General features: G+C 48.2%; 105 protein-coding genes and 3 tRNA genes (2 of these 108 running past the window's edge). 25 read left to right on the forward strand and 83 right to left on the reverse strand.

Annotated elements, in window-relative coordinates:
• From mltG to yceD, 10 genes are all read right to left on the reverse strand, one after another.
• Positions 1 to 873: the 5' portion of an endolytic transglycosylase MltG gene (gene mltG / locus AC6R10_RS06190; RefSeq protein WP_500671788.1), read on the reverse strand. 144 nt of this gene lie to the left of the window's left edge; only the first 873 of its 1,017 coding nucleotides appear in the window; its start codon is at positions 871 to 873; its stop codon lies beyond the left edge, outside the window.
• Positions 870 to 1,673, reverse strand: a complete 804-nt coding sequence (gene pabC, locus AC6R10_RS06195; RefSeq protein WP_500671789.1) for an aminodeoxychorismate lyase — start codon at positions 1,671 to 1,673, stop codon at positions 870 to 872. The genes mltG and pabC overlap by 4 nt, the downstream gene beginning before the upstream one ends.
• A gap of 84 nt (positions 1,674 to 1,757) precedes the next feature.
• On the reverse strand, positions 1,758 to 3,002 hold the full coding sequence (gene fabF / locus AC6R10_RS06200; protein WP_334552533.1) for a beta-ketoacyl-ACP synthase II: 1,245 nt from the start codon (positions 3,000 to 3,002) through the stop codon (positions 1,758 to 1,760).
• 91 nt (positions 3,003 to 3,093) lie between these two features.
• Complete coding sequence (gene acpP / locus AC6R10_RS06205) at positions 3,094 to 3,327, reverse strand: acyl carrier protein (protein ID WP_004406112.1); 234 nt, start codon at positions 3,325 to 3,327, stop codon at positions 3,094 to 3,096.
• 305 nt (positions 3,328 to 3,632) lie between these two features.
• Positions 3,633 to 4,367: a 3-oxoacyl-ACP reductase FabG gene (gene fabG / locus AC6R10_RS06210; protein ID WP_334552782.1), complete on the reverse strand. Its 735-nt coding sequence runs from the start codon at positions 4,365 to 4,367 to the stop codon at positions 3,633 to 3,635.
• A 26-nt stretch (positions 4,368 to 4,393) separates the two neighbouring features.
• Positions 4,394 to 5,320 carry an ACP S-malonyltransferase gene (gene fabD, locus AC6R10_RS06215; protein ID WP_500671790.1) on the reverse strand — a complete coding sequence of 309 codons (927 nt, stop codon included), beginning with the start codon at positions 5,318 to 5,320 and terminating at the stop codon, positions 4,394 to 4,396.
• A 107-nt stretch (positions 5,321 to 5,427) separates the two neighbouring features.
• Entirely contained in the window at positions 5,428 to 6,408 is a 981-nt protein-coding gene (locus tag AC6R10_RS06220; protein WP_334552535.1) for a beta-ketoacyl-ACP synthase III, read from the reverse strand.
• A 5-nt stretch (positions 6,409 to 6,413) separates the two neighbouring features.
• A complete protein-coding gene (plsX, locus tag AC6R10_RS06225; RefSeq protein WP_500671791.1) occupies positions 6,414 to 7,454 on the reverse strand; it encodes a phosphate acyltransferase PlsX in 1,041 nt (346 codons plus the stop codon).
• 9 nt (positions 7,455 to 7,463) lie between these two features.
• Complete coding sequence (gene rpmF / locus AC6R10_RS06230; protein WP_014232495.1) at positions 7,464 to 7,634, reverse strand: 50S ribosomal protein L32; 171 nt, start codon at positions 7,632 to 7,634, stop codon at positions 7,464 to 7,466.
• A 48-nt stretch (positions 7,635 to 7,682) separates the two neighbouring features.
• On the reverse strand, positions 7,683 to 8,207 hold the full coding sequence (gene yceD / locus AC6R10_RS06235; RefSeq protein WP_334552537.1) for a 23S rRNA accumulation protein YceD: 525 nt from the start codon (positions 8,205 to 8,207) through the stop codon (positions 7,683 to 7,685).
• A 149-nt stretch (positions 8,208 to 8,356) separates the two neighbouring features.
• Here yceD and AC6R10_RS06240 point away from each other — a divergent pair, with 149 nt between their 5' ends.
• A complete protein-coding gene (locus AC6R10_RS06240) occupies positions 8,357 to 8,938 on the forward strand; it encodes a Maf family protein (RefSeq protein ID WP_500671792.1) in 582 nt (193 codons plus the stop codon).
• A gap of 46 nt (positions 8,939 to 8,984) precedes the next feature.
• Here AC6R10_RS06240 and rluC read toward each other — a convergent pair whose 3' ends face one another.
• The gene (rluC, locus tag AC6R10_RS06245) at positions 8,985 to 9,926 is read right to left on the reverse strand and encodes a 23S rRNA pseudouridine(955/2504/2580) synthase RluC (RefSeq protein WP_500630068.1); all 942 of its coding nucleotides are present in this window, start codon (positions 9,924 to 9,926) and stop codon (positions 8,985 to 8,987) included.
• 571 nt (positions 9,927 to 10,497) lie between these two features.
• Between rluC and rne the strand changes: the two genes are divergently transcribed.
• Positions 10,498 to 13,527 (forward strand): ribonuclease E, encoded by a 3,030-nt coding sequence (gene rne / locus AC6R10_RS06250; protein ID WP_500671793.1) that lies wholly within the window; start codon positions 10,498 to 10,500, stop codon positions 13,525 to 13,527.
• 259 nt (positions 13,528 to 13,786) lie between these two features.
• Complete coding sequence (locus tag AC6R10_RS06255; protein WP_500671794.1) at positions 13,787 to 15,346, forward strand: SulP family inorganic anion transporter; 1,560 nt, start codon at positions 13,787 to 13,789, stop codon at positions 15,344 to 15,346.
• A 73-nt stretch (positions 15,347 to 15,419) separates the two neighbouring features.
• On the opposite strand, the gene rnd is transcribed toward AC6R10_RS06255, so the two are convergent.
• From rnd to AC6R10_RS06295, 8 genes are all read right to left on the reverse strand, one after another.
• Entirely contained in the window at positions 15,420 to 16,535 is a 1,116-nt protein-coding gene (gene rnd / locus AC6R10_RS06260) for a ribonuclease D (protein WP_500671795.1), read from the reverse strand.
• A 110-nt stretch (positions 16,536 to 16,645) separates the two neighbouring features.
• Positions 16,646 to 18,337, reverse strand: a complete 1,692-nt coding sequence (gene fadD / locus AC6R10_RS06265; protein ID WP_500671796.1) for a long-chain-fatty-acid--CoA ligase FadD — start codon at positions 18,335 to 18,337, stop codon at positions 16,646 to 16,648.
• 108 nt (positions 18,338 to 18,445) lie between these two features.
• Positions 18,446 to 19,303: an alpha/beta fold hydrolase gene (locus AC6R10_RS06270; protein WP_500671797.1), complete on the reverse strand. Its 858-nt coding sequence runs from the start codon at positions 19,301 to 19,303 to the stop codon at positions 18,446 to 18,448.
• On the reverse strand, positions 19,300 to 19,836 hold the full coding sequence (locus AC6R10_RS06275; RefSeq protein WP_500630312.1) for a Slp family lipoprotein: 537 nt from the start codon (positions 19,834 to 19,836) through the stop codon (positions 19,300 to 19,302). The genes AC6R10_RS06270 and AC6R10_RS06275 overlap by 4 nt, the downstream gene beginning before the upstream one ends.
• Before the next feature lie 32 nt (positions 19,837 to 19,868).
• A complete protein-coding gene (locus AC6R10_RS06280; RefSeq protein ID WP_487901107.1) occupies positions 19,869 to 20,171 on the reverse strand; it encodes a chromosome partitioning protein ParA in 303 nt (100 codons plus the stop codon).
• Positions 20,172 to 20,209: 38 nt separating this feature from the next.
• Positions 20,210 to 20,911 (reverse strand): tRNA (adenosine(37)-N6)-threonylcarbamoyltransferase complex dimerization subunit type 1 TsaB, encoded by a 702-nt coding sequence (gene tsaB, locus AC6R10_RS06285; RefSeq protein WP_500626096.1) that lies wholly within the window; start codon positions 20,909 to 20,911, stop codon positions 20,210 to 20,212.
• 23 nt (positions 20,912 to 20,934) lie between these two features.
• Complete coding sequence (gene yoaA / locus AC6R10_RS06290; RefSeq protein ID WP_500671798.1) at positions 20,935 to 22,851, reverse strand: DNA repair helicase YoaA; 1,917 nt, start codon at positions 22,849 to 22,851, stop codon at positions 20,935 to 20,937.
• 113 nt (positions 22,852 to 22,964) lie between these two features.
• The gene (locus AC6R10_RS06295; protein WP_334552549.1) at positions 22,965 to 23,165 is read right to left on the reverse strand and encodes a hypothetical protein; all 201 of its coding nucleotides are present in this window, start codon (positions 23,163 to 23,165) and stop codon (positions 22,965 to 22,967) included.
• A 266-nt stretch (positions 23,166 to 23,431) separates the two neighbouring features.
• Between AC6R10_RS06295 and purU the strand changes: the two genes are divergently transcribed.
• Complete coding sequence (gene purU / locus AC6R10_RS06300) at positions 23,432 to 24,265, forward strand: formyltetrahydrofolate deformylase (RefSeq protein ID WP_500671799.1); 834 nt, start codon at positions 23,432 to 23,434, stop codon at positions 24,263 to 24,265.
• 68 nt (positions 24,266 to 24,333) lie between these two features.
• On the opposite strand, the gene AC6R10_RS06305 is transcribed toward purU, so the two are convergent.
• Positions 24,334 to 26,337 carry an FAD-dependent oxidoreductase gene (locus tag AC6R10_RS06305; protein WP_487901242.1) on the reverse strand — a complete coding sequence of 668 codons (2,004 nt, stop codon included), beginning with the start codon at positions 26,335 to 26,337 and terminating at the stop codon, positions 24,334 to 24,336.
• Positions 26,338 to 26,536: 199 nt separating this feature from the next.
• Between AC6R10_RS06305 and sppA the strand changes: the two genes are divergently transcribed.
• Together sppA and ansA are read left to right on the forward strand one after the other, a co-directional pair.
• A complete protein-coding gene (gene sppA / locus AC6R10_RS06310) occupies positions 26,537 to 28,387 on the forward strand; it encodes a signal peptide peptidase SppA (protein ID WP_500626094.1) in 1,851 nt (616 codons plus the stop codon).
• Positions 28,388 to 28,502: 115 nt separating this feature from the next.
• On the forward strand, positions 28,503 to 29,519 hold the full coding sequence (ansA, locus tag AC6R10_RS06315; RefSeq protein ID WP_500630058.1) for an asparaginase: 1,017 nt from the start codon (positions 28,503 to 28,505) through the stop codon (positions 29,517 to 29,519).
• An 89-nt stretch (positions 29,520 to 29,608) separates the two neighbouring features.
• Here the strand turns inward: ansA and serS are convergent, their stop codons facing one another.
• The 4 genes from serS to AC6R10_RS06335 all read right to left on the reverse strand — a co-directional run bounded on the left by serS (position 29,609) and on the right by AC6R10_RS06335 (position 33,641).
• Complete coding sequence (gene serS, locus AC6R10_RS06320; protein WP_334552554.1) at positions 29,609 to 30,916, reverse strand: serine--tRNA ligase; 1,308 nt, start codon at positions 30,914 to 30,916, stop codon at positions 29,609 to 29,611.
• A gap of 115 nt (positions 30,917 to 31,031) precedes the next feature.
• Positions 31,032 to 32,378 (reverse strand): replication-associated recombination protein A, encoded by a 1,347-nt coding sequence (locus AC6R10_RS06325; RefSeq protein WP_500672018.1) that lies wholly within the window; start codon positions 32,376 to 32,378, stop codon positions 31,032 to 31,034.
• A 2-nt stretch (positions 32,379 to 32,380) separates the two neighbouring features.
• The gene (gene lolA / locus AC6R10_RS06330; protein WP_334552555.1) at positions 32,381 to 32,977 is read right to left on the reverse strand and encodes an outer membrane lipoprotein periplasmic chaperone LolA; all 597 of its coding nucleotides are present in this window, start codon (positions 32,975 to 32,977) and stop codon (positions 32,381 to 32,383) included.
• 58 nt (positions 32,978 to 33,035) lie between these two features.
• A complete protein-coding gene (locus AC6R10_RS06335) occupies positions 33,036 to 33,641 on the reverse strand; it encodes an SEC-C metal-binding domain-containing protein (RefSeq protein ID WP_500630057.1) in 606 nt (201 codons plus the stop codon).
• A gap of 104 nt (positions 33,642 to 33,745) precedes the next feature.
• Between AC6R10_RS06335 and dusC the strand changes: the two genes are divergently transcribed.
• A complete protein-coding gene (gene dusC / locus AC6R10_RS06340) occupies positions 33,746 to 34,705 on the forward strand; it encodes a tRNA dihydrouridine(16) synthase DusC (RefSeq protein ID WP_500671800.1) in 960 nt (319 codons plus the stop codon).
• Here dusC and AC6R10_RS06345 read toward each other — a convergent pair.
• The 6 genes from AC6R10_RS06345 to cysB form a co-directional block, all read right to left on the reverse strand.
• On the reverse strand, positions 34,702 to 36,174 hold the full coding sequence (locus tag AC6R10_RS06345) for a GGDEF domain-containing protein (protein WP_500671801.1): 1,473 nt from the start codon (positions 36,172 to 36,174) through the stop codon (positions 34,702 to 34,704). The genes dusC and AC6R10_RS06345 overlap by 4 nt on opposite strands.
• A 135-nt stretch (positions 36,175 to 36,309) precedes the next feature.
• Entirely contained in the window at positions 36,310 to 37,104 is a 795-nt protein-coding gene (locus tag AC6R10_RS06350; protein WP_334552559.1) for an ABC transporter ATP-binding protein, read from the reverse strand.
• Positions 37,101 to 38,042 carry an ABC transporter permease gene (locus AC6R10_RS06355; protein ID WP_334552560.1) on the reverse strand — a complete coding sequence of 314 codons (942 nt, stop codon included), beginning with the start codon at positions 38,040 to 38,042 and terminating at the stop codon, positions 37,101 to 37,103. The genes AC6R10_RS06350 and AC6R10_RS06355 overlap by 4 nt, the downstream gene beginning before the upstream one ends.
• 77 nt (positions 38,043 to 38,119) lie before the next feature.
• Complete coding sequence (locus AC6R10_RS06360) at positions 38,120 to 39,085, reverse strand: ABC transporter substrate-binding protein (protein WP_334552561.1); 966 nt, start codon at positions 39,083 to 39,085, stop codon at positions 38,120 to 38,122.
• Between the two features lie 179 nt (positions 39,086 to 39,264).
• Positions 39,265 to 40,491 (reverse strand): methyltransferase, encoded by a 1,227-nt coding sequence (locus tag AC6R10_RS06365; RefSeq protein WP_500672019.1) that lies wholly within the window; start codon positions 40,489 to 40,491, stop codon positions 39,265 to 39,267.
• Positions 40,491 to 41,465, reverse strand: a complete 975-nt coding sequence (gene cysB, locus AC6R10_RS06370; protein ID WP_334552562.1) for an HTH-type transcriptional regulator CysB — start codon at positions 41,463 to 41,465, stop codon at positions 40,491 to 40,493. Before cysB ends, AC6R10_RS06365 begins: the two co-directional genes overlap by 1 nt.
• Positions 41,466 to 41,759: 294 nt before the next feature.
• On the opposite strand from cysB, the gene AC6R10_RS06375 reads away from it, so the two are divergent.
• A complete protein-coding gene (locus AC6R10_RS06375) occupies positions 41,760 to 42,521 on the forward strand; it encodes a DNA repair protein (protein ID WP_500626089.1) in 762 nt (253 codons plus the stop codon).
• A gap of 65 nt (positions 42,522 to 42,586) precedes the next feature.
• Complete coding sequence (gene miaE / locus AC6R10_RS06380) at positions 42,587 to 43,366, forward strand: tRNA isopentenyl-2-thiomethyl-A-37 hydroxylase MiaE (protein ID WP_500630055.1); 780 nt, start codon at positions 42,587 to 42,589, stop codon at positions 43,364 to 43,366.
• A gap of 56 nt (positions 43,367 to 43,422) precedes the next feature.
• Here miaE and pyrF read toward each other — a convergent pair whose 3' ends face one another.
• The 13 genes from pyrF to tig all read right to left on the reverse strand — a co-directional run bounded on the left by pyrF (position 43,423) and on the right by tig (position 57,975).
• Positions 43,423 to 44,118, reverse strand: coding sequence for an orotidine-5'-phosphate decarboxylase (gene pyrF / locus AC6R10_RS06385; RefSeq protein WP_500626087.1), 696 nt, complete (start codon positions 44,116 to 44,118; stop codon positions 43,423 to 43,425).
• Positions 44,119 to 44,187: 69 nt separating this feature from the next.
• Positions 44,188 to 45,357, reverse strand: coding sequence for a lipopolysaccharide assembly protein LapB (lapB, locus tag AC6R10_RS06390; protein ID WP_334552566.1), 1,170 nt, complete (start codon positions 45,355 to 45,357; stop codon positions 44,188 to 44,190).
• A 32-nt stretch (positions 45,358 to 45,389) separates the two neighbouring features.
• Entirely contained in the window at positions 45,390 to 45,668 is a 279-nt protein-coding gene (locus AC6R10_RS06395; RefSeq protein ID WP_334552567.1) for a lipopolysaccharide assembly protein LapA domain-containing protein, read from the reverse strand.
• Between the two features lie 160 nt (positions 45,669 to 45,828).
• Positions 45,829 to 46,110, reverse strand: a complete 282-nt coding sequence (gene ihfB, locus AC6R10_RS06400) for an integration host factor subunit beta (RefSeq protein WP_011080796.1) — start codon at positions 46,108 to 46,110, stop codon at positions 45,829 to 45,831.
• A gap of 204 nt (positions 46,111 to 46,314) precedes the next feature.
• Positions 46,315 to 47,985, reverse strand: a complete 1,671-nt coding sequence (gene rpsA / locus AC6R10_RS06405) for a 30S ribosomal protein S1 (protein WP_334552568.1) — start codon at positions 47,983 to 47,985, stop codon at positions 46,315 to 46,317.
• A 103-nt stretch (positions 47,986 to 48,088) separates the two neighbouring features.
• On the reverse strand, positions 48,089 to 48,769 hold the full coding sequence (gene cmk / locus AC6R10_RS06410) for a (d)CMP kinase (protein WP_334552569.1): 681 nt from the start codon (positions 48,767 to 48,769) through the stop codon (positions 48,089 to 48,091).
• Positions 48,770 to 49,098: 329 nt separating this feature from the next.
• Positions 49,099 to 49,431 carry a ComEA family DNA-binding protein gene (locus AC6R10_RS06415; protein ID WP_500626086.1) on the reverse strand — a complete coding sequence of 111 codons (333 nt, stop codon included), beginning with the start codon at positions 49,429 to 49,431 and terminating at the stop codon, positions 49,099 to 49,101.
• Between the two features lie 160 nt (positions 49,432 to 49,591).
• Positions 49,592 to 51,451 (reverse strand): peptidylprolyl isomerase, encoded by a 1,860-nt coding sequence (ppiD, locus tag AC6R10_RS06420; RefSeq protein WP_500671802.1) that lies wholly within the window; start codon positions 51,449 to 51,451, stop codon positions 49,592 to 49,594.
• A gap of 177 nt (positions 51,452 to 51,628) precedes the next feature.
• Positions 51,629 to 51,907, reverse strand: coding sequence for a non-specific DNA-binding protein Hbs (gene hbs / locus AC6R10_RS06425; protein ID WP_334552786.1), 279 nt, complete (start codon positions 51,905 to 51,907; stop codon positions 51,629 to 51,631).
• Positions 51,908 to 52,101: 194 nt separating this feature from the next.
• Complete coding sequence (gene lon / locus AC6R10_RS06430) at positions 52,102 to 54,447, reverse strand: endopeptidase La (RefSeq protein WP_500671803.1); 2,346 nt, start codon at positions 54,445 to 54,447, stop codon at positions 52,102 to 52,104.
• A 129-nt stretch (positions 54,448 to 54,576) separates the two neighbouring features.
• Complete coding sequence (gene clpX, locus AC6R10_RS06435) at positions 54,577 to 55,860, reverse strand: ATP-dependent protease ATP-binding subunit ClpX (protein ID WP_334552573.1); 1,284 nt, start codon at positions 55,858 to 55,860, stop codon at positions 54,577 to 54,579.
• An 82-nt stretch (positions 55,861 to 55,942) separates the two neighbouring features.
• Positions 55,943 to 56,569, reverse strand: coding sequence for an ATP-dependent Clp endopeptidase proteolytic subunit ClpP (gene clpP, locus AC6R10_RS06440; protein WP_334552574.1), 627 nt, complete (start codon positions 56,567 to 56,569; stop codon positions 55,943 to 55,945).
• A gap of 104 nt (positions 56,570 to 56,673) precedes the next feature.
• The gene (gene tig / locus AC6R10_RS06445; RefSeq protein WP_487901092.1) at positions 56,674 to 57,975 is read right to left on the reverse strand and encodes a trigger factor; all 1,302 of its coding nucleotides are present in this window, start codon (positions 57,973 to 57,975) and stop codon (positions 56,674 to 56,676) included.
• Between the two features lie 535 nt (positions 57,976 to 58,510).
• On the opposite strand from tig, the gene AC6R10_RS06450 reads away from it, so the two are divergent.
• Entirely contained in the window at positions 58,511 to 60,298 is a 1,788-nt protein-coding gene (locus tag AC6R10_RS06450) for a sensor histidine kinase (RefSeq protein WP_500671804.1), read from the forward strand.
• Positions 60,298 to 61,647 (forward strand): sigma-54-dependent transcriptional regulator, encoded by a 1,350-nt coding sequence (locus tag AC6R10_RS06455; protein ID WP_500671805.1) that lies wholly within the window; start codon positions 60,298 to 60,300, stop codon positions 61,645 to 61,647. The genes AC6R10_RS06450 and AC6R10_RS06455 overlap by 1 nt, the downstream gene beginning before the upstream one ends.
• A 48-nt stretch (positions 61,648 to 61,695) precedes the next feature.
• On the opposite strand, the gene AC6R10_RS06460 is transcribed toward AC6R10_RS06455, so the two are convergent.
• From AC6R10_RS06460 to AC6R10_RS06535, 16 genes are all read right to left on the reverse strand, one after another.
• Positions 61,696 to 63,057 (reverse strand): TRAP transporter large permease, encoded by a 1,362-nt coding sequence (locus AC6R10_RS06460; protein WP_500671806.1) that lies wholly within the window; start codon positions 63,055 to 63,057, stop codon positions 61,696 to 61,698.
• Between the two features lie 3 nt (positions 63,058 to 63,060).
• Positions 63,061 to 63,726 carry a TRAP transporter small permease gene (locus AC6R10_RS06465; RefSeq protein ID WP_334552581.1) on the reverse strand — a complete coding sequence of 222 codons (666 nt, stop codon included), beginning with the start codon at positions 63,724 to 63,726 and terminating at the stop codon, positions 63,061 to 63,063.
• Between the two features lie 91 nt (positions 63,727 to 63,817).
• Entirely contained in the window at positions 63,818 to 64,813 is a 996-nt protein-coding gene (locus AC6R10_RS06470) for a TRAP transporter substrate-binding protein (RefSeq protein WP_334552583.1), read from the reverse strand.
• 359 nt (positions 64,814 to 65,172) lie between these two features.
• A complete protein-coding gene (locus AC6R10_RS06475; protein ID WP_334568264.1) occupies positions 65,173 to 66,288 on the reverse strand; it encodes an ABC transporter ATP-binding protein in 1,116 nt (371 codons plus the stop codon).
• A gap of 5 nt (positions 66,289 to 66,293) precedes the next feature.
• The gene (locus AC6R10_RS06480; protein ID WP_334552587.1) at positions 66,294 to 67,151 is read right to left on the reverse strand and encodes a carbohydrate ABC transporter permease; all 858 of its coding nucleotides are present in this window, start codon (positions 67,149 to 67,151) and stop codon (positions 66,294 to 66,296) included.
• Positions 67,148 to 68,071 carry a carbohydrate ABC transporter permease gene (locus AC6R10_RS06485; RefSeq protein WP_334552589.1) on the reverse strand — a complete coding sequence of 308 codons (924 nt, stop codon included), beginning with the start codon at positions 68,069 to 68,071 and terminating at the stop codon, positions 67,148 to 67,150. The genes AC6R10_RS06480 and AC6R10_RS06485 overlap by 4 nt, the downstream gene beginning before the upstream one ends.
• 117 nt (positions 68,072 to 68,188) lie before the next feature.
• Positions 68,189 to 69,439, reverse strand: a complete 1,251-nt coding sequence (locus tag AC6R10_RS06490) for an ABC transporter substrate-binding protein (RefSeq protein ID WP_500671807.1) — start codon at positions 69,437 to 69,439, stop codon at positions 68,189 to 68,191.
• A 144-nt stretch (positions 69,440 to 69,583) separates the two neighbouring features.
• Positions 69,584 to 71,032 carry an ATP-binding protein gene (locus AC6R10_RS06495; RefSeq protein ID WP_500626077.1) on the reverse strand — a complete coding sequence of 483 codons (1,449 nt, stop codon included), beginning with the start codon at positions 71,030 to 71,032 and terminating at the stop codon, positions 69,584 to 69,586.
• 24 nt (positions 71,033 to 71,056) lie between these two features.
• On the reverse strand, positions 71,057 to 71,785 hold the full coding sequence (locus AC6R10_RS06500; RefSeq protein WP_500630330.1) for a response regulator: 729 nt from the start codon (positions 71,783 to 71,785) through the stop codon (positions 71,057 to 71,059).
• Between the two features lie 148 nt (positions 71,786 to 71,933).
• Positions 71,934 to 73,406 carry a protein adenylyltransferase SelO gene (locus AC6R10_RS06505; RefSeq protein ID WP_500671808.1) on the reverse strand — a complete coding sequence of 491 codons (1,473 nt, stop codon included), beginning with the start codon at positions 73,404 to 73,406 and terminating at the stop codon, positions 71,934 to 71,936.
• 526 nt (positions 73,407 to 73,932) lie between these two features.
• Complete coding sequence (locus AC6R10_RS06510) at positions 73,933 to 74,541, reverse strand: DUF2913 family protein (protein ID WP_500671809.1); 609 nt, start codon at positions 74,539 to 74,541, stop codon at positions 73,933 to 73,935.
• Between the two features lie 216 nt (positions 74,542 to 74,757).
• Positions 74,758 to 75,882, reverse strand: a complete 1,125-nt coding sequence (locus AC6R10_RS06515) for a M20 family metallopeptidase (RefSeq protein WP_500671810.1) — start codon at positions 75,880 to 75,882, stop codon at positions 74,758 to 74,760.
• 10 nt (positions 75,883 to 75,892) lie between these two features.
• Positions 75,893 to 76,360, reverse strand: coding sequence for a YjiG family protein (locus AC6R10_RS06520; RefSeq protein ID WP_334552601.1), 468 nt, complete (start codon positions 76,358 to 76,360; stop codon positions 75,893 to 75,895).
• Positions 76,360 to 77,100: a nucleoside recognition domain-containing protein gene (locus tag AC6R10_RS06525; RefSeq protein ID WP_500671811.1), complete on the reverse strand. Its 741-nt coding sequence runs from the start codon at positions 77,098 to 77,100 to the stop codon at positions 76,360 to 76,362. The genes AC6R10_RS06520 and AC6R10_RS06525 overlap by 1 nt, the downstream gene beginning before the upstream one ends.
• 222 nt (positions 77,101 to 77,322) lie before the next feature.
• Entirely contained in the window at positions 77,323 to 78,405 is a 1,083-nt protein-coding gene (locus AC6R10_RS06530) for a calcium/sodium antiporter (protein ID WP_500671812.1), read from the reverse strand.
• Positions 78,406 to 78,583: 178 nt separating this feature from the next.
• Entirely contained in the window at positions 78,584 to 78,937 is a 354-nt protein-coding gene (locus AC6R10_RS06535; RefSeq protein ID WP_500630375.1) for a DUF1428 domain-containing protein, read from the reverse strand.
• Between the two features lie 373 nt (positions 78,938 to 79,310).
• Between AC6R10_RS06535 and AC6R10_RS06540 the strand changes: the two genes are divergently transcribed.
• Positions 79,311 to 80,636: a tyrosine-type recombinase/integrase gene (locus AC6R10_RS06540; protein ID WP_500633700.1), complete on the forward strand. Its 1,326-nt coding sequence runs from the start codon at positions 79,311 to 79,313 to the stop codon at positions 80,634 to 80,636.
• A 173-nt stretch (positions 80,637 to 80,809) separates the two neighbouring features.
• Here AC6R10_RS06540 and AC6R10_RS06545 read toward each other — a convergent pair whose 3' ends face one another.
• The 12 genes from AC6R10_RS06545 to AC6R10_RS06600 all read right to left on the reverse strand — a co-directional run bounded on the left by AC6R10_RS06545 (position 80,810) and on the right by AC6R10_RS06600 (position 89,447).
• Positions 80,810 to 82,081: a VapE domain-containing protein gene (locus tag AC6R10_RS06545; protein ID WP_500671813.1), complete on the reverse strand. Its 1,272-nt coding sequence runs from the start codon at positions 82,079 to 82,081 to the stop codon at positions 80,810 to 80,812.
• Positions 82,082 to 82,090: 9 nt separating this feature from the next.
• Complete coding sequence (locus tag AC6R10_RS06550; RefSeq protein WP_500626067.1) at positions 82,091 to 82,300, reverse strand: helix-turn-helix domain-containing protein; 210 nt, start codon at positions 82,298 to 82,300, stop codon at positions 82,091 to 82,093.
• A 212-nt stretch (positions 82,301 to 82,512) separates the two neighbouring features.
• On the reverse strand, positions 82,513 to 82,962 hold the full coding sequence (locus AC6R10_RS06555; protein WP_500671814.1) for a hypothetical protein: 450 nt from the start codon (positions 82,960 to 82,962) through the stop codon (positions 82,513 to 82,515).
• 221 nt (positions 82,963 to 83,183) lie between these two features.
• Positions 83,184 to 83,498 carry a DUF6693 family protein gene (locus tag AC6R10_RS06560; protein WP_500626065.1) on the reverse strand — a complete coding sequence of 105 codons (315 nt, stop codon included), beginning with the start codon at positions 83,496 to 83,498 and terminating at the stop codon, positions 83,184 to 83,186.
• 140 nt (positions 83,499 to 83,638) lie between these two features.
• Positions 83,639 to 84,460, reverse strand: a complete 822-nt coding sequence (locus tag AC6R10_RS06565; protein ID WP_447247301.1) for a hypothetical protein — start codon at positions 84,458 to 84,460, stop codon at positions 83,639 to 83,641.
• Complete coding sequence (locus tag AC6R10_RS06570; protein WP_500671815.1) at positions 84,450 to 84,938, reverse strand: hypothetical protein; 489 nt, start codon at positions 84,936 to 84,938, stop codon at positions 84,450 to 84,452. Before AC6R10_RS06570 ends, AC6R10_RS06565 begins: the two co-directional genes overlap by 11 nt.
• Positions 84,939 to 85,096: 158 nt before the next feature.
• A complete protein-coding gene (locus tag AC6R10_RS06575; RefSeq protein WP_500671816.1) occupies positions 85,097 to 85,960 on the reverse strand; it encodes a YDG/SRA domain-containing protein in 864 nt (287 codons plus the stop codon).
• 139 nt (positions 85,961 to 86,099) lie between these two features.
• A complete protein-coding gene (locus tag AC6R10_RS06580; protein WP_500671817.1) occupies positions 86,100 to 86,471 on the reverse strand; it encodes a DUF2513 domain-containing protein in 372 nt (123 codons plus the stop codon).
• Positions 86,472 to 86,618: 147 nt separating this feature from the next.
• Positions 86,619 to 87,335: a RusA family crossover junction endodeoxyribonuclease gene (locus AC6R10_RS06585; RefSeq protein ID WP_500671818.1), complete on the reverse strand. Its 717-nt coding sequence runs from the start codon at positions 87,333 to 87,335 to the stop codon at positions 86,619 to 86,621.
• A 323-nt stretch (positions 87,336 to 87,658) separates the two neighbouring features.
• A complete protein-coding gene (locus AC6R10_RS06590; RefSeq protein WP_500671819.1) occupies positions 87,659 to 88,393 on the reverse strand; it encodes a competence protein CoiA family protein in 735 nt (244 codons plus the stop codon).
• A gap of 36 nt (positions 88,394 to 88,429) precedes the next feature.
• On the reverse strand, positions 88,430 to 89,131 hold the full coding sequence (locus tag AC6R10_RS06595; RefSeq protein WP_500671820.1) for a hypothetical protein: 702 nt from the start codon (positions 89,129 to 89,131) through the stop codon (positions 88,430 to 88,432).
• A 239-nt stretch (positions 89,132 to 89,370) separates the two neighbouring features.
• Positions 89,371 to 89,447 (reverse strand) — tRNA-Arg (locus AC6R10_RS06600).
• A 201-nt stretch (positions 89,448 to 89,648) separates the two neighbouring features.
• Between AC6R10_RS06600 and folD the strand changes: the two genes are divergently transcribed.
• Positions 89,649 to 90,506 carry a bifunctional methylenetetrahydrofolate dehydrogenase/methenyltetrahydrofolate cyclohydrolase FolD gene (gene folD / locus AC6R10_RS06605; protein WP_487901080.1) on the forward strand — a complete coding sequence of 286 codons (858 nt, stop codon included), beginning with the start codon at positions 89,649 to 89,651 and terminating at the stop codon, positions 90,504 to 90,506.
• 18 nt (positions 90,507 to 90,524) lie between these two features.
• On the opposite strand, the gene AC6R10_RS06610 is transcribed toward folD, so the two are convergent.
• The 3 genes from AC6R10_RS06610 to AC6R10_RS06620 form a co-directional block, all read right to left on the reverse strand.
• Positions 90,525 to 91,637, reverse strand: coding sequence for a GGDEF domain-containing protein (locus AC6R10_RS06610; protein WP_500671821.1), 1,113 nt, complete (start codon positions 91,635 to 91,637; stop codon positions 90,525 to 90,527).
• Between the two features lie 133 nt (positions 91,638 to 91,770).
• Positions 91,771 to 92,757 carry a lytic murein transglycosylase gene (locus AC6R10_RS06615; protein WP_500671822.1) on the reverse strand — a complete coding sequence of 329 codons (987 nt, stop codon included), beginning with the start codon at positions 92,755 to 92,757 and terminating at the stop codon, positions 91,771 to 91,773.
• A 37-nt stretch (positions 92,758 to 92,794) separates the two neighbouring features.
• Positions 92,795 to 93,085, reverse strand: a complete 291-nt coding sequence (locus AC6R10_RS06620; RefSeq protein ID WP_487901077.1) for a YcgL domain-containing protein — start codon at positions 93,083 to 93,085, stop codon at positions 92,795 to 92,797.
• Between the two features lie 110 nt (positions 93,086 to 93,195).
• On the opposite strand from AC6R10_RS06620, the gene minC reads away from it, so the two are divergent.
• From minC to minE, 3 genes are read left to right on the forward strand one after another with little or no spacing between them, the layout of a single operon-like run.
• The gene (minC, locus tag AC6R10_RS06625) at positions 93,196 to 93,999 is read left to right on the forward strand and encodes a septum site-determining protein MinC (RefSeq protein WP_500671823.1); all 804 of its coding nucleotides are present in this window, start codon (positions 93,196 to 93,198) and stop codon (positions 93,997 to 93,999) included.
• Between the two features lie 20 nt (positions 94,000 to 94,019).
• Positions 94,020 to 94,832 (forward strand): septum site-determining protein MinD, encoded by an 813-nt coding sequence (minD, locus tag AC6R10_RS06630; RefSeq protein WP_334552629.1) that lies wholly within the window; start codon positions 94,020 to 94,022, stop codon positions 94,830 to 94,832.
• A 6-nt stretch (positions 94,833 to 94,838) separates the two neighbouring features.
• Positions 94,839 to 95,102, forward strand: coding sequence for a cell division topological specificity factor MinE (minE, locus tag AC6R10_RS06635; protein ID WP_334552630.1), 264 nt, complete (start codon positions 94,839 to 94,841; stop codon positions 95,100 to 95,102).
• Between the two features lie 199 nt (positions 95,103 to 95,301).
• Here minE and adhE read toward each other — a convergent pair whose 3' ends face one another.
• Positions 95,302 to 98,004 carry a bifunctional acetaldehyde-CoA/alcohol dehydrogenase gene (gene adhE / locus AC6R10_RS06640; RefSeq protein ID WP_334552632.1) on the reverse strand — a complete coding sequence of 901 codons (2,703 nt, stop codon included), beginning with the start codon at positions 98,002 to 98,004 and terminating at the stop codon, positions 95,302 to 95,304.
• Between the two features lie 625 nt (positions 98,005 to 98,629).
• Here adhE and AC6R10_RS06645 point away from each other — a divergent pair.
• Together AC6R10_RS06645 and AC6R10_RS06650 are read left to right on the forward strand one after the other, a co-directional pair.
• Positions 98,630 to 99,268, forward strand: a complete 639-nt coding sequence (locus AC6R10_RS06645; RefSeq protein ID WP_500629045.1) for a YchE family NAAT transporter — start codon at positions 98,630 to 98,632, stop codon at positions 99,266 to 99,268.
• A 106-nt stretch (positions 99,269 to 99,374) separates the two neighbouring features.
• On the forward strand, positions 99,375 to 100,226 hold the full coding sequence (locus tag AC6R10_RS06650; RefSeq protein ID WP_500671824.1) for an ion transporter: 852 nt from the start codon (positions 99,375 to 99,377) through the stop codon (positions 100,224 to 100,226).
• Between the two features lie 107 nt (positions 100,227 to 100,333).
• Here the strand turns inward: AC6R10_RS06650 and asd are convergent, their stop codons facing one another.
• The 3 genes from asd to yejK all read right to left on the reverse strand — a co-directional run bounded on the left by asd (position 100,334) and on the right by yejK (position 104,159).
• Positions 100,334 to 101,446, reverse strand: a complete 1,113-nt coding sequence (asd, locus tag AC6R10_RS06655) for an aspartate-semialdehyde dehydrogenase (RefSeq protein ID WP_334552638.1) — start codon at positions 101,444 to 101,446, stop codon at positions 100,334 to 100,336.
• Positions 101,447 to 101,768: 322 nt separating this feature from the next.
• Positions 101,769 to 102,983, reverse strand: coding sequence for an Hpt domain-containing protein (locus AC6R10_RS06660; protein ID WP_500671825.1), 1,215 nt, complete (start codon positions 102,981 to 102,983; stop codon positions 101,769 to 101,771).
• A 177-nt stretch (positions 102,984 to 103,160) separates the two neighbouring features.
• Entirely contained in the window at positions 103,161 to 104,159 is a 999-nt protein-coding gene (yejK, locus tag AC6R10_RS06665) for a nucleoid-associated protein YejK (RefSeq protein WP_487901073.1), read from the reverse strand.
• 83 nt (positions 104,160 to 104,242) lie between these two features.
• On the opposite strand from yejK, the gene AC6R10_RS06670 reads away from it, so the two are divergent.
• The 4 genes from AC6R10_RS06670 to AC6R10_RS06685 all read left to right on the forward strand — a co-directional run bounded on the left by AC6R10_RS06670 (position 104,243) and on the right by AC6R10_RS06685 (position 107,555).
• Positions 104,243 to 104,467 (forward strand): YejL family protein, encoded by a 225-nt coding sequence (locus AC6R10_RS06670; protein WP_334552646.1) that lies wholly within the window; start codon positions 104,243 to 104,245, stop codon positions 104,465 to 104,467.
• Between the two features lie 28 nt (positions 104,468 to 104,495).
• Positions 104,496 to 106,307, forward strand: a complete 1,812-nt coding sequence (locus AC6R10_RS06675) for a DUF3413 domain-containing protein (protein WP_500671826.1) — start codon at positions 104,496 to 104,498, stop codon at positions 106,305 to 106,307.
• A 51-nt stretch (positions 106,308 to 106,358) separates the two neighbouring features.
• Positions 106,359 to 106,435 (forward strand) — tRNA-Pro (locus AC6R10_RS06680).
• A gap of 118 nt (positions 106,436 to 106,553) precedes the next feature.
• Positions 106,554 to 107,555 carry a pectinesterase family protein gene (locus AC6R10_RS06685; protein ID WP_500671827.1) on the forward strand — a complete coding sequence of 334 codons (1,002 nt, stop codon included), beginning with the start codon at positions 106,554 to 106,556 and terminating at the stop codon, positions 107,553 to 107,555.
• A 22-nt stretch (positions 107,556 to 107,577) separates the two neighbouring features.
• Here AC6R10_RS06685 and AC6R10_RS06690 read toward each other — a convergent pair whose 3' ends face one another.
• The 5 genes from AC6R10_RS06690 to AC6R10_RS06710 form a co-directional block, all read right to left on the reverse strand.
• Positions 107,578 to 109,245, reverse strand: a complete 1,668-nt coding sequence (locus tag AC6R10_RS06690; RefSeq protein WP_500671828.1) for a pectate lyase — start codon at positions 109,243 to 109,245, stop codon at positions 107,578 to 107,580.
• A 95-nt stretch (positions 109,246 to 109,340) separates the two neighbouring features.
• Positions 109,341 to 110,624, reverse strand: coding sequence for an ABC transporter substrate-binding protein (locus AC6R10_RS06695; protein ID WP_500626048.1), 1,284 nt, complete (start codon positions 110,622 to 110,624; stop codon positions 109,341 to 109,343).
• 17 nt (positions 110,625 to 110,641) lie between these two features.
• Positions 110,642 to 111,778 carry an ABC transporter ATP-binding protein gene (locus AC6R10_RS06700; RefSeq protein WP_500671829.1) on the reverse strand — a complete coding sequence of 379 codons (1,137 nt, stop codon included), beginning with the start codon at positions 111,776 to 111,778 and terminating at the stop codon, positions 110,642 to 110,644.
• A gap of 15 nt (positions 111,779 to 111,793) precedes the next feature.
• A complete protein-coding gene (locus AC6R10_RS06705; RefSeq protein WP_334552655.1) occupies positions 111,794 to 112,693 on the reverse strand; it encodes a carbohydrate ABC transporter permease in 900 nt (299 codons plus the stop codon).
• 2 nt (positions 112,694 to 112,695) lie between these two features.
• A complete protein-coding gene (locus AC6R10_RS06710) occupies positions 112,696 to 113,580 on the reverse strand; it encodes a carbohydrate ABC transporter permease (RefSeq protein ID WP_334552657.1) in 885 nt (294 codons plus the stop codon).
• 626 nt (positions 113,581 to 114,206) lie between these two features.
• Between AC6R10_RS06710 and AC6R10_RS06715 the strand changes: the two genes are divergently transcribed.
• From AC6R10_RS06715 to AC6R10_RS06725, 3 genes are all read left to right on the forward strand, one after another.
• Positions 114,207 to 114,917, forward strand: a complete 711-nt coding sequence (locus AC6R10_RS06715) for an oligogalacturonate-specific porin KdgM family protein (protein ID WP_500671830.1) — start codon at positions 114,207 to 114,209, stop codon at positions 114,915 to 114,917.
• 75 nt (positions 114,918 to 114,992) lie between these two features.
• Positions 114,993 to 115,083, forward strand: a tRNA-Ser gene (locus tag AC6R10_RS06720).
• 201 nt (positions 115,084 to 115,284) lie between these two features.
• Positions 115,285 to 115,343: the 5' portion of a diguanylate cyclase gene (locus tag AC6R10_RS06725; protein ID WP_500671831.1), read on the forward strand. It continues 1,852 nt past the right edge of the window; 59 of the gene's 1,911 nt are visible here — the first part of the coding sequence; its start codon is at positions 115,285 to 115,287; its stop codon lies beyond the right edge, outside the window.

The following is a 115,343-nucleotide window of genomic DNA, read 5'->3' on the forward strand; positions in this document are numbered from 1 at the left end:
AGAGGCTTCACCCGGCATCGCGATCGGCGTAGGTGGCAGACCAAAAATGACGTAGGTGTTGTAAGGCGTGGGCGTACGAAGGTCTTTTTTACGTATGTTGCCGTCGTAGCTGTCGCCCATACCATAAATAACCGTCGGATCGGTTTGCAAACGCATACCTTTGTTGAGGCGATTAACAAACACTGACGCGACTCGCTCTCGCTCTTCTTCCACTGAGGTCTCTTTTTCAATGATAGAAGCAAGAATGAGGGCTTCATACGACGATTTCAATGGTAAATCACGCTGACGTTCTGCCCAATGATAATAGAGCACCTGAGTGAGCTTACGCGATGCTCGCTCAAGAATATCCAACTCTGACGCTCCGAAGGTATAGTGGTAGGTTTCGGCTAAGAACATGCCTTCTAACTTCTCCACATCGAGCTCTAGCGCTTGGGCAATCTCCGCTTCCGTCATCTCTGTCGTATCATGCGTCAGATGCGGCGCTTGAGACAGCGCTTCACGCCACTCTTTGAACGTCGACCCTTCAACAAAGGTGATCGAAAACTGGTGCTCTTTACCCGACTTAAAAAGCAGCAACGCTTGACGTAGCGTCACGCCAGGTTCCAACAGATAGGTGCCCGCTTTTACTTGAGTAAGCTCGGGATAAAAGCGTCGAACCAGCGGCGTTAAATCGCTCGGTTCGATAAAGTCGCTCTGAGTAAGGTCACTTAACACTCGCTGAAAGCTGGTACCGGTTTTAAGGGTAAAAATGCGTTCTTGTGTCATCGATAGGGGTTGATTGACGTACTCATTCACTTGGTTAGTGATGTAGCGGTAACCCGCAAAAGCAATCAACAATATAGCAATCAATAAATAGGTGATTTTCTTAATCACGAGGAAAGGTTCTCCTGAAATCGTCGAGTTTGTGGTCCAATGATGAACATTTTGTGCGAAATAGCGCTGACCGGTGCGACACCTAACAAAGCGTTGCAGATGAAGACCTCGTCGGCCTGTTCAATATCGCAGAGCGTGAATTGCCCCACTTCAATGTGCAATCCCATTGTCAATGCGCATTGAAGCACGCGCTCTCTCATTGTCCCCGCGACCCCCGCAAGAGTAAGGTCGGGGGTAAATAGCGTGTCTTCGCGACACCAAAATAGGTTCGCCATCGTGGTTTCTATCACGAAGCCATCAATGTCGAGTGCCAAGCCATCTGCATAGCCTTGCTCGTCTAACTCTTGTTTGAGCAACACTTGCTCAAGTCGGTTGTTGTGTTTGTGACCAGCAAGGAGTGGGTTGTGGCCTAAACGCCGCTCGCACACGCCAAGTGCTACGCCATTCTGTTGCCATTGTTCATAATGGGCGGGAAATGGAAAGTGGCTAATAGTAACATTGGGTGTCGTGACGTGCGCAGGGCTATATCCGCGCCCACCTTCTCCTCGGCTGACATGCAGCTTGAGACCAGCTTTCGCTGCAGGCAGTGACGCCGTCTCTAGCCATTGTCGCACTCGCTGCCAATCTGGAAACTCAATACCCAGCAAACGCAAGCACGCTTCCATTCTTGTCACATGGGCTGACCACCCCTCAATCTGACCATGGCGAGTCAGTATGGTCGTAAAGCAGCCATCACCATATTGAAACGATCGATCACTTAGCGCAATTGAGTCCGCTCTTTGTCCATTGACCCAAAACATCCATCCACCTTAGAAAACAAAACGGCTTAATACCGAAGCATTAAGCCGTTTTAACACAAATCATCCGACTACACGTAGCACGGTTTAGATCTTTTTGAACACCAACGAGCCGTTCGTACCACCAAAGCCGAATGAGTTACAAATCGCGTAATCCATCGATACTTCTTTCGCAGTGTGTGGCACAAGATCGATATCCTCTAACCCTTCTTCCGGGTTATCAAGGTTGATCGTCGGCGGCACAATCTGATCGCGCAAAGAGAGTACGGTAATGATGGCTTCTACTGAGCCCGCAGCACCCAACAAGTGTCCTGTCATCGACTTGGTTGATGACACTTTGACTTGTTTCGCGCCCGCTTCACCCAATGCACGGCGAATGCCTTTCACTTCCGCGACGTCGCCTGCTGGCGTCGATGTACCGTGTGCGTTCACGTAACCAACTTGTGTGCCTTCGATACCCGCGTCACGCATGGCCGCTTCCATTGCCAATGCACCGCCTGAGCCATCTTCACTCGGCGAAGTCATGTGGTAAGCGTCACCTGACATACCAAAGCCAACCACTTCAGCGTAAATTTTCGCGCCACGCGCTTTCGCGTGTTCGTACTCTTCTAGCACCATCATTCCTGCGCCATCACCAAGAACGAAACCGTCACGGTCTTTGTCCCAAGGGCGAGAGGCTTTTTGAGGCGCATCATTACGAGTAGACAGTGCTTTCGCTGCACCAAAACCTGCCATACCAAGTGGGGTGGACGCTTTTTCTGAGCCACCCGCCACCATCGCTTCGCAATCGCCATACGCGATCATACGCGCTGCATGGCCGATGTTGTGCAGACCAGTTGTACACGCCGTCGAGATCGCAATATTTGGACCACGTAGACCACGCATAATCGATAAATTACCCGCCACCATGTTAACAATGGTCGATGGGACGAAGAACGGACTCACTTTACGTGGACCTTTCTCGACCAATGCTGAGTGACCCGCTTCAATCAAGTCAAGGCCACCAATGCCTGAACCGATAGCGACGCCCACTCGTGCGGCGTTTTCTTCGTTAATTTCTAAGCCAGAGTCATCAAGAGCCTGAATACCCGCTGCGATACCGTACTGGATGAACAAGTCCATCTTACGTGCATCTTTCTTTGACATGTATTCTGTGCAATCAAAATCTTTGACTAGGCCTGCAAAACGAGTTGAGAAATTTTCAGTATCAAAGTGCTCGATATTGACGATACCACTTTGACCAGCTAGCAGGGCTTTCCAAGAGGATTCTACAGTGTTGCCTACCGGTGACAACATACCCATGCCAGTGACAACAACACGACGCTTGGACACGATTTTATTCTCCGGGTTTGAAATGATTCTATGGGAGGTATAGAAGAGTTGATAAAACACAGGCGGCCAGTTGGCCGCCTGAGAGAGGGGTTTACTGAGCGCTGTTTACGTAGTCGATTGCAGCTTGAACAGTAGTGATCTTCTCAGCTTCTTCGTCTGGAATCTCAGTGTCGAATTCTTCTTCTAGAGCCATTACTAGTTCAACAGTGTCTAGAGAATCGGCACCTAGGTCATCAACGAAAGAAGCTTCGTTTTTCACTTCTGCTTCGTCTACACCTAGCTGTTCAACAATGATTTTCTTTACGCGTTCTTCGATGTTGCTCATTTTTTCTTTTCCTTTACAGATTTCGCTCAATGCGATGATTCCGTAGTTTATTCGAACTATTGAAAGTTGCAAGTGGGACCTTGCTGGTCAAACCACAATTTTAGCGATTTTAACCGAAATTCAATACATTTTTGACTTAAATCATGCACAAATCTTGTGCACTTCGCTGCCAATAAACACTGACTATAGGCTATTTTTATTACATTAAATAGCCAATTTGGCGACATTGGGTACAAATTGAAGATTCAGCAAAGTTTCGAGTGATATTTGATGTAAAAGTTCACTTTCACTTGCTAAAGCTCAATTTAAACCATGTACATCCCGCCATTTACGTGCAAAGTTTCGCCGGTGATGTATGCCGCTTCTGGGGACGCCAGAAATACCACTGCCGACGCAATCTCACGTGGGTCACCAAGACGGCCCGCTGGGACGTTCGATAGTGTTGCCGCACGCTGATCGTCGTTCAATGCTTTGGTCATGTCTGTCTCAATAAAGCCAGGCGCCACGGTGTTCACTGTGATGCCGCGAGACGCAACTTCACGTGCCATTGATTTAGTAAAACCAATCACGCCCGCTTTCGCTGCCGCGTAATTAGCCTGACCTGCGTTACCCATAGTGCCAACCACAGAACCTACGTTGATGATACGGCCATGACGCTTTTTCATCATGCCGCGCAATACCGCTTTTGACATACGGAAAATCGGCGTGAGGTTGGTATCGATGATGTCGTTCCACTCATCGTCTTTCATACGCATCAGCAAGTTGTCACGTGTGATACCTGCGTTATTCACTAGGATGTCAATCGCACCAAACTCGTCATTAATGGTTTTCAGGGTTGACTCGATGGAGTTCACGTCTGTGACGTTTAACGCGAGTCCTTTACCTTTGTCACCTAGGTATTCGCTGATCGCTGCCGCACCGCCTTCAGAGGTTGCAGTACCGATCACTGTCGCACCACGCTCAACCAATAGTTCAGCGATAGCACGGCCGATACCACGGCTAGCACCGGTAACCAGTGCGATTTTACCTTCAAGATTCATCATGTTTGTTGTTTCCTTTGAGTCGCTTATGACTTAGCTGCTTCGAGTGAAGCGACATCGTTAACGGCTGCGCCGCTAAGCGTTTTTACAATACGTTTCGTCAAGCCAGTCAATACTTTACCTGGACCAAATTCTAGCAGTGATTCGACGCCTTGCTCGCTCATGAGCTGAACACTTTCCGTCCAACGCACCGGGCTGTAAAGCTGACGCACCAGTGCTTCTTTGATTTTCGCAGGATCGGTCTCTGCCACGACATCCACGTTGTTGATGACGGGTAAAGAAGGCGTGTTGAACTCGATCTCTTCTAGTGCAACCGCCAGTTTATCCGCCGCAGGCTTCATCAGAGCGCAGTGAGAAGGCACAGAGACAGGTAAAGGCAACGCACGCTTTGCGCCCGCTTCTTTACACAAGGCGCCCGCACGCTCCACCGCCGCTTTACTGCCAGCGATAACAACTTGACCTGGCGAGTTAAAGTTAACAGGAGAGACAACCTCGCCTTGCGCTGCGTCTTCACACGCTTGAGCAATCGCGGCATCGTCAAGACCGATAATTGCATACATAGCGCCCGTGCCCGCTGGTACCGCTTCTTGCATTAAGCGGCCGCGCAATTCAACCAGCTTGATCGCCTGCTGGAAATCAATCACACCTGCACACACAAGTGCAGAGTACTCACCTAAGCTGTGACCCGCTAGGTTGGCTGGCAGCTCTTGTCCTAGCTCTTGCCACACACGCCATACCGCAACCGAAGAGGCTAGCAGCGCAGGCTGGGTGCGAAATGTCTGGTTAAGATCTTCCACTGGCCCATCTTGCACCAACACCCAAAGATCGTAACCGAGTGCTTCTGAAGCCTCGGCAAACGTCGCTTTCACTACTGGGTATTGCTCGCCAAGTTCAGCCAACATGCCAACGGCTTGCGATCCTTGACCTGGAAATACGATAGCAAACTTGCTCATACTCTTTTCCTTAACTCAATTTCTTTTAAGACTTGATTCGGTTGCTCTTTCTGCTGTCAGAAAGAAAAGATGCCACTGCGGCATCTTCAATTTGAATTCTTGCGTGATTAAAACTTCACTAGGGCTGAACCCCATGTGAAGCCACCGCCAAAGGCTTCAAGCAGCAAGGTTTGCCCACGCTGAATACGCCCATCACGTACGGCTTCATCAAGTGCAGTCGGTACTGTCGCCGCAGAGGTGTTACCGTGCCTATCCAGTGTGACCACGACTTGATCCATCGACATCGCCAACTTCTTCGCGGTCGCAGAAATAATGCGAAGGTTCGCCTGATGTGGCACCAACCAATCCAGCTCGGTTTTATCCATGCCGTTTTGCTTGAGAGTTTCCGTCACGAGGCGAGACAACTGAGTCACCGCCACTTTGAAGACTTCATTACCCGCCATGTGCAACCAGCTATTGATGTCATCACTGTGCTCAAAGTCACTGCTGATTTCTTCACGGCGATTAGGGTATTTCAAGCTCAGTAGATCGCCAAAGCGACCGTCGGCATTAATGGTGGTCGACAAAATACCCGGCTCATCACTCGCGCCTACGATAACCGCACCAGCGGCATCACCAAACAAGATCACGGTCGAGCGATCACTCGGGTCACAGGTTTTTGATAACGCATCAGCGCCGATCACCAAGATGTGTTTGCAATGACCGGTTTTGATGTACTGATCGGCCACCGACAGTGCGTAAACAAAGCCGGAACACGCTGCAGCCATGTCAAACGCTGGGCAGTGTTTAATGCCGAGCAAGGCTTGCACCTGACAGGCCGCCGATGGAAATGCATGTGAACCACTGGTGGTCGCAACAAGAATCATGTCGATGTCGTTCTTGTCAATGCCTGCCATCTCGATAGCATTTTTCGCCGCTTGGTAACCCATATCTGCAACGGTTTCATTTTCCGCAGCAATACGACGCTCTTTAATACCCGTGCGAGCAACAATCCACTCATCACTTGTATCTACCATTTTCTCTAAGTCTGCGTTTGAACGCACCTGAGATGGCAGGTAGCTGCCAGTACCTAAAATTTTGCTATACATGAAGACTAGTAATGCCTCTCTTGGGGTTGCTGATCGAACAGAACCGTTTCCAAACGATCACTAATACGGCTTGGTACTTGTCGTTTGACCTCGTGTAGTGCTTCACCAATGGCATTGATGACCGCGTCTACATCAGCACTTCCATGGCTTTTTATGACAATGCCGCGCAATCCTAGCAAACTTGCGCCGTTATACTGGTCGGGGTTCAGGGTTTTTAGCTCATTAAATAAGCCAGAAAATAATTTTCTTGCAATCCAACCCTTTATAGATGAGGCCATCATGTGTGATTTCAACTTATCGATAAAGAGTTGCGCTGTCCCTTCACAGGTTTTGAGGCAGATATTGCCCACAAAACCATCACAAACGACGACATCAGCGGCATCGCGTAACAATTGGTTGCCTTCAATATAGCCGACAAAATTGACCGACTGAGTCTGAGAAAGCATTTCAGCGCAGCGTTTAACAAGATCATTACCTTTGATCTCTTCAGCGCCGATATTGAGAATAGCGACTCGTGGCGGTTTACCCAAGTATTGTTCGACTAACGCACTGCCCATTACCGCAAATTGAAACAGCGAATCGGCGTCACTCGAGACATTGGCACCTAAATCCAACATCCAGGTTTTACCGCCGGATGCCGTTGGCAACGCAGAAATTAACGCAGGACGTTCAATACCCGGTAAAAGCTTAAGCTTGAAGCGTGACAATGCCATTAACGCGCCGGTGTTGCCACCACTGACACACGCATCCGCTTCAGCGTTGGATACCGCATCGATTGCCATCGCCATAGACGTATTCGCACTATTGCGCAGCGCTAGAGAAGGTTTTTCTGAGTTAGAAATGACTCGGTCACTGTGCACAACGCGTAACCGTGCGTTGGACTGAACACCAAGTTGGGAGAGTTGGGTTGTGATCATGTGCTGATCACCCAAGATGATCACTCTTAGCTCTGGGAAATGCGACAGTGCCTGCACGGCGGCAGGCACTGTAACGCGAGGACCGAAATCCCCGCCCATTGCATCAAGTGCAACGGTTATATTTTGCAAAGGTCAACCTTACTTGTTGATAACCTTCTTGCCGCGGTAGTAACCTTCAGCAGTCACGTTGTGACGTAGGTGAGTTTCACCTGAAGTTGCGTCAACAGAAAGTGCAGCTGTAGTTAGGGCATCGTGTGAACGACGCATACCACGCTTAGAACGTGTTTTACGGTTTTTTTGTACGGCCATTGACCCTACTCCTATGTTAGTTCTTAAAGTGTCTTGCTTACTAAAAAGTTAACGCTTTAAGCTTTTCAAAACATCGAATGGATTCGGCTTCTCTTCCACTACCTCTTCTGGAAGGTCACCAAACACCATGTTATCTGAATCAACGCTACAATCCGCTTCATCATGCATTGCTACTTGAGGCAAGTTGAGAATGAACTCGTCTTCAACTAACTGTATTAGGTCGACTTCACCGTACTCGTTCAGATCTACCAAATCGTACTCTTCCGGTGCGTCTTCTTCACTCTTCTCGCTATAGTATGGCGTGTAAGTGAATTCGACTTCGCACTCATGTGCGAAAACCTCATTACAGCGTTGACACTCTAAATCGACTTCGATGTTAGCTTTACCAGAGATAACAACAAGTCGCTGTTCATCCAACTCAAATGACAATGACACTTGAGCGTCGCGTTTAACGCCTTCGACCGATTCGCTTAAGCGCTTAAAAAGACTTTCTTGAATGATACCATCATAATCAAGACGCTTTTGAGCCGCTCTTGCGGGATCAACCGTTCGCGGTATTTTTACCTTTTGCATAGGGCGCGAATTCTATCTTCCAATTCATTTTGAGTCAAAGGAAAAGGAGAAAAAGTTGGACTTTTTTTCCTTTGCTCCACCAGAGCAATGATCTTAGCAAAAAGATCCTTTAAGCTCACCTAAATCAAACAAAACACTGATGATTTAAAATGCACTCTTACCCACTCGTCTTAGCGTCCACCTCTCCTTACCGTCAACTATTGTTGGAAAAACTCGGTCTCACGTTTTGCGCCATCGCACCAGACTGTGACGAAACTCCACTGAGAAACGAATCGCCTCAAGCGTTAGTCGAACGTCTCGCAATGGGTAAAGCGCAAGGTTGTTCACTATCGCAGCCGAGCCTTGTCATCGGTAGCGATCAAGTGTGTGTGATTGACGGCGAAATTGTTGGTAAGCCCCATACACGTGAGCGCGCCATTGAACAATTGCGTCGGCAAAGCGGCCGTGCGATCTGTTTTTACACAGGCGTTGCCTTATTCAACAGTGCCACCCAAGCGCTGCACACCCGGGTCGATACGTTTACCGTGCATTTTCGCACGCTGACCGAGCAGCAAATTGAAAGCTATGTCGATAAAGAGCAGCCCTTTTATTGCGCAGGGAGCTTTAAAAGTGAAGGGTTAGGTATTGCGCTGTTTGAGCGCTTAGAAGGCAAGGACCCCAACACCTTGGTCGGATTACCCTTGATTGATTTAGTCGACATGCTTGAGCAAGAGGGCGTATCCATCCTTTAGACTGACACGCTCTCTTGTTACTCATCACGCGAAGGAACCGCTGGGGTTAGGACCTTAGCCCGGCTAACGCCTTTTCAAGCTTTGGCTCCATAGGCGCGCTGATCTCCATCCAATCTTGCGTCTGCGGATGGACAAATTGGATCGTCGCCGCATGCAAAAATAGGCGATCCAACCCAACTTGCCCGGTATAGGCATCAAACCGGCGATCTCCATAGCGATCATCCCATGCGATAGGATGACCTACATACTGGGTGTGCACACGGATCTGGTGAGTGCGCCCTGTAATTGGACTGGCCTGAATTAAGGTAGCCTGTTCAAACTCTTCAATTATTTTAAAGCGCGTCTCAGACGCTTTGCCATTGGGGTTGACGCGCACAATGCTGTTTACTTCGTTTTTCAACAGTGGCGCATTGACCACTTTGCAACTGCGCTTCCATTTCCCCATCACGAGAGCAAAGTAACTCTTTTTGACGGTTTTCTCTCTAAATTGCGCTTGCAGGTGACGCAGTGCTGACCGTTTTTTAGCCACCAGTAAAATCCCAGATGTGTCGCGGTCGATACGGTGCACCAATTCCAAAAATCGAGCTTGGGGCCTCAATGCTCTCAACGCTTCAATCGCACCGAACTTCAAGCCACTGCCACCATGGACTGCGGTACCCGAGGGTTTATTGAGAATGAGTAAGTGATCATCTTCGAAAATGATCATCTGCTCTAGCTCCGCCACCTTACTCAGCTTTGTGCTTGGGGCAATGTCTTCGGTTTTTTCTTCGACCGTCACCGGCGGAATTCGAACCAAGTCACCCGCTTGCAGTTTGTACTCAGCTTTGACCCGTTTTTTGTTCACTCGTACTTCGCCTTTGCGCAAAATGCGGTAAACCACACTTTTCGGCAGGCTTTTGAGTTGGTTGCGCAAAAAGTTATCAATGCGCTGACCAGCCATGTCGTCATCTATATCGACGAATTGGACTTTCGTTCTAATTTCGCTCATCGGGCTATTCTAACACTCTCATAACCGTGCTTGAAATCACATTTCCTCTGCAATTTAAACGCGGTTTTATCTCAAACAATGAGTCTCAGTTCTGCTACGGATACTTTTTAACCGTGGCATTTGCAAATCTGTATTAAAACCAAACTAATAACTTTAAATACAAGGCGTTATAAAAAACAAAATTTGATTTTTTAGCGTTTTATTATAAAGCAGATTGCTGTGTTTACTGGGTACTGCTATAGTTCACACCTGCAATAAATGATTTGGTTGCATTTTACACAAACCCAATCATCTTAGCGCAAGACGGTAAGTAGCCCGCTAATTTAGCAAAATGCAGCATACGGCGTAAGACATTTTCGACATTAGTAAAATTGTTGCCCTGCTTACTGCTCCATCACGTTTGAGTATCGACCGCTAATGATAGCGGCTTACACGCCAGCGCGTGTAAGACTGAAGTGCCCTGAGAGCATCCCTCCAGCCGGGAGGCTGCAACGACATAAGCCATGGGATCAGGCACCGTGATAGAGAAAAAAGGCAACAATATACAAAAGAATGACAACGAGATTTATCAATGAAAAGAATGTTAATTAACGCAACTCAAAAAGAAGAGTTGCGTGTTGCACTGGTTGATGGCCAGCGACTGTATGATCTAGATATCGAAAGTCCAGGACATGAATCAAAAAAAGCAAATATCTACAAAGGACGTATCACCCGCATCGAACCTAGTCTAGAAGCCGCCTTCGTTGACTACGGTGCAGAAAGACACGGTTTCCTCCCTCTCAAAGAAATTGCCCGCGAATACTTCCCTAACGGTTACACCTATCAAGGTCGTCCAAGCATTAAAGAAGTGCTAAAGGAAGGCCAAGAAGTGATCGTGCAGGTGGAGAAAGAAGAGCGTGGTAGTAAAGGCGCAGCCTTAACCACCTTTATCTCTCTCGCGGGTAGTTACCTTGTATTAATGCCAAACAACCCACGCGCGGGTGGTATTTCTCGACGCATTGAAGGCGACGAGCGTACTGAACTCAAAGCGGCATTGAGCACGCTTGAGCTTCCGCAAGGCATGGGACTGATTGTTCGCACCGCGGGTGTGGGCAAAAGTGCTGAAGAGCTAAAATGGGACTTGAACGTTCTGCTTAACCATTGGGGTGCGATCAAACAAGCCTCTGATGCGAATCCAGCACCGTTCTTGATTCACCAAGAAAGTAACGTGATTGTCCGAGCGATTCGTGACTATTTGCGCCGCGATATTGGTGAAATCCTGATCGACAGCAACACCATTTACGAACGTGCACTTGAGCACATCCGTTTGGTGCGTCCTGACTTTGTCAATCGTGTGAAAAAGTACGATGGTGAAGTGCCACTGTTTAGCCACTACCAAATTGAAAGCCAGATCGAATCTGCCTTCCAACGCGAAGTGCGCCTGCCTTCAGGCGGTTCTATCGTTATTGACCCAACGGAAGCGTTGACGTCTATCGATATCAACTCGGCACGCGCGACCAAAGGTGGCGACATTGAAGAGACAGCGCTCAACACTAACCTAGAAGCGGCAGATGAGATCGCACGCCAATTGCGTTTACGTGATTTGGGTGGTCTAGTCGTCATCGACTTCATCGATATGACACCGGTGCGTCACCAGCGTGAAGTTGAAAACCGTCTTCGTGATGCGGTTCGTATGGACAGAGCGCGCGTGCAAATTGGTCGTATCTCTCGCTTTGGCTTGCTAGAAATGTCTCGCCAACGCCTAAGCCCATCGCTTGCAGAAGCGAGCCACCATATTTGTCCTCGCTGTAGCGGTACAGGCGTGGTGCGTGATAACGAATCACTTGCCCTGTCAGTATTGCGCTTGATTGAAGAAGAAGCACTAAAAGACAACACTGCTCAAGTGTTGGCTGTGGTTCCTGTACCTATCGCTTCTTACTTGTTGAATGAAAAACGTCGCTCGGTGAACCACATCGAACGCATTCAAGAAGTTAAAATTACCGTGGTACCGAACTCTGACATGGAAACCCCTCACTTCGATGTAATTCGTGTACGTGAAGGTGAAGAGTTTGATCTGCTCTCTTACTTGCTACCACAAAAATTGGAAGCGATGAAAGAAGCAGAAGGCCGTGATGTTGCAGAAACAGAAGTGAAACCGAAGAAAATCGAAGAGCCTGCTCTCAAAGGATTTGCCTCAGCAACACCATCTGCACCAACGCCACCACCTGCTGCGCCAAAAGCGGTAGAGCAACCGGTTGAAGAGACTCCGGCTCAACCTGGGGTCGTTGCTCGCTTGTTCAAAGCACTGGCTGGTTTCTTGTTTGGTTCTAATAACGAAGCAGAGAAGAAAGAAGAAAAACCAGTAGAAAGCGAGAAGAAAGACAACGCGCGTAACAACAATCGCAACCGTCGTGGTCGTAATGACAATCGCCGTCGTAACAACAATCGTGATGACAAACGCGATAACCGTGATGACCGCCGTCGCAATAGCAACCGTGATGACAAGCGTCGCAATAACAATCGCGATGAAGTCGAAGCAACAGAAAGCAACGCGACCACTGAGCGTAAGAGCCAGAACCGCAAGCCAAAGCAAGATCGCCGCAATACCAAGCGCGATGATGCCACAAAAGGCAATGCGAAAGTCGCGGAAGAAGGATTGAAGCTTGCCGCTGATGCCCAGCAAACTGAGCCTACCAAAGCGCGTGAAGACAAAACTGAAAAAGTGAAAGAGCGTCGCCAGCGCCGCAAACTCACCAAACAGGTTCGCGTGAAAGATCAACAAGCTCAGGCCCAAGCTGATGCCAATGCTCAAGAAGCAAAAGCTGAGGCGGTTGTTGAGTCCGTCGAGCAGACGAACGACACAGCGAATGAACAAGCTGAACAGCCTAAGCAGCGCCGCAACCGCCGCTCACCGCGTCACTTACGTGCAAGTGGTCAGCGACGTCGTCGTGGACGTGATCGTCGCCCTAACCCGTTCCGCTTACGTAAAGGCGGTGTTGCGTCACCAGAAATGGCGATGGGTAAAGTGATGCCAAGCTACGGCATTACTAAACCAGCTGCGAAGCCTAAAGTGGAAAAAGAGACCACAGAGGTAACAGTGAACCTTGGTGGATTTGCTTGCCCAGAAATGGCAATGGGCAAAGTGATCATTCGTCGCGAGCAACCTGTCCAAGCTCAAGCAGAGACAGTGCCATCAACACCAGTGGAAGCCGAAGTGGTGAACGTCACTCCTGAAGCGCCTAAAGCGGTCAAAGCCGAAACGGTTGAGGCTCCAGTGCAACTTGAAGCCGTTGTAGACAAGGTGGTTGAAGAGACCGTCGCGACGGAATCAGCGCCAGCAACTCCAGAGGTCGTCTCTGAGCCAGTGACCCCTGCTGTTGAACCTGTAGTTGAACAGGCAGAGGTCAAAGCGGAACCGAAAGTGGTTAAGCCAACGACGGCTTCTCCTCTGAAAGGATTTGCTTCTGCGCCGATGGCTAAAGCCCCTGGCAGCGATGAAATGAAAGAGATTTCAGTGGTCGCCGCGCCTCTTCGTCAAGAGCGCTATCAGCCTAAAGGAGCCGGCAGTCAAGTCGCGCGCAACCAGGCAAGCGCAGCGATGGCAAAGCCACAAGGTTACTAATACAACCTTAATCCCTCAGCAAAACAGCCCCTTTTTGGGGCTGTTTTTTTCTCTGTGATACACCCTCACTGTGTCACACACCACATGCTACACTCTAGTCATTATTGAACTTAATCACACTTTTAGGTAGCATTCGCGGTCTCGAACTGAATTAACGTTTTAGCAACCCTTTCGATACCCATATCAAAAGTATCATCGCATTTTGCGCACTATGACGTCATTCAGACTAGGCCTAACTCATGAGCAGAACAAAATAAGTATGTTTGAATTTCCTCAATTTTCTAAGCACTCGGTAAAAAACGATGTGCTCTCTGGCCTAACGGTCGCCCTGGCTTTAGTCCCAGAAGCCGTCGCTTTCGCGTTTGTCGCCGGCGTTGACCCTATGGTTGGCCTGTACGCCGCCTTTATTGTTGGTTTAATTACGTCCATTTTTGGCGGTCGTCCAGGTATGATTTCAGGCGCGACGGGTGCCATGGCCGTGGTTATGGTTTCACTGGTTGCCAGTCATGGCGTACAGTATTTATTCGCTGCCATCATGCTTGCCGGCATCTTACAAGTCGCCGCGGGTATCTTTAAGCTGGGTAAATTTATTCGCATCGTACCTCACCCTGTGATGATCGGATTTGTGAATGGATTGGCGATCGTCATCTTCCTCGCTCAGTTAGGCCAATTTAAAGCCCCGGATATCAACGGTATGCTGACTTGGCTACCACAAGGTCAAATGATGCTGATGTTGGGCTTAGTTGCACTGACCATGGCCATCATCCATTTCTTGCCTAAAATCACTACAGCAGTGCCCTCTTCGCTCGTGGCTATCGTGACCGTCACCGCTTTGGTGGTGGGTTTAGACCTCGAAACACGTACCGTGGTTGACTTTCTTCGTACCATGTCTGGTGATGAAGCTGCGACACTGGCAGGCTCACTGCCCACCTTCTCCATTCCAACGGTGCCGTTTACCTTTGAGACGCTGCAAATCATCCTGCCCTACGCCATCATTTTAGCGGCGATTGGCCTGATCGAATCACTATTAACCCTGACGGTACTCGATGAAATGACCAATACTCGCGGTCAATCTAACCGCGAATGTATCGGCCAAGGTATGGCGAACATGACTTGCTCCGTCTTTGGCGCGATGGGTGGTTGTGCCATGATTGGTCAATCGATGATTAACGTCAATTCAGGCGGTCGTGGCCGCCTTTCCGGTATTGTTGCTGCGGTTGCCTTGCTGATGTTTATTTTATTTGCGTCGGCTCTGATTGAGATGATTCCGCTTGCGGCTCTGGTTGGCGTCATGTTTATGGTTGTGATCGGTACCTTTGAATGGGCAACCTTCAAACTAGCACGCCGCGTACCAAAACAAGATTTCTTCGTGATTGTTCTCGTCACTGTGGTCACGGTATTGACTGACCTTGCCGTTGCCGTTGCGGTCGGTGTGATCGCGTCAGCCTTGATGTTTGCTTGGCAGCACGCCAAACACATTTATGCTGATACGCGCATCAATGACGAGGGGTCAAAAGAGTACAAGATTCATGGTCCGGTGTTTTTTGGCTCTACCGCCAACTTCCTCGAGCTGTTTAACGCACAAGATGATCCAAGTGATGTGATCGTCGATTTTGCTGACTCTCGCGTCACTGACCACTCAGCGATTGAGGCCATTGAAACCTTGGCGGATCGCTACGCGACCGTCGGTAAGACATTGCACCTGCGCCATCTCAGTCCAGACTGCCGTAAGCTGCTACATAAAGCCGGTAGCTTAGTGGAAATCAATGTCAAAGAAGACCCAAGCTACAAGGTGGCCACCGACGTCTTAGCAGGCTAACGGTCCGCTTTTGTCGATAGCATTCAAACAGTAAGGGCTTCCACTTGGAAGCCCTTTTTATTAACCGCGATGATTACAGCAGTTGATTCAACTTTTCGCCCACTAACGACTTACGCCATCCTTGCATCACGTCCGGTAAGGCCGCAGGATCTCGGTCTTTTTTCCACACCCAAGTGATGATCTGATTGAGCTGTTTTTTTGAGGCAATGAATTCAGTCGCCAGACCTGAGCTTTGTCCAGCGTGCTTAACTTCATCCTTTAGACGTTTAAACACCTGCTTGTAGCCTGGTAAATCCATCAAACGTTCAATTTTCTCTGGGTACTCGTCGACTGGCGTCATTTGGGCTTCTTTCACCAACGAAATGAGTCGCGTAGCATGACGTTGCACCGATCTTGGGTCCATGCCTTCTTGCTCCATACGCTGCTTGTTTTGCAAACCCAGTCTCGCGACGTTGAGCAAATCATTTTCTTTAAACACAAAGTTTAACGCTAAGTCACGACGCAGCGCTTCTTTATAACGCCAAGTGGCCAGAGGCTTCAATATGGCCAGCTCTTTAGGTTTCAGTTGCCACGCGCCCTTGATGTCTAAATAAGCGTTAGCTGGATCGATACTTTTGATGCGCTTTGCGGCCAGCATTTCGCTCTCCTGCTGCGCTGCGTCCCACCAGCCTGCTTGAGTCACTGCATCAAGCAGTTTTTCATACAGTGGCAAGAGGTAGAACACGTCTGCCGCCGCGTAGTCGAGTTGCTTATCTGAGAGTGGACGAGCTAACCAATCGGTGCGTGATTCACTTTTATCGAGCTCTACACCTAAGTAGTGATTAACTAGGGCAGCAAAGCCAGTTGACAGGCCGTGGCCGAGAAACGCCGCCATCACTTGCGTGTCTACCATGGGAAACGGCAAGCAATCGAAGCTATTGTTAAACACTTCTAAATCTTCACCACAGGCATGAAGCACTTTCAGCACCGAACTGTCTTTAAGCAGAGCCACAAACTCACTCATGTCATCAATCACGGTTGGATCGATTAATGAGAGCTGCTCGCCATCGAACAGTTGTATCAGCCCTAGCTGCGGGTAGAAGGTGCGCGTTCTGACAAACTCGGTATCGAGCATCACTACATCCACCTGGCGTGCTTGCTGGCAGATAGAGTTAAGTTGTTGGGTATCGGTAATGATTTGGTAATTCACAAAGGTCTCGCTACGCCTATAGAGTGGCGTTCTAGTTGCGGCACATAAAAAATGCCGACCATGGTTATGTCGGCATTCTAACATCAAAGCTTACGATCTGCTTAGTGAGTTTAGCTGTCGTGCTTGGCGAGATTCGCTTCGTTTTCCTCTCGCAGAACGCGACGTAAAATCTTACCAACGTTGGTTTTAGGTAAGTCTTCTCTGAACTCAACCAATTTTGGCACTTTATAGCCGGTCAGATGCTTACGACAGTGAGCAATCACTTCCTCTTTGGTGAGGCTTGGATCTCGCTTGACAACGTACACTTTGACCACTTCACCAGAGACATCGTGAGATTGACCGATGGCCGCCACTTCCAGCACCTTGCCATGCAGAGCAACCACATCTTCTATCTCATTCGGGTAGACGTTGAAACCGGAGACCAGAATCATGTCTTTTTTACGATCGACAATATAAATCATGCCGTGCTCATCGAATTTGACGATGTCACCCGTAGATAACCAACCTTCGCTGTTGATCACCTCTTTAGTCGCTTCCGGACGCTGCCAGTAACCTTGCATCACTTGAGGGCCGCGTACTTGCAGCTCTCCAACCTCGCTGGTTGGTAATACCTGTCCGGCATCATCCACAATACGCACTTCCGTTGAAGGAACAGGCAATCCAATCGCACCTGTGTAGTCTTTCAAATCGTAAGGGTTTCCCGTTACTAGCGGCGAGCATTCGGTCAGACCATAGCCTTCAAGTAAGTGAATGCCCGTTGTCTTCTTCCATTGGTCGGCAACCGCGCGCTGCACCGCCATGCCACCACCAACGGCGAGCTTAAGCTTGCTGAAGTCGAGTTCGTGGAAATCTTCATTGCTCACCAAGGCATTGAACAAGGTGTTCACCCCAGTGATCGCGGTGAAAGGATGCTTTTGCAACTCTTTGACAAAACCTGGAATGTCTCTTGGGTTGGTGATCAACAGGTTCTGACACCCCAGTTCAACAAACAGCAAACAGTTCACCGTCAGAGCGAATACGTGATACAGCGGCAGCGCTGTTACCACTAATTCACGCCCTTCTGTCAAGACAGGGCCGTAAGCACCTTTCGCCTGCAAAACGTTAGCAATCATATTGCGGTGGGTTAGGATTGCGCCTTTCGCCACCCCTGTAGTCCCGCCTGTATATTGCAAGAATGCAATATCATCTCCCGACATAAACGGCTTCACGTACTGTAGACGACGGCCTTTGTGGAGGGCTTTGCGCATCGAGATCGCCCCAGGCAAGTCATATTTGGGCACCATGCCTTTGACGTACTTCACGACAAAATCGACCAAGGTACCTTTCGCTCGAGGCAGCATTTGCCCAAGGCTCGTCAACACCACGTGCTTAACAGGCGTGTTCTCCACCACTTGCTCAAGCGTACTGGCAAAGTTGGAGACAATCACAATCGCTTTGGCACCAGAGTCATTGAGCTGATGCTCCAACTCACGGGGCGTGTAAAGCGGGTTAACGTTGACGGCGATCAGCCCAGCTCGCAATACACCAAACAGGGCGACCGGATATTGCAGCAAGTTTGGCATCATCAACGCGACGCGATCACCCTTTTGCAACTTAAGATCGTTTTGTAAATAGGCGGCAAACGCTCGGCTGCGTTCCTCCAATTTACGGAAGGTCATCACCGACCCCATATTCACAAATGCAGGTTGATCCGCGTATTTTTGTACGGACTGCTCAAACATCTCAACCAGAGATGGATACTGGTCCGGGTTAATGTGCTCAGGTACATCGCTTGGATAGCGTGACAACCAAGGTTTATCCACGTTAATACTCCTCGAAAAAACAGCGTGCGCGCGCCGATATCGTTATGTTGTTATTGGCCTATTACAGCACAGGCGCAGCGCCCGCGCACGGAAGACTCAAACACTTGTTTAAATTTTGTTAACTAAGCCAAAAATTAGGTCAGATACTCTAGAAGGATGCTCTAAATGGCAGTGGTGTCCGCCCGAGAGGGTGACAAACTCGCGCACCGGATTTGCCTCTGACGTCATGGGCTTCAAATGAGAAAAGCCTTGCTCTCCCAGCACAATGATCTGAGGACAGACTATCGCATCGCGGATCGCTTGAGCATGCTGATGAGACATCCGGTAGAGGGAATCACTTTGCAAAGCGGTGTCATGGCGCCAAGCCCAATCCTGTTCGGTTTGCTTAATTCCACGCAGCACAATCGGTGCAATTTGTGCCTCCGTCAGCGAGTTGACCGAGGCACGCCGGGCTATCGCCTCGTCCGCTGAGCTCATCAAACGCACAGGCTTACGACGAATACGTTGGCGGCTCATCACCCCTTGGCGCAATCTTGTGACCGCACACTCCGGCGTCTCCGCAAGCGGCCCATCGCCTTCAATCTGGACTAATCCAGCCACCTGTTCTGGAAACGCGGCACTATAGCAACTTGCGATCAAAGCACCAAGCGAATGTCCAACCAATACGGTTCTGTTTGGCGATAACTTAGCCAAAACTTGGTAAACATCGTCGATATAGTCATGAAACGAATAGAAATGAGGAGAAGCTTTATGAAATGAGTGCCCATGTCCAGGCAAGTCTAAGGCGCACAAGTGGGCGTGAGGTAACTGATGCGCTAGTGCTGTCATTACAGTAGTGAAACTGGCGGCGTTGTCTAACCAACCGTGCAAAAAAAGGACCGAGACATCGGCCGTTTGTTTATCTCCTAGCTCAAGGGTGGCGACCTTGCCGCCGTCAATCTGGTAGTGGCAATGTTCAAACGTCATTTGACTTCCTGAATCACGCGCCCTTCTCTTGGTCGGTACCCCACATCACGACAGTAGTAGCCTCGGCAAGGGAACATATAGCTGCCAAAGTCATCCACAATCACACGCTCTTCAATACGCCACAAGTGAAGGGTCGCTTGTTTCATCACTGGAAACTGATGTAAGTAATCACCGACTTTACCCTCTTCGACACCCGCAGATTGCCCCAGCGTCGTGATCAAGCGTCCTTCAGCTAAGCTGACAGGATCCACAAAACCGGGCACATAGGCGACGTAGCGACCGTTGGGCTCTTGCGTGATGTCAGGCTTGCCACTACTTGAGATAGGCAGATTGACTATTTCTATCCGCGTTTGTGAATCCAGATTCTTCACGTCGGCAATCACGCCGCCAAGGCGCACAGGGTGAGATTGTGAGGCATCCCACTGTGCGTAATCTGTCACGAGCGCAGGGTCGTCATTCACTAGCTGTGTGGGCAGTGTGCTGCATGCCGTCATGAGAAAGGTAGTCGCAAAAAGGAGTAGTGCTGATTTCATCGGAGACTCTTTATCGGAAAAAGGAAAGTGTGCTAGATATAGAGATCGACACCAAGCATCTGCGAGAGTTCATCTCGCTTCGCCTGATGCATCACATTCATATACTCTTCCATCGCTTTACGGCTCTTGCCTTCTGGAAGATCATATTGAACCTTCGCCCGTTCGACGTCAGATTCTGTGATGGGGCGAATAGTATTCGCAACGGCGTTTGCCACCTTGGTCGGCTGCGAAACCTCATTACCCTTGCTTTGCTTGTTTACCCCCTGTTTTTTATTGGCTTTATTCGCACGATTCGGTCCGGGGACCGAAGGGGGTAAACCGTTTATAGACACCATACTATTCACTCATTCCGCTGTACGCTCACTGGGCAGTATTATTCACGCCCAGGAAGCTTTTTCCACGCAACCGTATCGCGAAGATAAACAGGACTGGCTTCTTCTGCACTGACACTGCGTCCCTCTCGCCACGCTTGTTCGGCCAAGATCACCATATCCTGCGCGTCTGGGAAGAGCAGATCACCCGCTTTCAGCGTTAATGGGAGTTCCGCCAGCGGCGCTTGATAGGTTTGCCACCCCGTCCCTGCCGTATGCCAGCACTGCGCATCAGAAGGCGTGCGTTGAACGAGCTCATCGGGAGCAATCACGCACTCTTCATCCACATTGGCCCAGCTGCCATCTTCTTGACGCTGAAAACGTCCCCAATACACTTCACTCATGCGAGCATCAATGGCGCACGCAACTTGCTCCGCTTGGTGGAGACGGTAGCTACCTTGAGCCATCGCGGCGAGTGTCGACACACCAATCATGGGCAGATCCGCACCAAACGCTAAACCTTGTGCAATACCAATGCCAATACGTACGCCAGTAAAACTACCCGGGCCTTGACCAAAGGCTAACGCGTCTAAATCTTGTAGCGTAAGCCCGGCTTCTTTTAGCACTTCATCGACCATAGGAAGAATCTTCTTGGTGTGATCACGCGGGGCGACTTCACTGCGAACAAACACTTTGTCGAAGGCTAATAGGGCCACAGAACAGTTCTCTGTAGCGGTATCTAGGGCAAGAATTTTTGCGCTCATGAGGTTCTCTAAATCTAATTTCATTAATCTTTATTGGGCTGGAGGAACTGCTTTATCGCTTCAATATCCCGTGTACGAGGTATTGGAGGTAAACTGGCTAAGAACACACCACCGTAATCACGTGTTACTAATCGATTATCACAAATGATTAGCGCTCCCCTGTCCGTTTTATCACGAATCAATCGCCCTACGCCCTGCTTTAAGGTAATCACCGCATCAGGAATTTGTACCTGTGCAAACGGGTCTCCCCCTTTTAACTGACAATCCTCAATACGTGCTTTAAGCAGTGGGTCATCGGGCGCGGTAAACGGCAGTTTGTCGATAATAACACAGCTCAGCGCGTCGCCTCTAACATCTATCCCTTCCCAAAAGGCCCCTGTCGCCACCAGCAGTGCATTACCCAACTCCATAAACTCCGCCAAGGTCTTTTGTTTACTGGTCTCACCTTGCATAAGAACCGGGACATTGAGTACCGCGCGAAATCGCTCAGTCAACTCTCGCATCATCGAATGGGAGGTACACAAGAAAAAGCAGCGACCTTGGTTTTGTTCAATGACAGGCGCGAGTAAAGCAACCAGTTTGTCTGGTAAACCCGCCGAATTTGGCTCGGGAAGATAACGGGGCACGCAAAGTCTCGCCTGCTGTTGGTAATCAAATGGGCTAGGTAGCGACATCTGCTGAGTGGGCTGTATACCCAAACGAGACGTGAAGTGCGCAAAATCTTGATTGACCGCTAATGTTGCAGAGGTAAATACCCACGCACCGGGTTTGAGCGTCATTTGTTCATGGAACTTATCCGCCACACTCAAGGGCGTAATGTGCAAACTGAAATGACGAGGCGTCGTGTCATACCAGTAGGAGTAGCCCGTGATTGAGACATCACACACGCGCTCCAAGCGCGCTTTGATGGTACTCGCTCGCTCAAAAGCGCTATCTAGCAACTGGCTGCGGCCAAGGGCTAATTTCAGCACTTCAACGGTAAAATCAAGGCTCTCTTCAAGACGGTTTAACTCTCGAGCGATCGACGGTGATTTGATCGCTTCACGCCAATTGCCACGAAACCCAGGCTCACCCAGAGTAATGCGCAGATCCATCGCACATTGACCCAGTTTTTCCGCTACCTTTTGCAGTTGACGCATGTCTTTTGCTTCGGTGCGATAGGCGATCTCAATATCCTTGCACAGCTCCTGTATTTGGCGACTGGATAACGACTGACCAAAATACTGGCTAGCAATATCCGGCAGTTGGTGTGCCTCGTCAAAAATAAACACGTCTGATTCTGGGATCAGTTCACCAAACCCCGTCTCTTTAATGGCTAAATCGGCCAAAAAGAGGTGATGATTGACGACAACCACATCCGCTTCCATCGCTTTTTTACGCGCTTTGAGTACAAAACAGTCTTGGTAGCTAGGGCACTCTTTTCCCAAGCAGTTATCGTTGGTGGACGTAATGGTCGGAATCACAGGGCTGTCTTCCGCAATCGCATCACAATCGCCCAAATCTCCGGTTTTTGTCTCTGAAGACCAGCTGCGCACTTTGACCAACTGACTGAGTAAGGTCGGATCCGAACTTTGATGGTGACTCTCGAGCATTTGTCGGCTTAGACGATCTAGACAGAGATAGTTTGCACGACCTTTCAGCAAGGCCACTTGTCCGTAAAACCCGAGCGCTTCGACCATCAGTGGTAGATCGCGGTGGTAGAGCTGCTCTTGTAAGTTCTTTGAGCCAGTACTGATTACGGTTTTCTTGCCGCTTTGCAGCGCGGGCACCAAGTAGGCGAACGTTTTTCCGGTTCCCGTTCCCGCTTCAACCACGAGCTGCGAACCATCTTGAATCGCTTGATGCACCGCCTCTGCCATATCTAACTGTGCTTGGCGAGGCTGAAAGCCTGGGATGGCCTTGCCCAAGGCGCCATCTTGAGTGAAGGTTTTTGCAATCATTCGACAATACGATAAGAGGGGTTACTGGGGATTATGTCAGTTTTTTAAAAAGGGCGCGAATGTGTTTCGCGCCCTAAGTTGGTAGATAAGCAAGTAGAGAGGTGGCGAGTGGATTAGCGTTTGTTGAGGTAACGCGCTAACCACGCAGGACCGGAAAATCCAGTGTGCTGATCAAGCATGGCTCTGGCCGCTTCGCTTGGCGACGCTTTGCTTTCCCACATTTCTCCTAAAATTTGTTCATCAATTTCATGATCACCGAGCAGCGCATGAACACGCTCAGAATACAGTTTGCGGGCGAGGAGTTCTTTATCCATACATACCACCTTAAACAACTCTTTGAGAGTAGAATGAGTCAACCTTGAGCTTATTCGTATTGCCCGAACAGTGCGCCCTCATTTCACTGGCCTGCGACCTTCATTGACGATACAGAGAAGCAGATAATCAATTAACTCAGATTAATTGTTGAAACCAATCTGATATTAGTTTAATTGTAGCTTCAATATTGCGTGTGGCTTCACCGTTCGAAGCGGCGCAAAAATTTTACTTTTAAAAAAAAATAATTCTCGGAAGTATCGACTTAATGGAAAAGAAAACACTACTGACGCACTGTACAGACGCTGCGGGCCTGATTTCTAAAATCACTAACATCTGTTATAAGCATCAACTCAACATCATTCACAACAACGAATTTGTCGACAATACCAGCGGCCACTTCTTCATGCGTACCGAATTGGAAGGCTACTTTAATGATCAAACCTTGTTGGCCGATCTAGACCAAGCGCTACCTGCCGGTACGAAACGTAAATTGATTGGCTCTGAGCGCAAACGCATTGTCATTTTGGTCACCAAAGAAGCGCACTGCTTGGGTGATATTCTGATGAAAAATTACGATGGTAGCCTAGATGTTGAGATTGCGGCCGTGGTCGGTAACTACAACAACCTGCAAAGCCTGACAGAAAAGTTTGATATTCCTTATCACTGCGTCTCTCACGAAGGATTAAACCGTGAGGAGCATGAGCAGAAAATGCTGGAAGTGATTGAGCAGTATGAACCGCACTACTTAGTGCTCGCGAAATACATGCGCGTTCTTACTCCCTCTTTTGTCGAAAAGTACAATCACAAGATCATCAATATTCACCACAGCTTCTTGCCAGCGTTTATTGGCGCGAAACCTTATCAGCAAGCGTATGAGCGTGGTGTCAAAATCATCGGCGCAACGGCGCATTTTGTCACCAACGATCTCGATGAAGGCCCGATCATTAAGCAGGACGTGATTCCAGTCGATCATAACTTCAACGCCCAAGATATGGCGCAAGCAGGTCGCGATGTGGAGAAAAACGTTCTCAGCAAAGCGCTAACCAAAGTCCTTAATGACCATGTGTTTGTCTACGGAAACAAGACGGTCATTTTGTAACGCTTTCTCAGTAGGAATAAAAAAGCGCCAGATGGAGCGACTCCATCTGGCGTTTTCTATTGAACACATTAGAGCTTAATCGCCAGCTCGACCCCTTGTTTAATTGCACGCACCGCATCCAACTCACCGGCATAATCCGCGCCGCCAATCACATGCAGTTTGTCGCCAAACTTCTCCCATTCATTCTCAAACGGACGAACGGATTCTTGGCCCGCGCAGATGATCACTTTGTCGGCCTCGAGTAACTGCTTTTGTTCATCAATCGCAATGTGCAGGCCTTGGTCGTCAATCTTCTCGTAACTCACCCCACCGAGCAGGTGAACCCCACGTTTTTCCAGTGTGCGCTTATGAATCCAACCTGTGGTTTTTCCCGGACCTTTACCGACACGCCCTTTACGACGTTGCAACACCCAGACGGTTTTATCACTGAGCGAATCTGGGTAAGGGAACAAGCCGCCCGGATGTGAAATCGCTTTGTCGATCCCCCACTCATGCAGCCAATCGTCAAGATTGTGTCCTTGAGGCTCGGTGAGCATGGTGGCAACGTCGACACCAATGCCGCCGGCTCCCACAATCGCCACCTTGTCGCCAACGTAGGTTTTTTCGCGGATTAGAGTTTGGTAATCCACCACTTTCTCTTGGTTATCAATCCCCTCAATAGTCACTTTACGAGGTTCAACACCACTGGCCATGACCACTTCATCGTACTCCGCCAATAGATCGAAATTCGCTTCCGTCTCTAAATGGAGTTTGACGCCCGTTTCATCAATGCGGTTAGCAAAGTAGCGGATGGTTTCACGAAACTCTTCCTTGCCCGGGATCTGCATGGCAAGACGGAACTGACCACCGATACGATCACTGCGTTCAAACAAATCCACTTGATGGCCTCGCTCGGCCAAAGTCGTGGCACACGCCAGGCCAGCAGGACCTGCGCCCACCACGGCAATGTTTTTCGCCTTCTGCACCGGAGAGACAATCCACTCTTCCTCTCGACAGGCGAGCGGGTTGACTAAGCAGCTTGCACGTTTACCTTTGAAGACATTGTCCAGACAGGCTTGGTTACAACCGATGCAGGTGTTGATGAGCTTCGCCTTGTCCTGCTCGGCTTTGGCGACGAAATATGGGTCTGCTAAGAATGGACGCGCCATCGAGACCATATCCGCATGGCCACTCTCTAAGATTCGCTCCGCTTCATCGGGCATATTGATTCGGTTACACGTCACAATCGGCACATTGACATGCGGCTTCACTTTCTCGGTCACCCACGTAAACGCGCCTCGCGGGACTTGCGTCGCAATGGTTGGAATCCGCGCTTCGTGCCAGCCGATGCCGGTATTGATGATGGTGACCCCAGCCGCTTCTAGCGCTTTGGCAAGCATCACCACTTCATCAAATGTGCTGCCCTCTTCCACCAGATCCAGCATCGATAGACGGAAAATGATAATGAATTCTTCGCCAACCGCTTTACGAATGGCTTTGACGATCTCTAAGGGAAAGCGCATACGATTTTCGTAACTACCGCCCCAATCGTCGTAGCGCATATTGGTTCGTTTACAGATGAACTGGTTAATGAGATAACCTTCCGACCCCATCACTTCCACACCATCATATCCTGCCAACTGAGCTAACTGCGCGCTGTTTGCAAACGCATCGATGGTTTTCTTGATTTGACGAGTACTCATCTCACTCGGTGCAAAACGCGCAATGGGCGCTTTAATGGAAGAAGCACTTTGGGAGAAGGGGTGCATTGCATAGCGACCTGCGTGCAACAGTTGCAACGCAATCTTGCTGCCATGTTGGTGGACCGCTTCGGTCACGACCTTGTGTGCTTGCGCATGTTTCGGCTTACTGAATTCAGCCGAAAATGGATGAAGACGACCGCGCAAATTGGGCGAAAAGCCGCCCGTCACAATTAAACCGACACCGCCTTTGGCACGTTCAGCGTAGAAAGCGGCAAGTTTTCCAAGGCCTTCTTTCTGTTCTTCAAGGCCGGTGTGCATAGAGCCCATCAAGACACGGTTTCGAATCTGAGTAAAGCCGAGATCTAAGGGCTTGAGTAGGTTTGGGTACATGGCAGACATCACTATACTGTTTATTATTGTGGTCTGACCACGATATGAGCTTCTTTATAAAAAATCAAACAGGTGTTTACATTTTTGTAACACCGATCAATCTTACAGTTGTTCCACTCCACGAGTTTCAGTAGGATGGAGGGTGTCCGGACATCTAGGGTAACCCCATCACCTGCGTTGACTTCGCAGCGGAGATAGAATGAAAAAAATATTCAAAATCATAGGGATGATTTTCAAGGGAATGTGGAAACTGCTCACCTTCCTACGCATCGCCCTAACCAATCTGATCTTTTTGGCGAGCATCGCTGTTATCTACTTCCTCTACACCGCTACGGATGCCCCGCCGCCATCGGTGCCAAAAGAATCCGCACTCGTGCTTAACCTCTCTGGCCCGATTGTTGAGCAGCCTCGCTACATCAACGCGATGGACTCTTTGACCGGCTCCCTATTTGGCCAAGAGATGCCAAGAGAGAATGTCCTGTTTGAGCTGGTGGACACCATTCGCCACGCCAAAGACGACAACAGCATCAGCGGCCTAGTGCTCGCGCTGCGTGACATGCCGGAAACCAATCTCACGAAACTGCGTTACATCGCCAAAGCCTTGAATGAGTTCAAAGCATCGGGCAAGCCCATCTATGCGGTCGGGGACATCTACAACCAAAGCCAGTACTACCTCGCCAGCTACGCGGATAAAATTTATCTTGCCCCAGATGGCGCTGTGATGCTCAAAGGCTACAGCGCGTACTCGCTGTACTACAAAACCTTGCTCGAAAAGCTGGATGTCAGCACGCACGTTTTCCGTGTCGGCAGCTATAAATCGGCTGTGGAACCGTTTCTGCGTGATGATATGTCCGATGAAGCGCGTGAATCCGCGTCACGTTGGCTCGGTCAACTGTGGGGCGCGTACGTTGACGATGTGGCGACCAACCGCCAAATCAGTGCAGAAAAACTCAATCCAGATATGGATAGCTTCCTAACACTGCTTGAGCAATACCAAGGTGATTTAGCGGCACTCTCTAAAGGATTAGGCTTGGTGGATCAGCTAGCGACACGCCAACAAGTGCGCAGCGAACTGATCGACGTGTTTGGCAGTGATGGTGACGATAGCTACAACTACATCACTTACTATGAATACTTACCGACCATGCGCATGCCGCTGAACCTTGCGCAAGATGATATTGCCGTCGTGGTGGCAAGCGGCGCGATCATGGACGGCTCACAGCCGCGTGGTACCGTCGGTGGCGACACCACTGCTGCCTTACTTCGTCAAGCGCGCAGCGATGACAAGGTGAAAGCGGTCGTGTTGCGCGTTGACAGCCCCGGAGGCAGCGCCTTCGCCTCAGAAGTAATTCGCAATGAAGTCGAAGCGCTACGCGCGGCGGGCAAGCCTGTGGTGGTGTCGATGTCGAGCCTAGCGGCCTCTGGCGGTTACTGGATATCAATGAGCGCCGACAGCATTGTGGCGCAGCCAACGACGCTCACCGGGTCAATTGGTATCTTCAGTGTTATCACGACATTTGAAAAAGGGCTCAACAAACTCGGCATTTATACCGATGGCGTTGGCACATCACCCTTTTCTGATGTCGGTGTGACCACCGGTTTGTCAGACGGCGCTTCGCAAGCCATTCAGATGGGTATCGAGCATGGCTACCATCGCTTTGTCGGCTTGGTCAGCGACGCTCGAGATATTCCGCGCAAAGATATGGACGCGCTGGCACAAGGTCGCGTTTGGACGGGTCAAGACGCCCTAAACCTAGGCCTTATCGACAAAATTGGTGATTTTGACGATGCGATTGCACTCGCGGCTGAGCTTGCCAACGTCGAGGACTACAACATTTACTGGGTTGAAGAGCCGCTCTCGCCAGCGCAGCAGTTCTTGCAAGAGCTTATCAACCAAGTGGAAGTGCGCGTTGGCTTAGACGTAAGCGCGCTGCTACCCGCCTCACTCTCTCCCGTGATTCATCAATTGAGTAGTGATGCCGACCTATTGCAAAGCTTCAATGATCCTAAAGGTCACTATGCGTTTTGCTTGAACTGCCAAGTGCAATAGGACAAGCACTCCTCTGACCTAGGGCATGACAGCGCCACTCACGCTGCCATGCCCTTTTTTCTGCGAGTAATTGATATATAATCGCGCACACTTCCCTACATACGGTTTCTGAGTCATGGCTAGAAAACATATCTACATCGCCTACACAGGCGGAACAATTGGCATGAAAAAGTCACACGATCACGGTTACGTGCCGGTGGCTGGATTTATGGAAAAACAGCTCGCAAGTATGCCGGAGTTCCACCGCCCAGAAATGCCTGAATACACCATTCACGAATACGACCCGCTGATTGATTCGTCCGACATGACCCCGGCCGACTGGCAACAAATTGCTGACGACATCCGTGATAACTACGACAAGTACGACGGTTTTGTCATTCTTCACGGCACCGACACCATGGCGTACACCGCCTCCGCGCTCTCCTTCATGCTGGAGAACTTAGGTAAACCCGTGATTGTGACAGGCTCACAAATTCCACTGGCAGAACTGCGCTCTGACGGCCAAGCGAATTTGCTCAATGCCCTTCACATCGCTGCCAATTACCCCATCAACGAAGTGACGCTGTTTTTTAACAACAAACTGATGCGCGGTAACCGAAGCACAAAATCTCATGCCGACGGTTTTAATGCTTTTACATCACCTAACTTACCTCCTCTGCTGGAAGCGGGCATTAATATTCAAGTGAGTAAAGATGTCACGGTAGGCCAAATGCCGTGTGGCGAGTTTAAAGTGCATGATATTACCCCTCAGCCGATTGGTGTCATTACCATGTACCCTGGCATCTCGCATGAAGTCATTCGCAACACCCTGCTACAACCTGTGAATGCGATGATTCTGCTGACTTTTGGTGTTGGCAACGCGCCGCAAAACCCACAGCTTCTGGCTCATCTTCAAGAGGCGTCTGAACGTGGTGTGATCGTCGTGAATTTAACCCAGTGTTTGGCGGGTAAAGTCAACATGGGCGGTTACGCAACAGGCTGCGCCTTGGCTGAAGCGGGCGTGATCAGCGGCTTTGATATGACGCGCGAAGCGGCGCTAGCCAAACTGCATTATTTGCTCAGCCAAAACCTCTCTTACGACGAGGTAAAAGTGCAAATGCAACAGGTGCTGCGCGGCGAAATGACGCTCTAGTCCGATGTGACTCAAAACGAATCATAAAAAGGGGCTGATGTACAACATCAGCCCCTTTTTATTTCAACGATGATGACACCGATAGGTCATTAACCGATGTGCGTCGCGCCGCCCATGTAAGGTTGCAGCACAGCAGGAATCTCAATACGGCCATCGGCTTGTTGGTTGTTCTCAAGAATCGCCACCATAGTACGCCCCACTGCGAGGCCAGAGCCATTAAGTGTGTGGACCAACTCAGGCTTCTTCTCGCCTTTACGACGGAAACGCGCCTGCATACGACGAGCTTGGAAGTCCCACATGTTTGAACAAGATGAAATCTCACGGTAGGTCTGCTGCGCCGGTACCCAGACTTCCAAATCGTAAGTCTTACGCGCACCAAAGCCCATGTCACCGGTACATAGCACTACTTTACGGTAAGGAAGTTCAAGCAGTTGCAGAACTTTCTCAGCATGACCCGTAAGCTCTTCCAGTGCATCCATTGAATCTTCTGGTTTGGTGATTTGAACCAGCTCAACTTTGTCAAATTGGTGCATACGAATCAAACCACGCGTATCACGACCGTACGATCCCGCTTCAGAGCGGAAACAAGGGGTGTGCGCCGTCATCTTTAGAGGCAAATCCGCTTCATCAGAGATGGTGTCACGCACCATGTTGGTTACTGGTACTTCTGCCGTAGGAATCAATGAAAGACGACGCAGCTCTTCGTCGCTGGCTTTCTCTTCAAGCGGCTCGGTATGGAACAAGTCTTTACCAAACTTAGGTAGTTGTCCTGTGCCAAACAAGCTGTCAGAGTTAACAAGGTAAGGCACGTACATTTCCGTGTAGCCGTGCTGCTCAGTGTGCAAGTCCAGCATGAACTGTGCGATCGCACGGTGCAGGCGAGCAAACTGGCCTTTCATGACAATAAAGCGCGCGCCGGTGATCTTGGTGGCGCTAGCAAAATCAAGACCGCCTGCAATCTCACCTAAATCGACGTGATCTTTCACTTCGAAGTCGTAAGTTTTAGGTTCACCCCAACGTGAGATTTCCACGTTGTCGTTTTCGTCTTTACCGTCTGGCACATCCTCTGCTGGCAAGTTAGGCACAGATAACGTGATGTCATCGAGCTTTGCCATAATCACGTCCAGTTCCGCTTTTTTCGCGTCAAGATCGCTACCAAGAGAACCGATTTGCTTTTTGATCTCTTCTGCGCCGGCTTTGTCACCTTTCGCCATCAATTGACCGATCTGCTTGGAGATGGAGTTACGAGTGGATTGTAAATTTTCAACTTCGACTTGAATCGACTTGCGTTGCTCTTCAAGTGTGCGGATTGTCTCAACGTCAAGGTTAAAGCCTCGGCGCGCTAGTTTTGCAGCTGTGTCATCCAGCTCTGTACGAAGTAATTTAGAATCCAGCATTGTTAACCCTATGCTTATCAATAATGTGCTTTAAGAATGTGCGTTTCTGATTTTGGCCTGCCACTGTGGTGCTTGGCCAAAACCACAACCGAATAAATGTATCTAAAATAGGCGCTTATTCATAGCGCTTTTGTGGGCTTTTTGCGTCTAAACTAGCCAAGTAATCTAACTTTTCGCCAATTTTCGTTTCTAAGCCACGATTGGTCGGCTGATAGTATCGCGTTTCACTCATTTCTGGTGGCAAGTAGCGCTCGCCTGCAGCGTAGGCACCTGGCTCATCATGCGCGTAGCGATACTCCGCGCCGTAACCCAAGTCTTTCATCAAGCTAGTGGGCGCGTTGCGTAAATGGACAGGCACTTCGTACTCAGGCAGATTGTGTGCATCGGCCAAAGCTTGTTTCCAGGCACTATAAACCGCGTTGCTCTTTGGCGCACATGCGAGGTAGACCACCGCTTGCGCGATCGCTCGCTCACCTTCGGCCGGCCCGACTCTGGTAAAGCAATCCCAAGCCGATAGCGCCACTTGCATGGCTCTTGGATCCGCATTACCAATATCTTCCGACGCAATCGCCAACAGGCGTCTTGCGATATAAAGAGGATCGCACCCTGCGGCAATCATTCTCGCCGACCAATAGAGCGCAGCGTCGGGGTTAGACCCACGGATGGATTTATGCACCGCAGAAATCAGGTCGTACCAAATATCGCCTTTGTTATCAAAACGGGAGACTTTTTCACCTGCGACTTCGGCAAGCAGCGGCAAGGTAATGGCTTTGCGCCCCTGCGCATCATCTTGAGCCATGTCGTACAACAGCTCGAGATAATTGAGTGACATTCGTGCATCACCATTTACTAGCTCAGAAAGCCGCTCTAACACACCCTCGCCAAAGTCCGCGTCAATATGGCCGAGTCCGCGCTCGGTATCGTTAATCGCTTGATCAAGCGCTTGGCGGATTTCCGCTTGAGAAAGCGAAGTCAGTTTGTACACGCGAGCTCGTGATAACAGCGCATTATTAAGCTCAAACGAAGGGTTTTCTGTCGTAGCACCAATAAATGTGACAGTGCCATCTTCAATATGTGGCAGAAAAGCGTCTTGTTGTGATTTGTTAAAACGGTGCACCTCATCCACAAATAGGATGGTGCGTCTACCTGTCAGTTTGTTTTCACGTGCTTTTTCAATCGCAGCGCGAATCTCTTTCACCCCAGAGGTAACGGCCGAGACTCGCTCCACTTCGGCATTGGCGTAATTCGCGGCCACTTCCGCTAAGGTGGTTTTACCGGTGCCCGGTGGCCCCCATAAAATCATAGAGTGAATGTGACCAGCCTCCAATGCACGGCGCAGCGGTTTACCTTCACCGAGAATATGTTGCTGGCCGATGTATTGCTCCACCGTTTGCGGGCGCATTCGAGCGGCAAGAGGACGAAAATCTTCGTCCCCTAAAAAGTCTAACGAGTAATTACTCACCATTAGTTCCTTTGATCGTCCACTTCCACACCCTCAGGGATTTGGAACGTGAACTTATCGGCCGACGGCTTGCCAAGGCGGATATCATCAAAGACAAAGTTGCTGGTTTGCCCATCTTGCTCCACCACGCTAAACCCTTTGACCGCACCTTTCGAGTTAATTTCTAAGCGAAACTGACCTTGGTTTGAATCCACAGCAGTCGGAATAAGGGTAAACTGGTCGCCCTCTTGACTGACACGATAGTTATCCCAATCACTGGCTCGATTACGGGTAAGCAACACGAAAGGTGTCTGCTCCGTCGCCTGCTCTTGCGAATAAATGCTCACCTGCTCGATAAACGGGCTGTAGTACCACAAGCTCTCGCCGTCGGAGATCAATAAGTTTTCATCGGGTAACGTCGTTTCCCAACGAAAGAGGCTGGGTCTCGAAATATCGACTGTACCCTCACCTTGCATTACGACGTCGCCCTCTGGGCTGACCACTTTTTGACTGAAATTGGCACTGAAGCCTTCGGTTTTTTGTAGGCGCGCGTTGAGCTCATCTTTCGGCGCAGCAAGGACAGAACAACTCATCAAAAATAGAGCGGCTAATTTTTTCATTTAGGTTCCTTTTTTACACGTAGACCCAGTCTTTCGACCTACATCTCGGTATTTTGTTCTATTGACCACAGCACTGTTTGAATTTTCGGCCGCTTTCACACGGACAAGGATCGTTTCTACCGATCGATTTGTAAGGATTGACGCTTTGCGCTTTCGCTCCGACTAATTGCTCGTCGGCCGCTTGTGCCACTTCGATCAGCATCAGATCTAATTGGTCAACCAAATCCTCTAACGCAGGCGGCGTATCGATGCCCGCTTCACGCATTTGCTGTTGGGTTTGTTCTTGATCAATGGCCAGCATCATGGTGGTCAATAATGCCTGTAACATGCGCTCCGTGCCATCACTCAAGGTCAGGCCTTGCCACTGGGTTTCAATCGTCGGCCACAAGGTCATGAAGCCTTCTGCCACATCGGCCAGCTGCTCATCTCGCGGCTCAGCCAGCAACGCAAGCAGTGAGTAATCATTACGTTTGATCGCACTGTACTGGGCGGTGATATGTGACTCGATAAGATTCGCATCAACCTGATCAGACAAGAGCTCACCCACCCACTGCTGCGGGGCAAGTGGCTTGGTCGCTAGGTTAGCGGCCAAGGTAAGTCCTTCAAAAAACAAAGGCGATTCTTCACAGGTGGCGGGGTCAAGGATTAACAATTGATAGGTCATCTAGCTTCTTTTGGATTGGGAGAAACCGTCGCATTATACCCCTAGCTAGTGACAATCGAAAGCGAACCCACTAGAATCACGCCTCCCGCAAAGAGGTGAGTGTTATGCGCGTTGTTCTTGGCCCGATGGAGGGCGTCCTTGACCATTTAATGAGAGAAATTCTCACGGATATTAATGATTACGATCTGTGCGTCACCGAGTTTGTCCGTGTCGTGGACCAATTACTTCCAGAGCACGTTTTTCATCGTCTTTGTCCAGAATTACAACAAGGCTCTCAAACCAAATCAGGCGTGCCTGTTCATGTCCAACTGCTTGGTCAAGATCCACATTGGATGGCGGAAAATGCCCTGCGCGCAGTGGAGTTAGGTGCAAGAGGGATTGACCTTAACTTTGGCTGCCCGGCCAAGCTTGTGAATAAAAGTAAAGGTGGCGCCGCCTTATTGCAGCATCCTGAATTGATTCACAATGTCGTCAAAGCATGCCGCGACGCAGTGGATCCGCGCGTTCCTGTCAGCGCCAAAATCCGTTTAGGTTGGGAGAACCCGGAAGATTGCTTCGAGATTGTTGATGCCATTCAATCGGCCAACGCCGATGAGCTCACTGTGCATGCGCGCACCAAAACGGGCGGCTACAAAGCGAGTGAAATTAAGTGGGAGTACATTGACCAGATTCGACAACGTTTTTCTATCCCACTGATCGCCAACGGCGAGATCTGGAACTATCAAGATGGTCAAGCGTGTATCGAGACGACTGGAGTCGACTCACTCATGGTTTGCCGAGGCGCCTTCAACGTGCCCAATCTTGGCAACGTGGTCAAACACAATCACGCCCCAATGCCGTGGAAAGACGTCGTCAAGCTGCTACTGGTTTATTCGCAGTATGAGATGAAAGGCGATAAAGGGCTCTACTACCCGAACCGCGTGAAGCAGTGGTTCTCCTATTTGCGTCAGCAATACCCGCAAGCTGATGCTCTGTTTCGCGAAATTCGTACCTTCAACAAAGCTCAGCCTATCGTTGATCATATTGAGCGTTATCAAGCAACGCTGCTCGATACCGTCTCTTAAGCTTCGCTCAGAGCGATCATTTGGTTTTTACCGCGACTTTTTGCCAGGTAGAGTTGTTCATCTGCGAGTTTGAAGTGCAGGTCAAAATCCCCAAATCGGTCAGCGGGTACGATGTGCGCGCCGCCCGATACCGTGAATCCGCCCTCTACAACCTTAGCTGCCCCTTCTCGCACCACCTCCACCAAACGGTGTAGGGTCTTCTCTAAATCGGCCGCAGAATTCGCAGTAATGTACACAACAAATTCTTCGCCGCCGAATCTCGCCACCGCATCAGTGATACGCAGGCTTTGTGCTAGGATATCCGCCATATAACAAATGGCATCATCACCGATGTCATGGCCATAACGGTCATTAATGGTCTTAAAATCATCGATATCTAGGACCGCAAGGGCAACATACGCTTGGTGCTGGGTAGAGCGAAGAAAGGATTCAAGCCCGCGTCGATTGAGCAATCCTGTCATCGCGTCCTTCGCCGCTAAGTCTCTAAAATAGCGTCTCTCCTTAGCAGAGTTTGCAAACAGCAGCGTCATCACGCCGAAGAGATAAATACCGCCGATGACCACTAAGCTATAGCGCTGGGAAGAGATAAACTCACGGGTTTCCTGACGCCAGTCGACATCATAATAGACGACCTGTTCCCCTAAGACCCAGTCAGAGGCCAAGGTCAAAGTGCCATGAAATCCGTCGCTGCTGCTGATCAGTTCATCATGAGCAATGGCAAACCGTCCGGGTAAATGGGTGCGAGGCTTTAATAGCTCATCCACTAAAATGTCGAGTGAAATAACGCCTTTGTGCTCATAGCCTTCAAAAACGGGAATCGACATGCTCAAGGTATGGTCACCCGTAATAAAGTCTTTATAGGGCCCTATTAGCGTGATTCTATCGCGGTTTTTGAGGGATTCGTACCAATTGGGGTGAGCTTTAATATTCTCTAAATCGGCTTTGCTCACTCCTTTGAGCATACGGTCAGGCGATGAGATCACATACCCGTCAACATCAATGTAATCGATACCCGCGACATAGGCATCAATGTCGTGCAGGAAGGACAGCACCGGAGCGAGCGAGACTTTTCCCGCGACTTTTTGATACAAGGCGCTTGATTCATCGCACAAGCTCTCTTCACCGACCAGCATGTAGCTAATATCGACCGAAGGCAGATGTCGACTTTTGCTGTCGCTAAGCAAGGTCAAGTCGATAGGCCACATTTGGCATAGGCCATCGACAATACGGCTATTATGCCCGGACATTAAGCCATAATCAGAGCGCGCATAGTTGATAAAACTGTAGTCAAGCGCGGTGACAATTTTGGCCGAACGAAGCACCGCGGCGGCAATGCGGCCAAATTCCGTTTTCACATCCTGCTGACGAGCATGCAGATAGTTGGCAATCACTAAGGTTATGATCACCGCACTGACCACAAACGGCATCAAAAGTGCCGAGGTTAAACTAAAGCGGCGACGCACCTTCATCCCAACGATCCTTTACAAATTAACATAGCCTATCCATAGACAAAAAAGAGTATGGCTAGACTTCGCTATGCCACACTCTTTAAGTTACGGTGAGCCAACCACATTTGTAAAGCCGTGGTCGCAAAAATGAGAAGATCAGTTGAGCAGTAGACTGTCGTCGGCTAACTCTTCACCCCGTACTTTGGTGAACATCTCGAGCAAATCAGGCACTGTCATGCCCGCTCGTTGCTGACCTTGAACATCGAGTACGATTTCACCTTGGTGGAGCATCACAGTGCGATCGCCACACGCAAGTGCATCTTTCATCGAATGCGTTACCATCATGACGGTCAAGTTGAACTCGCTGACAATGGTTTTGGTCAAATCAATAATGAACGCGGCCATACGTGGGTCCAGCGCGGCGGTGTGTTCATCAAGCAAGAGTAATTTGCTGTCCGATAAAGTGGCCATCACCAAGCTGACTGCTTGCCTCTGCCCGCCAGACAAAAGACCAATGTTATCACCCAAGCGGTCTTCCAACCCTAAGCCCAAAATGCTGATGCGCTCTTGAAACAGACGACGCCGTTTGCTCGACAAGGAGAGACTCCAACCGCGCTTTTTGCCTCGCATATAGGCCAGCGCCATGTTCTCTTCAATGGTGAGCTCACCACAAGTGCCTGCCAACGGGTCTTGGAACACGCGCGCACATTGACTGGCGCGCTGGGAAACCGTTTGTCTTGTCACATCCAGTTCATCGATCACCACTTGTCCACCCACCATAGGTGTTTCACCGGTGACGGCACCAAGCAGCGTCGATTTACCCGCACCGTTTGAGCCGATCACGGTTAAAAACTGATGCTGAGGTACCTCAAGATCGACACCTCTTAGCGCGCGATTTTCCAAAATGGTCCCTGGGTTAAAGGTGACTTGAATATCTTTTAGCCGAATCATGCGACGCCTCCATTGCTATCGTTTTGCTTTGACGCCCGTGGTGCCTCGGCAGGACTAGGCTTTTTTGCCTTTATGTTGCCTTTCAACTTCGGTGCAATCAGTGCTAGCGCAACCAATACTGCTGTCACTAAGTTAAGATCAGAAGCTTGTAAACCGAACATGCCAGAGCTGAGCGCAAAGGCGACAGCCAAACGGTAGAGCACAGAGCCGACGATCACCGCTACCACCGCGACCCAAATTCGTCGACCCGGGATCAAAGTTTGACCAAGAATCACCGCCGCGAGACCGACAACGATCGTGCCGACCCCGGAGGTGACGTCGGCAAAGCTGTTGGTCTGCGCAAACAAGGCCCCCGCGAAACCCACGAATCCATTGGATAGAGCAAGGCCAAAATAGGTGTAAAAGGAGGTGCTTGCACCTTGTGCTGAGACCATGCGCGCATTCACACCTGTCGCTCTCAGCCCTAAACCGAAATCACTGTTGAGGAGTCGAATGACGAACCATGCGGATAACAGCACCAACACGCCCACTAACAGCGGTCGAACCAACATGGGATCGCCCATCGTTTCGAACGGTGTCAGAATGGTATCTTCACCCAACAACGCCATGTTAGGGCGACCCATGATGCGAATATTGATCGAAAATGCGGCGATCATGGTGAGTATCGACGCCAACAGATGCAAGATGCCACAGCGCACGGCAAGAAAGGCCGTGACCCACCCTGTCATCGCTCCGGCAACAATAGCCATAAAGGTTGCAACCCAAGGGTTAATGCCCGCAACTATCGCAGTCGCCGCCACGGCGGCTCCCATAGGAAAGCTACCATCAACACTTAGGTCAGGAAAATCAAGTACACGAAAGGTAAGGTACACGCCAAGTGCCACAAGGCCGTAGATTAATCCAATCTCAAGTGCACCAAAAAAAGCGAAAGCAGACATAAAAACTCCCTTTTCTGCTAATACTCTCCGTTTTTCAGGTGAGAGGTGAGGGAGAACGGGCCTCCCTCGTCAGTGAATTACTTCACGCTTGTCGCTCGTTCAATCACGGCGCTAGGAATCGTGACGCCGAGTTTATCAGCCGCCGTTTTGTTAACCACGAGGTCAGAGCCTTTCGCCACTTTGACATCCAATGTCCCTGGCTCAGCGCCTTCTAGAATCGCGGCAACATAATCGGCAGTTTGCACGCCGACTTGGTAGTAATCAAAGCCCAAGCTTGCAATCGCACCTTTTTCTACATAGGAAGTTGCTCCGCCTAACACGGGTGTTTTCGCTTGGTTTGCCGCCACGATCATACCTTCGATCGCGCTGGCAACGGTGTTATCGGTCGGTGCGTAAATTACGTCAGATTTGGCCGCAATGGCTTGTGTCGCTGACTGAACGTCTGCACTTTTCAGCGCCGTCGCTTCGACCACCGTTAGGCCTTTTTCCGCAGCGGCCTCTTTTAACAGCTCGACTAACGTCACCGCATTGGCTTCACCTGGGTTAAACACCACACCAATAGACTTGGCTTCAGGTAAGATCTCTTGGATAAGCTCAACATGCTGCTTGACAGGCGAGAGGTCAGAAAGACCGGTGACATTCTTGCCCGGTTGTTCCAGTTGCTTAACCAGTTTCGCGCCCACTGGATCCGTGACCGCCGTAAATACCACTGGAATGTTACGCGTTGCCGACACCAAGGCTTGCGCCGTCGGCGTTGCAATGCCTACCAATACATCTGGGTTTTCACCAACAAACTGACGAGCGATCTGAACGGCAATCGCTGGGTTACCTTGTGCGGTTTTATAATCAAATTCTAGGTTTTCGCCCTGTTTGTACCCTTTCGCTGCCAAACCATCTAATAGACCTTGACGAGTCGCATCAAGCGCTGGGTGTTCAACGATCTGTGAAACAGCAACCGTAGCAGTTTTCGCTGCAATAGAGGTCGCATTAAGAAGCGCCGCACTGGCCAGTACTGCGGTGGCAAAGATTTTACCTGCTTTCATCTTAACTCCTTGATATAAGCAATAACGATGTTGTGTTTGTAATTAATGAGGGTGTGCTTGTAATAGTTATACCCATGCTTCATGTATGAGCATGGTATTCATTATTACCAACAAGGTGATGAAAAAGGAAGCAACTTTTAACAGTGCAGTAACAAAAAAGAGAGGCGGGTAGACTTCAGTCACGACTGACGTTCAGCATGGATTAAAATGTTACGCGGCGTGGTTTCTCTCGAACAAAATTCGCCTAAGTAGACGCGGTATCCGTTCTGCTCTAGGTAGAGCGCTTTGTCCATCACTAGCCACAGTTCAAGCACACGGCGAAAAACTTGCTGACAAAGACTCAATCGCTCCATCTGCCAATAACGCCTCATCCCCTGCTGTTCATAGTCAGCAAAGTCAACGCTCGGTAATTCTATCCCCTTTTGTTTACATGCCCAGTGACAAAACGACTCAAAGCCTTCGGATAACTGTGATTTTTTCACACTGGGGATCGGCTCATAGTGACGATAACCCAATGTTTGACGAAACAGACAATCGAGCCCTAGTCGATACCTCATTTCCAGTTGGCGATGGCGTTTGACTCGCTCGCCGCCAGTCACGGTTTCTTGTAGCGGGATCCGCAGTTCTTGCTGGGTTAATCCAAGGCTTGATGCCTTTCCTTGAGCCGAGAGAGTTTGATAGGTCTCATCTTCGATTAAATGATAACAGCAGGGTGATAAGGTCACAGCGGGCAGCTTTGCGGCAATGGACTTGTGCATGAGTGAAACGTGTAAATCACCACAAGCGTGAAGCGCCACCGCGTGTTGATTAGGCTTTAGTACCGATTGGCTTTCGTTGCTCAATGCATCGCCTTGAACAAACGTCATCGTCAAGCCCATCTGATCCGCTTCCGCTTGCCCAGATAAACAGAGAGCCGCTTGGTACTCGAAACTGGTGACGTTTTGCTGAGATTGACTCGCCAAGATACGGCCGAGATAACCTTTACCCGAACACCACTCCAACCACTCATCGCCTTTGTGATGCGCCAGCGCTGCGCTGCCCATTAAGGTGATCTGTCGAAGTTTTCTACCGGGGATCCCTTTGTCTAATCCGCGAGGCAGTGACATGCTCTCAACGTCTGTCGATAGATGGCTCGCGGTCGGTAGTGAATGGGGCGATAAATCGGTAAGCGCTTTGATATTGCCTAGCTCAGGAAAATGTGGCGTCATCGCGGCGAGCAGCGCATCGGTATCCGATTTGTACTGCTCAATCTCCTCATCCGACAAGGCATTTAACCAATGGCAAAGATCGGGGTTGATCGCTTGCCAAGGTAGAGAAGAGGCGCTGCTCGCGAGAAAAGGCTCAAAACGCCAATAGACTTGATGTTGGCGTAAATAGTCATCCAGCGCTTGGAAGTGCCTCTCGATCATCGCACTGGCAGTTCGATGTCTTTAAACATCTCTTCAATTTCGGCGTTGGATTTTAACGTCAGAGCTTGCTCAACCACAGGGCGAGTCAAGTGTGGCGCAAAGCGCTCCATAAAATCAAACATGTAAGAGCGCAAGAAGGTACCACGACGGAACCCGATACTGGTGGTGCTGGCGCCAAAGATGTGGCTTGCATCGATGGAAACCAAATCGGTATCCTGAGTTTTATCAATCGCCATGCTGGCAATCACGCCGACTCCCATGCCCATTTTTACATAGGTTTTAATCACATCTGCATCGGTCGCAGTGAACACGACTCTTGGCGTTAAACCAACCTTATTAAAGGCCGTATCGAGCTCAGAGCGGCCTGTGAAGCCGAAGACGTAAGTCACCAGAGGGTATGAGGCAAGATCTTGAATGGTCACCTGAGCTTTCTGCGCCAATGGGTGATTTTTAGGTACCACAATAGAGCGATTCCAGTGGTAACACGGCAACATGATGGCATCTTGGTAAAGGTGCAGTGCTTCCGTCGCAATGGCAAAGTTGGCAGTGCCTTTCGCAATCGCTTCTGACATTTGCGAAGGGGTGCCTTGGTGCATGTGAAGGGAGACTTTAGGGTATCGCGCCGTAAACCCTTTGATCACATCCGGCAAGGCATAACGCGCTTGGGTATGGGTCGTTGAGATATTGAGCGTGCCCATCTCCGGGTGAGTGTGCTCACCGGCGACCGCTTTGATGCTCTCAACACGCGCGAGGATCTCTTGAGAAATACGAATGATGTCTTGGCCCGCGCCCGTTACCTGGGTAAGGTGTTTGCCGCTGCGCTCGAATATTTGAATCCCGAGTTCATCTTCAAGTAATCGCACCTGCTTGCTGATGCCAGGCTGCGATGTATAAAGACTTTCCGCCGTCGCGGAGACATTCAAATTGTGATTGACCACCTCAACAATGTACTTCAATTGTTGTAATTTCATTCTCGACCTCGTATTCCCTTACCTACGCACGGCAAGTGCCAACATATTTTATAATATTTAGTTATAACGCCTCTAGGCTTAAAATAATAGTCCTATGCTTTAAATGCGACGCAAAAGCATAACCAAATTGGATTCAAGCGGATGTTTTGCAAGCAGAGGCACAGATTTGCTCAGCAGTTGATGTTTTTCATTACTTTAAATAATCTGTTGAGTAATAATATAAAAAAGTGTCTAGCGGCGATGGATCATGTATCCTTAACTGCTAACCATGACGGAACATAAGATACGGAATTTATGAATATTGGTTTAATCATAGCGCTCGTTGCCATCTTGTTGGTTCTCGTTCTTGGCTACAACATTATGCTTCAGTATAAAGTGAAAGTTGAAACGGCCAAGAAACAAGAAAGCTCACGTTACCTGCAAATCATTGATGCAACAGAAGAACTTATCGGTCACGCGCACCACCTTCCTTATAGTAAAGAGCTACTCGTTTGCCTAAACAATCGTATCTTAGATTCATTGCAAAGCATGTATGAACTGGATCCAAGGAACAAACAGTTGGAGCAGCGTGTTGAATCCGTCAAACAACAAATTACCCAATTAAAAAATAGTGAGTCAGGTGAGAGTACCGCTTTCAAGGTGCCGACCAGTGACAAACAAGCCATTGTGATGCTTAAGCTGGTGAAACGTCTTCGTGATACCGTTCGCAGCGAACATAACAAAGGACGCCTAGACACTCAGACTTTCGTCACTGAGAACGCGCGTCTGGAGACCATTCAGATTCGCATCAATATCGAAAATGTTATCAAACGTTCCAACGATGCCATCGTACGTGGCCAACCAGGTACCGCGATTCAACTGCTACGCAAAGGCTTGGATGCATTAAGCACAAAAAATGACGCGTACTCCAACCAAGCGAGAGAAAAGCTGCAAGAGATGTATGATCAGCTTGAGCAGAAACGTCAATCGCGCAACGCGGAAGAGTTACACCAAATCGAAGAGAAAGAACGTCAAGACGATATGGACGTGCTCTTTGGTGCCAAGAAAAAATGGTAATATAATCAGTTATCACCCTTTTCAAAGGTCGCGATTGCGACCTTTTCTATTTAAACAGAAACCCCATGTCAGATTTAGCTCAATACCAGGATTTACTCTCTCCCATCCATCAATTTCTTCATTGTCACACCCCAGAGGAGTGGGTCAACGAAGCGAGTAAACCAGAGAACCTGAAAACCGTGTTGATCGACCACTTGCTTTGCGAGCTAAAGGCAGGCCAATCTGCGATGTACTTAATTCGCAAGTATGCGGTCGACCCATCGAGTGCGACAGCGTTACTTGAATGGTTCAAGCCCTATGAAGATTTCGCTTATCGTCAAACGGGTAACCTAGAGACACTGAAAGGCAAAAGCAACATTACTAAGTCAATCATGGCGAAATCGGATTCAGCCTACAGCCAAGCGCTGATTGATAAGATGGTGTTACTGATCAAAGAAGAGTTACACCACTTCTATCAGGTACTGGAAATCATGGAACAACGAGGAATCACGTACGAGCCGATTCCTGCCAGCCGATACGCAAAAGGCCTTATATCAGAGATGGCAACGCATGAGCCGCAAACACTGATCGATAAATTGATCATTGGCGCATATATCGAGGCGAGATCGTGCGAACGTTTTGCCAAACTGGCGCCATTAATGGATGAAGATATTGGTAAGTTTTATATTTCCCTGCTCCGCTCAGAAGCGCGCCATTATCAAGACTATCTTGTGCTCGCTGAGGAGATCGCAGGCAAAGACATCTCAGATCGCATTCACTATTTTGGTCAGAAAGAAGCCTCGCTTATTTCATCACCCGATGCTGATTTTAAGTTCCACAGTGGCGTACCACTTTGCGCCGAATAACCCCAAAAACGCACAAGGCCAGCAATTTGCTGGCCTTGTTGGTCATACACTATGATTTAAGCCAATGTGGCGTTGATCTCTGCCAACACTGCCGCAGGGTCGCTCGCCTGCGTGATAGGGCGACCAATCACCAGATAATCTGACCCTGCTTGAATAGCATCAACAGGCGTCATAATACGCTTCTGATCCCCCACTGCTGCGCCCGCTGGTCGAATGCCTGGTGTGACCAATTTAAACTCACGACCCAACTCACTCTTAAGCATGCTCGCTTCTTGCGCCGAACAAACAACACCGTCCAGCCCAGAATTTTTAGTGAGCGTTGCAAGGCGTACCACTTGCTCTTTAGGCGCGACATCCAATCCAATGCCCGCGAGATCCTGCTGCTCCATACTCGTTAGTACAGTAACTCCGATGAGCAGCGGGCGATCTTTGCCATAAGGCTCCAGTATCTCACGTGATGCCGTCATCATGCGTTCTCCGCCACTGGCGTGAACATTGACCATCCATACCCCCATCTCAGCAGCAGCGCGAACGGCCTTTGAGCAGGTGTTTGGAATATCGTGAAACTTGAGGTCGAGAAAAACAGAAAAGCCGCGCTTGTGCAGCTCATTGACGAAATTGGGACCAAAGAGAGTAAACATCTCTTTACCAACTTTGAGTCGGCAAGACGCTGGGTCGATTTTATCAACAAAAGCCAGTGCGTCAGCTTGGTTGTCATAATCCAGCGCAACTATCACTTTTTGGTCGATCATTTCATCTCCTAATGTATCTATAAGTCGAAAAAAAGCAGCGGGATCGCCGCTGCATTTAAAAATTTATGGCTATTCGCCATCCAATCCTCGAATGGGCTTAATCGTGCCCCACCCTTTGCATGATGGACAATGCCAATAGAGGGAATGGGTTGAAAATCCGCATTTACGGCAACGATAGTGAGGCTTCACTTTTAACTGTTCACCCACCAACTTTTGCAGCGTTGCCAAGCTCGCTTTCGCGCGGCCCTCTTCTGCCTCCGCTAGATGATAATCCATCAAGCGATAAAAACCTTTCATTGTTGGGTTTTTAACCAGCTGCCTTGTGAGCAATTCTTGTGCTGCCCCTGCGCCTTCATGCTTGGCCACCAACTGAGCCAGCATCAGTTCCGCTGACACACCCGCTTTGTTGGTGATACAACGGCGCAAAAAATCCAATAGCGCTTCTTGATCACCAATGTGGTGATAGCACTCCGCCAACGTCGGCAACACTTCACTGACAAAGTCACTGTCTTGTTCAAGCACTTGTTCAAGGTAGTGAATGGTTTCAGCGTAATTTTCAGCATCAAGAAATAGACGTCCGAGCGCCAAAGAGGCTCGTACGCATTTGGGGTCTTCAGATAAAGCGCGCTTATAATGTTGCGTGGCTTTGTCGATGTTCCCCTCGAGTTTTTCTTGCGCTGCAAGCTCACACCAAAAATGCGCGATGCTACTGCGCATGCGCTTACGCCCCATCTTAACGAGAAGCGTGGCGTATTCTATTGCTTTGCCCCACTCTCGTGTCTGCTGATAAATCGCGACCAGTTGGCCTAATGCCGCTTCTCTGTGATCGGGCTCGTCCACGAGTTGTTCAAAAATCTTTTCCGCTCTATCGAGAAAACCCGACGCCATGTAATCTTTGGCTAACTGCTGCAACGCAATGTTTTTCTGGTCGATGGTCAGGCCTGAACGTGAGATAAGATTTTGGTGAATACGAATGGCTCTGTCCACTTCACCACGAGAGCGGAAGAGATTACCTAATGCTAAATGGGTATCTATGGTTTCATTGTCAACTTGGAGCAGTTCGATAAAGTGGTCGACCGCCTTATCGGACTGATCGGACAGCAACAAGTTTAGACCCGTCACGTACTGACGGGAAATCTGATTGGACTGTTTCTGCTTGTCTTGCTGGGCACTACGGTTACCCATATACCAACCGTAAGCGGCGGCAATTGGCAATAACAAGAAGAGTATTTCTAACATCGAGTGAAGAGCCTACCTAACGACTAAGTGTATTATGCGTTTGACTGCTCTGGTGTCGATTCAGCCGGAGAGAGTTTCTTGACCTGGCGTTTTAGTTTACGAACTTCAAGCTGAGAGCGTAAATGTAAACTGCCAAAGATGACCCAAGCAATCACAAAGCCAACGACAAATACCACGCCAAGTAGGGTTGAAAGATGGAATTCACCTTGAGCTAATAAGTAATTGAAGTTCACAACCTCTTGGTTTTGCGAACCTAATGCCAGCGCGACAAGAAACAGAGCCAGTACGATAACAATTTTTATAATTTTCATCTTCTATCACCTGAATGGACAAACGCTGCTACGATTATGCAGTAAAACCACTGAACAAACCATGGTTATCTCGGGTTTTCATTTTATAAAAAAACGGCATACCTAATGTATGCCGTTTTTTTATACTGCCTTCATCCGCTATGAATAAGGCAGTGAAAATCTATCCAATATTTACGCGTTCACGTAATTCTTTGCCCGGTTTAAAGTGGGGAACATACTTACCTTCGAGTTCCACTTTATCGCCTGTCTTTGGATTGCGACCCACACGAGGCTCACGGTAGTGCAAAGAAAAACTGCCAAAACCACGAATTTCAATGCGGTCACCACTTTCCAGTGTTGACGCCATGTGCTCGAGAATATCTTTTACCGCATCTTCAATTTCTTTTGCTGAAAGATGGGTCTGCTCAGCACAGAGTCTTTCTATCAATTCAGACTTAGTCATAGTATCCCTCGTAGAGTAATTTATCATTTATTATAGTTACTAATAGTAGTTCCAACAAACACTTGCTATCAATTTTAGACAAGATTTCATCAGTTTGTGTAGTCTTCGCGACAATTTCGTACGATTTCTACGAATTGGACACTAGGTCACTGATAGGCAATAAAAAAGGAGCCTTTCGGCTCCTTTTTCTAACTATCGACGAAATTACTCGCCTTTAGCAGCTTTGAAAGCGTCAGCCATAGCGTTACCGAATGAAGCATCGTCTGCTTTGTTCAGTGTAGCCATTGCTTCTTGCTCTTCAGCTTCGTCTTTCGCTTTGATAGACAAGTTGATTACGCGGTTCTTACGGTCAACGCCAGTAAATTTCGCTTCAACAGTGTCACCAGCGCTTAGGATTAGAGAAGCGTCTTCTACGCGGTCACGTGAAACTTCAGATGCGCGGATGTAACCTTCTACGCCTTCTTCAAGCTCGATAGTTGCACCTTTAGCGTCTACTGCAGTTACAGTACCGTTAACTAGAACGCCTTTCTTCTTCTCTGCAACGTAAGCATTGAATGGGTCATTTTCCATTTGCTTAACGCCTAGAGAGATACGCTCACGCTCTGCGTCTACTGCTAGAACAACTGCAGAGATCTCGTCGCCTTTCTTGTACTCACGAACCGCTTCTTCACCAGCAACGTTCCAAGAGATATCAGACAGGTGAACTAGACCGTCGATGCCGCCTTCTAGACCGATGAAGATACCGAAGTCAGTGATAGACTTGATCTTACCAGTTACTTTGTCGCCTTTAGCTTGCGCTTCAGCGAAAGACTGCCAAGGGTTAGCTTTACACTGTTTCAGACCTAGAGAGATACGACGACGTTCTTCGTCGATTTCAAGAACCATAACCTCAACTTCGTCGCCAACATTAACAACTTTAGATGGGTGGATGTTCTTGTTAGTCCAATCCATTTCAGAAACGTGTACTAGACCTTCAACGCCTTCTTCGATTTCAACGAAACAGCCGTAGTCAGTTAGGTTAGTTACGCGACCAGATAGTTTGTGACCTTCTGGGTAACGCTTAGCGATTGCTACCCATGGATCTTCGCCTAGCTGCTTAAGACCTAGTGATACGCGAGTACGCTCACGATCGAACTTAAGAACTTTAACTTGGATCTCGTCACCAACGTTTACGATCTCAGAAGGGTGCTTAACGCGCTTCCAAGCCATGTCAGTGATGTGTAGTAGGCCGTCAACGCCGCCTAGGTCTACGAATGCACCGTAGTCAGTAAGGTTCTTAACGATACCTTTAACTTCTGCGCCTTCTTGTAGAGTTTCTAGAAGCTCATCACGCTCAACGCTGTTCTCAGACTCGATTACCGCACGGCGAGAAACAACAACGTTGTTACGCTTCTGGTCAAGCTTGATAACTTTGAACTCTAGCTCTTTGTTTTCTAGGTGAGCAGTGTCACGGATAGGACGTACGTCTACTAGAGAACCTGGAAGGAAAGCACGGATACCGTTTAGTTCAACAGTGAAACCGCCTTTAACTTTACCGTTGATAATACCAACAACAGTTTCAGCTTCTTCGTAAGCTTTCTCAAGTACGATCCAAGCTTCGTGACGCTTCGCTTTCTCGCGAGAAAGTTGAGTTTCACCGAAACCATCTTCAACAGCGTCTAGCGCTACGTCTACTTCAGCACCCACTTCAACTTCAAGTTCGCCAGCAGCGTTCTTGAACTGTTCTGCAGGGATAGCAGACTCAGACTTAAGACCAGCGTCAACAAGAACGAAACCGTTCTCGATAGCTACTACAGTACCTTTAACGATGCTGCCTTGTTGGAATTCTGTTTCGTTTAGAAACTCTTCAAAGAGTTGAGCAAAAGATTCAGTCATTTAGTTAATCTTCAATAAATTAAACGTCCACGGGTGTCCTACCACATGGGGTTATTAAATTCGCCAGTCATCATCCATGCGACCAACGCTCTTACCTAGCCGCCTAAGCGACTAGCTTCGATTCGATATATTGTAGTGCCTTTTCTACCACTTCGTCGATACTCATCGAGGTAGAATCGAGCAAAAGCGCATCCTCTGCCGGGCGCAATGGCGCCACAGGGCGATTACGATCTCTGTCGTCTCGCTCTTGGATCTCGCTCAAAAGGTCGTCAAATTTAACATCTAACCCCTTGCCTTGCAACTGTTTGAGGCGACGATTCGCTCGCTCTTCAGCGCTGGCATCGAGAAAAATCTTCACCTCAGCTTGAGGAAAAACGACAGTACCCATGTCACGGCCATCGGCGACTAGCCCCTTCCCCTCAGCAAAGGCGCGTTGGCGTCTCAGTAGCGCTTCTCGTACACGTGGTAAAGCGGCCACTTTTGACGCGGCCATACCTGTCTCTTCTTTGCGAAGTTCGCGAGAAACATCTTCTCCTTCAAGAATAACGCGCACCAAATCGCCTTCTGCAACGAACTGGACGTCAAGATGAGTCGCAATCGGCACCAGTGCATCTTCAGATTCTAAATCGACACCATGATGAATAGCAGCCAAGGCTAATACGCGATAGATCGCGCCAGAATCGAGAAGATGAAAGCCTAATTTTTTTGCTAACAGCATGCAAAGCGTGCCTTTACCCGCACCACTTGGTCCATCAACGGTCACGACCGGTGTATGAGACGACATGTTTTACTCCAAGTCTATTGACGGTCACCGCGGTGATCTCCACAAAACACACGTTCAAATGGCAATGGCTCATGATTAAAACGTGACAACGTTGAGGTGAAGAGCAAAGTGCGTTGACCTTGAAATTCGGCGACAAATTATATACTCATACGCGTATTTTCGCTAGGCGGGATCGGGTGATAGTGCATTTAATTGGATATTGTTACAGAATGAAAATCTTTATCAGCGATAAAGAAGTGAATAAAAACCTACTAGAACTGCTGAGAGTGGGCATTCCTCTCTAGTAGGTTATTGATGCTTAAAAGGTCACATCGGTTGAAGGATCACGCTCAAAGTTTTATGCGATCTGCATTTTTTGTCACGATCGCCTCACCAATCCCTTTTACCTGGGTGAGATCATTGGCTGCACTAAACTTTCCGTTTGCTTGTCGATACTCTACGATAGCCTGAGCTTTCTTTATCCCAACCCCTGAGAGCAAATCGGCCAATTCTTCTGCACTGGCTTGATTGATGTTAACCGTTATTTCTATTCCTTCATACTTATCTGGTTGCTTTTGCTCATTGGCAAAAGAGAGTGGACTGGTCACAAAACACAGCGTAATCGCTGCGACAGAAAAGACGCTTTTCAAGCGTGCTAAAAGTCGGGATGCTTTCCCTCGCATAGGATCTCCTTAGTTCACTGAATTAACGCTACTAGAGTAGCGTGCGTATCCTCAGGAGAAAGTGCAAAAAGTAGAAAACATAACGGGCTGCAGATGCAGCCCGTTATGATGAGATTATCAATTACACGGTTAGCGTGCGATGCCTCGCACGCCAGCGGGGTTATTGAGCCACCGCGTAGTACTCGATATCGTAGGTTTTACGAAGAATACTCACCAGTCCACTGAGTTCTTGTTGTGAACTCGTCTGAAGCAGTTGATTACCAATTTGAGTGTTAAATTGAGCGTCGTACTCACTCGAGACTTGGCTTAATTCAACGATCACAATGTCGCCATTAAGGTCTTTGGTCTGAGCGTAATGAACTTCACCCGCTGCAGGTTTTGGCAACGCAAATACCGTCTGAGCATAAGGAGAACTGCGATCGATGGTTTCTACGTCTGAGAACGCCAGGCCATTCTCTTCCAATAGTGATGCGTCGCCTTGCTCTAACTGTTCGGTCATCGCTTTAGCAAGTTCAATGGCGTTTTGTTCACCTTTGACTTTAGCTAGCGACACCATCAACTGTTCGCGGACTTCACTAAGCGGCAGCAGTGTTTCATCACGACTCTCTTCAACACGCACCACGATAATGTGCTCTGGAGCAATCTCAATCGCTTCAGAGTTGAGGCCGTCTTCTTTCACTTCAGGGCTCACGATGGCTTGCATGACGGCTGCCGATCTTAGCACCTCAGGCGCATCAACTTGCGAGATGAAATCCGTCGTTGTGATTGTGGCGCCAATCGCTTTTGCTGCATCATCCAGTGAATCTGGGTACTCAAAGGCGACTTTTTCTAACTCACTTTGCACTTCGTAGAATTGATCGATGGCTTGCTGATCGGTGAGCTCTTGCTTAATAGACGCACTAACCTCTTCGAATGGCTTAGCGATCGCGTCTTTTCGCTCATCAAGCTTAATAATGTGGTAACCAAAATCTGACTTCACTAAACCTGAAATTTCACCTTCATTTTCCAAAGCAAAGGCCGCTTCTTCAAAGGCGGGATCCATCACGTCACGCTCGATGAAACCCAATGAACCGCCCTCTTCTGCACTGCCAAAGTCGTCTGACTTTTCTTGTGCCAAAGTAGCAAAATCTGCACCCGCTTGTAGCTCGTCTAAAATCGCTTGCGCTTTGGCTTCATCATCACCTTGGATAAGGATATGACTCACTTTACGCTGCTCATCAGAAGAGTATTTATCGAGATGCTCTTGATAATACTGCTTCGCTTGCTCATCGCTGATCTCAATCGATTCCTTAAGCGCCTGAGCAGACAATTCGATGTACGCAACTTTTACTTGCTCTGGGCGAGTGTAACGCTCAGGGTTTTGTTCGTAATAGGCCTGAATCTCTTCTTCAGACAGATTCGCTTTGTTGGCAAACTCTTCTAGAGAGAGTGTGACCTTTTTAATATCACGAGTTTGAGTCAACAGTTGGCCCTGTGCTTCCACTTCATTATCAAGCACAAAGTCACTGCTCTGGATGGCAGTCAGTAACTGATTACGCATTAAGTCACGACGCAAGTACTCAGCAAAACTTTCAGCACTGAAGCCCGCACGACGCAACGCAGATTGGTAGATGTCCTGATCGAACTTGCCATCAATTTGGAATTGAGGCATGTCCAAAATAAGCGTACGAACCAGAGCATCGCTCACGCGTAGCCCCAATGACTCAGCATGCTGCTCTAGCAACGCATCGTTGACCATTCGATCCAACACAGATTTGCGGAAAGATTGCACATAACTTGGGTCAGCCAACAGGTTTGAGAAGTAATCGCCAAGCTGAGCTTGCATTCGGTTACGTTCGTTTTGGTAAGCCTGTTCAAACTCACCACGACCAATCTCAACATTCCCTACTTTTGCTGCTGAATTGTTTGAGCCACCGACAATGTAGCTACCCACACCTGCAAAAACGAAAGATAGGATGATAAGCCCTAGGATAATTTTAACCGCGATGCTGTTCACGCCCTCGCGTAATCGGTCCATCATACTGAAACTACTCTCCGCTTGTACCCTGCCCAAGATGCTTACATTTTGAGCAGCAAGTACTTAATTGAACTAAAAAAACTATTAGCGCGATAATACCAGAAAAAGAAATGCGCATCAGTAGGATGCGCATAATTTAAAAAGGTTCGAAAAAACTGCAAATGCAGTCAAATTTCTGAATTAGTTACAAGCGTCTTTTAGAGCTTTACCGGCTTTGAATGCTGGTACTTTCGCTTCTGCGATTTGGATTTCTTCACCCGTCTTAGGGTTACGACCTGTGCGAGCTGCACGAGTACGTACGCTGAATGTGCCAAAGCCAACTAATGCGACTTGATCACCAGACTGTAGAGTGTCACCTACAGCTTCGATGAAAGCGTCTAGTGCGCGACCTGCTGAAGCTTTAGATAGGTCTGCGTTTTCTGCGATTTTTTCTACTAATTGTGTTTTATTCACTGTGATTCCCCTTTGTGCCGCCTGTTTTATTTTTAATGAGACAGCTGTGTTCCATTTTCATTTCCAAATATAAGCGCAAGCCTTATCAGACAAGGGCTGGCGCTTTAAGAGCTAACGTTAGCGCCCAAAAAAAACGCTGACAAGCCTTTTTCGGCTAATCAGCGTAATCTTTTACTTATTTTTGCTGCACATCACTCTTTTTAGTGAGCAAATTCAACACCTGACGGGTCTTTTTCGAGTGCGACTTTCAGGACTTCATCAATCCATTGAACCGGAATCACTTTCAGATCCGCGATGACGTTACTTGGAATCTCTTCCAAATCGCGTTCATTGTCTTTTGGAATAAGAACCGTTGTGATACCACCACGGTGCGCCGCCAGCAGTTTTTCTTTCAAACCACCAATCGGTAACACTTCACCACGCAGCGTGATCTCACCTGTCATGGCCACTTCGGCTTTGACTGGGTTACCTGTCAAGCTAGACACCAAAGCGGTACACATCGCGATACCGGCGCTCGGACCATCTTTAGGCGTGGCACCTTCAGGTACGTGGACGTGAATATCACGCTTTTCGTAAAAGTCAGGGTTGATACCCAAGCTTTCAGCGCGCGAACGCACCACGGTCATCGCTGCTTGAATCGATTCCTGCATGACATCACCCAGTGAACCGGTTTGAGTCAACTTACCTTTACCTGGCATTGATTGGGTTTCGATGGTTAGCAGGTCACCGCCGACTTCCGTCCACGCTAATCCTGTTACCTGTCCAATGCGATTACTGTCTTCCGCTTTACCGTAATCATGGCGCTGAACACCTAGATACTCTTTGAGGTTATCCATGCTCACCGTCACTTTTTTCAAATCCGGTTTGAGCAGAATGTTCTTCACCGCTTTACGACAGATCTTCGAAATTTCACGCTCTAAGCTACGCACACCCGCTTCACGCGTGTAGTAGCGAATAATGCCGATGATCGCTGAGTCTTCAATGTAGATCTCACCCGCTTTCAAGCCGTTTCGCTTGATCTGCTTGTCGACCAAGTGACGTTTCGCAATGTTAAGCTTTTCATCTTCGGTGTAACCCGATAAACGAATCACTTCCATACGGTCAAGCAGTGGGCCTGGTATATTCATTGAGTTCGAAGTGGCAACAAACATCACATCGGACAGATCGTAATCCACTTCTAAGTAGTGGTCATTGAATGCGTTGTTTTGCTCCGGGTCGAGAACTTCAAGGAGCGCCGATGACGGATCACCACGCATATCCGATGACATTTTGTCGATTTCATCCAGCAAGAACAGCGGGTTTTTCACCCCCACTTTGGACATTTTTTGAATCAACTTGCCTGGCATGGAACCAATGTAGGTTCTGCGGTGACCACGGATTTCCGCTTCATCACGTACCCCACCTAACGCCATGCGCGTATATTTACGCCCGGTTGCCGCTGCGATAGAGCGCCCTAGCGAAGTCTTACCCACACCTGGTGGACCAACGAGACACAGGATAGGTCCTTTCAATTTATTGATGCGATTTTGCACCGCCAAGTATTCAAGAATGCGCTCTTTCACTCGCTCTAAGCCGTAGTGATCTTCGTTAAGCACTTCTTCCGCTTTGGCGAGGTTTTTCTTCACTTTCGAGCGCTTGTTCCATGGCACACCAATCATCCAATCGATGTAACCACGAACCACAGTTGCTTCTGCCGACATTGGCGACATCATCTTCAGCTTTTGCAGCTCTTGCTCAGTCTTCTCACGCGCTTCTTGCGGCATTTTCGCTTCAGCAATTTTTTGCTTGAGCGTCTCAAATTCGTCAACACCGTCTTCAGACTCGCCCAGCTCCTTCTGAATCGCTTTCATTTGCTCGTTCAGATAGTATTCGCGCTGCGACTTTTCCATCTGCTTCTTAACGCGTGTACGAATACGCTTTTCAACTTGAAGCAAATCGATTTCTGATTCCATCTGCCCCATCAAAAACTCTAGACGCTCTGTGACATCAAGAATTTCCAACACACTCTGTTTTTCAGCCAACTTGAGTGGCATGTGCGCTGCAATCGTATCCGCCAGACGTGCGGCTTCATCGATGCCACTTAACGAGGTTAGAACTTCAGGTGGGATTTTTTTGTTGAGCTTGATAAAGCCTTCGAACTGGTTGATCGCGCTGCGAACGATCACTTCTTGCTCTCGCTCGTCCAGTGGCTCAGTCAACAAAAATTCTGCATCCGCAGTGAAGAACTCTTCTTCATAAAACTGATGGATTTTCGCGCGCTGCTGACCTTCGACCAGTACTTTCACCGTACCGTCAGGGAGCTTAAGCAACTGCAAAATGGTGGCGACCGTTCCTACCTCAAACAGATCGTCTTTCGTGGGTTCGTCGGTGTCAGCTTCTTTTTGTGCCACCAACAAGACTTGCTTGTCGTTGTCCATTGCAGCTTCTAGGCACGCAATCGACTTTTCACGACCAACAAACAAAGGAATTACCATATGCGGGTAAACCACTACATCTCTTAGAGGTAGTACGGGGATCTCGATACGTTCGGAACGTTCCAAGTTCATATTCTTCTCTCTTCCGCTTAGTCTTATGAGCAGTATATGGGGGCTAATTGGTTGGATTCAATGGAAGAATAAAAAAAAGGGAGTAATTGATTACTCCCTTTCTTACACCATCTTAGTTTGTGAATCCGATTAAGATTCAGCGCCAGCGGCTTGGTTATCGGCGTTGCTATAAATCAGCAACGGATCCGATTCGCCTTTAATCACTGACTCATCAATCACGACTTTGCTGACGTCGTTCATTGATGGCAATTCGTACATGGTCTCAAGCAGAACACTCTCGAGGATAGAACGAAGACCACGAGCACCTGTTTTGCGCTCCATGGCTTTCTTCGCAATCGCACGCAATGCATCTTCACGGAATTCAAGCTCAGCATCTTCTAGCTCGAACAGTGCCGCGTACTGCTTAGTTAATGCGTTCTTAGGCTCGCACAAGATCTGAATCAAGGCTTCTTCGTCAAGCTCAGTCAACGTTGTCGTTACAGGAAGACGACCAATGAACTCAGGAATTAAACCATATTTAACCAGATCTTCAGGCTCCACTTGAGTGAACAACTCACCCACGGTTTTGGTCTCGTCTTTTGAACGCACTTCTGCGCCAAAACCGATACCTGTGCCTGTTGCGACGCGCTGCTCAATCACTTTATCCAAGCCGGCAAATGCACCGCCACAGATAAAGAGGATTTTGGAGGTATCCACTTGCAAGAACTCTTGTTGTGGATGCTTACGGCCCCCTTGAGGAGGAACGGATGCGACCGTACCTTCAATCAATTTAAGCAACGCTTGCTGCACACCTTCACCCGACACGTCGCGGGTAATTGAAGGGTTTTCCGCTTTACGCGAAATTTTATCGATCTCATCGATATAAACGATACCACGTTCTGCTTTCGCCACGTCGTAATCGCATTTTTGCAGCAGTTTTTGGATGATGTTTTCTACGTCTTCGCCCACGTAACCCGCTTCTGTCAGCGTGGTCGCGTCAGCCATAGTAAATGGTACATCAAGGAAACGCGCTAACGTTTCTGCAAGTAATGTTTTACCACTACCCGTAGGACCAATCAGAAGGATGTTACTCTTACCTAGCTCAACACCTTCGCTGGTCGTGTCCCCATTACGTAAACGCTTATAGTGGTTATAAACGGCTACTGCTAACACTTTTTTAGCGTAATCTTGGCCAATCACATAATCATCAAGGTGGGCACGGATCTCGCGCGGCACCGGCAGTGCTTCTGACTGTTTTTTCGGAAGCACGTCTTTGATTTCTTCACGGATGATGTCATTACATAAGTCGACACATTCATCACAGATGTAGACTGACGGACCAGCGATCAGCTTGCGAACTTCGTGCTGGCTTTTGCCGCAGAAAGAGCAGTAAAGAAGCTTACTACTACCGCTCTCTTTGCTTTTATCTGTCATTCGCTAACCTCTTAGCCTTTACTCTTTATGATTTGAGTGTACATCAAATCATTCATAATTGCGCAGAACAATTTGCTCTGGCTTATTCACCGCGATGCGTTAATACCGCGTCCACCAAACCATATTCAACGGCTTGTTCGGCTGCCATAAAGTTGTCACGGTCGGTATCACGTTCAATCACTTCAAGCGGTTGACCCGTGTGCTCTGACAATAGCTTGTTGAGCTTCTGCTTGATGGTCAAAATTTCTTGCGCATGAATTTGGATATCTGACGCTTGTCCTTGGAACCCACCCAGCGGTTGGTGAATCATCACGCGTGAGTTAGGCAATACATAACGTTTGCCTGGCGCACCACCAGCAAGCAGGAAGGCCCCCATAGAACACGCTTGTCCCATACAAACGGTACTGACGTTAGGTTTGATGAACTGCATGGTGTCATAGATTGACATACCCGCAGTCACACTGCCGCCTGGCGAGTTGATGTAGAGGAAGATGTCTTTATCAGGATTTTCAGATTCTAAGAAAAGCAGCTGTGCCACGACAAGATTTGCCATATGGTCTTCCACTTGACCAGTCAGGAAAATTACACGCTCTTTAAGTAGACGTGAATAAATGTCGTAGGAACGTTCACCTCGGGAAGTTTGTTCAACCACCATGGGTACTAGCGCGTCTAGAATTGGCGACATTGCATTTTTTTCTTGGTAGCTCATATTCTTATGTCCCTAAAATAAATGGCCCGGATGATAATATCATACGGACCATTGTTAGCAGAATAGTCGACGCTTAGTCAACTACCTACGCAAGATATTGCCTATTAAGCTGGCTGCTGGTTCATAAGCTCGTTGAAGCTTACTGCTTTCTCAGAAACCTGAGCTTTAGCGATGATAGCGTCGATCGCTTGCTCTTCTAGAGCAACGTTGCGCATGTTGTTCATCATTTGCTCGTTTTGCTCGTAGTAAGCAACCACTTCAGTTGGATCTTCGTACGCTGTAGCCATCTCTTCGATCAGTGCTTTCACTTTCTCGTCGTCAGCTTTTAGCTCTTCAGACTTGATCACTTCACCTAGAAGAAGACCAACGACAACGCGACGCTTCGCTTGCTCTTCGAACAGTTCACGTGGAAGCTGTTCAGCGGCTTCTGGGTTGCCACCGAAACGTTGAGCCGCTTGCTGACGTAGAGTACCAATTTCTTGGTCGATCAGCGCTGCTGGTACGTCGATGTCGTTCTCTTTCACTAGACCGTCGATCGCTTGCTCTTTGATGCGGTTTTTAACCGCTTGCTTCAGCTCACGCTCCATGTTCTTACGAACTTCCGCTTTAAGAGCGTCTACACCGCCTTCTGCTACACCGAACTTAGCAACAAACTCGTCGTTTAGCTCAGGTAGTTCACGCGCTTCAACTTTGCTCAGTTTGATAGCGAATTTCGCTGCTTTGCCTTTTAGGTTTTCAGCGTGGTAATCTTCTGGGAAAGTCACGTCGATTTCGAATTCCATACCTGCAGTCTTACCTGCGATACCGTCTTCAAAACCTGGGATCATGCGACCTGCACCCATTTCTAGAGGGAAGTTCTCTGCTTTACCGCCTTCGAACTCTTCACCGTCGATAGAACCAACGAAGTCGATAGTCGCGCGCTTGCCTTCTTCTGCAGCTTCGTCAACTTCTTTCCAAGTTGCCTGTTGCTTACGCAATGTTTCGATCATCTCTTCAACGTCTGCGTCTTGAACTTCAGTTGTTGGTTTTTCAACAGTGATGTTCTCTAGACCTTTCAGTTCAACTTCTGGGTAAACTTCAAACGTTGCAGTGAAAACTAGGTCTTCGCCTTCTTTTGCTTCTACTGGAGCGAAAGTTGGAGCGCCTGCTGGGTTGATCTTCTCTTTAACGATCGCTTCGATGAAGTGGCGTTGCATCACTTCACCCATTACGTCTTGACGTACCGCTTTGCCGTACATCTGAGCAACCATTTTTAGAGGCACTTTGCCTTTACGGAAACCATCGAAACGACGGTTTTTTGCGATGTTGCGTAGTTCAGCTGTTACAGCATCTTCGATGTTAGCAGCAGGAACAGTAATGTTTAGACGACGCTCTAGGCCCTCTAGCGTTTCAACAGTAACTTGCATTATTCAATAACCTCAATACAGGCTCAGCTAGGCTGAGCTTATGTTCCTTATTAGCAGAGCAGAGTGTCACCACCGCACGCCACTAATTCGGCCCATCCTTTGTGTGCTCGATGAACACATTTCGTAATTCGAGTATCGGTAACCAACAATGTGGACTACCGGACTAATCAGCGATCTCTTCTCACCACACTAAAAAAGCGAGGTCAAAGCCATCTCCAATTAGTCTCAGGACAAAAATTTAGACGCAGCATTCTACCGACCCGATGCATAGCTGTCGAGCTAATCGCAGTGATACGGGCTGCATTCTCCTAAAAACCCACTTAAGTGCTAAAAAAAGCATCAATATGACGGCCTTTGATAGCAGAAATGGGGACATTAATTGGTTTTTCAAGATTCACTAGCGTTTTTTTATTTATAGACTGAAAAACTAGATCCAAGTCCGGTTTTGCTGCGCAATTTCGTTAATAACTTAAACACTCCGGTAACAAAAAACAGTACGATAGAGGGGCGTAATTTTAAGAGTTGTCAGGGTATTATGTCGTCGTTTCGCCGCGCCAATCTGTCTGTGTTTATTCTCTATTTGCTGACGTTGCTCGCTGGCTCACAATGGATGTGGGAGTATCGTTACCATGCCCAACATGCGGAGCAGCAAGAGCAGCTTGATCGCTTTGCCAGTCACATTATTAACAAACTGGACAAATACGCGCATTTGCCCAAATTAATTGCCAAAGATGGCGAATTGCTCGCGGCACTGAAACAACCGGGCAACCCCGCTCAAGTCGAACTCACTAATCGCTTTTTGCAAAACGTTAACGATACGATTCTCGCCGCCGACACCTATCTACTGGATCGTTGGGGCACCACCATCGCCGCCAGCAACTGGAACTTAGATCGCTCGTTTGTCAGCCGAAACTTCGCCTGGCGTCCCTATTTTTTTGAAGCGATTCAAGGTCGAGCGAGCCAATACTTCGCCTTGGGTTCCACCTCTGGTCAGCGGGGTTACTACTATTCCTACCCTGTCGTCTATGCCGCTGAAGTCGTGGGAGTCATCGTGGTCAAGATGGACCTCTCTGCCATCGAAGAGAACTGGAGCAGCAAAGTAAACACCTTTGTCGCCACCGATCAGAACCAAGTCATTTTTATGTCCAGCAACCCTCACTGGTTATTTAAGAGCTTGACCGATTTAGACGATGCGACCCGGCAGGCGATTCGCGACAGCAGGCAATACCTCGATACTGACATTCAATCGCTGGGCCTCAACGGCGCCATTGACCTTGCGCAATCGGAACTAACTAACCGGCGTCTCGGTTGGATTCAAGGGGACTATTTAGTCTCCAGCCGCCCCCTGCCTGAACTTAACTTAACCATTCGTGTTCTGTCTGAAAAAGTGACCGTATTTTGGTCAGTGCTGAGTTTTGGCCTGGTTTGGTCGCTGCTGTTTGTGATTGTCTTTTTAACCATGCAATTAACCTATCAGCGCCGACTCAAGCAACGTCAATTTGAGCGCCTCCAAGCGGAAGCCAAACAAAAACTTGAGTTCTTAGTGATGGAACGCACCGCCGAACTGCACGCCGAGGTGCTTGAACGCTCACGCACGGAAGCCGCGCTGCGCCAGACACAAGATGAGCTCATTCAAGCAGCAAAACTGGCGGTACTCGGCCAGATGTCAGCCAGTATCAGCCATGAGCTTAATAATCCGTTAGCGGCGATTCGCAGTTTCGCTGACAATGCTCGCCGCTTTCTGGCCAAAAGCCACCTCGATCGCGTTGATGACAACTTGCAGCGTATCTCTTCACTGACCGACAGAATGGCCAAAATCAGTAGCCAACTTAAATCCTTTACGCGCAAATCCGACAGCAATGATGTCTCGATTATGGCTCTAACCCCCGTGATCACGTCGGTGAAAGAGTTGGTCGCACCGCAAATCAAATCGTATCGCGTCGACTTCGAGGTTGAACTGGCGCCCGAACTGGGCAAAGTGGACATCAACGCTATCCAGCTTGAGCAAGTGCTAATCAATTTGATCACTAACGCCGCGCAGGCGGTCGAATCTCTCGACACGCGTAAGGTTCACCTTAGCGCCAAGGTAGTGGATAAACAGGTGCAGATTGCTATAGACGACAATGGCCTTGGCATCGACCAACAAGCGGCCCTTCACCTCTTCGAGCCGTTTTACACCACCAAGAAAAACGGGCTGGGGCTTGGGCTCTCTATCTCTCAGCACATTATTGAGACCATGCACGGTGAGCTCACCGTTGGGACCTCTCCCCTTGGCGGCGCACGATTTACTGTTTCGCTCCCTCTTGTTGAAAAGGAACTCTAATGCACGACGTATTCTTTATTGATGACGAAAGTGACATCCGCATTGCCATTGAACAGAGCTTCGAGCTCGAGGGGATCTCTGCCGATTTTTTTGCCTGCGCAGAAGATGCCCTGTTGGCCATCAAAGAGCATGGCATGCCAAAGGTGCTGATTACCGACATCTGTTTGCCCGGTTTATCCGGGGAAAACTTACTGACTTCCGTTTTGCATCAAGACAAGGATGTGCCGGTGATCCTGATTACCGGCCATGGAGACATCACCATGGCAGTCAATGCGCTGCATAACGGCGCTTATGACTTTATTGAAAAACCTTTTGCCATTGACCGTTTAATTGACACCACCAAGCGCGCCCTGGACAAACGTGCCTTAACGCTCGAAAACCAAGCACTAAAGCGCAGCCTTAAGGCCAGTAATACACTGGGACCAAGGATTATCGGCGACACCCCTAGCATCGAAGCACTGCGCGATACCATTGCGCACATCGCGGACACCAATGCCGACATTCTACTGTTTGGTGAGACAGGAACCGGTAAAGAGCTAGTTGCGCGTTCCATTCACGAGCAAAGCTCTCGTCGTGAGGCAAACTTCGTCGCCATCAACTGTGGCGCCGTCCCTGAAAATTTGATTGAGAGCGAACTCTACGGTCACGAAAAAGGCGCGTTTACTGGCGCAGAGGCCAAACGCATTGGTAAGTTTGAGCACGCGCAAGGTGGCACGCTGTTTCTTGATGAGATCGAATCCATGCCGATGCAGGCGCAAATTCGTTTACTGCGCGTGCTGCAAGAGCGAGTGATTGAACGAGTTGGCTCAAATACCCTAATCCCGGTGGATATTCGCGTCATTGCCGCCACCAAAGTGGATTTAAAACAAGCGTCAGCTCAAGGGACGTTTCGTGAGGATCTCTATTACCGCCTCAATGTCGTTACCTTGGATTTACCACCTCTACGCCATCGAAAAGAGGACATCCCTGCCCTATTCCACCATTTTCTTCTGGTTGCCGCCGCGCGATATGGCAAAGCCGCGAATGCCTTGCCCGATGCCGCTCTGCAAACACTGATGTGTCATGATTGGCCGGGTAACGTGCGTGAACTGCGCAACAGCGCCGAGCGCTTCGTGCTGCTTGGTAACCTTGGCCACCTCAATCCGAGCCAGTCAAGCGCCGAGGCAACACCGCTTGCCTTGCAAGTGGCAGAGTTTGAGAAAGCAGTGATTGAACAAGCGCTTGCCAGTACTTCCGGGCGCATCAATGACACCATGACCTTGCTGCAAGTGCCGAGAAAAACCCTCTACGATAAAATGCAAAAGTATGGGATAGACAAAAGCGTCTACAAAAGTGACCAGCCAGAATAACATCGCCCCGGCATCATAGCCGGGGCGATAACATGACAAGAGACGGTTCTATTTGGTGATGATTTCCGGCCCCATCAGTGTGGTCGGTAGCCAAGTGGATACCCAAGGCACATAAGTGACGATGATTAAGAACAAGAACATCACCGCTACCCACGGCAACGCCGCTTTGACCACTTGCATCATCGACATCTTCGCCACCCCGGCAGTAACAAAGAGGTTGAGCCCCACTGGTGGTGTGATCATCCCTATCTCCATGTTGACTACCATCATGATGCCAAGGTGAATAGGGTCGATACCCAACGCAATGGCGATCGGGAACACCAGCGGCGCGACGATAATCAACAGACCCGATGGCTCCATAAACTGACCACCAATCAACAGCAGCAAGTTAACCACAATCAAGAAAGTGATCGGCCCAAGCCCTGCCGAGAGCATGGATTCAGTGATCATTTGCGGAATGCGCTCTTCGGTCAATACATGCTTAAGGATCAACGCATTGGCGATGATGAACAGCAGCATAATGGTCAGCTTACCGGCATCATACAGAGTGTGCTTGGTGTCTTTATGAACAAACGCTTGCAACACTTTCACCAATGCTGGTTTCTTGTTGTTTTTGTCGGCAAATGGTCCCATGTCTTTGTAGACAAAGTTAGCGATAAAGAAGGAGTATATCGCCGCAACGGCCGCCGCTTCTGTCGGGGTGAACACGCCACCGTAGATACCACCAAGGATGATCACCACCAGCAACAAGCCCCAGCTGGCGTCTTTCGCAGCGGCAAGCATCTCGCCCCAACCGACGAACGGTTGTTTCGGTAAGTTCTTCACGCGCGCAGCAATGTAAATGGCGATCATTAACATCACACCGGCTAACAAGCCTGGGATCACGCCACCAAGGAACATACGTCCCACTGAAACATCGGTCGCCGCCGCATACACCACCATCACAATCGATGGCGGGATCAAAATGCCGAGCGTACCCGCGTTACAAATCACGCCAGCTGCAAACTCTTTAGAGTAGCCATTTTTTATCATACCGGCAATCACGATACTACCGATTGCGACCACCGTCGCAGGCGATGAGCCAGACAAGGCCGCAAACATCATACACGCGACTACCGACGCCATCGCCAAGCCGCCGCGGAACCAACCCACCATCGCAATCGCAAATCGAATAATGCGTTTTGCCACACCGCCGGTCGACATAAAGCTCGAGGCGAGGATGAAGAACGGAATCGCCAATAAGGTGTAGTGGCCCGCAAAGGCGTTAAATAGGGTTTGTGCTACCGACGCTAGGGAAGCATCAGAGTGCATCATCAAAAAAAGAATACTCGATAGGCCGAGTGAGACTGCGATAGGCACACCAATCAGCATGAAGCCAATCACCATCACGAACAAAAACAAAATATCCATGGCTTAGCTCTCCTTGCCGTTTTTCTTGGTGGGCTCCATGGCCTCTCCCGCTTCACTGAGTTCTTCTTTCAGTGCTTCTAGCTCTTCTTCCGCTTCGTGACCTGCAATCAATCGATCCAGCTTGCCGGTGGCAATTTGCAGCGTCAGTTGCAAAAAGCGGAACGTCATTAGCGCCATGCCAATGGGCAGAGCCATGTAAGGGATAAAACGCGGCAATTTTTCATAGCGTTCGCCTTCATTGAGCCAATCGGCTAAAAACTGCAATATCTCGGGCATTGGGATATCGTCCGTCTCATACCAAGCTCTCTCGGTGGCAAACGGATACCAGTAGTTCCAAGAGCCGACCAAGAGCAGAATCGAGAAGGCCAAACAGCAGCCGGCAGCCATCAAGGCGTAGGTTTTGCGCATGCCCGGCGATACCATGTTGATGATGACGTCAACGCCGATGTGGAAGTGTTTTTTGACACCGTAAGAGGCGCCGACCAGCACCATCCAGGCAAACATAAATACGGTCAGTTCGAGGGCCCAAAGAATATTACTGTTAAAAACATAACGAAAGACGACGTTGGTGAACGTCAGCAGGGTCATAGCGCCAAGGAAAAAGGCAATCAAGGTTTCCTCAATCGCATCGGTCACTTGTCCTATTTTGGCAAAGATTGACTGTTCCATAGTGTGATCACTTTTGGTTCCACCCTTTTGCAGCAGGCTCCTCCTCGAGAAGGAGCCTGTATAGGGTGTGTATTGTTATCTGTAGAGGGGATTATTTGTTCGACGCCAACGCCGCTTCAATCAGATCGGCACCGATGTCTTTTTCAAACTTCTTCCATACTGGCTTAAGCGCGTCCACCCATTGTTGACGCTGCTCTGGCGTTAACTCACGCACTTCAGCGCCCGCTTCAATAACGTACTGCTTGTTCGCCATTTCCACTTTTGACGACTCTGCGTTACGCGTGTCTGTGACCTCTTTGATGATGGTCGCCAGTTGGTCTCGCTGATCATCAGGTAACCCATTCCAGAAATCGTTTGAGGTCACGACTAAGTAATCAAGAATGCCGTGGTTGGTTTCTGTAATGCCATCTTGAACTTCGAAGAATTTTTTACCGTAGATGTTTGACCAGGTGTTCTCTTGGCCATCAATAACTTTGGTTTGCAAGCCGCCATACACTTCTTTGAACGACATTTTCTGCGGGTTGGCCCCTAGCTGCTCAAACTGAGCGACAAGGACATCAGAGGCTTGTACGCGGAACTTCAACCCTTTTGCATCTTCAGGGACAAGCAGCGGTTGGCTCGCTGACATCTGCTTCATGCCGTTATGCCAAAACGCAAGACCTTGAACACCACGACGTTGCATCGCGTTTTTCAGCTTCTCACCCGCTTCTGAGTTCTGGAAGCGATCCACCGCTTCCACGTCTTCAAACAAGAACGGCAGATCGAAGATGCGGTACTTTTTGGTGAATTTCTCAAACTTTGAAAGAGAAGGGGCTGCGAGTTGGACATCACCATTGAGTAGCGCTTCAAGTACCTTGTCATCATCGTAAAGGGTCGAGTTTGGGAAGACCTGCATACAGACTTTGCCATTCATCTCTTCGTTGACACGCTTTTCAAGCAGCGACGCCGCAATCCCTTTCGGGTGCTTGTCGGTATTGGTCACGTGACTGAACTTGATCACCGTCTCGCCAGGATCGCAGTTTGCAGCGGCGTTGAAGCTGGTGACAGCAAGAATTGAGGCAGATAGTAGGGTCAAAGGCTTTAACATTATTATTCTCCTTGTGGATTGAGCAACCCCATCACTGGGTGTTGTATCAAGTAAGGAGCAATAAACTGGCCAACTTAGAGAGAGAGACCAAAAACAAACAAAAACATATACTTATATAACACGAGAGAGCAAGAGATGCGTTCCCAGCGCCAAATCGAATAATAAATGTGTGGAAATCCACCCAAGAGAAAGAGTGTAATGGGTCAGTTTACACACCATTAACAAAACAGACACAAAAAAGGCAGCGTCATGCTGCCAACACGTCCCTATAAAGAGGAGCACACTCTTCACCTCAGACTGCAAGCCTAGCCTGAATTCCCCCCCGTGAATATGACCGAAGAGTGCGCTCAATACGTGTATCAATGAAAATCGATACGTTGCTCTGTGTCGGCGTCAAAGAACACCGCTTTAGATAAGTCAAAGTGCAACGGCGCAACCTGACCGACCTTGGCATCAAACTCAGGTGAGAGGCGACACGCCACTTCCTGATCGTTGACCTTAATCATCGCAATCGTATCTGGACCCGTCGGCTCTAGCACTTCAAGTTGCAGATTAAGCGCAGTGGTGGCGCTCGAGTCCGCATTTTCACTTTCAGTAATGTGCTCAGGTCTGAGGCCAATCACGATCTCTTTGCCGTCTTGCTCACGCATAGAGGCCGGCAACTTGATGTGGTGCTCCTGACCATTGCCCCCTTTCACTTTAATCACTGGCTGATCATCACTATCGAGATCCACCATGGTTTTGATGAAATTCATTGAAGGCGATCCCATAAAGCCTGCGACAAACATATTGTTCGGCTTGTTGTAGATCTCTTTCGGCGTGCCCAGTTGCTGTAACTCACCGTCTTTCATTACCGCGATACGATCGGCTAACGTCATTGCCTCAATTTGGTCGTGCGTCACGTACACAATCGTGGTGTTGAGCTGCTGATGCAGACGTTTGATCTGGTGACGCATCTCAACACGTAACTTAGCATCAAGGTTTGAAAGCGGTTCGTCAAAGAGGTAAAGCTTAGGTCTGCGAGCCAGTGCACGTCCCATCGCGACACGTTGACGTTGGCCACCAGAAAGTTGCGACGGTTTACGGTCCAATAGATGGTCGATTTGCAACATTTTCGCCACTCGCTGCACTTCCGCTTCAATTTCATCCGCCGGCATTTTGCGGATTTTCAACCCAAAGGCGATGTTACCATGCACCGTCATATTGGGGTAAAGCGCGTAAGACTGAAACACCATCGCGATGTCTCTGTCCTTTGGCTCAACGCTGGAGACATCGCGCCCATCGATGACGATTTCACCCGAGCTGATCCCTTCAAGACCGGCTATAGTGTTCATCAATGTCGATTTACCACAGCCCGAAGGACCCACCAGAATCAGGAATTCACCTGAATCAATACTGATATCAATACCCTTAAGTGTTTCTTGCTCCGCCTTAGGGTAGGTTTTGCGGATCTGTTTAAGTTCTAGTGTTGCCATTGTAATTATCCTTTTACTGATCCTGCCGTCAGGCCTCGAACAAAGTATTTTCCTGCCAGTACGTAAACGAGCAGTGTCGGCAATGCCGCAATAATCGCTGCCGCCATATCCACGTTATATTCCTTCACCCCGGTACTGGTGTTGACCAAGTTATTGAGCGCCACGGTAATAGGCTGGGTTTCTGAGCCCGAATAGACCACCCCAAATAGGAAGTCGTTCCAAATTGCCGTGAACTGCCAAATCACCGTGACCATGATGATGGGCGTAGAGAGCGGTAAGAGAATCTTAAAGAAGATGGTAAAAAAGCCTGCGCCATCCAGCTTCGCCGCTTTGACCAACTCATCAGGAATACCGATGTAGAAGTTGCGGAAAAACAGCGTGGTAAAGGCCATACCGTAGATGACGTGAACGATCACCAAACCTGTCGTAGTGTTGGCTAGACCCAATTTGCCCAGTACCGCGGCCATTGGCAGCAAAATCACCTGGAATGGAATAAAGCAACCAAACAGCAACAAGCTAAAGAACAAGTTTGAGCCTTTAAACTGCCACTTTGTCACCACGTAACCATTAAACGCCCCCAGTAAGGTAGAAATCGCCACCGCGGGAATCACCATCTGGAACGAGTTCCAGAAGTAACCTTTGACGCCTTCACATTTTACGCCCGTACAAGCGCTGTCCCACGCTTTGTACCATGCGTCCCATACCCACTCAGTCGGCAACGACATCAGGTTACCGGCCTTGATATCTGGCAAGGTTTTAAATGAGGTGATCACCATGACAAACAGCGGCATCAAGTACACTAAGCAGAAGAATAGCAACCCGGCATAAATCATCAGGCGAGCCATGTTCATGTTTTTGGTCATGACTTCTTCTCCCTAAGTTCTGAGTACAAATATGGCACCAAGATGGCCAATATCCCGGCCAGCATCATCATGGCACTGGCAGCACCTAGGCCAATTTGGCCACGGGTAAAGGAGTGCGCGTACATAAAGAGCGCAGGTAAATCTGAGGAGTAACCCGGGCCACCGGCCGTCATGGCGGTAACGAGGTCAAAACTCTTGATCGCAATGTGCGAGGTAATAATTACGGCGCTGAAGAACACCGGACGTAAACAAGGCAAAATAATTTTCATGTAGATGGTCGGTAGATTCGCGCCATCAATTTGCGCCGCTTTGATGATCGATGAATCAATACCGCGCAAGCCCGCTAAAAACATCGCCATCACAAAGCCAGAAGATTGCCACACCGCTGCTATCACCAACGTGTACACCGACATTTCAGAATTGACTAACCAGTCAAATTTGAAGCTGGTGAAGCCCCAGTCTTGCATCAGTTTTTCGATACCCAGACCTGGATTGAGAATCCACTTCCACGCAGTACCCGTCACGATAAAGGACAGGGCCATTGGGTAGAGGTAGATAGTTCGGATCGCCCCTTCTTGGCGAATATTCTGATCCAGCAAGATAGCGAGACCGACGCCCAACACAATGGCGACCAACATAAACATCAGGCCAAAAATGCCTAGATTGGAAATGGATGTAATCCAACGATCATTTTCCATTAGCCTTTCATACTGAGCAAAGCCGACAAACTTAAAGCTCGGTAGGAAACGCGAGTTCGTCAATGACAATGCCGCCGTCCAAAAAATGTAGCCGTAGATACACACCACGGTCACTAACATAGTCGGCGCAAGTACAATTTTCGGCAGCCAGCGTTGCAACCTGTCTGCAAAGCTGAGCTTTGGTGCAGACTTGTTTGCATTCCTAGATACAACATGCTCCATAACGATTCCTTACGTCTTCTCATCTGACACCATCACCGTCAGATGGTTAAGGAAAGGGCGCTTGGCTCCCCACAAGCCGAAGCGCCCTTTGGGGTGTGAAGTAATGCTAAGCGAAGGTTAGAAAATCGCCGCTTTTACCGCTTTTGACAGTTTCTGTGCCGCTTCTTTTGGATCTGCATTCGCGTCGTTGAAGAAGTTGGTCACGACGTCATAGATAGCACCTTGCGCGTAGCTGGTCGTCGCTAGGCCGTGCGCCATACTTGGCACTAGGTCACCCGACTCTGCACTGGCTTTAAACGTTGCCATCGAATCCAATGCACACTGGTCAAACGCGCTCATGTCCATATCCAGACGCACTGGAATCGAACCTTTGTTGAGGTTGAAGACTTCTTGGAACTCTTTGGTCAAGATGGTTTTCGCCAAATCTTGCTGCGCTTTTTGGTTATCAGCATTGCTGAGCTCAAAGAACGCAAAGCTATCGATGTTGAAGGTGAACTGACCGTCAGTACCTGGCGCTGGAGCACAGATGTAATCCTTACCCGGTACTTTACCTGCGGCAGAGAACTCACCTTTCGCCCAGTCACCCATGATTTGCATAGCGGCTTCACCGTTGATCACCATAGAGGTGGCAACGTTCCAGTCGCGACCTGGTGAGTTGGCGTCGATGTAATCGCGCATTTTCTTAAACTTGGTGAACACCTTGACCATTTTGTCGCCAGCGAGCACATCCATATCTAAGTCGACAAACGCTTTGTTGTAATCTTCACTGCCGAGCACATCGAGCGCCACCGCTTCAAAGACTGTCGCGTCTTGCCATGGTTGGCCGCCGTGCGCCAATGGAATGTAACCTGCCGCTTTGATCTTGTCGGCTGCAACGAAGAACTCATCCAATGTCTTCGGCAGTTCTACGCCGGATTTTTTCAATACTTCTGGGTTTGCCCATACCCAGTTAACACGGTGAACGTTCACTGGCACGGCGACGTATTCGCCATCAAACTTCATCACTTTAGTGACCACCGAAGGCAAGATGCTGTCCCACTTCTCTTGATTGGCCGTGTCATCGAGTGAGGTCAAAAAGCCTAGGCCGCCCCATTCTTGAATGTCGTGACCTTTGATTTGTGCCGCTGACGGTGGGTTGCCCGATACTGCGCGGGTTTTCAACACGGTCATCGCAGACTCACCGCCACCACCAGCAACCGCAAAGTCTTTCCAGCTGTGGCCTTGCTCTTCGAGCATCTGTTTCAATACCGCTGCAGATTTTGCTTCACCACCGGCAGTCCACCAGTGGAGTACTTCGACTTCGCCCGCTTGGGAGAAAGCAGAGGCAGCAAGGAGGGATAAGGTAAGTAGGGTTTTCTTCATTTTCATTGTTATCTTCCATGTTTTTGGATTAGACATCTGGGTCGACGTCAAACTGACCCGTTCACTTCGTGCTTGAACGTTATTGAGTCTATCCGACTAGAAAAAGAAGATTGAAACAAATCGTAAAGCCAATGTAACAATTCAGTTACATTACACTTCAAGGCCAGGTGGAATAAAGAGTTGCGCGCGTAAACCACGCTGCGGGAGATTACTAATAATGAGATCTCCGCCGTGTCCGTGCAAAATGTTGCGGCAGATGCCAAGCCCAAGGCCGTGACCTTGATCATCTTCTGCCAAACGAAAGTAAGGTTCAAACACCGCTTCCAACTTATCTTCTGGAATACCCGGGCCGCAGTCATCAATCGTCACCGTGATCCACTCGCGCTGAACTTCTATCGTGACAGACGCACGCTTACCATATTTCACGGCGTTATCGAGCAAGTTAGTAAGCACTCGCTTAATCGCCAATGGTTTCGCGACGATCGGCTCCATAGTCATAGGAGTAAAGTCGACGCAATGTTGCTTGTGGTTCATGGGCTCAATGACAGAGAGGATCATCTCATTGAGGTCAATGTAGGCATTGTTCTCGTGCAAGTCGGTATCGCGCACACATTGCAGCGCGCCTTTAACCATCATTTCCAACTCGTCGAGGTCTTTATTGAATTTGCTGCGTTTCACGTCACTTTCCAGTAGCTCGGCTCGCAGCCTTAGACGCGTAATGGGTGTTTTTAAGTCATGTGAAATGGCAGAGAACAGATGCTCACGGTCGGCAGTGTAGCGCCGAATACGCTGCTGCATACGATTGAACGCGCGCGTTGCCACCACCAGCTCACGAGCGCCATCTTCGGCCAAAGGCGGCTGATCGACATCCATACTCATGTCATTGGCGGCTTTGGCCAAACGCTTCAAGGGTTTCACTTGACGGCGCATCAGTAAATAGGTCAAGGCAAGCAGCAAGGTGGTGGAAAAGAAGAGGAATAAAATCTGCTCTCGGCCAATCAAGGTGTCATCCAACGTCACGTATGGCGCCGGCAACAAGGCGGCGATGTACAGCCACTCGTGCTCATTCAGTTCGATTTGTACCACCAATACCGGAGGATCAATCGGTGACAATGTGAGTGTGTGATGCGCCCACGATTTCGGTAAATCGTGCAAATAGATGTCGTTTTTTAGCAAGCGCAGGTTTTCTGGCTGGGAGAAGTTGACGTCTATCGAGCGAGCGCGAGGCAGCTTCTGTTTGAGCACCGTTGTCACGGCATTGATTGAAGCGCGTTTTAGGCGTGTATCGTCAATCGGGTCGACAATCAATCGCTCTTTGTTGAACGAGACAAAAAAGCGCGTGCCGCCCATATTGCGAATTTGATCAAGCACGATATGGCGATAGCCAGTCGGCAGAGACTGAAAAAAGGTCACCGTAGAGGCAAACATGTTGGCCATGCTTTGCGAGGCGTCTCGGATCCCTGCAAGCTCTTTGTGCTTAGACTCAGTATACCAAATGGAAGTGGCAATACCCTGCGCGATCACGACCGCCAAGACGGTAAGGCCGAGTGTCCGGGTCACCAACGAGTTGGGTTTCAGTAAGCGTAATAACCACTTCATCACGTTGTCTAACTCAAAGAAGTATTAATGTTCAACGCTAACGGGGACGGCAAGAATATAGCCGTTGCCACGCATGGTTTTGATGTACTGAGGGTATTTGGCCGAGTCACCCAACCGATGGCGCAACCGGCTGAGCTGCACATCGATACCACGCTCAAAAGGCAGCGCTTCTCTGCCCCGGGTCGCAAAGGAGATGGTGTCTCTATCTAGCACTTCATTGGGGCGAGTAAGAAACAGCATCAGCAGGGCAAAATCACTCCCAGATAAATCGTGTTGTTCCCCTGTCGTGGTATGGGTAATTTTGTGTGCCAAGGTATCGAGCTGCCAATCGCCAAATACGATGGTTTTGGGCAAGCTGGTCGGCTCCGAGCCTTTCTCTTCGACCACTTGGGCGCGGCGCAGTACCGCTTTGATTCTCGCCATCAATTGACGTGGATTGAACGGCTTAGCGATGTAATCGTCGGCACCAAGCTCAAGACCCACCACCTGATCCATATCATCCGACACCGCCGTTAGCATAATGATGGGCACATTGGATTCACGACGAATCGCCTGGCACAATGCAAAGCCATCTTCGCCGGGCAACATCACATCCAACAAAATCAGATCAGGGTAACCTTTTGCATCGAGATGCTGCTTAAGTGCTTGTCCTTCTGCCACGGCTTCCACATGGAAGCCCGATTTAGACAAATACTCATCCAAAAGCTCGCGGATCTCCTGATCATCATCCACAACAAGTATTTTACTGTTCATTTCGCCAATCACTGCCTATGGTGTTAGCTCACAGTCTAGACAGTTATCACCCGCGGTGTGACGGATAAATCCTTATTTTTTGAACAGAAAACAAATGGAGCTCACAAGTTTTTAACATTAAGCGAGTCATCTATCAGTAGATGGTCAATTAAGAAGAACAACTGATTTCAAGCCGTTTGCCCCAATCCGGTGGCAACGCCGCAAAATGTTCAAAATTCGGGTGCTCGTCGTACGGAGATTGAAGCACCAGCGCGAGCTCGTTGACCAGTTGATAATCACCCTGTTCGGCGTTGTCGATTGCCATCTGCGCCAAGTAATTTCGCAGAATGTATTTGGGATTGACCTGACGCATCTCGGCGCAGCGTTTACGGGCGCTAACAGGCGCTCCGCTTTCATCCATTTCACATTCACAACGCGCTAAATAGAGCGACAACCAGTCACTCGCGGCCGCTCTATCAACAAATAGATCGATGACGTTCTGCTCTGGTTCACTATCGAGCATCGACAATGCGCGCATAAAGCGGCAATAGTCGACGCTCTGCTGAGCCAATAACTCAAACATGGCGCTAAAGAGCTGAGTGTCTTGCTCTAATTTGGTCTTGAGGCCTAATTTTTTGCGCATGATGGCGCTAAATTCGCGGTTTAGCACTGACTCAAACTGACCGAGCCCCTGCTCCAGATCCGCTTTATCAACCAGCGGTGACAGCGCATGGGCAAGCGCGGACAAATTCCACAATGCGATGCGCGGCTGCTGATCAAACGCATAACGCCCTTGGTAGTCGGAGTGGTTGCAGATAAGTTGCGGATCATAATCATCCAGAAAACAAAATGGCCCGTAATCAAACGTCTCACCAAGGATCGACATATTGTCCGTGTTCATGACGCCGTGCGCAAAGCCCACCGCTTGCCACCTAGCGATCATGTGAGCGGTGCGCTCGACGATCTGTTCAAACATCGCCAAATAAGGCTTAGTGGCGGTTTGACATTCTGGCCAATACCACTCAATCGCTTTGTCTGCCAACAGACGCAGTTCACTCAACTGATTGGTGTAAAAGAAGTGCTCAAAGTGACCAAAACGTAGGTGGCTGCGCGCCACACGCAGCAGCAATGCACCGCGCTCCTGTTTCTCTCGATAAACGGGAGTATCGCTGGCGAGCATACCTAAAGCGCGAGTGGTTGGAATGCCCAAACCCGCCATCGCTTCGCTGCCCAAATACTCACGAATGGTTGAGCGTAGTACCGCTCGTCCATCGCCCATACGTGAATACGGAGTCAGTCCCGCCCCCTTAAGGTGTAAATCGTAGACTTCACCTTTGGCGTCCTTTAGCTCTCCGAGTAATAGTCCACGACCGTCACCTAAATCAGGGTTGTAGACACCAAACTGATGCCCCGCGTACTTCATGGCTAATGATGGCCAATCTTCAACGCGTTGCTCGCCCGCCAAAAACGCTTTTAGATCGCCCGATGGCAGGGACTCATCCAGTGAAAACTGTGCGGCGAGTGATGCGTTCCAACTTACCCAACGCGTGTTGCTAAGTGGCGTTGCTTCAACAGGCGTGTAAAACACCTTAGGCAGTTGATAAAAACGGTGAGTAAGCGCTAAAGATGACAACGAGGACATAGACGGCCCAATGTAATGAGTGTTGTCGCCGACGTTAGCAAAATGTTGCAGAGAGTAGCAAGAGAAAGTGTGAGCGGGATTGAAAAAGAGCGATCGAGATAAGAAAGCCTGAGATGGCCGATAGCATGAGTTATAAAGAGAAAGGCTGCCTTAATCGAAGACTAAGGCATCGCCTCTATACTGTATCGGAAGTACGATATCGATCGCGTAACGAAATACAGCCCGATAATCGACTAGATCAGTGCGAAAACACCGAGAATACCCACCAATGAGAACAGGCAAGTACGGCTAATCACACCAAAGTTAGTGGGTTCGATCATTTCATGATGTTGCATAGATTCTCCTCGTTATTTTTCTCTTTATGACAACTTAATTACAATATGATGAAATCTTCGTTTTATCTCAAGCCCAATCTGTGTGAATTTTTTGTGACAAGTTCACCAAACCGTCTTCATTATCACGAAGAAAAACAAGGCGTTAAAAACAGATTGTAGGAGAAAAAGCGCGCTGAAAGAAAATCAGGCGCTTAGCGCAAGGAAAGCGTGATTCGCACGAAGTTTTCGTCTTCGTAATCCATTTGGTGATCAAAAATCGAAGACGTGTAGATAGTGCGCAAAAACGCGTGCTTTTCACCGTGCGCACCGCGCATTAGCATAGAGACGCTTTGTACCAAGCGATTTCGGCGGTCAAAGTGACCATTGAGATCGGCAGACAGCACGCACAGCAGACACCCCGTCGGGTTATACGCTAAGTCTACCGCTTCAGGGCTTGAGACGAGAACGGTGGTATTGAGCTCTTTTTCTAACTGATTAATCAGCAGCAAAAAGCTATCAAGATGAGGTAACTCGTCGCCACTCATCGGGCTCAATAAGTTATCGAGCATGGCTTCCATGTCGAGGCGCTGCGAGCGCGCATGGGTCACCATAGAGCGCACTTTCTTCTTGAACGGCTTGTATTTCTTACTGTTGGCGGCTTTATTCAGCCATGCAGAAAGAATGTCGTTGATGTCATTGCGCGATTTTCGAGCCAGTACTTGTCCGTTGTGGTTGGTGCGTAGATGCAACAATGCATGCAGCGCCAATTCAGACAGGAGAGGTTCAAACTCGGGTTTAATTTTGGAATGAATACTGCGCATTATGACTGGAAGCTAACTGAAACTCGCGGAGAAAGTGGTCGTTTGAAACACGAAAAGGACCGCTATGCTACCGAAAACCCTTCGCCATGTACAGATGCGATGCGGCACAAGCACGCAAAAATAATGCCAATCTAAAAAAAGCCCCACACCCAAGAGTGTGAGGCTTAAGCTCATCAACCGTTGTGCGAGTCCCGATCACGCACAACGTTTACTTCGCTATTTGGCGAGCTTACCCAGTACGCGCTGTAACAGCTGGATACGTGGCTCGATAGACTCAAGCAGCAAGTACTCTTGATCGCTGTGGAATCCCGCACCAATCGGACCTAATCCATCAAGTGTAGGTACACCTAGGATGGCTGTGCAGTTGGCATCTGAACCGCCACCTACCGCTTGCCAACCTATTTGGATTGACAACTCATCGGCCGCTTCCTCTACCAACGCCATCAAACGCTCGGTTTTGTCACTCGGTACCATGGATGGCTTGTAAGCTTCACGCTCAAGCGCAACACGCACACCGTCAACAAATGGCGTCACGGTTAAGCCATTCAGGCGTGTATCGACATCGTCATACTCTTCGTTGCTCCAAAAGCGCACATCGACGATCACTTGGGCGAAATCTGGAACAATGTTTGCGCCTGCGCCACCTGAAACCACACCGGCGTTCAAAGTAGTGCCTGACTCAAAATTGGTCATCTCGTTCATGGCGAGAATCCAGTTTGCCATTTCCGTCACGGCGCTACGGCCTTTCTCTGGCTCATTGCCCGCGTGTGCCGCAATACCATGAAAATCAATCTTGTAACGCGCCATGCCTTTACGAGCTTTGACCAAGCTGCCATCGGCGCGTGCCGCTTCCGCCACAAGAACGTGTTTGGCGTTTTTCGCGACCGATTGCAACCAATCTTGCGAGTAAAGTGAACCGGTCTCTTCATCTGGGTTCATGCAGATACAGATCGACAGCGCATCCATGACGCTTGCCTCAAGGTCACGCATCGCATACACCACATTGAGCAAGCCTGATTTCATGTCAGACACACCTGGGCCGTAAGCTTTCTCTGCATCGACCGTCATCGGACGCTGCGCAGCGGTGCCGACAGGAAAGACGGTATCCATGTGACCAATCAGCATCACATCGATCTGCTCGGCGTCAGGTTTGTTGCGAATTTCAAGACCGACACCCGCTTTAGTGCAGTCAACGCGTTTGACGTTCCAGCCCCCCATCTCGAGGAACTTCTGCTCAAACTGCTGAGCGATGACCTCAATGCCCTCAGTGGTGTACGTGCCGCAATCGACATTGACTAGCGGGCGTAGCTCATCTAAATACGTTTGGAGAGAAAATGACATCGCCTCCCCCTTACACAAATAGGTTCATGACAAGCATGGCGCCAAATGCGTTGAGTACCGAAATGGCAATCATCACCGGGATGTAGCGTCCTTCAGTACCAATTGGTCCAAGGATACGACCCATGTATTGAATCTGTGAACCCATCAAGTAGATGGCAGGCGCAAGAATCGCTATGTGCGCGCCATTGAGAATACCTTGGTCAAATAGGGTGATCACGACACCAACAGCGCCGCCCATCGACATCCATGCACCAATCAGTACCGCTGCCGCTTCACCAGGCAGACCAAAAACCGCCATCACAGGTGCAAACACAGTACCCATCAGATCCAAAGCACCTGTGATTTGCAACGCTGCAATGATCACAAACGCCATCAATACGTTTGGCACGGTCGATGTGGTTGCAATCACCCAGCCTTTTTTCGCGCCTTCGACGAAGATGTCCGTCACCATTGGCTTTTTCGCTTTTACGTCACCCATTATGCGGTCTCCTCGGTCAGTGTTTCTTTGTTTTGCTTGTCGTCAGATTTCTCTTCTTTACCTTCCGTCAGATTGACGTAAATGCGAAATAGGTTCGCACCAATGATCTTAAATGCGAACATGACTAATACCGCAAGGCCGATAGACGAAGTTACCGCGAGAGAGCCGTCCGCGAGCGTTAACGTAAATAGAACCGCACCAGATGAGAAGAAGTTGACAATGGTTGCGCCTGCCGTGAACTGGAACATAGTGAACACATCGGTTTCACGTTTGGTCAGTTGGCCTTCGTCTTTCAGCTGACGCGTCATCGCCGCGCCGGCATCCGTACTTTGCAAAGAGGCGATCAACGCCAAGCCCGTGTTACCCGGAATGCCCATGATTGGACGAAGCAGTGGCGTCAGCAGCTTACGCGCCGCTTCCAAGGCGCCGTAATGCTCAAGCACATTGATCATGCCAAGCGCGAACATCACAGTAGGGATAAGAGTTAAAGCAAAAATGAAGCCATCACGCGCACCACTACCACCGACACCACGGAAAGAAGTGGTCGCGGCTTGAACGCCATCCGCGGTGTCTGTCACGCCGTGCGCAACTTTACCGAAAGAGCCATTGAGCGTTGTAAAGTCCAACACGCCATACCATTCATTGGATTGCATCAGACCAGAAAAAAACACAACCGCAAACACCAGCGCAATGTAGCAGCCGATCGTTACCTTGCGTTCAGATTGAACCGGAGTCGTCATCAAGATACCTATCTATTCGTTGGGGAAAAGCGCGGCGAATGTACTCCCAAGCAACGTGCTAGATAGATGATCAAAATCAAGTAGAAGACGGAAGGTGAGCGTAATCATTCTGTCACATTTATGATTGTGACATTGATCACACTTGGAATATTTAGCCAACAATTAGATATCAAGCAGGCATTTAATCCACCAATCAGTGATAACAAGTTGGCAATGCGGATATTAGCTCCTTTTCTGCTTTTGCCTCCACCAGTCTTTGAGTAAAGAAATCACAATAATGGAAAGCCCAATGGGGAAAACCACATTCCAAGTGACCATTGACAAAGTGGGCAGCCAGTCTGCATCACTCACATCACCAATCAGGAAGGCGCTATACAGGAAGTACAAGCCAAAAAAGAGCCCTCCTTCAAGTCGACTGACTATCGCACCTGTCAACATCAGAGGTAAGCACAACACAGCGACACCAAGCATGATCGGAAAGTCTTGTGAGACGAGTTGCTCGTTGCCAACAAGTCCCGCACCACTAAACAGACCGGATATACCCAAAACCGCCAACAAATTGAACGTATTACTGCCGACGACGTTCCCGACAGCGATGTCTCTTTGTCCTTTGAAGCTTGCTACTATCGACGTCACAACCTCAGGAAGAGAGGTGCCGATGGCTAGAATCGTCAAACCAATCATCGCTTCGCTAACCCCAAAGGCTCGCGCAATGTTCACTGCGCTACTCACCAACAGATTCGCGCCGGCAATCAGTAGAATTAAACCAACGACGAGCCATAACGCACTCTGCCATACTGGTTGGTGCCCTTGTGTCAATGAAGCGACTTCATCATCACCCGCCTCTGCCGCTTCGGTCTCACTGCGCTTCCCCTGGACAAAAAGAAACGCGGTGTAAACAACCAATAACGCGACTAAAATCCCACAGTCCAACAGGCTTAATCGCCCATCTGTCGCCATATAGAAGACCAGCGCACTTAAACCAACCATGATGGGCACATCTTGGCGAATCAACTGCTTTGAGATGGTGAGTGGCGTAATGACGGCCGCTAAACCTAGGATAAACAGGACGTTAAAAATGTTACTGCCGACAACGTTGGCTATCGCCAGTTCGGTCTTGTTGGAAACGGCAGAATTGATACTCACAGCCAATTCGGGCGCACTGGTGCCAAAAGCGACAACCGTTAGACCAATAACCAGACTTGGAATACCCACTTTGGCGGCGAGTCTCGCTGCCCCTTTTACCAAACCGTCAGCTCCGGCAATCAACAACATCAGACCCAAAACTAAAAGAAGATAATCCATGTCTACCTCACCCACTCGAAGGCCAATTCACACCAAGAACGCATTCAGCGTTGAACAAGCTAAAATAACTCGAATTGATGAATAAAGCTCGATCAATTCGAGTCTTATCGCTTAGTACAATCGAGTGGCAACGCATGGCTGGTAACTGCGCCTTAGATATGGCCTACACAGTCGATGATTACTGGTCCAAAATGACCTCAAAACCACCATAAATGATTCGTTTACCATCGAACGGCATAGGATTTTGCTCTGGGCTCATTCGCGGATCATCCGAGATCTGTTGCCATGCCAGATCTCGAACTTCTTTTGATGGCCACACAACCCATGAGAACACCACGGTTTCGTTGTCTTGAGCTTTCACCGCCATAGGAAATGACGTGACCTCTCCGTCAGGCACTTCATTCCCCCACGTCTCCACCACCCTTAAGGCACCGAAATCTTTGAACATTTCAGCGGCGATTTTTGTGTGTGCCATGTATTTTTCTTTGTTCGCTGTCGGTACAGCCGCTACAAATCCATCAACGTATGTCATGATCACTCTCCTCTTATGTGGAGTAATAACCATAGCCCACCAGCGCAGAAGTAGATCACTTGTTGATCACTGGCTCCGCCCCGTCAGCTGTAGACGCTCAGATACTGATTAGCGTGCAATGAGATTTGGCACAATAGAAACGCAAAAGCCCCGACAACTCATTGAGTTATCGGGGCTTTCTAAAGAAATGGCACGCCCTGTAGGAATTGAACTAGGATTTTAACTTCGTTTAACAAAGCTTAATAGTTATTTATTATCATATACTTAAGCCACAAATTACCGAATTGTATATTTAACCAAAATAGCTCAAAATGGCTCTAAATTGACGCCCACGGCACCACAGAGGCACCACAGGATTTGACGGTAAGTTGTTATGGATACAGGAATAAACTTCACAAAACGTGCGTTAGAAAGCATAGAAAAACCGAAACATCGCATTACCTATAGAGACGTGGGAAGCACTAAAAGCGTTCAAGGTTTAGTGCTTGATGCCTTGGTTTCTGGCGCTAAAATCTTCCGTTTTCAGCGCAAAGTTAATGGAAAAAACATCAAGGTCAAACTCGGTGAGTTCCCTACGATGACGGTCGAGCAAGCAAGGGAAATGGCACGAAACACGGCGACCGACCTTGCCAACGGTATCAACCCAAACCAGCAAAAAAGAGAAGCCAGAGAAAGCCAAACCTTTGATGACTTGTTCGATATCTATGTTGCCTCTTTCGAGCTCGATATTAAAGCCAAGAAGCGCCGCGCCAGTAGCCTTAAATCAAACCAGACTCTTTACCGATTACACCTAAAGCCTAAGCTTGGTAAAAAGGCCATCACTGATTTTGATGCCGAGAAAGCGCGGAAGCTAATGCAGGACTTGTTCACCAAACACGGATACAGCAAACACAACCATTCGCTAACCTTGCTCAAATCGATGTTTAATCGAGCCTATATCGAGCCTAACCCCTTCGCTAAAATCAATAAGGTTGATGAGTCCCTTTTCAGACGCGAAAGAACCTTATCCAAGAAAGAGCTCGCGCAGTTTTTTGACTCACTGAGCCAAGAAAAGCAGATTTACCAAGATTGCATATTTTTGCTTCTGCTGACGGGTCAACGCAAATCGATGGTTCTTTCTATGCGCTGGCAAGAAATTGATCTTGATAATCGTCGCTGGATTATTCCAGCCAGTAAAAACAAGAGTAAAAAGGCTCACTCTGTTCCACTCACTCAAAAGGCAATGAGGATATTGGTTCGTCGCTCACATGAAGCTGAACTTAACCAAGAATTTGTATTCCCAAGCGCTCGAAGCCAACTCGGTCATATCACCGATAAAAGCGGGAAAGGCGGTTTCTGGCAAAGAATCACCGATCGCGTTGGCATGTACGCACCCGACAATCCGGAAAAGCATCTAACAGTTCACGACCTAAGACGCACCCTAGCCACTTTTCAAGTTACATCGGGCGGCTCAATACAGGCAACAAGTAAACTACTGGGTCACTCCAACATCAGCATAACCAATGATGTGTATGCTCATTTGTCGGACGATAGCGTGAGAGAGACGCTAGAGAAAACCGTCACCTATATGCTTGGGGACTCATTGCAGACTAAGTTAGATCGCATTAAGCAAGAGATTGATACTCTGCCTATCGAAGCAAGGCAGGAATTGATGAGCTATTTGGAACAATCTGTAGATTCTGACATTCTTACGGCTTAAGCCGCACGAAGCCTTGAATTTATTGGCTTAAGCACTTTTTGTTAGCCAAAATTGACTGGCTAACTAGCCAGTGACATTAAGCCTATTAGGTTAAAACACAGCGGCTAATCTTCCATATTTCTTTAACCCACTAACCACAAAAATTGGTTAGTGGGTTAAAGAGAATAAACAAATCAGGTTGCAATACGAACGGAAACAGGCAAGCGGTATAGAGTAGTGTTTGACCTTCCAGCCTTAGACTCAATCGCCCCTTCCTCTTGTGCCAGTCGTTTAAGTTCTTTACCCACGATTCTATTTTTATCTACGTGCACATTGATGTGTTTACACACCTTCGAAGCCGTCACCCACTCCCAAACGTACTTTTCAGGGTCATCGATTAGGAAGCGCTCAACGATGGCTTCATAGTAAGAACTTTTGGCATTGTGCTCGTTGTTGACCTTTGCGGCTAACTCAAGCTCAGTATCCGTCAAGTGCCAAGATTCACCAGACTTGTATAGCTCATAGGCTTGAAGCCAAAATTGCTTGAGTTCTGCTGGATAACGGTGGCTTAGCCTACCGTTGTCATATCGCCAACCAAGGGTACGGTTTACCAGTTCCATGTCGATAGGCGCGGCCAGCTCGATAACGGCATATCGACTTGAGCCAGTTTCATCACGTAGAAAACCTGTCACGTTAACAGTCGCAATAAACGACGTTTGACGAGGTTTCTTAATATCCTTCGCGCCATAAGGGGGCCGGACAGTATCCACCTCCTTAGTAATAAACGCCTTGAGGCTTCCTTGGCTGTTTCGAGAGGTACGCTCTAACTCACCGAGCTCAACAATCAGGCTGTTAATACAGCTAATAACTGAATCTTTAGAGTCAGGGTTGATCTCTTGCCCTTCCAAGAACGCCCCTTCAAACACGGAGGCAAATCGCTTGATAAACGCCGTTTTCCTGAACGACTGCCCGCCTTGAAGAACCGGAATCAATTTTGAGCTAAATGGTGTTTCAAATACCGATGCCACCACCGCGATAAAAAACTTTCGCATCACGCATCTGGCAAGCTCTTTATCCTTCGCGTTCATGGCGTCAATCACAGGTGTCATACGGTCGATACCGTCCCAATTACTTTCATGCAGGTAATTGGCAAAAGGGTGGTAACTGTTGTTCTCAGCCAACGACATAAGGTGATCGGCTAGAATCTCTTTTTTGAAACCACCTCGAACACAAACATCAATCAACAAGCTACGTTTTTGCTCGGCTGTTTTGTCGAGCATTTGGCCATCGACAAACAACTCAACTTCCATATTCATTTTGTTGACCACTACATCGATGCCATTGCTTTTTAACAGCGCTTGTAGGTTTCTTGATGTAGGTAGCGGATTAAACCTAGCATCTAAGTCAGGGTAGTTAGGTTTCACCGTGTCGTGTAACTGGCTTACTTTTTCAACAACACAATCCATAGTCACTCCTTATGCCGTTTGTGTTTGAACTCGGCTTTCAAGGAAAGCATCAAGGTCAGCCAGTGTATAAAACACCTTACGGCCCACTTTGATAAATGGCAGGCGATAGCGCCCAGTTGATGCCCAAACGGCGAGCGTCCCTTCTGTCACACCCAAATACTCTGCTGCTGATTTACGGTTCAACTTCTTGCCGTACTTTGAAATTTCTGAATTACTCATAATTAATCTTCCTCGTTTGAAATCATCCTAATTGGATAAATTCAGACTACGAATGATCAGGTTTAACGGCAATCAGAAGAGGGGAACGGTTTTTAGTGTAGAGAGTTAAGCGACAAGCCGTCAGCCCTTTGGTTTCAAGGGCTGGTGCGGGAACGGATAGCATAGATATTGAGTTATATCAGAGCGCTAACATGCCCCCAAAGCCTACCATTTTAAGGGGTACCAGCATTTTTGACAGCTGAAATTTCACGATTCAAACAGCTAGCATATAGAGATGGTCCCAAAGATGTAGAGCAACTTTGTTTTACCCAATTAGCCTGCTGCTCCGATAAACCAGAAAAAGAGGGAATATGCCCCAACGCTTCATACTCTCGGTTATAGCAGCTAATAGTTAAGCTTGGACCTAGCGAACTAGGGCATGAATTCATTAGCCACGTTTTTTGATTCTTGCTCAATATAGAAAGGTCCGGAAAGTGACCATTTAGAGCATTAACCTCACGCGTAACGCAGCTGGACCAAAGAGAGGGACCTAAGCTCTTGCTACAAGACTTCTCAACCCAGCTTTTCAAATCCGGTTTAAGCCCATTTAAAAGCTCATCTGGCGATTTACCATAAGCTGAATTTGCCAACAAAGCCGACAAAATTAAAAGATATTTTTTCATTCGATGGTTCGTAGACAAATTAGAGTACAGCGTGGACTTTACTAAATAGAACTAATGAGAACCTTGATGGAGATCGGCACAATAGCATATAACGCCTTGCTAACGGGCGATAACGCTATACCACCCAACTTAAAATTTGTACCCTAAACACCGAGGCTGATTTGCATGAAAGTGGCCAAGCGTTAGGAGTCCCTGTTAAGCGATTTGTTAGCAATATTGCCTCAGTTCACCGTGGTATTGTTTAAGGCGTAATTCCATACTTTATAGAAGTAGAAGATGTAGCCAATACCAAGCGTAATAAGTGAAATAATTGCCCACAGAATCACATGCCCCAAATCACCAAATAGGTCTATGTTGCAACTTAGCCTCCGTTCGACACCATACTCGTCAATAACTGAGGCTCTGTTGATAATGAACTTACAAAATGAATAGGGCAAAAAGAACAAAGCGATCCCAAAAGTTACAATTGAAAGAACAAGCCAGATCAGTAGATGCCCAAGAATATCTAACACCGTTATATCTGCTTTTAGTTTCATGTGTTTTTTTCCTTATTTGTATTGCTAGCCCTGTTAAGGGGTGAGCAACGCAATACCGAGGCCGCTGCAAACCACCTCAATCACTAAATTCAACGCATAGTGAAAATGCCACGCGTTGCGAATCACTCTTAAACGCTTTGTTAGCCGTTGTCATATGGGAACACTATATTTTCTGCATCACTCGGTAATGGTTTTGAAAAAAGAAAATCCACATGTGGAATTTCAACCTCTTCCTTACCCATGCAGCATGCTTCAAAATTTTTATCACTTTTGCAAGGGCATTTATCTTCCTTAGAAAAGCTGCTAAATCGCGCAATAGGGAATTTCATTTTCGTCCACCGCACATCCCAATCTTCAAATGCATTATCCAAGAAACTAGCTAAACGTTCCAAAAGCGTAAACTCTAAAGTTGAGTCATCGTGCATCACTGAATATTTTTGGACAGGCTTTGTTACGATAGAAATTTCGAGCATCTCCATATCGTGCACTTCATGTACACATAACTGCCCATTATATACCCTGCCCTTTTTATGTTCACATCGAGATCTAGGCCTTACTTTGTGACCGCAGATACTGCAAGAATAATAGCCAACCTTAAACCCTGGACTACAGAATAAACAATATGGATAAAGAGATTGCCATTTAGAAACCTTGTTCTTGATAAAGTCTAACCTTGAAGCAACGATATGATCTTTGTAAGAGTTTTCTCGAATATAGTTCTCTTTGATTTCACACTGTTCTAGCTCATTCCAAGCTTGTCTATAATTTTTGAGCTTTATGTTATTGAACGCCTTAATAAACAAGATATTCAAATCCAGAGATTCTAGGTTTAGCCAACAGCTATTAGCCTTATCTTCGTCACCATTATCAATTGCAGACTTCTTCTCTGCCTCAAGATATTCTATAACTTTTTTTATTTCACTAGTTTCAGTGTCATCTATAGTTGTTAGCTCAATCTTCATCGCTCAGACTCTTCACCGCATCTATAGCTTTACCTAAATTTTCCACCTTACCATTAAACTCTATAGCAGTGGTTTTTCCTTCTTTGTTTTCCACCATAAATTTCAATGCAATGTTGTCATCATCTTTAGCTTTTAGTCTGTCGTAGATATATGAAGAAATCACACCGCAAAATACTGGAACGACAATACTCTGAATTATGAACGTACCAAGCCAAAACTCTGCACCGTGTAAACCTAGTTCTTTATATTCTTCATCAGAAGCATATACATCAGTATTGATTCCATTTTCATTTAAGAAGTCCAATGTATCTAATGTTCCTGCATAAAACACATCGTCATGACCATGTGAAGGGAGAATTACGACACTTTTCTCCTTCAAACCAGAGGATATATCAGGAGATGCTTCATTAACTAGTTGTTCAAATGTCAAGCTAGATTCTTCTACACGAAATATCTCTCTTTTATCCAATATACTCATATCAATTTCCACTTAGTTATGTTTAATCTTCCGAAGACGGCTAACGCTCTGTTAAGGGGTGAGCAACGCAATACTGAAGCCGCCGCAAACCGCCTTAAACACTAAAACCAACGCATAGTAAAAATGCCACGCGTTGCGAATCCCTCTTGAACAGTTTGTTATGCATTTCTTTGATAGTGCTCGCGGTGGTATTTAATGAACCGAATATCAATTTTGTGTTTATTGGAAACCGTTAACTTACCTGGCAGTCCAATCAGAGTTAGGTCATCTGCAATGGTGAAACCACCATTGTCAAACATCACATGGTGATTGGGGCACAAACATAAGATGTTATGTTCACTATCGGGACCATTATGAGGTTCACCGAGTGGCATAATATGAGCAGCTTCAGCATATAGGCCAGCAGTAGTTTGGATAGCTAACCCACAAATTTGGCATTCATAGTTATACCACTGCTTAACATTTAGAGCCTTCTGATAATCGCGTACAACTCTGTTGGATGTGGAAGAGTTTCTTTTTGGTGATTCATATTGGCCTGGAGGTTCCTGTACTTCATTATCTACCGCGATTGTATCGTGAGCGACTAAGCGGTATCGCCAAATAACAAAGCCAGCTTTACCTGTTTCCTTCCAGTAATCCTCAACGAGATATAGACCTGAGTATTGATAACCTGAGTCCGGACTGTATTCACTATTATGTTTGTGTCCTCGCGTCACTCGAACTGGTAAGCCTTCAGTTTTACTTCTAGCAAGAGCAAGATTAACTGAGTCTAAAATTTGGTCTGCAACCTGCTTCTTTTTGGTATCCTGGCCGCCAGCTCCGGTGTAAATTATTACATCACCAAAATCTTCATCATCTTCATAGCCGCCAGATAATACTATTGAATCCGCCCCCTGATACTTAGAACCACTTATTCCAGCGACTAAGGGTCCATGAACACCAGCTTTAGAAAGTGTGTCTCTACTTTCAAACTTCTTGCCTATTTCAACACCCGAAATATGACCAAATACTCTTTGTTTCAAATATTATCTCCAATATGCATAACGCCGCGTTAAGTAGTGAGCGACGCCACCACGAAACCTGAACCATTGTGCCATAAACACTTAAGTCATACTTTGAACTGAAGCCGCCAAGCGTTGGGAATCTGTCTTAAACGCTTTGTTAACTGGCTGTCACAGCCTCTTTGCACATACCGATTAATACTGTTTTTAGTACATCAAATGGTAGACCACCAATTTGTGACATGATTTTCTCTTTTGCTTTTTTCCAAATTGTTTCATTTTTAATTGCGTCAGCGAAATCATGCCCTTCCCAAGTTAAAGAAAATGGGATTACTCGAACAATACGACTTGGAGTAGAACCAGAACATATAGTTTCACAACGGACTAAACCAGCTTCAAATAAGAGGTGATAATGCTCTTCAAGCTCTAGGTCTGTATACCCCTCAAAAGGAGGTTTAACAATAGGAAGATCGTCTTCTTTTTCTTCGATGAACAAGACTAATTTTCGAATTAAATCCATATCTCGTTTCATAATAAATCCTCTGTATTCGAATAAGCCAGTTAACGCCCAATTAAGGTGTGAAGCACGTAACCACAACACTTAACTTGACCACCGTAAACACTAAACTAAACCCAAACCAAAAATGCCAAGCGTGCTGAATCACTCTTAAATTGTTTGTTATACGCCCGATAACACCAACTTATCTCTAAGTTTTTCAACAGAAAGAATCCTTGTGTTGTCAAACCCATTCAAACGTGTTCGATGTATGTCATAAGATGAAACCACTAACATACGATCAACGTTACCACCTAACGTCTTGATTTTTTCAGCAGCTAATCGTTGCTCTTTTCTAGCTTCGATAACCTGAAGAGCACCCGAAATAGATTTCATACAGTTCAAATCCAGGTTCATAGGAGTGCAAACTGCTCCCTCATACTGAATAAAGTAGAGACTATCTTTGTCGAAACAGTAGTCATTGTTAAACTGAAGTTTGATACGCAAAATATTGTCGACTTTAAGAGCATTCCTTGACTGCCAATAAGTATGAATAGAACCAATTTGAGCGTCATCAATTAGCACACCTTTTGCACCAGTGAGTGCATCTAAAATGGGTTTAGTAATGTTGTCTAAGTCGCCGACTTTATCTGTTTCTTGTCTTTCCACTGCATCTAAATACCAACAAAGTTCAATGTTTACACTTTCTGAAATAATCCATTGAAATTTAGACAATTCTTGATGAATCAGATCAATCAAATCTCTTTGTCTTTGACGCTGAGATTGCATACTAACAATTTTTTCAAATTCTAGTTCAATCACGATTTCAGCACTTGCAGATTCTTTAATCAAATAATGAGCATCGTAATTACAGTTATCCGTAGCTATCTTAATCTTCATTTTTTCTCCGATGCCATTTAGGGCGTATAACGCTTTATATACGGCAACAAGCCGTCTTTCTAACTCGCATCCTTCCGCCTAGTACTTCCACCCACTAATGACGCTATACTAATAAACGACCGTAAATCAGAGTATTAGCAAATGGTTCATTGTGACACCTGTTGAACTCTACAGCAAATCCCCGTCTATCATGTATATAACGGCATTGACTGCTAATTTTGATTTTACCTATGGCCTTATACACATGAAGATTCAATTTCCCTTGCATACGAGCATGAGCTCTTTTTATAAGGTTGATGCTGAATCGTATTAACAATAGGGTTTTAGGCTATGTGGCGTCTCGGCGGTACTAGATTGGATTCCTCGACGAGTGAGTTTAGCTTTTCGGTCAACTCTGAATATCTGGCGGTATAGCGAGCATGAGTCACCCAAGATCTTTGCCCAACGTTTAGTACATAGTCCATCACCAGTGATTTAAATGATTCATGCTCTTTATGGTCAAAACTATCGTAAAGGTCTTGCAAGGGCTCTAAATCAATATCCACAATTGAAACGGCACTAAAATTTTCGTTTCCCCCAATCATTGGCCTGCCGTGATAACTAAAGTGGATACCGACCAAATACCCATTTATGTGACAAAGGATATCGAGCTCTGAATAGTGCCCCGAAGGCTCGACTTCAAAATCATCAATCGTTAAATGATGGGCTTGAGTCACATATCCAGAGACGGTGACCTCCCTTCCGTAATCATCTCTCTTTTCTAATTCAAGCTTCCAATCAGGCAACTGTATCTCAAACTGATCCAGCTCCTTTAAACATTGCTTAATCACAAGCCTTGCGACCACACAGAATGAATATTGACACTCTATCGGCTCACCCGTTTCATCTTTCGACTTTTTGTCGTGGGCAAAGTGGTGGATCATTTTATCCGGATTGGGCCCTTTTTTAGCCACAAGGTTTTGTTTGCAACTTGGACAAACACAACCACATGCTCTACCCCGTTGCACCTCACTAATGTCTAGGTATTTATCATCCTTCAAGCCAAACGGTATCAGCATCCCTCTCTTCCCTTCACGTTTATGAATTGTCGGTGGCTAGCGTCGACTTTTCTTCAGTTGGCGAATATCCTTGTCCAACGCATCCATTTTAGGGACTCTCATACGCGCGACCTGTTTCTGTCCGTTTTTCAGAGTAATTTCAACCTCCAAGAGATCTGATTCGTGTTCTGTGTCACCTGTCGAGATCTCCTTCGTTTTACCCCAAAAATACCTGAGGTAGTGAGTTCTAACACTAGCGACACCGTCAAAAGAAAAGCCACCTTTGAGGCAAATCGTAAGGAAGGAGAAAAATTCAGAATCTTTCGTGGTTTTCACTACTTTGCCCCATGAACGCCACAGATCTGTCAGGGCTTGATAGCGACGAAAGTCCCTGCTTTTGGGAGTCGTAACCCGCGTTACTTGTTCATTGGAATCAAAATCCACCTCTGATACGTAGACACCTTGTTGCTGAGCGTGAACTCCCTCTAATGTCTCAGCTATGGTGCTTAATAGGGAGCGTGACCATGCCACTTTGCTTTGAAGTTGCCGCTCTATTTCGTCATAGAAATTGGGATCGGTATTTCTGATACCGTCAAAACCTGACTGTGCTTGTTGCAACACTTTAGATAGGCGCTTAATTGACGCAAGATCGGTGTCACTTGGAATTTGGATTAGTATGTCTTCACACGCTTTCACTTGATGAACATCAAGCCCGATACTCATCAACTCGTCTGCCTGTTTTTGGCTCAACCCTGCCACTGCAAACTCCATGCAACTTGTTACTTAATAGCTCAGTTGTAGAAGGTATCATTTTGTATAGATGAAGCAAGCGATCGGATAGACAAAAAGAGAGTGATGTTTCGAAAAAAACGAAGAGTCGAAAATAGGTGGGGTTTAACAAAAGTTGATAAAAATAGATTTCAGCGGCACCACAGAGGCACCACAGAAAAACGAAAAGCCCGATAACTCATTGAATTATCGGGCTTTTTTCGGATATATGGCACGCCCTGTAGGATTCGAACCTACGACCACATCCTTAGAAGGGACGTGCTCTATCCAGCTGAGCTAAGGGCGCGCTACAGGGACAGGATTATACGAGTTCGAGGTCTTAACACAAGACCTTTTCGTATCATTATGATCTAAGTGACTAAAAAAGGGACATTGGCGGTTGAGGTGTTTAAAAACAACCCGAAGCAAACGTTTGCTTATGGATGTTCATTCAATTATTTGCGACAATGCGCCACAAATTATTCGCCATTGTGATTAAAGGAAAGTCATGACTGCTCAAAATATCGATGGAACACTGATTTCTCAAACCGTCCGTTCCGAAGTGGCGGCTCGTGTGAAAGCGCGCCTAGACGCTGGGTTACGTGCCCCTGGCTTGGCTGTGGTTCTCGTTGGTGAAGATCCGGCGTCTCAAGTGTATGTCGGCAGCAAACGCCGCGCGTGTGAAGAGGTGGGCTTTGTGTCTAAATCGTTCGACCTCCCTGCCACCGCAAGTCAAACTGAGCTGCTTGCACTGATTGACACACTGAACGCAGACGATGAGATTGATGGCATCTTGGTTCAACTTCCGCTACCAGCGGGAATCGACTCTACCGCCGTGCTCGAACACATTCATCCAGAAAAAGACGTCGATGGCTTCCACCCTTACAACGTGGGCCGCCTAGCGCAGCGCATTCCAAAACTGCGCTCTTGTACGCCGAAAGGCATCATCACCCTGCTTGATCGCTACAACATCGATCTTCGTGGCAAACACGCAGTGGTGGTTGGCGCGTCCAACATTGTCGGTCGACCAATGACATTGGAGCTCCTGCTTGCGGGCTGTACCACCACGACTTGTCACCGTTTTACTCAAGATCTAGAAGGTCATGTGCGTCAAGCGGATCTGGTGGTGGTTGCGGTAGGTAAACCTAACTTTATTCCAGGTCACTGGATCAAAGAGGGTGCGGTCGTGGTCGATGTCGGTATCAACCGCTTGGAGTCAGGCAAGTTGGTCGGCGATGTGGAATACGATAAAGCCAAAGAGCGCGCCAGCTTTATTACGCCAGTCCCGGGTGGTGTTGGGCCAATGACGGTGGCGAGCTTGATTGAGAATACAATGCTAGCGTGTGAGCAATTTCATACCAAATAACTAACGCCCTATCCTTCCTCAGAGCAGCGCTTCTTCTCGCGGCTCTGAGGCTGTTTTAGCCACATTAACATTGCCCGACCCTACCTCTTTGGCGAGATACATCGCTCTGTCTGCCACTTTCAAACACTGACTTAAAGTCATCGTCTCATTGTTAAATGAGATACCCGCACTGGCGCCAATCTCGACGTGAATATTTTTCAGTGATTGCAAATGGTGACCATAAAAGAGCGCGACTACTTGCTCTGCCAACGCAACCACTTCTTGCTCCGACTCATAATCGCGCACAAAAATCGCAAACTCGTCACCGCCCAAACGGGCAATGTCGTATTTTTGCAGTCGCTCGCCCAACGCTCGCTGCGCGATGGCTTTTGTTTGCTTGGCAAAATCGTACAACACATTGTCGCCGACATCGTGACCATAACGGTCATTGACCGCTTTAAAGTTATCTAAGTCGAGGTAAATGATCGCGGTGTGCTTGTTCTCATTAAGACGGGTCGCGTGAGACAACACCGACATAAAGCTTGCTCGGTTGGCCAACTGAGTGAGCGAGTCAATGTAAGCCAGTTCTTGAATGCCCTCTTGATCCATTTTCAAAATATAGTCGTCCATTTGACTTTGAAAATAGATCACGATGTGACACATACCTGACATCGCGACCAAGGTTAATACCAAGCGAAACCCTACATGGTATGGGTACGGAAACTGCGTCAAGCCAAAGGCGAAGATCATGGAGGTAAGGACAATATTCAGTACCGACAATCCCACTCCAACACGAAAAGTATTGATAAATATGCCGATGGCAGACAGTGGGTAGACCCACATAATACCTGTACCTTCATACCCTCCGGTAAAAATAAGATACAAACTCAAGGAGTAGATAATAAAAGAGAGCCCAGCAAGACCAAAGCGATGTTGCAGGTTAATCATTTTGATGGTGACGATGCCAACCAAGGAGTAAAAGGCCAACGTTGTGCCCAGTTCAATATCGCTGCGATAAAAACTATAGACAGAGAAGGCCGCAAGGAAGGAGACACCTAAGACAGCGAGCACCCGGATCATCATCATCTGGCGCTGCTGTTTCATTAAGACGACTTCGGATAATTTATCCGCTACAAAGTGGTGTACGTTCATCGCGCTCCAGTCATTGCTACAAAACCAATCACTTATTTAGATAATGCTACATTATTTATTGTCAAACAAATATAGACACCGTCAAGCTAAGCGCGACTGAACGTAGGAGGATTCGTCGTTTTTGTTTACCGCATCACATCACAATTGCATCCGCAAGGTGTGAAACAGCCAGCGCAAAGTAGTAAGACCGGTTCCATTTCATTAGTACGTTATAGTTATTGTAGACCAAATAAACACGCCCATTCGCATCATCTGGTGCGATCAACCAGGCTTGGATGTCTTGGTCGAGCTTAGGTAGCGGTCGGCCATCAAAACGGGTAATCCCCATTGACGCCCACTGTTGCAAATATTTGGCTTTGTCCGGCGCTCGCCCTTGAATTGACGTATCAAACCCAGCGGGAAGCGTCACTTGACGTCCCCAGGTGTAGGTATCGTCCCAACCGGATTGACTTAAATAATTGGCCGCCGAAGCAAACACATCCGCTTCCGTCGTCCAGATGTCTTTTTTACCATCACCGTTGCCATCCGCAGCAAAGGCTAAAAATGAGCTCGGCATAAATTGGCACTGGCCCATCGCCCCTGCCCATGAGCCTTTAAAGTCATCAAAAGCAATATGGCCTTGCTCTAAAATCTGTAACGCGGCCATGGTTTCACTGCGAAAGAAGGCCTCTCGGCGGCCGTCGTACGCCAAGGTCGCGAGCGCATCAATGACGGGGTAATTGCCGGTAAATTTTCCGAAGTTACTCTCAACGCCCCACAGCGCAACAATAAAGCGAGGCTGCACACCATAGTGCTCACCAATGCGACTCAGCTCAGTGTGGTGCTTTTGGTAAAGGGCTTTGGCTTGGTCGATTTTCCATTTTGGTACGGCGCGAGGAATGTACTCATCTAAGGTCAGTTTTTTCTCTGGCTGATTCTTATCGGCCGTCACGGCGCGTGGTTTATGAGTCACATTGGCAAATGCCTCATCGATGACGGGCTGAGCAATCCCCATCGCTTTGGCTTCATCTCTGAGTGTTTGGATGTAATCATCAAATGACACCTCACTCGCAGACACTGACGTTGCCAACACAGTGCCTGAAAGTGTCAATCCTAGAACAGCTGACAGTATTGTTTTCACATTGCCCTCCTTGAGCAATTTTAGCGAGTCTTTAGAACTATGAATTATTCGACTGCTGGCGAGCTTTTTTCTGCTCTTTGTATTCATCAAGCAGGTTTTTCGGTGGGGGTGGCAGTTGCAAAAAGAAGCCCTCATCTTGCATGGATTGCTTCACTTTTTCGATGTCGACTTGTGCTAACTTGCGCCCGTCGAGCTTCACCATCATCACCATTGTAGGTTTACCGAACATCTGCATCAGTGTGTCAGGAACTTGCGAAAAATCGTCCTTTTTCGGTAAGTAGAGGTACGCGCCCTCTTTTTTTGAACTCTTATAAATTGCACAAAGCATGTCTATGTTTTTATCTCATTGTCATTAAACGTCAATGTTTCGCTATTTTTGAGAGCAAAACACCCAATTGAGCGCAAGATAACTTGCTGAGCTTAGGGAGGGAATATAACATGAGTCCCCTAGTCCCAAGCAACGCCCTTAAGAGGTTGCCACTTACCTATATGTCGAATATGACCGAGCCCAATACAAGCAGGCCACAGACCATTGGGTCAGAGAGCGTCATTGCTCAATCCAAGCCGTCCCAATCATCCAGCGCCGCTTCGCCTGACTTGAAAGGCAGCAGTTTCACCTTGTCCGTGTTGCACCTTAGCGATAACGATGTCGACAAATGCATCGACTTCTTACAACAGAAAGTGCAAACGGCACCTGCGTTTTTTGCTCACGCACCTGTGGTGATCAATATTTCAAAGGTGGCGGGCGAATTGGACTTTGTAAAGCTAAAGCAAGGCATCGCCCAAGCGGGCATGATACCTGTTGGGGTGACGGGATGCCCAGACAAACGTACACAAAACTTAGCGTCTGACGCTAAGTTTGCCGTGATGACGGCAAGCAAGTCCCCTACACAAGCGCCCGCGACCTTAGCGCCCACCAAAATTGTTCGCACCCCGGTGCGCTCTGGGCAACAGATTTACGCCAAAGACGCGGATTTAGTGGTACTCAATCATGTCAGTGAAGGCGCCGAAGTGATTGCCGATGGCTCAATTCATATCCATGGCACTTTGCGTGGTCGCGCTATTGCTGGGGCCAGTGGCAACACGGGCGCCGTCATCATCTGCAACAAACTCAATGCAGAATTGATGTCTATTGCGGGGCACTACTGGCTTACGGAACAGTTTGCCGAGGAATATTGGCAACAGAAAGTGATGTTCAGCTTGAGCGACGATTCACTCAAATTCGAGCTGTTAACAATTTAATAGTTTAAAGGAACCAACGAATGGCACGCATTATTGTTGTCACATCAGGAAAAGGCGGCGTAGGGAAAACCACCTCTAGCGCTGCGATCGCTTCAGGCCTTGCGATGAAAGGCAAAAAAACCGCTGTGATCGATTTTGATATTGGTCTGCGTAACCTTGACTTAATTATGGGTTGCGAACGTCGTGTCGTGTACGACTTTGTTAACGTCATCAATGGCGAAGCAACGCTCAATCAAGCGCTGATCAAAGACAAACGTACCGACAACTTATTCATCTTGCCCGCCTCGCAAACTCGTGACAAAGACGCCCTCACCAAAGAAGGCGTACGTCGAGTACTGGATGACATGGACGAGATGGGTTTTGAATTCATTATCTGTGACTCACCAGCAGGCATCGAGCAAGGCGCTTTGATGGCGTTGTACTTTGCTGATGAAGCAATTGTCACCACCAACCCAGAAGTCTCTTCTGTACGTGACTCCGACCGTATCCTGGGTATTCTCGATTCTAAATCCCGTCGCGCAGAAGAAGGCTTAGAGCCGGTGAAACAGCACCTGCTACTTACCCGCTACAACCCTGCACGCGTAAATCAAGGCGAAATGCTCAGCGTGGAAGATGTCGAAGAGATCTTGCATATTTCCCTGCTCGGCGTGATTCCAGAGAGCCAAGCGGTCTTGAATGCCTCTAACAAAGGGGTGCCGGTCATCTTCGACGACGAGTCCGATGCCGGTATGGCCTATAATGATACGGTTGAGCGTCTTCTCGGTGAGCAAGTGGATTTCCGCTTCCTCACTGAGCAGAAGAAAGGGATTTTTAAACGACTATTTGGAGGCTAATTAGGCATGTCATTACTTGAGTTTTTCCGCCCGCAGAAAAAGAGCTCTGCGAATTTAGCCAAAGAAAGACTGCAAATCATTGTGGCCGAGCGTCGCAGTCAAAACGACCCTGCGCCGTCTTATCTGCCTCAGCTTAAAGAAGATATTCTGAAGGTCATTGCGAAGTATGTCGACATTGACCCATCGATGGTCGACCTGTCGTTTGAGCACAAAGATGACGACATCTCCGTTCTCGAGCTCAACGTCAAACTGCCAGACGAAGAGAAATAGCCTGATTGGGTAGGCTATTTGATATGAGTAATGAGCCGATGCAATTGCATCGGCTTTTTTACGCCACCAATATGAATAGCACCAATATGGATAGAACAAAATATGCGCAGACAAACAAAAGCCCCAGCACAGGGCTGGGGCTCGATTTCAAAGCGTAGGCTTCGTGCTAGCGAAAACCTATCTCAACGTGACGGCTTACTTATGCGTCCGCTTTTTCTTTTTTCGCTTTTGGTGCTGCTTTCGCTGCTTCTTGATCCGCTTTCTTCTTGATAACCGTTGTACCTTCGAAAGTTTCACCTTCAACGAATGCTTTACCGTAGTAAGAAGCTTTTAGAACTTCTTTCAGCTCAGAGATTAGAGGGTAGCGTGGGTTCGCACCAGTACATTGGTCATCGAACGCTTCAACCGCTAGCTCATCAAGCTTCGCTAGGAAGTCAGCTTCAGCAACACCCGCCGCTTGGATTGACGCTGGGATGTCTAGGTCTTGTTTCAACTCATCCATCCACGCTAGTAGACGTTCAATCTTCTGAGCAGTACGGTCACCTTCTTGGCTTAGGCCTAGGTGGTCAGCAACCTCAGCGTAACGACGACGTGCTTGTGGACGGTCGTATTGAGAGAATGCAGTCTGCTTAGTTGGGTTGTCGTTCGCGTTGTAACGTACCACGTTAGAGATCAGTAGTGCGTTCGCCAAACCGTGTGGTAGGTGGAACTCAGCACCAATCTTGTGCGCCATAGAGTGACATACACCTAGGAATGCGTTTGCAAACGCGATACCAGCGATTGTTGCCGCGTTGTGTACTTTCTCACGAGCGATTGGGTCGTTTGCACCGTTCGCGTAGCTTGAAGGTAGGTACTCTTTAAGCATCTTAAGTGCTTGTAGAGCTTGACCATCAGAGTACTCGTTCGCAAGAACTGATACGTAAGCTTCTAGCGCGTGAGTCACAGCATCGTAACCACCGAATGCGGTTAGAGACTTAGGCATGTTCATGACTAGGTTCGCATCAACGATCGCCATTTGAGGTGTTAGCTCGTAGTCAGCCAGTGGGTACTTAGCACCAGTTTCGTCGTCAGTTACTACCGCGAATGGTGTCACTTCTGAACCTGTACCTGAAGTTGTGGTGATACAAACAAGCTCAGCTTTTTTACCCATTTTAGGGAACTTGTAGATACGTTTACGGATGTCCATAAAGCGCATTGCAAGCTCTTCGAAGTGCGTTTCTGGGTGCTCGTACATTACCCACATGATCTTCGCCGCATCCATTGGTGAACCACCACCAAGAGCTAGGATAACGTCAGGCTGGAAGCTTTGCATCGCTTCAGCACCTTTCTTAACCACTGATAGTGTTGGGTCAGCTTCAACGTCGAAGAACGTTTGTACTTCCATACCTTGTGCTTTCAGTAGTTGTACTACGTCATCTGCGTAACCGTTGTTGAATAGGAAACGGTCAGTAACAAGGAATGCGCGTTTCTTACCTTCTAGGTCGCTAAGCGCGATTGGAAGGCTACCACGACGGAAGTAGATAGACTTAGGTAGTTTGTGCCACAACATGTTTTCAGCTCGCTTCGCTACAGTTTTCTTGTTGATTAGGTGCTTAGGACCTACGTTCTCAGAGATAGAGTTACCACCCCATGAACCACAACCTAGAGTTAGAGAAGGTGCAACGTTGAAGTTGTACAGGTCACCGATACCACCGTGAGTCGTCGGGATGTTGATTAGGATACGAGCTGTTTTTAGCTTGTCGCCAAAGTAACGGATACGGTCTGCGTTTGTGTCTTGGTTAGTATATAGACCAGAGGTGTGACCGATACCGCCGATTTCAACCATAGTCACCGCTTGAGCAACCGCATCTTCGAAGTTGTCTGCACGGAACAAGCCAAGCGTTGGAGAGAGTTTCTCATGAGCAAATGCGTCCTCGTAGGACACTTTACCAAGACCTTCACCAACAAGCACTTTCGTGTCAGCAGGAACTTTCACGCCCGCCATCTCAGCGATTGCTGCTGCTGGCTGACCAACGATCTTCGCGTTCAATGCGCCGTCGATAAGTAGAACTTTACGTACTTTATCCGCGTCAGCTTTGCTTAGTACAACCGCTTTGTGCGTTGCGAAACGCTCTTTCACTTCGTCGTAAACTTCGTCAACAACGATTGCTGCCTGCTCAGAAGCACACACTACGCCGTTATCGAATGTTTTAGACATTAGGATAGAAGCCACTGCACGTTTAACGTCAGCCGTTTCATCGATAACGACAGGAACGTTACCTGCACCAACACCGATTGCTGGCTTACCAGAAGAGTAAGCGGCTTTAACCATGCCTGGACCACCAGTAGCAAGGATAAGTGCGATGTCATCGTGCTTCATTAGCGCATTTGATAGCTCAACAGATGGTTGGTCAATCCAACCGATGATGTCTTTTGGAGCACCCGCTGCTACTGCTGCTTCTAGAACCAGTTTCGCTGCATCGTTAGTTGAGTTTTTCGCACGTGGGTGTGGTGAGAAGATGATGCCGTTACGAGTCTTCAGAGAGATAAGAGATTTGAAGATCGCTGTAGAAGTTGGGTTTGTGGTAGGTACGATACCGCAGATGATGCCCACAGGCTCAGCGATAGTCATAGTACCTAGGTTGTCATCCTCTTCTAGGATGCCACAGGTCTTTTCGTCTTTGTATTTATTGTAGATAAACTCAGAAGCGAAGTGGTTCTTGATTACTTTATCTTCAACAATACCCATACCAGATTCTTCAACCGCTTGTTGTGCTAGCGGGATACGAGCTTGGTTCGCAGCAAGAGAAGCCGCACGGAAGATTTGGTCAACTTGCTCTTGAGAGTAAGTTGCGAACTCTTCTTGCGCTTTCTTAACGCGTGCAATCATTGCATCTAGCTCGGCTATATTAGTAACAGGCATAGGGAAATCTCCTAAAATTAACAAATATTAAAAACTTTTTATTAAGCCAACTGCATGCTTATCTTGGGCAGTCAATCACAGCTTTCTTAGTAAATTGCTTTCAGGGCTGAGTATATTATTTCAGGTTGTGAAAAAAATTGACCCAGATCAGTTCTGAAAAACTATTTACCTAGTTAGTGGTACGCGAATCGCACAAATCACCATAAACCACTAATTTATAAAGACTTAAATCACAAATCCGAACTGAATAAAATAACAGCAATCAATCAATCGAACTCATTGAACAAGCATAAATTGTAAAAAAGTTTCATTTTTTGACCACAAACTTACATGTAATTCACAAAATTCGTGCTACTCACACTACAAGTTACGTCATTTTCAGATGAAATGGCGTCTTGAAGACGTGATTTTGTGGCAAACTTAACAACATCGTAAAACTGTAGCTCATCTTACGCCTCTTTTGGTTAACAAAACATGTCAGGCGCGATCCCTTTGTCAGGAATAATTAGAAATTCTCAGTCATGGTATAGGCGACAGATTAGCTTTTTTCATTCGTTATCTGCGTGAATTTAGACTATATTCCGCGTGACTTTTTTACCCCTTTGCCTAATGTGGACATTCTTAGATGCAAACCTTTGAATTAGCGATTTTTTTACAGTTTTTTCTCGGTTTAGTCGCCGCCGTTAACCCGGTGGGGATCATGCCGGTGTTTGTCTCGTTAACCGGTCATATGACCCTCGAAGAGAAACACAAAACCGCAACCACAGCCAACGCGGCGGTCGCGGTCATTCTGATCGTCTCTCTACTCGGCGGGCAGATGTTGCTCGATATGTTCAGCATTTCTCTAGATTCGTTTCGTGTGGCAGGCGGTTTACTGCTGCTGAGCATCGCCTTTTCGATGATGAGCGGTAAGCTCGGTGAAGATAAGCAGAACAAGCAGGAAAAATCGGAGTACGTCAGCCGCGAACAAATCGGTGTTGTGCCTTTAGCGATGCCTTTAATGGCCGGTCCTGGTGCGATCAGTTCAACCATCGTTTATGGTTCACGCTACCCGGGCATGATGGATACCACAGGTATCATCATTACCATCGCGGTGTTTTGCTTGTGCTCTTGGCTGCTGTTTCGTTCTGCGCCTTTGATCGTAAAATTCCTTGGTCAAACCGGCATCAACGTGATTACGCGTATCATGGGCCTGATTCTTGGCGCTCTAGGCATCGAGTTCATTGCCAACGGGTTACGCAATCTATTTCCAGGCCTCGCCTAACCCCTTGGAATCCCACTAAGGGGTTGATCAAACAAACATTGAGCAAGGTTGACGCCTTTCTGCTTTGCTCATACTCTGACCTTGTCGTTTGTCACTAGGCTAGGTCATGAAATCCGATCCCTTAAAACACCATCTTTATGTCATCATCTTTGGCACGCACACCAAGGCGGGTCGACGCTTCGATTTGGCGCTGATCGTAGCCATTTTTGCCTCGCTGATCGTTCTATTGCTTGAATCACTGCCTAGCGTGCCACAGGAATGGAAAAGTACCTTAAGAGTGCTGGAATACTCGTTTACTGCGCTGTTTACGCTCGAGTACCTCGTGCGGCTCTACTGCTCGCCAAAGCCCCTCGCCTATGCGAAAAGTTTTTATGGGGTGATTGATTTATTGGCTATCTTGCCCACTTACTTGGCGTTTTTCTTTCCTTCGGCGACCTTTATGGGCGTGATCCGACTGCTCAGAGTGATGCGTATTTTCCGCATTCTTAAGTTGGTGCGCTATCTGCAAGACTCCAACATCTTGCTGCGCTCTCTGCTCACCTCTCGGCGCAAAATCTTTATCTTTTTCTCCAATGTCGCCATCTTGGTCACCATCTTTGGCGCCCTCATCTACGTCATTGAAGGACCAGAGAACGGCTTCACCAGCATTCCCATGAGCATCTATTGGGCCATCGTGACCATCACCACCGTGGGTTATGGCGACTTAGTGCCGCAAACCGGACTAGGTAAAACCATCGCGGCCATTACCATGCTGCTGGGTTACTCAATCATTGCGGTGCCCACTGGCATCATCACCGCTGAAATCAACCAAGAGATGAAATCACACAAGACCTTGGTCAAATGCCCAAACTGCTCAAAATCGGGGCATGAGTCTGACGCGCTCTATTGCAAGCATTGCGGCAGTGAGCTCGCCGATCCCGATAAGCGCGTGACCGCCCCATTTCAAGAAGAAGTCTAAGCACTTTGTGAATCGCAGATAAAACACTCGCCAATAAAGCATTCGCCAATAAAAAAGCGCCTGCAAAGGCGCTTTAGGATAGGGAACAAACACTCGGGTTTGAGGGTTTATTTCTCCGCTAGAATGATACGCAGCGTACGACGCAACGGCTCTGCCGCGCCCCATAGCAGCTGGTCACCGACGGTGAATGCGTTGAGGAAGTCATCACCCATTGCCATCTTACGTAGACGGCCGACAGGAATCGATAAGGTACCCGTCACTTTCGCTGGGGTCAGCTCTTTTGCCGTAATATCACGGTCATTCGGGATCACTTTCACCCAGTCATTGTGCGTGGCGATGATCTCTTCAATCTCATCCATCGGCACGTTTTGTTTGAGCTTGATGGTCAACGCTTGTGAGTGACAACGCATCGCACCGATACGAACACATGTGCCATCAATAGGAACAGGTGACGCTTGGAAACCTAGGATCTTGTTCGCTTCGACACCCGCTTTCCACTCTTCTTTGCTCTGACCATTGTCGCGTTTCACATCGATCCATGGAATCAATGAGCCCGCAAGCGGCACGCCAAACTTATCCGTTGGGAACGAATCGCTGCGCATGGTATCTGCCACTTTTTGGTCGATATCGAGAATCGAGCTTGCAGGGTTGGCCAGCTCTGAGCTCACTGAGTCGTTGATCACGCCCATTTGCGAGATAAGCTCGCGCATGTTTTGCGCACCCGCACCGGACGCCGCTTGATACGTCATCGCGCTGGTCCACTCCACCAGCCCTTTTTCGAACAAGCCGCCTAGCCCCATCAACATCAAGCTTACCGTGCAGTTACCACCAACAAACGTGTTGGTGCCCGCGTGGATACCTTGTTGGATTTGCGCCAAGTTGACCGGATCCAACGTGATGATTGAATCTTGAGCCATACGCAGTGTTGAGGCTGCATCAATCCAGTAGCCTTTCCAACCTGCTTGGCGCAGTTTCGGATACACTTCTTCCGTGTAGCTGCCACCTTGACAAGTAATGACGGCATCAAGCTGTTTTAGGCTCTCTAGATCGAACGCATCTTGCAGCAAACCCGCGTCTTTACCAAAGTTTGGAGCTGGGATGCCGACTTGAGAAGTGCTGTAAAAAACCGGTTCAATGAGATCAAAATCTTTCTCTTCCACCATGCGCTGCATCAGGACAGAACCCACCATGCCACGCCAACCGACTAAACCTACTCTCATTCTCAACTCTCCATGTAATCTAAAAAAGGAATCACTCATCTTTCAATGTTCAGCTCAAAATCTCAAGCAAAAAATGCCATATTTTTGTAAGTTTTGTCTCGCTAAGCGCTAGAATCGCGTTAGCTGACTGTTTTCCCACTTTTTCTCAACGACGACACTACTAATCGTTCAAACCGAACAGAAAGAAAACAAAGCATCTACGGGGGAAGTAGTCGACAAGTCAGAACCAAACTTAACACGGGGCTTCTGATTGACGTATGATCTTTTCCATCGCTAAGGCCACCACTTGGAATGGCCATTTTTGTTGACTCATCGCTCTCAATTAAAGCTGATTCACTTTTAAGAACTGTTTCGCCTCGTCAATCGCCTGGCCAAGGACACGCTGTAGCTCGTTCAGTTCATCAGACAGGTCGCCTTGCATCTCTTTGATCGTTTTTTCAACGCGAGCAGCGGCTTGTTTGAGAATCGGCGCACCCAAGTTCCCACCCACACCTTTTAAACTGTGCGCTTTGCGCAGTGCAGTCTCGGGGGATTCAACAATCAGCCGTTCAATGGTACTGACGTCATCTTGATGATCTTCCACAAATACTTCCAGCAACATGCATACTGAAGCAGTATCACCATTGAGCGAGCTCAGCATAGCTTGGGTATCGATAATCGGCTCTGGTTCCATAGGACTCTCTACTTCCTCGAGTTCGTTGTCATTATTGTCAACCTCAACCCTGTTGTGATGATCAACCATCGGCTCATTTGACGCTAAACGTGAACGCGCCGCCGTTCGTGCGCTCATCACTAGTAAAACCAGCGCCGCGATGGCGAGGGCTGAACTGACTAATCCAAGCTGCACATGACGCTCCAAGCTTTGGTGGTACGCCTCGCCCAAGGAAGCGATTTGGATGTTGACATCATGCCCGACCAACCCTTCAACCAAGTGCAGACCTTTCGCGTACGTCCCCAACACCTGAGCCACCAACGCGAGTACACGCTGCAATTCTTGTTGCTGTGCGCCCTCTAGTTCCGTTGACCAAACATAAATACTGTCCATTTCACGCGATAGACGTGGGCTATCGTCATGCGTACCAAACACTTCCTCAAGCACCAACGCACTCAACCGGTAGTAGGTCTGCGTCAACAGTGGCGAATCGGCCTGTTTGCCCCGCGCTTGCTTGATGGTTTCAATCAGCTCTTGAATAAGGAGATCGTTGTCGAGGTAGGCTTTCGCTTGCGCAATGTATTTATCCAGAGAAAAAAGCAGTTGGCTAACATCAGGCGAGTACCAACTTTGCTCATAATTGGCTTCAATCTGCAATTGCAGCGCATAAATCAGTTGCAGATTCAGCTCTTGCTGATCTGTCGCTTCTGGCCGATACGCGGAGGAGAGATGAAAGGTGCTACGCAGCTCTTCAACCGCGTTACGCAATTCGGTGATCCGCTGATGAGATTCGCCCAGCACTCGATAGTTGCTCACTAGAATTGCTGTTATCGCAATCCACAGTAAGACAACCATCCCACCTAGCCTGAGCCTGCTACTATCCATGTGTATGCCCTAAACAATATCCGTAAATACAATCATATACCGATTTTTTACATTCTGCTGAAGAAAGCGGCTTTGCACTCGCTCTTTCCTTTTGTCTGTGGCACAACGCAACAAAAAGCCCGCGACAATGCGGGCTCATAGATTGAGGTGAACTGAGCTCTGCTCTTTACCGGAGCATCATTTGCGATTGAGTTGTTCGCGCAAGTTCGGCGGTGTGCCTTTGATGGTCAGGGTATCGGTTTCCGGATCGTAGAAAATACGCTCGCCGAGCAGCAAACTGTCGAAGTTAATACTCAAGCCACCGCCAGCGCCGACATACTTGGTTAGCTTACGAACTGCGGTTCTATCTCCTGGGAAACTCTCCTCGAGTTGGTAGCCTTGCTCTTGGGTGTAATCCAAAAAGCTTGTGCCATCATGCGAGGGGGACAACTCACCAGACAACTCTTTCACGTAGACTTCATCGCCGGCTTTAATTTGCTCGCTGCAGTAATCCGCCACTTGCTTTTTAAAACTCAGCACTTCGTCTTTTTCTAACTTGGAATCAGCACAGAAATCATCTACGGCCTGCATCAACACTTGGTTTTGCTGCTTGCTGTCGAGCCCAACCTCTGCCTGCAAGAAGTCCAAGAAGAAGTCTGCCACTTTGCGCCCTACTCGCCCTTTGATGTAGGCAAGATAGCGGTTGGACTCTTTATCGGTCTCATAAGCCGTCAAATCGATACGCGCAGCAATGTCCATCTTGCCAAGATCGAGATAGTCGGTGGCGCTAATGTCCAGCCCTTCGGTGACCTTTAAGCTCTGATTAGACGGAATGATGGCGACAAACAAGTAATCAGTCGCGAGCGATTGATACTGCGCAATCACCAAGATGCCTTCATCGGCAAAGGGGTATTTCGCTAACTCGTCTTTTAAGCGCTTAGCGCTCACTTGTGAGAAGTCGTAAAAATCGCGCTCCCCTTTACGCAATTCATGCAACCAGTGCTGAAATTCGCTGTCTGATTTGAAGCAACCAAAGCCTTTTCCCGCTTTAGAATGAAACACGCGATGCAGCTCTGCCACGAGGTTTTCTGTCGACGCATCATTGGCAAGAGAAGCACTGCGGTAATTGACGATGAGCTCGTCGGAATCATTTTTCTGAAGTTGATGTAAGATTACGTGAGAGAGGTGCAAACTCATGTGATTTTTATCGCTGGGTAGGTTTCAGTTGCATCGCATTGTAGGGTATCATAAGCCGCTTTACTATCATCATTAGAGTCTTTATGCCGATTACATCTAAATACAGCGACGAGAAAGTAGAACAGATCTTAACTGAAGTGGCTGCTATCCTAGACAAACATGCCGCGGGTCCAGAACTGGCGCTTATGATCGCAGGAAATATCGCAACCAATGTCTTAAATCAGGATGTTGCGCCTTCACAACGCAAAGCAATTGCTGAAAAATTTGCTCAGGCGTTGATTTCTTCTATCGAAGAAAAAAGCCATTAAAAAATAAACGGATAATAGATAAAGATACATGGTAGATAACGGAAATACATATGGTGAGCGCGTATCGCGTCTCGTCGGCTGGGGTCACTGGTTTGCGTTTTTCAACATCATCGCTGCGATGTTGATTGGTACCCGTTATATCACTCAATCACCATGGCCTGAGACTTTGCTCGGTCAATTTTATCTGGCCGTTTCTTGGGTCGGACACTTTGGCTTCCTCGTATTTGCCCTGTATCTTCTTGTTCTCTTTCCGCTGACGTTTGTCCTTCCGTCACGCAAGCTGTTCCGCCTGGTGGCGGTCTGTTTTGCAACGGTGGGGCTCACCGTATTGCTGATTGACACTCAAGCGTATCAGACCATCAATTTGCATTTGACGCCCGTGGTGTGGGAAGTGCTGTTCAACGATGACAGCTCCTCTGCCCTCAGTGCCGATTTGCAGCATTTGTTTGTGGTGTTACCGCTCATCTTTTTGCTCCAATTGGCGTTATCCGAATGGGTGTGGCGCAAGCAGCGTAAACTCTCTCATAAGCACGTCGGCCGCCCAATTTCGGCGCTGTTCTTTATCAGCTTCATCACTAGCCACTTAATTTATGTGTGGGCGGATGCCTATTTCTACAATCCAATCACCTCTCAACGCGCGAACTTCCCGCTCTCCTACCCGATGACCGCTAAATCCTTTATGGAGAAACACGGCTTGTTGGACCGAGAGCAATATCTCAAACGCCTAGAGAACAACCAAACCAGCAACCAACTAGTCAGCTACCCGCTTGAGCCACTGGAGTTCAATCGCCGCGCCAACCAGTTGAACGTATTGGTGGTAAGCGTCAACAACCTCAGAGCCGATGCTTTGAATGAGCAGTTGATGCCAGCGACGGCGCAATTTGCCGCGCAAAACCTGAACTTTACCAATCACTACAGCTCAAGTAATGACACCTTTGGTGTGTTTGGTCTGTTTTATGGTCTGCCGAGTAGCTACGCCAGCAGCATTAAAGCGCAAGGTTCCAAGCCGATTGTGATTGATACGTTGGTCGACAAAGAGTACCAATTTGGCCTATTCAGTAGTGATAACTTCGATGATGCTTTGTACGGCGAAACCGTTTTCCGCGGTATGAACTTCCACGGCGTTGCGTTCGATTCCGATCACTCTGCCGAAGAGCAAACCATTAACGCATGGGCAACTTGGGTACAAGAACAGAAAAAGTCACCTTGGTTTAGCTACGTTGAGCTCACCCCTGTCGAAAACTTCAGTGCTTACAGCAGTGACAGTAACGACAAACAAACCTCGACGGAAAAGCTCATCGCCGGTTACCACAAATCCGTTCAGCACGCCGACAAACAAGTCGCGCTGCTGATTGACGCGCTCGATACCCTAGGTCTCGAGGAAGACACCATTGTGGTGATCACCTCAAACCACGGCGCAGAGTTCAATGAAACCCAGACCAACAGTTGGGGCGCGAACAGTAATTACAGCCGATACCAACTTCAGGTGCCGATGGTGATCCATTGGCCAGGTAAGGTCGCGGCCACCTTTACTCACCGCACCAGCCACCTCGACTTCTCGGTGACGCTGCTGCAAGACATGTTAGGAGTATCGTCAAACCCAAGTGACTTTAGCAGTGGTCGCAATTTGTTTGATGAGCGTTCTCGCAAATGGATTTTAGCCGGTGATTCGCGTGAGTTAGCCCTGATTACCAACAAAAACACCACGGTGATCGACAAATTCGGCAACTACAAATTGTACGATGCGAACTACCAGCGATTACAAGACGACAACCCTACACTGCCGGTGTTAATGCAAGGTTTAACCGAATTGCAGAGATTTTATACAAAGAGCAACTAAATCATAATGTTATAATTGACGCTTACGTTGAATATGGTAAATTAAGCGAATCGGACTGTAGCGCAGCTTGGTAGCGCACTGTCATGGGGTGTCAGGGGTCGCTGGTTCAAATCCAGTCAGTCCGACCATTTATCCCTAAAGGGCTCATCTTCGGATGAGCCCTTTCTCGTTTATACGGCGACGCATCACAGAACCTCAGTATCAAAATCCATAAAATAAACCAATGGTTCATTTTATGGATTTGCTATGACTCAATACCATGCCATCGTCGATAGCGCAGGTGGCGCTGATTTTACCTCTATTCAAGCGGCGATCGAGGCTGCCCCCGCGAATGATGCTCCGTACCGGATTTTTATTCGCAAAGGTCACTATCCAGAGCGGCTGACAATTGCACGCGCCAAGGTGTCGCTAGTCGGTGAATGCGCACGTGAAACCGTGATCGATAGTAAGATCGCCAATCAAATGGTGTTGGACGATGGCTCTATAGGCGGCACCTACGGTAGCCGCGTCGTCATCGTCGATAACCAGCACTGCACATTGGCTCATCTCACGATTCGCAACTCGTTCGACTTTATTGCCAACCAAGCGAAAAACGATAGTGATCACAGTAAACTCACGCACACCCAATCCGTCGCCCTATTGGTTGGCCATCACGCTGACTATTTCATTGGCCACGATCTGATACTCGATAGTTATCACGACACCCTGTACGTGAGCGCAGGACGCAGCTACTTCTCAACATGTCATATTCTGGGCAGTATTGATTTTATCTTTGGTGGCGGCAGCGCTTTATTTGAACAGTGCCGAATCACTTGCCGTGCCAGAAGTGACAGGCCCAAGGACGCGCTATGGGGTTACATCGCTGCGCCGAGCACACCTCATTGTGTTCCCTTGGGTTTGGTCTTCTACCGCTGCGTTATCGATGCCGAAGCTGACGTCCCCAAAGGCAGCTATGCACTCGGTCGCCCTTGGCACCCCACCACCCACTTCTCTGATGGCCATTACGCCGATCCGAACGCCATTGGGCATTGTGCCTACTTAGCGTGTGAACTTGGCGAACATGTCAGCGATTGGACATCCATGAGTGGCCGCGGCCGAGACGGCAAGCGAGTGTGGTTTACCCCAGAGCAAAGTCGATTTGAATTGGTAGGTAATCGAGGAGAAGGCGCTCACGCACTGCCCCAGCAACAGCGTGAGATTGACGAGCACAGCGAACTTGGCTGGAAACCGCAGCAGCCCTTCAGCTAGCGAAGGGCTGCAAGAGTGACGGTTATTGCGCCGTCATCGCCATCTCATTGTGACGCTCACCATAGATGACGTCTCGGTCATAGACGACGCGCACCTGTTCACCCATTTGACGATCGCCATGCAAGTAGCCACCACTTGAAACCAAAGTGGGCAGTTCATCGTAAATCCCCTGATGCGCCGCTTCAAGACAAAGCAGCGCATAGGGAATCGGGTCGTCAAAACGGGCGTACTTGACCGCTTTATTGGCAACAAACAAGCCACTTTCGCTGTGCCAGTGCTGCTCAATCAGTTGCGTTGCCGCGCTGTCTGCTAACGTCAACCAACGATGATCGCCGTCGATGTGGTGCATCTCTATCAGCGCCAATAGCAAGTAGCTCGAACAGAGTGACGTCTCGCTGGCTACCTCCATCAAGGCCCCCGTTGAGGACTCAAAACGGGCGAGTTCAAAGCGCGTCAGCATGCGTTTTAATAGGCGCTCAACACGCTCGTTTTGGCTGGCTCGATAGGCGCGCGTCAGCGTCAATAAGTAGGCAGGATCGGCATCACGACGCGCTAATGTGGTGCCTTTGTCGCCATAATAGCCATCTCGCACAAACTGATAGCCCGTTAAGTCGGTCCCATCAGCCCAGCACGGCTTCATTTGATTGGTTGCCTCATCCCAAGCGTGAGTAAAGTAGCCCTCAATGCCATCAATGATCCAGCCAAGCCACTCTTTGTCTTCACACACTTCAGGGCAAGCTAACAGAGCCAGCGGATTATCCACCACCAGCGCCCAGCAATCACGAAACAAAGCATTGGCTTCAAGCGCAATAGGGCCAAACTCAGGTCCAAATTGACGCCGCGCGCGATCACCAAACCAAGAGTAGGTCAAACGATCATCCTCAGGCACAGGCTCACGCTGCAAGGGTGAAGAGAATTGATAGACCGGCATGCGGGTCTTTGGATGACGGGCGAGCACAAATTGTCGATAGAGGTGCTTAGCCCAAGTCAGCGCCGCTTGGTCGTGCGTGTAGCGATAGGCGTGACACGCGGCGTATATCAGATCGGTTGAGGCATTCACAAACGTTAGTCCGACCGTTTCCGGTAATGTAGGCCATGCGCTCGCATCAACGGCGTCTTTGGGCGTATGGCGGGAGAATATCGATTCCGGCTGCTCTCGGCCATATTCGCCATGTCGCGTGAGATCGCATTTGTCCCAATCCATCACGTGTGACGCCCAAAAGCCACTCAAATAGCGCTCAGTCACCGCCGGCTCAGTCTGATACATCAAATCGTAAAATGGGAAGTGGTTTTTAAGTTCGTGGACACACTCTTTGCTTGCCGGGCCTTCGATGGCACCACTGGCCCAATCGACAAATCGATGCCCTCCCCAATGCAGTAATCCACTGGGTTTGTCGTGGTAGCGGGTCAAGATGCTTTCGCTCAGTTCGCTGGCGTGCGTAAAGTAGTGATTATCACCGGTGAGCATGCTGTAGGCTATGTATCCGCGCATGAGATTTTGTTGGCTGGCAAAGTTGCTCATCGGGGCTTGGCGCCCGTCGGGGTAGGTCCACATCACAGGCTGTAAGGTGGTGACATCCAGACCGTCAGCCATCAGGCCCGTCTGGGGGTGCTTCCCTAGCTCTACGCTACGGGCATAAAACAGATCAATATAGGGGCGAAAGGTGCGACGATTGGCAGTGTCCGTCATAGAGAATCCTTAATAGACAGGTCCTTATTAACCGAAAAAGTTGACCAAAAGAAAAAAGGCGCGAAGCCATCTGACTTCGCGCCCTACTCAAGCGATTACTTCGCCATGCGCTTCAAGATGCGATCGCCGCGACGTAGGAAGTCTTTGGCAGCACCAGACACATCGGTTTGGCCGTAATCCAGTTTTTGCATCACTTCACTAAACAGCTCCATCAACTGAGCGTTGTCTGTGTACGTGGTTGGCAGCACTTCTTTTGGCAACGATTGTGCTTGCAAGTAACCTAGGTAAGACAAGCTTTCTTGGTCGATTTCGCCTTTGGCATCCAAGGTTGTAAGACCAGCGGTACTCAATGGAATACCACGAGCGAGACCTAGCGCCTCAACGCCCACAGGATCGTTTAGCAAGAAGTCGACCAATTTCGCCGCTTCTTCTGGGTGCTTAGTGTTACGACCAATCGAGAACATCATCGAAGGACGCGCCAACAGACCTGAGTCGGTTGCACCTGGCGCCATTGGGTAAGGCGCTAGCTCCAGTGTCATTGAAGGATCAAGGTTCGCGGTGTATTTCGCGATAGCCGTATCCCACATGTATAGACCGCCGAAGCGACCGTCAATCCATGGACGCATTTCATACAAGTTGCCTTTACCGTACGAAGCGAACTCTTTGGTTGATGGGAAGACGTGATTGCTCACCTGATCCACATAAAGCTGGAAGAAGGCTTCCATCTCTTTTTGCTCGTAGTTGAGCATGTTGGTCTCAGCGCTGATGATGTCTTTACCCGTGGTTTGCAGCATGTAAGAGCGGTTCATCGCAAATACGTCACGCGCTTCAATAACCAGTGGGTAGTGATCCGCACCGAGGTTTTTCTCAAACGCTTTACCCGCGGCCATCAACTCGTCCCAGTTAGTTGGGTAATCCACCCCAGCTTGCTCCCACTTCTGCTTGTTGTAGTAGAACACGCGGGACGTCATACTGACTGGTAAGCCGTTGATTTTTCCGTTAACTGTGGTCATGTCCATCGCCGTTTTCGGGAAGTTCGCAATGTGCAGCGCATCCGCCTTTTGGCTCATGTCGTAGAAACCACCGCCATCACGAGAGAAGATAGGCAGCCAGTTCCAGTTGGTTTGCATCACGTCAGGTTCAGTGTTACCCGCGATCTGTGTCGTCAAGCGAGACAAGTGACCATCCCAACCTGTGTATTCTGCTTTGACCTTGATGTCTGGGTATTTTTGTTGGAACTTCTCAATCGCTTCCAACGTGGCTTGGTGGCGTGAGTTACCGCCCCACCAAGACATACGTAGTTCAACGTCAGCAAAAGACGGTGCAGAGGTGGCGGCAATCGCCGACGCGATAAGAGTAGTCAGTACCTTTTTGTTCATGGATGTTTCTCCAATTATTATCGTAGTAAAGAAATGTTCTGTTCAGTTTCTTTGTTAAAGATGTGCGCTTTTTGCATATCAACAACGAATTTGACGTTACTGCGCGTTTCCATGCCCAGCTTGTCTTTCACATCGTCAATCGGCACACGAGCGGTAAACTCTTGATTATTCACCCTAAAGTACACAAACACCTCATGGCCCATGTTCTCCATACGCACCACATCGCCTGTGATCGTCGGTAGAGCATCATCTTCAGCCATCTGCAAGGTAATACTGTCTGGGCGAATACCGAGCACCGCTTTCTCACATTTGTGTGAGCGAATTTGCTCCGCTTTCGCTTGTGGTAGTTTCAAACGCTGGTCGCCGATCACCACGTACAAGCCATCTTCTTCATCGTGCAGTTGAACATCACGTAAGTTCATCTCCGGTGCACCGATAAAGCCAGCCACAAACATATTGACGGGGTTGTTGTAGAGCTCGTCCGGTGTATCGACTTGCATGATCTCACCCAGCTTCATCACACAGATGCGATCGCCCATGGTCATTGCTTCGGTTTGGTCGTGCGTCACGTAAACCGCCGTCGCAGAGCTGCCCTCTTTCTTAAGGTGACGGTGCAGATCCGAGATGCGTACACGCATTGACGCGCGAAGCTTGGCATCTAGGTTTGACAGTGGCTCGTCAAACAAGAATACGTCTGGCTTTTTCACGATAGCGCGGCCTACCGCTACACGCTGTGCTTGGCCCCCTGACAATTGACGCGGCAAGCGGTCGAGCAACTCTTCAATCTCCAAGATTTTGGCTGCTTCATTCACGCGCGCTTCGATTTCGTCTTTCGGCAGCTTTTGCAACTTAAGACCAAAACCCAAGTTCTCTTTCACTGTCATGTGTGGGTAAAGGGCGTAGTTTTGGAACACCATCGCAATACCGCGATCTTTGGGTGCCAAGTTGTTCACCACTTTGCCACCGATGGTCACTTCACCACCGGTGATGTTCTCCAAGCCCGCCAACATACGTAGCGTGGTTGATTTCGCGCAACCTGATGGCCCAACGATGACGAGGAACTCACCGTCTTTGATGGTCAAGTCGACACCGTGTACCGCCTTGAAACCGTTTGAATATACTTTCTCTAGCTTTTTAAATTTCACTTCAGCCATTGTTCTTACTCCAAATTAACCTTTAATACCGCTACTGGTGACGCCTTCAACAAAGTATTTTTGAGACATGAAGAACACCACGATGGATGGGATGATGGCGATAGAAGCCATTGCTAGAATTTCGTTCCACTTCGCCCCTTCAGTGACGTCAATTGACATCTTCAGAGCCAGTGCAATCGGGTATTTTTCGACACTTGAGACATAAATCAGTGGACCCAAGAAATCGTTAACCGACCACATGAACTGGAACAGCGCTACCGAGATAATCGCAGGACGAATCACCGGTACGACAACATGCCAAAGTACCTGAAGTGAATTACAGCCATCGATCATCGCTGCCTCTTCCATATCGGTTGGTACGCCGCGAAGGAACTGAACCAACATGAAAACGAAGAAGCCTTGCGTTGCAAATGCCAAAGGCAAGTACAGCGGTAAGTAGCTATCGAGCAAACCCATCTCACGGAACATCACGTATTGAGGAATAAGCAGAACCGATTGAGGGAGTAACACGGTCGCAATCAATGTCGCAAACCAGAACTTCTTCCACGGGATGTCAAATCGAGCGAAGCCGTAGGCCACGATGGTCGAAGAGACAACCGTAAAGAATACTTTTGGTAGCACATAGTAGAACGTGTTTAGGATGTAGTGACCGAAGGTAAATTCAGTCCCTGTTTTCCAGCCATTGATAAACCCTTCCAGACTCCATTCAGAGGGGATAAGGCTCATCGACGAGAAAATTTCATGGTTGGGCTTCATGGCTGCCGTGAACATCCACAGCAGTGGGTAGAGCATCAAAAAGCCCACACCAATCAACACAACATAGCGAATAAAGGCATTGATTTTTTCGCGGCGAATCGTACGCGCATTCTCTGCACCATTGTCAACCGCTTGATTTTCAACCGTAATAACTGACATGATTATTTCCCTCCCTTATCGCCAGAGTAGAAGACCCAGTACTTCGATGAACGGAACGTAATGCCCGTAAAGATGGCCACAACAACAAACAATGACCAAGCCAAAGCACTGCCGTAACCCATATCAAAGAACTTGAACGCGGTTTCGTAGATGTAGAGAGAGATCAAGTAAGTGGACTTCATTGGTCCGCCACCGGTAATCACGTACGGAGCGGTAAACTCTTGGAACGCCTGAGTGGTTTGCATAATGAAGTTAAAGAAGATAACCGGCGTGATAAGTGGCACCGTCACTTTCAAGAACATTTGCCATTTGCTCGCACCATCAATCAACGCCGCCTCGTATTGAGACTGAGGCACGTTTTGTAGCGCCGCGAGGAAAATAACCATCGCAGAACCAAACTGCCAAGCACGTAGCAAAGTGATGGAGAAGAGTGCAAATGCCGGTTCACCTAACCAGCTGATAGGCTCCACACCAAAGAAGCCAAGCGCACCATTGAGCACACCGTCGATCGCGAACAACGCGCGCCACAGTACGGCAATAGCGATACTTGAACCTAGAATGGATGGGATGTAGTACGCGGTTCTGAAAAAGCCAATTCCTTTGAGTTTAAAATTCAGGATAAAAGCTATGAACAACGCGAACGCCAGTTTGACTGGGATGGTCAAGAAAACGTACAAGAATGTAACGCTCATTGACTTCCAGAACACATCATCTTCAGTGAGCATGTACCGATAGTTCTCAATCCCGACGAATTCAGGCGAATTCATGAGATCGTAATCGGTGAAGCTCATCAAAAATGATGACACAAATGGAAAGGCGGTAAACACTATCAACCCGATGATATAGGGAGACAGGTACGCCAATCCAAGCTTACGATTTTCATACATTTTCTCGTCCTCTTTAGAGTTATATGCCAGCCGGTTAGACACTTCCCTTAGCAATACGCCTGCTGGCTTCACTATTCATTTAACGCAACTCTGTGAGGGATTTCACGTCGAAAAAATGTAATTGTGATCTTAAATAACATTTTTAATGATATACACACAAAAAATGTGAAACGCAGTTCTATTTTCATTTTTTTAAAACGATCGAACTGTAAATTTTTACAAAAAACGACACCTACCCGCCAACACTACGCATCAGAATAACCATCCTTAGATCAGCTATTCACAGCACCAAAGCAGAGAAGATTCCTAATAAAATAGAAATAACGGATGATTAATCCAAAAAATTCATCAACAATTGATTTGGCAAGGATAAAATTGATTCAAATCAAATAAATAAAATCACACAAGGAAAAGGATGCATCGGGATGGTGAATGATTTTATTTTTAGAGCATCAAAATAAATAACAAAAGCAAAACATCGAATAATTTACAAAATTTAAACGTTATTCCCATTAAAATAAAACATCGTTTCATCGATCACGATTTGAGTATTTTAATGTTCATTTTATTAAGAAAGATCACTACATTAGCCGCCATCAAAACTACAGCTACAAAGGCGTTTCTAGATGAAGAAGATCCTAACCACCGCCATCCTACTTGGCCTAACCGCAACAGCAGTGAATGCAACGACACTGAACCTACGTCATGAGTACATTGCTTCTGAAGGCGATATGGACGCGAGACATCGTGACCGACTCGCCATTTCGCATGGATTCGACAACGGTATTGGCTTGAGCGCAGAAGTAAAATGGGGTTATGGCGATGACAGCTTCGATCTGTCTAAACTGAAAGACGTGGGCCATGAGACCAAAGTCAGCTACAACTACAAAGTCACAGATAGCTTTACTTTACAGCCTGCCTACGCCATTGACGCAAGTTCTTCTGCCGCAACACATAAATTCGATCTACGCGGTACACAAAAGATTACCAGTGATTGGAACGTGGCACTTCGCTACCGTTACGGTTACAAAAATAATGCTGCAAACAGTGAATCGAGCCACTACAACCAGTTGAACCTTACGTCTGGTTATAAGATGGGCGACTTTGGCTTTGGTATCGATATCGAAGGTAAATTCGAACAATCGGACAGCAAAGGCTACAAAGGCGACAACAACTATCTCAACCTAGTTAACTTTACAGGTGAGTACTCAGGCTTTGATCACGGTTGGCGCCCATTTGGTGAGATCGGCATGGTTGCACAAAACACGGATAAAAGTGTTGATGGTAAAGACTCTTACGAGCCTCGTTTCCGTGTAGGTGTGAAATACTCGTTCTAACCGCTCACAAATAAAGCAAACAGTTTTTATAGGGGTTTACAAGCCCAATCAACCCCTATACTATGCGCCCCACACGGAGAGATGGCTGAGTGGTTGAAAGCACCGGTCTTGAAAACCGGCATACGTTAATAGCGTATCTAGGGTTCAAATCCCTATCTCTCCGCCACATTGTAAAAGCCGCTGATTTCATCAGCGGCTTTTTTCATTTTGAGCGGCTCTACTTCACGTTAAGTGAGAAAAGCCGACGAGAATAGGATTTAGGTGCATATCGCCAACTCTCATTAAAGAAATCCCCGCTTTTCTTACACTTTTATTGTGTCTATTCTTTATAGTAACTCGACTCTTCTTATGAGGTAGTGTCGTTACTATGCAACCGTCCGTTAAATTGCAGCCTTTGGTGTATCGCAGTTTCTTTCGTAGCTCCTT

The organism is Vibrio sp. R12-SG2-ISO1, assembly GCF_059834045.1.

Excerpts from the sequence above, each read along its gene's own strand:
- adhE (WP_334552632.1), bottom strand. The coding sequence starts at position 98,004 with ATGCCTGTTACTAATATAGCCGAGCTAGATGCAATGATTGCACGCGTT.
- tsaB (WP_500626096.1), bottom strand. The coding sequence starts at position 20,911 with ATGAGCGCAAAAATTCTTGCCCTAGATACCGCTACAGAGAACTGTTCT.
- AC6R10_RS06620 (WP_487901077.1), bottom strand. The coding sequence starts at position 93,085 with ATGCTTTGTGCAATTTATAAGAGTTCAAAAAAAGAGGGCGCGTACCTC.
- acpP (WP_004406112.1), bottom strand. The coding sequence starts at position 3,327 with ATGAGCAACATCGAAGAACGCGTAAAGAAAATCATTGTTGAACAGCTA.
- AC6R10_RS06660 (WP_500671825.1), bottom strand. The coding sequence starts at position 102,983 with ATGGATAGTAGCAGGCTCAGGCTAGGTGGGATGGTTGTCTTACTGTGG.
- asd (WP_334552638.1), bottom strand. The coding sequence starts at position 101,446 with ATGAGAGTAGGTTTAGTCGGTTGGCGTGGCATGGTGGGTTCTGTCCTG.
- ihfB (WP_011080796.1), bottom strand. The coding sequence starts at position 46,110 with ATGACTAAGTCTGAATTGATAGAAAGACTCTGTGCTGAGCAGACCCAT.
- AC6R10_RS06675 (WP_500671826.1), top strand. The coding sequence starts at position 104,496 with ATGGTAGATAACGGAAATACATATGGTGAGCGCGTATCGCGTCTCGTC.
- AC6R10_RS06495 (WP_500626077.1), bottom strand. The coding sequence starts at position 71,032 with ATGAAGTGGTTATTACGCTTACTGAAACCCAACTCGTTGGTGACCCGG.
- serS (WP_334552554.1), bottom strand. The coding sequence starts at position 30,916 with ATGCTGGATTCTAAATTACTTCGTACAGAGCTGGATGACACAGCTGCA.
- yejK (WP_487901073.1), bottom strand. The coding sequence starts at position 104,159 with ATGAGTTTGCACCTCTCTCACGTAATCTTACATCAACTTCAGAAAAAT.
- AC6R10_RS06700 (WP_500671829.1), bottom strand. The coding sequence starts at position 111,778 with ATGGCTGAAGTGAAATTTAAAAAGCTAGAGAAAGTATATTCAAACGGT.
- AC6R10_RS06540 (WP_500633700.1), top strand. The coding sequence starts at position 79,311 with ATGGATACAGGAATAAACTTCACAAAACGTGCGTTAGAAAGCATAGAA.
- AC6R10_RS06470 (WP_334552583.1), bottom strand. The coding sequence starts at position 64,813 with ATGTTAAAGCCTTTGACCCTACTATCTGCCTCAATTCTTGCTGTCACC.
- pabC (WP_500671789.1), bottom strand. The coding sequence starts at position 1,673 with ATGTTTTGGGTCAATGGACAAAGAGCGGACTCAATTGCGCTAAGTGAT.
- AC6R10_RS06275 (WP_500630312.1), bottom strand. The coding sequence starts at position 19,836 with ATGAAATCAGCACTACTCCTTTTTGCGACTACCTTTCTCATGACGGCA.
- AC6R10_RS06550 (WP_500626067.1), bottom strand. The coding sequence starts at position 82,300 with ATGAGTAATTCAGAAATTTCAAAGTACGGCAAGAAGTTGAACCGTAAA.
- sppA (WP_500626094.1), top strand. The coding sequence starts at position 26,537 with ATGAAAAAAATATTCAAAATCATAGGGATGATTTTCAAGGGAATGTGG.
- lolA (WP_334552555.1), bottom strand. The coding sequence starts at position 32,977 with ATGAAAAAATTAGCCGCTCTATTTTTGATGAGTTGTTCTGTCCTTGCT.
- AC6R10_RS06555 (WP_500671814.1), bottom strand. The coding sequence starts at position 82,962 with ATGAAAAAATATCTTTTAATTTTGTCGGCTTTGTTGGCAAATTCAGCT.
- rpsA (WP_334552568.1), bottom strand. The coding sequence starts at position 47,985 with ATGACTGAATCTTTTGCTCAACTCTTTGAAGAGTTTCTAAACGAAACA.
- AC6R10_RS06485 (WP_334552589.1), bottom strand. The coding sequence starts at position 68,071 with ATGGAGCATGTTGTATCTAGGAATGCAAACAAGTCTGCACCAAAGCTC.
- tig (WP_487901092.1), bottom strand. The coding sequence starts at position 57,975 with ATGCAAGTTACTGTTGAAACGCTAGAGGGCCTAGAGCGTCGTCTAAAC.
- AC6R10_RS06345 (WP_500671801.1), bottom strand. The coding sequence starts at position 36,174 with ATGAAGGTGCGTCGCCGCTTTAGTTTAACCTCGGCACTTTTGATGCCG.
- AC6R10_RS06480 (WP_334552587.1), bottom strand. The coding sequence starts at position 67,151 with ATGACCAAAAACATGAACATGGCTCGCCTGATGATTTATGCCGGGTTG.
- lon (WP_500671803.1), bottom strand. The coding sequence starts at position 54,447 with ATGAACTTGGAACGTTCCGAACGTATCGAGATCCCCGTACTACCTCTA.
- AC6R10_RS06545 (WP_500671813.1), bottom strand. The coding sequence starts at position 82,081 with ATGGATTGTGTTGTTGAAAAAGTAAGCCAGTTACACGACACGGTGAAA.
- clpP (WP_334552574.1), bottom strand. The coding sequence starts at position 56,569 with ATGAGCTACCAAGAAAAAAATGCAATGTCGCCAATTCTAGACGCGCTA.
- AC6R10_RS06335 (WP_500630057.1), bottom strand. The coding sequence starts at position 33,641 with ATGACCTATCAATTGTTAATCCTTGACCCCGCCACCTGTGAAGAATCG.
- AC6R10_RS06255 (WP_500671794.1), top strand. The coding sequence starts at position 13,787 with ATGTTTGAATTTCCTCAATTTTCTAAGCACTCGGTAAAAAACGATGTG.
- AC6R10_RS06220 (WP_334552535.1), bottom strand. The coding sequence starts at position 6,408 with ATGTATAGCAAAATTTTAGGTACTGGCAGCTACCTGCCATCTCAGGTG.
- minD (WP_334552629.1), top strand. The coding sequence starts at position 94,020 with ATGGCACGCATTATTGTTGTCACATCAGGAAAAGGCGGCGTAGGGAAA.
- AC6R10_RS06270 (WP_500671797.1), bottom strand. The coding sequence starts at position 19,303 with ATGACGTTTGAACATTGCCACTACCAGATTGACGGCGGCAAGGTCGCC.
- AC6R10_RS06530 (WP_500671812.1), bottom strand. The coding sequence starts at position 78,405 with ATGGATTATCTTCTTTTAGTTTTGGGTCTGATGTTGTTGATTGCCGGA.
- ansA (WP_500630058.1), top strand. The coding sequence starts at position 28,503 with ATGGCTAGAAAACATATCTACATCGCCTACACAGGCGGAACAATTGGC.
- AC6R10_RS06705 (WP_334552655.1), bottom strand. The coding sequence starts at position 112,693 with ATGTCAGTTATTACGGTTGAAAATCAAGCGGTTGACAATGGTGCAGAG.
- AC6R10_RS06690 (WP_500671828.1), bottom strand. The coding sequence starts at position 109,245 with ATGACGGACACTGCCAATCGTCGCACCTTTCGCCCCTATATTGATCTG.
- AC6R10_RS06505 (WP_500671808.1), bottom strand. The coding sequence starts at position 73,406 with ATGTCCTCGTTGTCATCTTTAGCGCTTACTCACCGTTTTTATCAACTG.
- cysB (WP_334552562.1), bottom strand. The coding sequence starts at position 41,465 with ATGAAATTACAACAATTGAAGTACATTGTTGAGGTGGTCAATCACAAT.
- AC6R10_RS06535 (WP_500630375.1), bottom strand. The coding sequence starts at position 78,937 with ATGACATACGTTGATGGATTTGTAGCGGCTGTACCGACAGCGAACAAA.
- AC6R10_RS06685 (WP_500671827.1), top strand. The coding sequence starts at position 106,554 with ATGACTCAATACCATGCCATCGTCGATAGCGCAGGTGGCGCTGATTTT.
- AC6R10_RS06305 (WP_487901242.1), bottom strand. The coding sequence starts at position 26,337 with ATGTACCCAAACCTACTCAAGCCCTTAGATCTCGGCTTTACTCAGATT.
- AC6R10_RS06450 (WP_500671804.1), top strand. The coding sequence starts at position 58,511 with ATGTCGTCGTTTCGCCGCGCCAATCTGTCTGTGTTTATTCTCTATTTG.
- AC6R10_RS06375 (WP_500626089.1), top strand. The coding sequence starts at position 41,760 with ATGAATATTGGTTTAATCATAGCGCTCGTTGCCATCTTGTTGGTTCTC.
- minC (WP_500671823.1), top strand. The coding sequence starts at position 93,196 with ATGAGTCCCCTAGTCCCAAGCAACGCCCTTAAGAGGTTGCCACTTACC.
- ppiD (WP_500671802.1), bottom strand. The coding sequence starts at position 51,451 with ATGATGGACCGATTACGCGAGGGCGTGAACAGCATCGCGGTTAAAATT.
- AC6R10_RS06520 (WP_334552601.1), bottom strand. The coding sequence starts at position 76,360 with ATGGGTGACGTAAAAGCGAAAAAGCCAATGGTGACGGACATCTTCGTC.
- AC6R10_RS06295 (WP_334552549.1), bottom strand. The coding sequence starts at position 23,165 with ATGGATAAAGAACTCCTCGCCCGCAAACTGTATTCTGAGCGTGTTCAT.
- yoaA (WP_500671798.1), bottom strand. The coding sequence starts at position 22,851 with ATGATTGCAAAAACCTTCACTCAAGATGGCGCCTTGGGCAAGGCCATC.
- clpX (WP_334552573.1), bottom strand. The coding sequence starts at position 55,860 with ATGACAGATAAAAGCAAAGAGAGCGGTAGTAGTAAGCTTCTTTACTGC.
- fabG (WP_334552782.1), bottom strand. The coding sequence starts at position 4,367 with ATGAATCTTGAAGGTAAAATCGCACTGGTTACCGGTGCTAGCCGTGGT.
- AC6R10_RS06355 (WP_334552560.1), bottom strand. The coding sequence starts at position 38,042 with ATGTCTGCTTTCGCTTTTTTTGGTGCACTTGAGATTGGATTAATCTAC.
- AC6R10_RS06570 (WP_500671815.1), bottom strand. The coding sequence starts at position 84,938 with ATGAGTATATTGGATAAAAGAGAGATATTTCGTGTAGAAGAATCTAGC.
- fabD (WP_500671790.1), bottom strand. The coding sequence starts at position 5,320 with ATGAGCAAGTTTGCTATCGTATTTCCAGGTCAAGGATCGCAAGCCGTT.
- AC6R10_RS06650 (WP_500671824.1), top strand. The coding sequence starts at position 99,375 with ATGAAATCCGATCCCTTAAAACACCATCTTTATGTCATCATCTTTGGC.
- AC6R10_RS06590 (WP_500671819.1), bottom strand. The coding sequence starts at position 88,393 with ATGCTGATACCGTTTGGCTTGAAGGATGATAAATACCTAGACATTAGT.
- AC6R10_RS06565 (WP_447247301.1), bottom strand. The coding sequence starts at position 84,460 with ATGAAGATTGAGCTAACAACTATAGATGACACTGAAACTAGTGAAATA.
- folD (WP_487901080.1), top strand. The coding sequence starts at position 89,649 with ATGACTGCTCAAAATATCGATGGAACACTGATTTCTCAAACCGTCCGT.
- rpmF (WP_014232495.1), bottom strand. The coding sequence starts at position 7,634 with ATGGCCGTACAAAAAAACCGTAAAACACGTTCTAAGCGTGGTATGCGT.
- miaE (WP_500630055.1), top strand. The coding sequence starts at position 42,587 with ATGTCAGATTTAGCTCAATACCAGGATTTACTCTCTCCCATCCATCAA.
- AC6R10_RS06360 (WP_334552561.1), bottom strand. The coding sequence starts at position 39,085 with ATGAAAGCAGGTAAAATCTTTGCCACCGCAGTACTGGCCAGTGCGGCG.
- AC6R10_RS06465 (WP_334552581.1), bottom strand. The coding sequence starts at position 63,726 with ATGGAACAGTCAATCTTTGCCAAAATAGGACAAGTGACCGATGCGATT.
- dusC (WP_500671800.1), top strand. The coding sequence starts at position 33,746 with ATGCGCGTTGTTCTTGGCCCGATGGAGGGCGTCCTTGACCATTTAATG.
- cmk (WP_334552569.1), bottom strand. The coding sequence starts at position 48,769 with ATGTCGTCTCATACACCGGTCGTGACCGTTGATGGACCAAGTGGTGCG.
- AC6R10_RS06490 (WP_500671807.1), bottom strand. The coding sequence starts at position 69,439 with ATGAAAATGAAGAAAACCCTACTTACCTTATCCCTCCTTGCTGCCTCT.
- AC6R10_RS06585 (WP_500671818.1), bottom strand. The coding sequence starts at position 87,335 with ATGAAGATTAAGATAGCTACGGATAACTGTAATTACGATGCTCATTAT.
- AC6R10_RS06560 (WP_500626065.1), bottom strand. The coding sequence starts at position 83,498 with ATGAAACTAAAAGCAGATATAACGGTGTTAGATATTCTTGGGCATCTA.
- AC6R10_RS06475 (WP_334568264.1), bottom strand. The coding sequence starts at position 66,288 with ATGGCAACACTAGAACTTAAACAGATCCGCAAAACCTACCCTAAGGCG.
- AC6R10_RS06670 (WP_334552646.1), top strand. The coding sequence starts at position 104,243 with ATGCCGATTACATCTAAATACAGCGACGAGAAAGTAGAACAGATCTTA.
- AC6R10_RS06525 (WP_500671811.1), bottom strand. The coding sequence starts at position 77,100 with ATGACGACTCCGGTTCAATCTGAACGCAAGGTAACGATCGGCTGCTAC.
- minE (WP_334552630.1), top strand. The coding sequence starts at position 94,839 with ATGTCATTACTTGAGTTTTTCCGCCCGCAGAAAAAGAGCTCTGCGAAT.
- AC6R10_RS06580 (WP_500671817.1), bottom strand. The coding sequence starts at position 86,471 with ATGAAACGAGATATGGATTTAATTCGAAAATTAGTCTTGTTCATCGAA.
- AC6R10_RS06395 (WP_334552567.1), bottom strand. The coding sequence starts at position 45,668 with ATGAAAATTATAAAAATTGTTATCGTACTGGCTCTGTTTCTTGTCGCG.
- rne (WP_500671793.1), top strand. The coding sequence starts at position 10,498 with ATGAAAAGAATGTTAATTAACGCAACTCAAAAAGAAGAGTTGCGTGTT.
- lapB (WP_334552566.1), bottom strand. The coding sequence starts at position 45,357 with ATGTTAGAAATACTCTTCTTGTTATTGCCAATTGCCGCCGCTTACGGT.
- AC6R10_RS06610 (WP_500671821.1), bottom strand. The coding sequence starts at position 91,637 with ATGAACGTACACCACTTTGTAGCGGATAAATTATCCGAAGTCGTCTTA.
- purU (WP_500671799.1), top strand. The coding sequence starts at position 23,432 with ATGGAAAAGAAAACACTACTGACGCACTGTACAGACGCTGCGGGCCTG.
- AC6R10_RS06695 (WP_500626048.1), bottom strand. The coding sequence starts at position 110,624 with ATGAACAAAAAGGTACTGACTACTCTTATCGCGTCGGCGATTGCCGCC.
- AC6R10_RS06510 (WP_500671809.1), bottom strand. The coding sequence starts at position 74,541 with ATGCGCAGTATTCATTCCAAAATTAAACCCGAGTTTGAACCTCTCCTG.
- yceD (WP_334552537.1), bottom strand. The coding sequence starts at position 8,207 with ATGCAAAAGGTAAAAATACCGCGAACGGTTGATCCCGCAAGAGCGGCT.
- AC6R10_RS06240 (WP_500671792.1), top strand. The coding sequence starts at position 8,357 with ATGCACTCTTACCCACTCGTCTTAGCGTCCACCTCTCCTTACCGTCAA.
- AC6R10_RS06515 (WP_500671810.1), bottom strand. The coding sequence starts at position 75,882 with ATGTCATTTTCTCTCCAAACGTATTTAGATGAGCTACGCCCGCTAGTC.
- AC6R10_RS06460 (WP_500671806.1), bottom strand. The coding sequence starts at position 63,057 with ATGGATATTTTGTTTTTGTTCGTGATGGTGATTGGCTTCATGCTGATT.
- pyrF (WP_500626087.1), bottom strand. The coding sequence starts at position 44,118 with ATGATCGACCAAAAAGTGATAGTTGCGCTGGATTATGACAACCAAGCT.
- AC6R10_RS06500 (WP_500630330.1), bottom strand. The coding sequence starts at position 71,785 with ATGAACAGTAAAATACTTGTTGTGGATGATGATCAGGAGATCCGCGAG.
- AC6R10_RS06455 (WP_500671805.1), top strand. The coding sequence starts at position 60,298 with ATGCACGACGTATTCTTTATTGATGACGAAAGTGACATCCGCATTGCC.
- AC6R10_RS06715 (WP_500671830.1), top strand. The coding sequence starts at position 114,207 with ATGAAGAAGATCCTAACCACCGCCATCCTACTTGGCCTAACCGCAACA.
- AC6R10_RS06415 (WP_500626086.1), bottom strand. The coding sequence starts at position 49,431 with ATGCGAGGGAAAGCATCCCGACTTTTAGCACGCTTGAAAAGCGTCTTT.
- AC6R10_RS06350 (WP_334552559.1), bottom strand. The coding sequence starts at position 37,104 with ATGATTCGGCTAAAAGATATTCAAGTCACCTTTAACCCAGGGACCATT.
- rluC (WP_500630068.1), bottom strand. The coding sequence starts at position 9,926 with ATGAGCGAAATTAGAACGAAAGTCCAATTCGTCGATATAGATGACGAC.
- AC6R10_RS06645 (WP_500629045.1), top strand. The coding sequence starts at position 98,630 with ATGCAAACCTTTGAATTAGCGATTTTTTTACAGTTTTTTCTCGGTTTA.
- AC6R10_RS06710 (WP_334552657.1), bottom strand. The coding sequence starts at position 113,580 with ATGTATGAAAATCGTAAGCTTGGATTGGCGTACCTGTCTCCCTATATC.
- AC6R10_RS06280 (WP_487901107.1), bottom strand. The coding sequence starts at position 20,171 with ATGGTGTCTATAAACGGTTTACCCCCTTCGGTCCCCGGACCGAATCGT.